At 51.0% G+C, this 114,846-nt stretch carries 112 protein-coding genes (2 of these 112 only partly in view); 52 read left to right on the forward strand and 60 right to left on the reverse strand.

The features are described 5' to 3' along the window. Positions 1-812, reverse strand: the 5' portion of a protein-coding gene (locus ACYVI1_RS04375; protein WP_460907087.1) for a sugar phosphate isomerase/epimerase family protein. It extends 115 nt beyond the left edge of the window; only the first 812 of its 927 coding nucleotides appear in the window; its start codon is at positions 810-812; the stop codon falls past the left edge of the window. Positions 813-1,087: 275 nt separating this feature from the next. Here ACYVI1_RS04375 and ACYVI1_RS04380 point away from each other — a divergent pair, with 275 nt between their 5' ends. From ACYVI1_RS04380 to ACYVI1_RS04395, 4 genes are read left to right on the forward strand one after another with little or no spacing between them, the layout of a single operon-like run. Continuing rightward, on the forward strand, positions 1,088-2,050 hold the full coding sequence (locus tag ACYVI1_RS04380) for a threonine ammonia-lyase (protein ID WP_460907089.1): 963 nt from the start codon (positions 1,088-1,090) through the stop codon (positions 2,048-2,050). Between the two features lie 15 nt (positions 2,051-2,065). Beyond that, a complete protein-coding gene (locus ACYVI1_RS04385; protein WP_460907091.1) occupies positions 2,066-2,506 on the forward strand; it encodes a GNAT family N-acetyltransferase in 441 nt (146 codons plus the stop codon). A gap of 27 nt (positions 2,507-2,533) precedes the next feature. Then, positions 2,534-2,896, forward strand: a complete 363-nt coding sequence (locus ACYVI1_RS04390) for a DUF3471 domain-containing protein (protein WP_460907093.1) — start codon at positions 2,534-2,536, stop codon at positions 2,894-2,896. 50 nt (positions 2,897-2,946) lie between these two features. Then, positions 2,947-4,281 (forward strand): PQQ-dependent sugar dehydrogenase, encoded by a 1,335-nt coding sequence (locus ACYVI1_RS04395; protein ID WP_460907095.1) that lies wholly within the window; start codon positions 2,947-2,949, stop codon positions 4,279-4,281. A gap of 107 nt (positions 4,282-4,388) precedes the next feature. Here ACYVI1_RS04395 and ACYVI1_RS04400 read toward each other — a convergent pair whose 3' ends face one another. Continuing rightward, complete coding sequence (locus ACYVI1_RS04400) at positions 4,389-6,029, reverse strand: hypothetical protein (protein ID WP_460907097.1); 1,641 nt, start codon at positions 6,027-6,029, stop codon at positions 4,389-4,391. Then, complete coding sequence (locus ACYVI1_RS04405; protein ID WP_460907099.1) at positions 6,019-6,621, reverse strand: RNA polymerase sigma factor; 603 nt, start codon at positions 6,619-6,621, stop codon at positions 6,019-6,021. The genes ACYVI1_RS04400 and ACYVI1_RS04405 overlap by 11 nt, the downstream gene beginning before the upstream one ends. Before the next feature lie 174 nt (positions 6,622-6,795). On the opposite strand from ACYVI1_RS04405, the gene ACYVI1_RS04410 reads away from it, so the two are divergent. Beyond that, the gene (locus ACYVI1_RS04410) at positions 6,796-7,494 is read left to right on the forward strand and encodes an SGNH/GDSL hydrolase family protein (protein WP_460907101.1); all 699 of its coding nucleotides are present in this window, start codon (positions 6,796-6,798) and stop codon (positions 7,492-7,494) included. A gap of 71 nt (positions 7,495-7,565) precedes the next feature. Here the strand turns inward: ACYVI1_RS04410 and ACYVI1_RS04415 are convergent, their stop codons facing one another. The 3 genes from ACYVI1_RS04415 to ACYVI1_RS04425 all read right to left on the reverse strand — a co-directional run bounded on the left by ACYVI1_RS04415 (position 7,566) and on the right by ACYVI1_RS04425 (position 12,963). Continuing rightward, the gene (locus tag ACYVI1_RS04415) at positions 7,566-10,676 is read right to left on the reverse strand and encodes an efflux RND transporter permease subunit (RefSeq protein ID WP_460907103.1); all 3,111 of its coding nucleotides are present in this window, start codon (positions 10,674-10,676) and stop codon (positions 7,566-7,568) included. A 97-nt stretch (positions 10,677-10,773) separates the two neighbouring features. Beyond that, on the reverse strand, positions 10,774-11,940 hold the full coding sequence (locus ACYVI1_RS04420; protein WP_460907105.1) for an efflux RND transporter periplasmic adaptor subunit: 1,167 nt from the start codon (positions 11,938-11,940) through the stop codon (positions 10,774-10,776). Between the two features lie 333 nt (positions 11,941-12,273). Next, the gene (locus ACYVI1_RS04425) at positions 12,274-12,963 is read right to left on the reverse strand and encodes a TetR/AcrR family transcriptional regulator (protein WP_460907107.1); all 690 of its coding nucleotides are present in this window, start codon (positions 12,961-12,963) and stop codon (positions 12,274-12,276) included. Positions 12,964-13,082: 119 nt separating this feature from the next. Between ACYVI1_RS04425 and ACYVI1_RS04430 the strand changes: the two genes are divergently transcribed. The 4 genes from ACYVI1_RS04430 (at position 13,083) to ACYVI1_RS04445 (ending at position 17,664) form a co-directional block, all read left to right on the forward strand. Continuing rightward, the gene (locus tag ACYVI1_RS04430; protein WP_460907109.1) at positions 13,083-14,075 is read left to right on the forward strand and encodes an ATP-binding cassette domain-containing protein; all 993 of its coding nucleotides are present in this window, start codon (positions 13,083-13,085) and stop codon (positions 14,073-14,075) included. A gap of 85 nt (positions 14,076-14,160) precedes the next feature. Beyond that, positions 14,161-15,519, forward strand: coding sequence for an HlyD family secretion protein (locus ACYVI1_RS04435; protein ID WP_460907112.1), 1,359 nt, complete (start codon positions 14,161-14,163; stop codon positions 15,517-15,519). Between the two features lie 71 nt (positions 15,520-15,590). Further along, entirely contained in the window at positions 15,591-16,973 is a 1,383-nt protein-coding gene (locus tag ACYVI1_RS04440; RefSeq protein ID WP_460907114.1) for a TolC family protein, read from the forward strand. A gap of 43 nt (positions 16,974-17,016) precedes the next feature. Further along, positions 17,017-17,664: a hypothetical protein gene (locus tag ACYVI1_RS04445; RefSeq protein ID WP_460907116.1), complete on the forward strand. Its 648-nt coding sequence runs from the start codon at positions 17,017-17,019 to the stop codon at positions 17,662-17,664. Here ACYVI1_RS04445 and ACYVI1_RS04450 read toward each other — a convergent pair whose 3' ends face one another. Next, a complete protein-coding gene (locus ACYVI1_RS04450; RefSeq protein WP_460907484.1) occupies positions 17,665-18,294 on the reverse strand; it encodes an NUDIX hydrolase in 630 nt (209 codons plus the stop codon). 104 nt (positions 18,295-18,398) lie between these two features. Continuing rightward, positions 18,399-19,997: an NAD(P)/FAD-dependent oxidoreductase gene (locus ACYVI1_RS04455; protein ID WP_460907118.1), complete on the reverse strand. Its 1,599-nt coding sequence runs from the start codon at positions 19,995-19,997 to the stop codon at positions 18,399-18,401. Between the two features lie 221 nt (positions 19,998-20,218). Here ACYVI1_RS04455 and ACYVI1_RS04460 point away from each other — a divergent pair, with 221 nt between their 5' ends. Next, the gene (locus ACYVI1_RS04460; protein ID WP_460907120.1) at positions 20,219-22,168 is read left to right on the forward strand and encodes a glycoside hydrolase family 88 protein; all 1,950 of its coding nucleotides are present in this window, start codon (positions 20,219-20,221) and stop codon (positions 22,166-22,168) included. Positions 22,169-22,721: 553 nt separating this feature from the next. Here the strand turns inward: ACYVI1_RS04460 and ACYVI1_RS04465 are convergent. Next, a complete protein-coding gene (locus tag ACYVI1_RS04465) occupies positions 22,722-23,369 on the reverse strand; it encodes a carbonic anhydrase (RefSeq protein WP_460907122.1) in 648 nt (215 codons plus the stop codon). Positions 23,370-23,515: 146 nt separating this feature from the next. Beyond that, a complete protein-coding gene (locus ACYVI1_RS04470; protein ID WP_460907124.1) occupies positions 23,516-23,746 on the reverse strand; it encodes a hypothetical protein in 231 nt (76 codons plus the stop codon). 173 nt (positions 23,747-23,919) lie between these two features. Here ACYVI1_RS04470 and ACYVI1_RS04475 point away from each other — a divergent pair, with 173 nt between their 5' ends. Further along, positions 23,920-25,128 carry an acyl-CoA dehydrogenase family protein gene (locus tag ACYVI1_RS04475; RefSeq protein ID WP_460907126.1) on the forward strand — a complete coding sequence of 403 codons (1,209 nt, stop codon included), beginning with the start codon at positions 23,920-23,922 and terminating at the stop codon, positions 25,126-25,128. Between the two features lie 150 nt (positions 25,129-25,278). On the opposite strand, the gene ACYVI1_RS04480 is transcribed toward ACYVI1_RS04475, so the two are convergent. Next, positions 25,279-26,241: a helix-turn-helix transcriptional regulator gene (locus ACYVI1_RS04480; RefSeq protein ID WP_460907129.1), complete on the reverse strand. Its 963-nt coding sequence runs from the start codon at positions 26,239-26,241 to the stop codon at positions 25,279-25,281. A 97-nt stretch (positions 26,242-26,338) separates the two neighbouring features. Between ACYVI1_RS04480 and ACYVI1_RS04485 the strand changes: the two genes are divergently transcribed. Further along, a complete protein-coding gene (locus ACYVI1_RS04485; RefSeq protein ID WP_460907132.1) occupies positions 26,339-26,644 on the forward strand; it encodes a GNAT family N-acetyltransferase in 306 nt (101 codons plus the stop codon). An 83-nt stretch (positions 26,645-26,727) separates the two neighbouring features. Here ACYVI1_RS04485 and ACYVI1_RS04490 read toward each other — a convergent pair whose 3' ends face one another. The 3 genes from ACYVI1_RS04490 to rho form a co-directional block, all read right to left on the reverse strand. Continuing rightward, positions 26,728-27,426 (reverse strand): hypothetical protein, encoded by a 699-nt coding sequence (locus tag ACYVI1_RS04490; protein ID WP_460907134.1) that lies wholly within the window; start codon positions 27,424-27,426, stop codon positions 26,728-26,730. Positions 27,427-27,552: 126 nt separating this feature from the next. Next, complete coding sequence (locus tag ACYVI1_RS04495) at positions 27,553-28,434, reverse strand: sterol desaturase family protein (protein ID WP_460907137.1); 882 nt, start codon at positions 28,432-28,434, stop codon at positions 27,553-27,555. Between the two features lie 134 nt (positions 28,435-28,568). Beyond that, positions 28,569-30,764, reverse strand: coding sequence for a transcription termination factor Rho (rho, locus tag ACYVI1_RS04500; protein WP_460907139.1), 2,196 nt, complete (start codon positions 30,762-30,764; stop codon positions 28,569-28,571). Between the two features lie 659 nt (positions 30,765-31,423). On the opposite strand from rho, the gene ACYVI1_RS04505 reads away from it, so the two are divergent. From ACYVI1_RS04505 to lptC, 3 genes are read left to right on the forward strand one after another with little or no spacing between them, the layout of a single operon-like run. Continuing rightward, entirely contained in the window at positions 31,424-32,209 is a 786-nt protein-coding gene (locus ACYVI1_RS04505; protein WP_460907141.1) for a type III pantothenate kinase, read from the forward strand. Beyond that, positions 32,166-33,458 (forward strand): hypothetical protein, encoded by a 1,293-nt coding sequence (locus ACYVI1_RS04510; protein ID WP_460907144.1) that lies wholly within the window; start codon positions 32,166-32,168, stop codon positions 33,456-33,458. Before ACYVI1_RS04505 ends, ACYVI1_RS04510 begins: the two co-directional genes overlap by 44 nt. A 53-nt stretch (positions 33,459-33,511) precedes the next feature. After that, positions 33,512-34,060, forward strand: a complete 549-nt coding sequence (gene lptC / locus ACYVI1_RS04515) for an LPS export ABC transporter periplasmic protein LptC (RefSeq protein WP_460907147.1) — start codon at positions 33,512-33,514, stop codon at positions 34,058-34,060. 71 nt (positions 34,061-34,131) lie between these two features. Here the strand turns inward: lptC and ACYVI1_RS04520 are convergent, their stop codons facing one another. From ACYVI1_RS04520 to ACYVI1_RS04565, 10 genes are all read right to left on the reverse strand, one after another. Next, positions 34,132-34,548: a c-type cytochrome gene (locus ACYVI1_RS04520; RefSeq protein ID WP_460907149.1), complete on the reverse strand. Its 417-nt coding sequence runs from the start codon at positions 34,546-34,548 to the stop codon at positions 34,132-34,134. Further along, positions 34,545-35,153: an SCO family protein gene (locus tag ACYVI1_RS04525; protein ID WP_460907486.1), complete on the reverse strand. Its 609-nt coding sequence runs from the start codon at positions 35,151-35,153 to the stop codon at positions 34,545-34,547. The genes ACYVI1_RS04520 and ACYVI1_RS04525 overlap by 4 nt, the downstream gene beginning before the upstream one ends. Positions 35,154-35,178: 25 nt before the next feature. Continuing rightward, complete coding sequence (locus ACYVI1_RS04530; RefSeq protein WP_460907151.1) at positions 35,179-35,634, reverse strand: viral A-type inclusion protein; 456 nt, start codon at positions 35,632-35,634, stop codon at positions 35,179-35,181. 53 nt (positions 35,635-35,687) lie between these two features. Further along, entirely contained in the window at positions 35,688-37,361 is a 1,674-nt protein-coding gene (recN, locus tag ACYVI1_RS04535) for a DNA repair protein RecN (protein ID WP_460907154.1), read from the reverse strand. Positions 37,362-37,428: 67 nt separating this feature from the next. Then, complete coding sequence (gene porD / locus ACYVI1_RS04540) at positions 37,429-38,334, reverse strand: type IX secretion system protein PorD (protein WP_460907157.1); 906 nt, start codon at positions 38,332-38,334, stop codon at positions 37,429-37,431. Positions 38,335-38,445: 111 nt separating this feature from the next. Next, positions 38,446-39,696: a bifunctional phosphopantothenoylcysteine decarboxylase/phosphopantothenate--cysteine ligase CoaBC gene (gene coaBC, locus ACYVI1_RS04545; RefSeq protein ID WP_460907160.1), complete on the reverse strand. Its 1,251-nt coding sequence runs from the start codon at positions 39,694-39,696 to the stop codon at positions 38,446-38,448. Positions 39,697-39,837: 141 nt separating this feature from the next. Beyond that, positions 39,838-40,152, reverse strand: coding sequence for a DNA-directed RNA polymerase subunit omega (locus ACYVI1_RS04550; RefSeq protein WP_460907163.1), 315 nt, complete (start codon positions 40,150-40,152; stop codon positions 39,838-39,840). 67 nt (positions 40,153-40,219) lie between these two features. Further along, entirely contained in the window at positions 40,220-41,113 is an 894-nt protein-coding gene (locus tag ACYVI1_RS04555) for an outer membrane protein assembly factor BamD (RefSeq protein ID WP_460907166.1), read from the reverse strand. A gap of 124 nt (positions 41,114-41,237) precedes the next feature. Continuing rightward, positions 41,238-41,894: a T9SS type A sorting domain-containing protein gene (locus tag ACYVI1_RS04560; protein WP_460907169.1), complete on the reverse strand. Its 657-nt coding sequence runs from the start codon at positions 41,892-41,894 to the stop codon at positions 41,238-41,240. 95 nt (positions 41,895-41,989) lie between these two features. Then, on the reverse strand, positions 41,990-43,816 hold the full coding sequence (locus ACYVI1_RS04565) for an OstA-like protein (protein WP_460907173.1): 1,827 nt from the start codon (positions 43,814-43,816) through the stop codon (positions 41,990-41,992). Positions 43,817-43,849: 33 nt separating this feature from the next. Here ACYVI1_RS04565 and tilS point away from each other — a divergent pair, with 33 nt between their 5' ends. The 6 genes from tilS (at position 43,850) to ACYVI1_RS04595 (ending at position 51,336) form a co-directional block, all read left to right on the forward strand. Beyond that, on the forward strand, positions 43,850-45,190 hold the full coding sequence (tilS, locus tag ACYVI1_RS04570; protein WP_460907176.1) for a tRNA lysidine(34) synthetase TilS: 1,341 nt from the start codon (positions 43,850-43,852) through the stop codon (positions 45,188-45,190). Positions 45,191-45,353: 163 nt separating this feature from the next. Continuing rightward, positions 45,354-45,800, forward strand: coding sequence for a hypothetical protein (locus ACYVI1_RS04575; protein WP_460907179.1), 447 nt, complete (start codon positions 45,354-45,356; stop codon positions 45,798-45,800). Positions 45,801-45,952: 152 nt separating this feature from the next. Beyond that, on the forward strand, positions 45,953-47,509 hold the full coding sequence (locus ACYVI1_RS04580; RefSeq protein ID WP_460907182.1) for a M4 family metallopeptidase: 1,557 nt from the start codon (positions 45,953-45,955) through the stop codon (positions 47,507-47,509). Positions 47,510-47,521: 12 nt separating this feature from the next. Further along, entirely contained in the window at positions 47,522-48,238 is a 717-nt protein-coding gene (locus ACYVI1_RS04585; RefSeq protein ID WP_460907185.1) for a hypothetical protein, read from the forward strand. A 326-nt stretch (positions 48,239-48,564) separates the two neighbouring features. After that, positions 48,565-48,807 carry a T9SS type A sorting domain-containing protein gene (locus ACYVI1_RS04590; protein WP_460907488.1) on the forward strand — a complete coding sequence of 81 codons (243 nt, stop codon included), beginning with the start codon at positions 48,565-48,567 and terminating at the stop codon, positions 48,805-48,807. A 246-nt stretch (positions 48,808-49,053) separates the two neighbouring features. Next, positions 49,054-51,336 (forward strand): OmpA family protein, encoded by a 2,283-nt coding sequence (locus tag ACYVI1_RS04595; protein ID WP_460907187.1) that lies wholly within the window; start codon positions 49,054-49,056, stop codon positions 51,334-51,336. Between the two features lie 67 nt (positions 51,337-51,403). Here the strand turns inward: ACYVI1_RS04595 and ACYVI1_RS04600 are convergent, their stop codons facing one another. Continuing rightward, on the reverse strand, positions 51,404-52,060 hold the full coding sequence (locus ACYVI1_RS04600; protein WP_460907191.1) for a DUF4142 domain-containing protein: 657 nt from the start codon (positions 52,058-52,060) through the stop codon (positions 51,404-51,406). A 132-nt stretch (positions 52,061-52,192) separates the two neighbouring features. Further along, positions 52,193-52,708 carry a DinB family protein gene (locus ACYVI1_RS04605; RefSeq protein ID WP_460907193.1) on the reverse strand — a complete coding sequence of 172 codons (516 nt, stop codon included), beginning with the start codon at positions 52,706-52,708 and terminating at the stop codon, positions 52,193-52,195. A gap of 134 nt (positions 52,709-52,842) precedes the next feature. On the opposite strand from ACYVI1_RS04605, the gene ACYVI1_RS04610 reads away from it, so the two are divergent. Together ACYVI1_RS04610 and ACYVI1_RS04615 are read left to right on the forward strand one after the other, a co-directional pair. After that, positions 52,843-53,103: a hypothetical protein gene (locus tag ACYVI1_RS04610; RefSeq protein ID WP_460907196.1), complete on the forward strand. Its 261-nt coding sequence runs from the start codon at positions 52,843-52,845 to the stop codon at positions 53,101-53,103. Between the two features lie 141 nt (positions 53,104-53,244). Further along, a complete protein-coding gene (locus ACYVI1_RS04615; protein ID WP_460907199.1) occupies positions 53,245-53,610 on the forward strand; it encodes a hypothetical protein in 366 nt (121 codons plus the stop codon). A 100-nt stretch (positions 53,611-53,710) separates the two neighbouring features. Here ACYVI1_RS04615 and ACYVI1_RS04620 read toward each other — a convergent pair whose 3' ends face one another. The 4 genes from ACYVI1_RS04620 to ACYVI1_RS04635 all read right to left on the reverse strand — a co-directional run bounded on the left by ACYVI1_RS04620 (position 53,711) and on the right by ACYVI1_RS04635 (position 57,864). After that, positions 53,711-54,499, reverse strand: a complete 789-nt coding sequence (locus ACYVI1_RS04620) for a glucose 1-dehydrogenase (protein WP_460907202.1) — start codon at positions 54,497-54,499, stop codon at positions 53,711-53,713. 91 nt (positions 54,500-54,590) lie between these two features. Beyond that, a complete protein-coding gene (locus ACYVI1_RS04625) occupies positions 54,591-55,787 on the reverse strand; it encodes a hypothetical protein (RefSeq protein WP_460907205.1) in 1,197 nt (398 codons plus the stop codon). Between the two features lie 85 nt (positions 55,788-55,872). Further along, positions 55,873-56,712 (reverse strand): type 1 glutamine amidotransferase, encoded by an 840-nt coding sequence (locus ACYVI1_RS04630; protein WP_460907208.1) that lies wholly within the window; start codon positions 56,710-56,712, stop codon positions 55,873-55,875. Between the two features lie 51 nt (positions 56,713-56,763). After that, a complete protein-coding gene (locus tag ACYVI1_RS04635; RefSeq protein ID WP_460907210.1) occupies positions 56,764-57,864 on the reverse strand; it encodes a carboxylate-amine ligase in 1,101 nt (366 codons plus the stop codon). 156 nt (positions 57,865-58,020) lie between these two features. Here ACYVI1_RS04635 and ACYVI1_RS04640 point away from each other — a divergent pair, with 156 nt between their 5' ends. From ACYVI1_RS04640 to ACYVI1_RS04660, 5 genes are all read left to right on the forward strand, one after another. After that, positions 58,021-58,215, forward strand: a complete 195-nt coding sequence (locus ACYVI1_RS04640) for a hypothetical protein (protein WP_460907213.1) — start codon at positions 58,021-58,023, stop codon at positions 58,213-58,215. Positions 58,216-58,322: 107 nt separating this feature from the next. After that, complete coding sequence (locus ACYVI1_RS04645) at positions 58,323-58,874, forward strand: RNA polymerase sigma factor (protein WP_460907216.1); 552 nt, start codon at positions 58,323-58,325, stop codon at positions 58,872-58,874. Positions 58,875-58,876: 2 nt separating this feature from the next. Beyond that, on the forward strand, positions 58,877-59,206 hold the full coding sequence (locus ACYVI1_RS04650) for a hypothetical protein (RefSeq protein ID WP_460907219.1): 330 nt from the start codon (positions 58,877-58,879) through the stop codon (positions 59,204-59,206). A gap of 139 nt (positions 59,207-59,345) precedes the next feature. Continuing rightward, positions 59,346-59,660, forward strand: a complete 315-nt coding sequence (locus ACYVI1_RS04655; RefSeq protein ID WP_460907221.1) for a hypothetical protein — start codon at positions 59,346-59,348, stop codon at positions 59,658-59,660. A 12-nt stretch (positions 59,661-59,672) separates the two neighbouring features. Beyond that, entirely contained in the window at positions 59,673-59,885 is a 213-nt protein-coding gene (locus ACYVI1_RS04660; RefSeq protein WP_460907224.1) for a hypothetical protein, read from the forward strand. Between the two features lie 57 nt (positions 59,886-59,942). On the opposite strand, the gene ACYVI1_RS04665 is transcribed toward ACYVI1_RS04660, so the two are convergent. The 21 genes from ACYVI1_RS04665 to ACYVI1_RS04765 all read right to left on the reverse strand — a co-directional run bounded on the left by ACYVI1_RS04665 (position 59,943) and on the right by ACYVI1_RS04765 (position 80,826). Next, on the reverse strand, positions 59,943-61,583 hold the full coding sequence (locus ACYVI1_RS04665; RefSeq protein ID WP_460907227.1) for a hypothetical protein: 1,641 nt from the start codon (positions 61,581-61,583) through the stop codon (positions 59,943-59,945). A 29-nt stretch (positions 61,584-61,612) separates the two neighbouring features. Further along, a complete protein-coding gene (locus ACYVI1_RS04670) occupies positions 61,613-63,868 on the reverse strand; it encodes a hypothetical protein (protein ID WP_460907230.1) in 2,256 nt (751 codons plus the stop codon). Further along, positions 63,865-65,076 (reverse strand): BatA domain-containing protein, encoded by a 1,212-nt coding sequence (locus tag ACYVI1_RS04675; protein WP_460907233.1) that lies wholly within the window; start codon positions 65,074-65,076, stop codon positions 63,865-63,867. The genes ACYVI1_RS04670 and ACYVI1_RS04675 overlap by 4 nt, the downstream gene beginning before the upstream one ends. 89 nt (positions 65,077-65,165) lie before the next feature. Further along, entirely contained in the window at positions 65,166-66,017 is an 852-nt protein-coding gene (locus ACYVI1_RS04680; protein WP_460907237.1) for a DUF58 domain-containing protein, read from the reverse strand. 41 nt (positions 66,018-66,058) lie between these two features. Then, positions 66,059-67,042 (reverse strand): AAA family ATPase, encoded by a 984-nt coding sequence (locus ACYVI1_RS04685; protein WP_460907240.1) that lies wholly within the window; start codon positions 67,040-67,042, stop codon positions 66,059-66,061. 106 nt (positions 67,043-67,148) lie between these two features. After that, positions 67,149-67,766 (reverse strand): DUF4159 domain-containing protein, encoded by a 618-nt coding sequence (locus tag ACYVI1_RS04690; protein WP_460907244.1) that lies wholly within the window; start codon positions 67,764-67,766, stop codon positions 67,149-67,151. Next, positions 67,763-68,266 (reverse strand): GNAT family N-acetyltransferase, encoded by a 504-nt coding sequence (locus tag ACYVI1_RS04695; RefSeq protein ID WP_460907247.1) that lies wholly within the window; start codon positions 68,264-68,266, stop codon positions 67,763-67,765. The genes ACYVI1_RS04690 and ACYVI1_RS04695 overlap by 4 nt, the downstream gene beginning before the upstream one ends. 47 nt (positions 68,267-68,313) lie before the next feature. Further along, positions 68,314-69,105, reverse strand: a complete 792-nt coding sequence (locus ACYVI1_RS04700) for a penicillin-binding transpeptidase domain-containing protein (protein WP_460907250.1) — start codon at positions 69,103-69,105, stop codon at positions 68,314-68,316. A gap of 95 nt (positions 69,106-69,200) precedes the next feature. Continuing rightward, a complete protein-coding gene (locus ACYVI1_RS04705) occupies positions 69,201-69,557 on the reverse strand; it encodes a type II toxin-antitoxin system death-on-curing family toxin (RefSeq protein ID WP_460907253.1) in 357 nt (118 codons plus the stop codon). Continuing rightward, positions 69,554-69,742: a hypothetical protein gene (locus tag ACYVI1_RS04710; RefSeq protein WP_460907256.1), complete on the reverse strand. Its 189-nt coding sequence runs from the start codon at positions 69,740-69,742 to the stop codon at positions 69,554-69,556. Before ACYVI1_RS04710 ends, ACYVI1_RS04705 begins: the two co-directional genes overlap by 4 nt. Positions 69,743-69,853: 111 nt before the next feature. Next, positions 69,854-70,105 (reverse strand): DUF2442 domain-containing protein, encoded by a 252-nt coding sequence (locus ACYVI1_RS04715; protein ID WP_460907259.1) that lies wholly within the window; start codon positions 70,103-70,105, stop codon positions 69,854-69,856. A 7-nt stretch (positions 70,106-70,112) separates the two neighbouring features. Further along, positions 70,113-70,382, reverse strand: a complete 270-nt coding sequence (dhiT, locus tag ACYVI1_RS04720; RefSeq protein WP_460907263.1) for a type II toxin-antitoxin system toxin DhiT — start codon at positions 70,380-70,382, stop codon at positions 70,113-70,115. Positions 70,383-70,439: 57 nt separating this feature from the next. Next, positions 70,440-71,777, reverse strand: a complete 1,338-nt coding sequence (locus ACYVI1_RS04725; RefSeq protein ID WP_460907266.1) for a TldD/PmbA family protein — start codon at positions 71,775-71,777, stop codon at positions 70,440-70,442. 66 nt (positions 71,778-71,843) lie between these two features. Continuing rightward, the gene (locus ACYVI1_RS04730) at positions 71,844-73,484 is read right to left on the reverse strand and encodes a TldD/PmbA family protein (protein ID WP_460907269.1); all 1,641 of its coding nucleotides are present in this window, start codon (positions 73,482-73,484) and stop codon (positions 71,844-71,846) included. 38 nt (positions 73,485-73,522) lie between these two features. Further along, the gene (locus ACYVI1_RS04735; RefSeq protein WP_460907273.1) at positions 73,523-73,963 is read right to left on the reverse strand and encodes a GxxExxY protein; all 441 of its coding nucleotides are present in this window, start codon (positions 73,961-73,963) and stop codon (positions 73,523-73,525) included. Continuing rightward, positions 73,953-75,314, reverse strand: coding sequence for a TldD/PmbA family protein (locus ACYVI1_RS04740; protein ID WP_460907277.1), 1,362 nt, complete (start codon positions 75,312-75,314; stop codon positions 73,953-73,955). The genes ACYVI1_RS04735 and ACYVI1_RS04740 overlap by 11 nt, the downstream gene beginning before the upstream one ends. A 130-nt stretch (positions 75,315-75,444) precedes the next feature. Continuing rightward, entirely contained in the window at positions 75,445-77,118 is a 1,674-nt protein-coding gene (locus ACYVI1_RS04745; RefSeq protein WP_460907280.1) for a TldD/PmbA family protein, read from the reverse strand. Between the two features lie 499 nt (positions 77,119-77,617). Continuing rightward, positions 77,618-78,028: a hypothetical protein gene (locus tag ACYVI1_RS04750; RefSeq protein ID WP_460907283.1), complete on the reverse strand. Its 411-nt coding sequence runs from the start codon at positions 78,026-78,028 to the stop codon at positions 77,618-77,620. 112 nt (positions 78,029-78,140) lie between these two features. Further along, a complete protein-coding gene (locus tag ACYVI1_RS04755) occupies positions 78,141-79,202 on the reverse strand; it encodes an ATP-grasp domain-containing protein (RefSeq protein ID WP_460907286.1) in 1,062 nt (353 codons plus the stop codon). Between the two features lie 408 nt (positions 79,203-79,610). Next, positions 79,611-80,087 carry a DinB family protein gene (locus ACYVI1_RS04760; protein WP_460907289.1) on the reverse strand — a complete coding sequence of 159 codons (477 nt, stop codon included), beginning with the start codon at positions 80,085-80,087 and terminating at the stop codon, positions 79,611-79,613. A gap of 34 nt (positions 80,088-80,121) precedes the next feature. Continuing rightward, the gene (locus ACYVI1_RS04765) at positions 80,122-80,826 is read right to left on the reverse strand and encodes an esterase family protein (protein ID WP_460907292.1); all 705 of its coding nucleotides are present in this window, start codon (positions 80,824-80,826) and stop codon (positions 80,122-80,124) included. 147 nt (positions 80,827-80,973) lie between these two features. Here ACYVI1_RS04765 and ACYVI1_RS04770 point away from each other — a divergent pair, with 147 nt between their 5' ends. Both ACYVI1_RS04770 and ACYVI1_RS04775 read left to right on the forward strand, forming a co-directional pair. After that, positions 80,974-81,858, forward strand: coding sequence for an alpha/beta hydrolase (locus tag ACYVI1_RS04770; protein WP_460907295.1), 885 nt, complete (start codon positions 80,974-80,976; stop codon positions 81,856-81,858). 50 nt (positions 81,859-81,908) lie between these two features. Continuing rightward, on the forward strand, positions 81,909-82,757 hold the full coding sequence (locus tag ACYVI1_RS04775) for a glycoside hydrolase family 16 protein (RefSeq protein ID WP_460907298.1): 849 nt from the start codon (positions 81,909-81,911) through the stop codon (positions 82,755-82,757). Positions 82,758-82,935: 178 nt separating this feature from the next. Here the strand turns inward: ACYVI1_RS04775 and ACYVI1_RS04780 are convergent, their stop codons facing one another. Continuing rightward, the gene (locus tag ACYVI1_RS04780) at positions 82,936-84,720 is read right to left on the reverse strand and encodes a S8 family serine peptidase (protein ID WP_460907301.1); all 1,785 of its coding nucleotides are present in this window, start codon (positions 84,718-84,720) and stop codon (positions 82,936-82,938) included. Between the two features lie 80 nt (positions 84,721-84,800). On the opposite strand from ACYVI1_RS04780, the gene ACYVI1_RS04785 reads away from it, so the two are divergent. The 4 genes from ACYVI1_RS04785 (at position 84,801) to ACYVI1_RS04800 (ending at position 87,776) form a co-directional block, all read left to right on the forward strand. Next, positions 84,801-85,181 carry a hypothetical protein gene (locus ACYVI1_RS04785; protein ID WP_460907303.1) on the forward strand — a complete coding sequence of 127 codons (381 nt, stop codon included), beginning with the start codon at positions 84,801-84,803 and terminating at the stop codon, positions 85,179-85,181. A gap of 17 nt (positions 85,182-85,198) precedes the next feature. Continuing rightward, positions 85,199-85,855 (forward strand): hypothetical protein, encoded by a 657-nt coding sequence (locus ACYVI1_RS04790; RefSeq protein ID WP_460907306.1) that lies wholly within the window; start codon positions 85,199-85,201, stop codon positions 85,853-85,855. After that, positions 85,815-86,966 (forward strand): ATP-binding protein, encoded by a 1,152-nt coding sequence (locus tag ACYVI1_RS04795; protein WP_460907309.1) that lies wholly within the window; start codon positions 85,815-85,817, stop codon positions 86,964-86,966. The genes ACYVI1_RS04790 and ACYVI1_RS04795 overlap by 41 nt, the downstream gene beginning before the upstream one ends. 186 nt (positions 86,967-87,152) lie before the next feature. Continuing rightward, positions 87,153-87,776, forward strand: coding sequence for a response regulator (locus ACYVI1_RS04800; RefSeq protein WP_460907312.1), 624 nt, complete (start codon positions 87,153-87,155; stop codon positions 87,774-87,776). Positions 87,777-87,780: 4 nt separating this feature from the next. Here the strand turns inward: ACYVI1_RS04800 and ACYVI1_RS04805 are convergent, their stop codons facing one another. After that, on the reverse strand, positions 87,781-88,050 hold the full coding sequence (locus ACYVI1_RS04805; protein WP_460907314.1) for a hypothetical protein: 270 nt from the start codon (positions 88,048-88,050) through the stop codon (positions 87,781-87,783). 228 nt (positions 88,051-88,278) lie between these two features. Between ACYVI1_RS04805 and ACYVI1_RS04810 the strand changes: the two genes are divergently transcribed. The 13 genes from ACYVI1_RS04810 to ACYVI1_RS04870 all read left to right on the forward strand — a co-directional run bounded on the left by ACYVI1_RS04810 (position 88,279) and on the right by ACYVI1_RS04870 (position 102,106). Next, the gene (locus ACYVI1_RS04810; protein ID WP_460907317.1) at positions 88,279-88,659 is read left to right on the forward strand and encodes a hypothetical protein; all 381 of its coding nucleotides are present in this window, start codon (positions 88,279-88,281) and stop codon (positions 88,657-88,659) included. A gap of 123 nt (positions 88,660-88,782) precedes the next feature. Further along, positions 88,783-89,682, forward strand: a complete 900-nt coding sequence (locus tag ACYVI1_RS04815) for a DUF6597 domain-containing transcriptional factor (protein ID WP_460907320.1) — start codon at positions 88,783-88,785, stop codon at positions 89,680-89,682. Further along, the gene (locus ACYVI1_RS04820; RefSeq protein ID WP_460907323.1) at positions 89,679-90,062 is read left to right on the forward strand and encodes an ester cyclase; all 384 of its coding nucleotides are present in this window, start codon (positions 89,679-89,681) and stop codon (positions 90,060-90,062) included. The genes ACYVI1_RS04815 and ACYVI1_RS04820 overlap by 4 nt, the downstream gene beginning before the upstream one ends. A 238-nt stretch (positions 90,063-90,300) precedes the next feature. After that, positions 90,301-91,164 carry a helix-turn-helix domain-containing protein gene (locus ACYVI1_RS04825; RefSeq protein WP_460907326.1) on the forward strand — a complete coding sequence of 288 codons (864 nt, stop codon included), beginning with the start codon at positions 90,301-90,303 and terminating at the stop codon, positions 91,162-91,164. A gap of 122 nt (positions 91,165-91,286) precedes the next feature. After that, on the forward strand, positions 91,287-91,682 hold the full coding sequence (locus ACYVI1_RS04830; RefSeq protein WP_460907328.1) for an ester cyclase: 396 nt from the start codon (positions 91,287-91,289) through the stop codon (positions 91,680-91,682). A gap of 39 nt (positions 91,683-91,721) precedes the next feature. Continuing rightward, entirely contained in the window at positions 91,722-92,600 is an 879-nt protein-coding gene (locus tag ACYVI1_RS04835; RefSeq protein ID WP_460907330.1) for an SDR family oxidoreductase, read from the forward strand. A 19-nt stretch (positions 92,601-92,619) separates the two neighbouring features. Further along, the gene (locus ACYVI1_RS04840) at positions 92,620-93,015 is read left to right on the forward strand and encodes an ester cyclase (RefSeq protein WP_460907332.1); all 396 of its coding nucleotides are present in this window, start codon (positions 92,620-92,622) and stop codon (positions 93,013-93,015) included. A gap of 136 nt (positions 93,016-93,151) precedes the next feature. Next, positions 93,152-93,649, forward strand: coding sequence for a hypothetical protein (locus tag ACYVI1_RS04845; protein WP_460907334.1), 498 nt, complete (start codon positions 93,152-93,154; stop codon positions 93,647-93,649). Between the two features lie 94 nt (positions 93,650-93,743). Further along, a complete protein-coding gene (locus ACYVI1_RS04850) occupies positions 93,744-94,271 on the forward strand; it encodes a YybH family protein (RefSeq protein ID WP_460907336.1) in 528 nt (175 codons plus the stop codon). Between the two features lie 29 nt (positions 94,272-94,300). After that, entirely contained in the window at positions 94,301-95,713 is a 1,413-nt protein-coding gene (locus tag ACYVI1_RS04855; protein WP_460907338.1) for a hypothetical protein, read from the forward strand. A gap of 87 nt (positions 95,714-95,800) precedes the next feature. After that, positions 95,801-97,555, forward strand: a complete 1,755-nt coding sequence (locus tag ACYVI1_RS04860; protein ID WP_460907340.1) for a hypothetical protein — start codon at positions 95,801-95,803, stop codon at positions 97,553-97,555. A gap of 116 nt (positions 97,556-97,671) precedes the next feature. Next, entirely contained in the window at positions 97,672-100,254 is a 2,583-nt protein-coding gene (locus ACYVI1_RS04865; protein WP_460907342.1) for a VWD domain-containing protein, read from the forward strand. A 139-nt stretch (positions 100,255-100,393) separates the two neighbouring features. Next, a complete protein-coding gene (locus tag ACYVI1_RS04870) occupies positions 100,394-102,106 on the forward strand; it encodes an alpha/beta hydrolase (RefSeq protein ID WP_460907344.1) in 1,713 nt (570 codons plus the stop codon). A 52-nt stretch (positions 102,107-102,158) separates the two neighbouring features. Here the strand turns inward: ACYVI1_RS04870 and ACYVI1_RS04875 are convergent, their stop codons facing one another. Then, on the reverse strand, positions 102,159-103,178 hold the full coding sequence (locus tag ACYVI1_RS04875; protein WP_460907346.1) for an acyl-CoA reductase: 1,020 nt from the start codon (positions 103,176-103,178) through the stop codon (positions 102,159-102,161). 134 nt (positions 103,179-103,312) lie between these two features. Between ACYVI1_RS04875 and ACYVI1_RS04880 the strand changes: the two genes are divergently transcribed. The 3 genes from ACYVI1_RS04880 to ACYVI1_RS04890 all read left to right on the forward strand — a co-directional run bounded on the left by ACYVI1_RS04880 (position 103,313) and on the right by ACYVI1_RS04890 (position 106,582). Next, positions 103,313-103,663 (forward strand): 4Fe-4S dicluster domain-containing protein, encoded by a 351-nt coding sequence (locus ACYVI1_RS04880; RefSeq protein WP_460907348.1) that lies wholly within the window; start codon positions 103,313-103,315, stop codon positions 103,661-103,663. Between the two features lie 353 nt (positions 103,664-104,016). Next, the gene (locus ACYVI1_RS04885) at positions 104,017-105,171 is read left to right on the forward strand and encodes a porin (protein WP_460907350.1); all 1,155 of its coding nucleotides are present in this window, start codon (positions 104,017-104,019) and stop codon (positions 105,169-105,171) included. Between the two features lie 76 nt (positions 105,172-105,247). After that, entirely contained in the window at positions 105,248-106,582 is a 1,335-nt protein-coding gene (locus ACYVI1_RS04890; RefSeq protein WP_460907352.1) for an ammonium transporter, read from the forward strand. 197 nt (positions 106,583-106,779) lie between these two features. On the opposite strand, the gene ACYVI1_RS04895 is transcribed toward ACYVI1_RS04890, so the two are convergent. The 5 genes from ACYVI1_RS04895 to ACYVI1_RS04915 all read right to left on the reverse strand — a co-directional run bounded on the left by ACYVI1_RS04895 (position 106,780) and on the right by ACYVI1_RS04915 (position 111,369). Then, positions 106,780-107,187, reverse strand: a complete 408-nt coding sequence (locus ACYVI1_RS04895) for a DUF6855 family protein (RefSeq protein ID WP_460907354.1) — start codon at positions 107,185-107,187, stop codon at positions 106,780-106,782. Between the two features lie 14 nt (positions 107,188-107,201). Next, entirely contained in the window at positions 107,202-107,564 is a 363-nt protein-coding gene (locus ACYVI1_RS04900) for a DUF1304 domain-containing protein (protein ID WP_460907356.1), read from the reverse strand. 62 nt (positions 107,565-107,626) lie between these two features. Then, positions 107,627-108,079 carry a GNAT family N-acetyltransferase gene (locus ACYVI1_RS04905; protein ID WP_460907358.1) on the reverse strand — a complete coding sequence of 151 codons (453 nt, stop codon included), beginning with the start codon at positions 108,077-108,079 and terminating at the stop codon, positions 107,627-107,629. Positions 108,080-108,207: 128 nt separating this feature from the next. Next, the gene (locus ACYVI1_RS04910) at positions 108,208-110,736 is read right to left on the reverse strand and encodes an ATP-dependent Clp protease ATP-binding subunit (protein WP_460907360.1); all 2,529 of its coding nucleotides are present in this window, start codon (positions 110,734-110,736) and stop codon (positions 108,208-108,210) included. A 66-nt stretch (positions 110,737-110,802) separates the two neighbouring features. Continuing rightward, entirely contained in the window at positions 110,803-111,369 is a 567-nt protein-coding gene (locus tag ACYVI1_RS04915; RefSeq protein ID WP_460907362.1) for a WbqC family protein, read from the reverse strand. A 217-nt stretch (positions 111,370-111,586) separates the two neighbouring features. On the opposite strand from ACYVI1_RS04915, the gene ACYVI1_RS04920 reads away from it, so the two are divergent. Then, positions 111,587-112,459, forward strand: a complete 873-nt coding sequence (locus tag ACYVI1_RS04920; RefSeq protein ID WP_460907364.1) for a lysophospholipid acyltransferase family protein — start codon at positions 111,587-111,589, stop codon at positions 112,457-112,459. 90 nt (positions 112,460-112,549) lie between these two features. Here the strand turns inward: ACYVI1_RS04920 and ACYVI1_RS04925 are convergent, their stop codons facing one another. Beyond that, positions 112,550-112,921 carry a hypothetical protein gene (locus ACYVI1_RS04925; RefSeq protein ID WP_460907366.1) on the reverse strand — a complete coding sequence of 124 codons (372 nt, stop codon included), beginning with the start codon at positions 112,919-112,921 and terminating at the stop codon, positions 112,550-112,552. 246 nt (positions 112,922-113,167) lie between these two features. Between ACYVI1_RS04925 and ispG the strand changes: the two genes are divergently transcribed. Beyond that, positions 113,168-114,846 carry the 5' portion of a (E)-4-hydroxy-3-methylbut-2-enyl-diphosphate synthase gene (gene ispG, locus ACYVI1_RS04930; protein WP_460907368.1) on the forward strand. Its footprint extends 352 nt past the window's final position, so 1,679 of the gene's 2,031 nt are visible here — the first part of the coding sequence; it begins with the start codon at positions 113,168-113,170; its stop codon lies off the right edge, out of view.

Consider the following 114,846-nt stretch of genomic DNA (forward strand, 5'->3'; position numbering starts at 1 on the left):
TTCACGATTTTCAGAATGCGGCTATAATCGGTTTCAACGCAATTGCCGTTGTCATCGAAGTTATAGGTTTTGGCCGATACCCCTTTGGCATACGGCATCAGTTCTTTGGTGCCCTGGTAGCGGTCATATTCTTCGGCGCAGGTATGTCCCTCGCCACGCTTGAGACAGAAATTGCCGAAATCGGGCAATGTACCCACATTTTTCAGGTCAACCTGTTTCATCACGCCCGCCAGCCACTGGCCGTTTGAGGAATAACCCCCGTGATTCTCAACAATGACGTTGATGTTCATGGTTTTGGCAAACTCGCCTAACTTAGCCAGCCCCTCAGCAGCCGCTTTGGCTACCTCCTCTGCCGTGCCTTGTCCGGCTGCGTTGACCCGTATGGTTTTGCAGCCTAAATAGTTGGCAGCCTCCACCCAGCGGTGATGATTCTCAACGGCTTTCATTCGTTCGGCGGCATCGGCAGCGCCTAAGTTGCCCTCCCCATCAATCATAATAAGGTGGTTTTTGATGCCGTTGTCTTTGCAGCGCGTCAGCAGGTCGTTGAGGTAGGTTTTGTCCTGTGCTTTATCTTTAAAGAACTGGTTAACATACTCAACAATGCTGATATCGAACTCTTTGCGGGCAATGCCGGGAAAGTCCAGGTTCGTAATTTTCCTGGCGAAAAGGGCTTTGTGCAAAGACCACTCGGCCAGCGAAATATCGAAGAACATTTTTTTCGGTGAGGTTTCGGCAAATGCCGTTGGCAGAACGGCCATGCCAGCCAATGAGCCAGCAGCCTGTTTTAAAAACGAGCGACGAGTTGTAGTCATAACGAGACCGGTTTAGGGGAAAATGAATTCGGAAAAGCAGTTGGTTGTTTGCTGATAAAGCACCAAAACAACGGCAAATTACTCATTCGATAGAAAAGCAGGCTGAGGGTTTAGTTGTGTTGAGCTAAGAAGTTGTGACACAGAGATTCACTGAGAAAAACAGAGATACAAAGAGATTTTTATTATTCTCGGTGAATCTCTTGTTCTCTCGGTGGATCTCTGTGTCACTATGTTTTCAATTTCGTAATTTGCCCGCATCTGTCACCCTATCACTGATGATTACCTTCGATACCATTCAGGAGAGCCACGACCGCATTCGGCCCTACATTCATCGCACGGCCATACTCACCAACCAAACCATCGACGACCACGCCGGAGCCGGGCTATTCTTCAAGTGCGAGAATTTTCAGAAAATTGGTGCGTTCAAGGCGCGGGGCGGGCTGAACGCGGTGCTGCAGGTAGCTCAGTATAAAGAAGGTACCGCCATTACGACTCACTCATCGGGTAACCATGCACAGGCCGTTGCTTTTGCCGCCCGGCAGGTAGGAATGCCTGCCTACATTGTGATGCCCCGAACGGCCCCGCAGGTTAAAAAAGACGCGGTTCGGGGGTACGGCGCCGACGTAATCGAGTGCGAACCAACCCTCGAAGCCCGCGAAGCAGGCGTTCAGGAAATCATCGCCCGAACGGGTGCGGTGCTTGTTCACCCCTTCGATGACAACCGCGTAATTGCTGGACAAGCCACAGCCGCTAAAGAACTGATTGAAGACGCAGGCCTGGGGAAATACGGAACAGAGCGGCCCTTCGATACAATTCTGGCACCCGTTGGTGGGGGCGGGCTGCTCAGTGGAACAGCACTAACGACACACTACCTGTCGCCCCGAACCCGCGTCATTGCCGGGGAGCCGGAGGGCGCAGCAGACGCTATCCTGTCGTTTCGGACGGGTCGGGTCGAGCGAGCGCCCTACGTCAATACCATCGCCGACGGCCTGCTGACGAGCCTCAGCGACCGGACGCTGGCGATTATTCGGGCGCACGTTGCCGATGTGCTGACTGTTTCGGACGCGGAGATCATTGCCGCCATGCGCCTGATTTGGGAACGTATGAAAATCATCATCGAACCGTCCTGCGCGGTGCCGCTGGCCGTTGTGCTGAAACACAAAGAGCGGTTTGCCGGGCAAAAAATCGGTATTATTTTAACGGGCGGCAATGTGGATTTGGGAAAGCTGCCGTTTTAATTGCCTCATCAACTCATGAGCGTCTCAATCTGCCCCATCACACCCGAACAAACCTACTCACTTCGCCACACCGTACTCTGGCCTGATAAGCCAGTTGATTACGTAAAGATTGAGAACGATGCAGAAGGGTACCATTTCGGCGCGTTTCAGGGGGAAGATTTAGTCGCCGTAATTTCGTTATTCGTCAGCGGAAAAGAAGCGAATCCACGCCGGGCGAATCCACGCCGGGCCTGTTTTCGCAAATTTGCGGCCCGGCCCGATTGCCAGCGGCAGGGCATTGGCACACTCCTGCTGAACCACGTCATTGCCGAAGCGAAGCGGCTGGAAGCCACAATACTCTGGTGTGATGCCCGACTCGATGCGGCTGATTTCTACCGCCGGTTTGGTATGGAGGCCGTGAGCGACGTATTTTATAAAGGGGCTATCCCGTATGCCAGATTTTCACGTACCTTGTAAGACATTCTCTCAAAGTTTTTTAGAACCATGAAACAAACTCTGAATCTTCTGCTTCTAATCAGCCTGTTAACGATTGCCACTGGCGCAAACGCCCAAACCGCGTCTACTGACTCAACGAACCTGAAGGCCTACGTTGGCTCCTACACTTTTTCCGGCGGGAGCCCGGTGCAAAAATTTACAGTCACGGCTGAGAAAGGCGAGTTGTTCGGTGAGGCTGACAGCTACGGCAGGAATAAACTGCTGAAACAGGCAAAAGCCGATACCTACCAGTCGACCAGTTCCTATGGCTCCATTATTACGTTCGTTCGGGATGCGGCAACAAAAGCTGTAACAAGCCTGACTTTAGCTGCTCAGGGAAACGAATTGGCCGCTAAAAAAGACAATCCGTAACCAAACGGTTCGTCGGCGAGTTGAGTGTTTAACCACAAAAATACTCAACTATGAAACCATCATTGCTTATTCTGGCTGCCGCTACGAGTTCGGGCATTTTCTTTGCCTGTAGTCAGAAGAAAGAATCGAATCAGGCGGGCGAGACAGTTGCTATTGCCGATACGACGATTAGTCTGCCCGCGCCCTACACGACCGAATCGGCCAAAAATTTCAGTAACGTGATTGGCTGGCCCGAGGGAAAAATGCCTCAGGCACCCGCAGGTTTTACCGTTACAGAGTTTGCCCGCGATTTGGCAAGCCCGCGCTGGATATACGTGGCACCCAACGGAGATATTTTCGTGGCCGAATCCAACACTGAGCGGAAAGGGGCTAAAAATGCAGTCATCAATGCCGTGACAGGCCGGGATAAATCGGAGCGAACCGGAGCGAGTGCCAACCGGATTACACTCTTTCGGGATACCAACAGCGATGGAAAACCCGATTTGCGCGAAACCTTTCTGGCAGGACTCAATCAGCCTTTCGGTATGCTGGTGCTGGGCAACAGTTTCTACGCAGCTAATACCGACGGGCTGATGCGCTATGACTACACACCCGGTCAGACGAAACTAACGGCACCGGGCGCATCCACGCTGGGAAAGAAAATTCTGGACCTGCCCGCCGGAGGTTATAACAACCACTGGACACGCAATTTATTGGCTGGTCCCGACGGTAAAAAAATATACATCTCCGTTGGGTCAGGTAGTAATGTTGGTGAGAACGGCATGGAATATGAAGTTCGCCGGGCCAACATTCTGGAAATTAACCCCGACGGTACCGGCGAGCGCGTTTACGCCAATGGCCTTCGTAATCCGGTTGGAATGGCCTGGCAACCTACAACAAAAACCCTCTATACGGCTGTGAATGAGCGCGATGAATTAGGCGATGACCTTGTGCCCGATTACATGACCAGTGTGAAAGAAGGTGGCTTTTATGGCTGGCCCTATTCGTACTACGGTCAGAATGAAGACCCGCGCCGAAAGGATGAACGACCTGACTTGGTGAAAAAAGCCATTGTGCCCGATGTACCCTTGGGAGCGCATACAGCCTCACTGGGGTTGGCTTTTTATGATAAAGAAGCCTTCCCGGCGAAGTACCGAAACGGCGCATTTATTGGGCAGCACGGCTCGTGGAATCGATCGCAGTTTTCGGGCTACAAAGTGGTTTTTGTTCCGTTTCAGAAGGGCAAACCCGGTAAGCCAGAGGATTTTCTGACGGGTTTTATCGCTGGGAAAGACAAGGATGTGTATGGCCGCCCTGTTGGCGTGGCCACCTTGCCCGACGGGTCGCTGCTCGTTGCCGACGATGCCGCCGGGCGAATCTGGCGGGTCTCGGCGGAAAAAATGTAGTGTTTCCCCTCACCCCCGACTCCTCACCCAGAGGGCGAGGGGTGAAAAAGCCAAGTCCTGCTCCCCTCGCCCTCTGGGAGAGGGGTCGGGGGTGAGGGGAACAGCACCTAAAACTGAAACATCAGCCGCGCCCGCAGGCCAACCGTTGTGTTTTTCTGCCAGTTAGGGTCGGGTTGCATCGGCGTTGGGTCAGCCTGCACAGGAAGAGTGAGCACTGGACTGGCCTGTACGACCCAGTGACCGCGTTGCCACTCAAGGCCAGCTCCTATAACAAAACTTGTAATGAGATCGACGGATGGGCTGGTGCTAAATGTATGCTCATCGAAGCCCCGTTGGGGTATGAATACAGGTGAATAGAACGTGCCGGTTTCCGCGCCGGCGAGATTCAGATACGTGCCAACGGTTGTCGATACGGTCAGGGTTTGGGTCAGTGGTATCCGATAGCCGAGATGAAGGGGAATCTGAAGGCGGGTCGCGCGGGTATCAATGTTCAGAATGTCGCGCTTGGGATCAAGGCCACGGGCATACTCCCGTCGGAAATCCCGACGTGTTCGTACATAGAAATCATAATCGTTTATGAATGTACCGTTGTAAGCAGTTTGCCCAAATCCAACTCCCAGAACCCAATGCTTACCCACCAGTACCTCAGTAAATACGCCAGTACTTACTAAACGGCTGGCCAATTCGCCCCCAACACCAGCCCTGAATCGTATTGATGTCGGATTAGCCGGCTGGCTTTCTGGGGTCTGGTTAGCCCTTTGTTCAACAACCGGCGTGGTCCGGGCTGGTCGCAGTGATTTCGCCCGATGAGCCAGCGCTGCCTGCCAGTTAATCCCTTCTGTTGAAAGAGGGCGACTACCTATCAACTCAATTGCTGCGCCTGTTTCCGTAACCCGTTCAGCGGGCGTTGCCAGGTTAATCGGCTGCGTATTGACAGGCGGTTCAATCGAATTCGCGGGAGACGTGCTACCGCTTTTCAGGGATTGATTTTTTGCATTACGGCCATCACCAATCGACTCTTTCGTAGCCCGGCCCGTTGGTTTGCTGGCTGTTAGGGATTCAGTATTAATCGTTTTGTTACCATAAGAAGGAGTAGAGGGTGCATCATACGATTCCGTTTTGGGGTTATTGATTGTATTTTTTGACTGACCTGCCGGGTCGGTAGCAGTCGTGGCTACCGAGGGCAGTCGGTCGGGGGGAGTTTCTGTTCGTTTGGCAACTCGATTGCTGGTAGCCCCGTCCACTTGATCATGAGAAGGCACTGTCCCATAACGGGTTATGTAGACCGTGTCCCGCTGAATCGAAGGCGCACCCGCCTGGGGTTTTGATGAACTAAAGGCCGGGTTCTGTTCGGCCCGACTGCCGCCATCCGTGTGGGCTACCGTCGGGCTGTTTGACGCAGGCGTATCGGCCGCCGTACTTTTGGTTACCGGTTGGGCTGAAGGGTGCTCAGTCAATTGGCCAATCGTACCGCGCAGGTGATTAATCTCGCGACGTTGCCAGACACTGAACGCAATGAGCAGTACCGTGCTAACGGTTGCTGCGGCTAGCAGCCAGGGTTGTGCCAACCAGATGCCCCCGCTAAAGGGTTGTCCAGCCCCCGGCGCACCCGCCTGGGGTGAATCGGATGGCTGCGGGGCTGCCTGCCTGAGGGTGGCCTGCATGCGCGTCCAGTCTTTCTCGGTGAACTCCGGTCTGATACTTTCCAGCTTTCGCCGGATAATATCGGTAAATCGGTCAGTTTTCATGATATGGCGTAGGGGTGGTTGAGCCAGTTTTTTCGTAAAAAGTCTGTTTGATGAGCTGCTGTAACTTCTGTCGGGCGCGGGCGTAGTTGGATCGCACAGTCGCTTCGTTATGGCTCAGAATGCCGGCGATTTCGTGGAGACTGTACCCGTCCACTACGTGCATCATAAACACCGTTCGGTAGGTGGGGCTAAGCTGCTGCACTAAGGCCAGAATCTCCTCGGCGGCAATCCGGTCGACCACGTCATCGTCAAAAGCGACCTGTTCACCTGTCTCCAGTGAACTATGCTGGTCGAACCGATGATTTTTGCGGTAATGACTGATGGCCGTATTGACCAGAATTGTGCGGAGCCACGCTTTGAAGGGGAGCGTTTCGTCGTAGCTGTCTAAGTGCTGAAATGCCTTCAGAAATCCCTCGTTGAGGACATCTTCGGCTTCTTCCACATTCGACGTGTAGCGTAGACAAATGCTTTTGGCATACCCAAAAAACTGTTTGAACAACGTTCGCTGCGCTCGCGGATCGTTGGCGCGACAAGACCGAATGACGCTCAGCAGGTCATGATCGGCGAACGAAGACGATTTTCGGAAAAACAAAATTTGGGCAGATTTAGTAAAGGTTCCTGACTATAAACACCCTACGCTTTTCTAACGTATAACGTTGCATGGTTTATTTAGGTTATTCACAATTTTTGATTGCCATTGCCACACTTACCCTATCCGATACGTACTGGAAGAAAACGGGCTTACTCACCCTATTTTTGTTGACGAATGAATGTGTTGGTAGTTGGCGATGAACATACCTACGGGTATGGGCTGCCAGGTGGTAAATTAAGCTATATTGGCCATTTTATTCGGCAGATAAGCCGCTCAGGGCAGGGAGTCTCTGTTGATGCGTATGCTCATCAGACGATGCCGCAGGTATTGACAACGCTGGCAAAACTACCTATAGAGCAGTATGACCTTATTTTACTTCAACTCGATTACACGGCTATTCAACCGCCTGAGCCGGTCAAACCGGCCGGTAGCAACAACATCTCCCTGCCCTGTCTGCCGGGCGTCTTTCCAAAAGCTGACCATACAATCGGGGCGAGTCCGGCTAGCTTGATTGCCGCAACCATGCGCTTCATGCTATCCCCGACTGGGGTAGGCACGGGGCTCTCTGCCCTGTTAACGCAAGTGCGGCCTTATCGGCATAAGGTCTTGTTGCTGACGCCCTTTCCGCATCGGGAGCCGATTCGTCGCTGGGTGAACAAACACAGCCGGGCTGTTATCGTGCAGGAGGCCAACGACCAGTTGGTAAGCGTTTTCGATACGGATTCCGTTATCCGGCCACGGGACGAATATTTCCTGACCAATGATGCGAAACACCTTAACGCCATAAGCCACGAGTTGCTGGGCCGTTCGCTGTTCGATTTTTATGAGTCGGCCCCAACCATCGTTACCGTTCAGGCAATTCGGCGAGGATGAGTAAAGAGTAGATTTCTGTTGGCTCGGTTGGGGGTAAAACCGAGCCTGTTTTTATGAAAGTTAGACAGCCTCTAAGCGTGCACTTCCAGCTCTTCAGGTTTGGGTTTATCGTCGGTTTTCGGCTCGTCTGGTGTCACATCTTTCCGGCGGCTCATGTACGTGTAAATGACCGGCACGACATAGAGCGTCAGTACTAACGAGAACAGCAGCCCGCCCACAATAACAATGCCCAGCGGAACCCGGCTCTTTGAGGCCGACCCCAGCGCGAGGGCCAGCGGCAGCGCACCGAAAGCGGCCACAAGGGTAGTCATCAGAATGGGGCGAAGGCGCAGAGCCGCCGACTCAACGGCGGCATCAAACTTATTCTTGCCCAATAACCGCTGTTCATTGGCAAACTCCACAATGAGAATACCGTTTTTCGTCACCAGTCCCACGAGCATAATGATGCCAATCTGACTGAAAATATTCAGTGTCTGGTTAAACATCCAGAGTGAGAATACGGCCCCGGCCAATGCCAGTGGGACGGTAATCATGATAATGAGCGGGTCGATAAATGAATCGAACTGGGCGGCAAGCACCAAATAAACGAGGATCAGGGCAAGGCCGAAGGCAAAGATCGTATTGGAGGAACTCTCGGCATAATCGCGCGAAGGGCCGGAAAGGGCCGTCTGAAAGCTCTGATCGAGGGTGCGGGCAGCAATGGCCTGCATAGCCTCCACACCGTCGCCAACGGTTTTGCCGGGCGCCAGGCTGGCCGATACCGTTGCTGATTTGAACCGGTTGTAGTGATACACCTGGGGGGGGCTGCTCACTTCTTTAAACTTCACCAGGTTGTCTAACTGGATCAGTTGGCCCGCATTCGAGCGGACATAGAACGACGCCAGATCGACGGGTTCGTCGCGGTCGCCCCGGGCCACCTGCCCAATGACCTGATATTGCTTTCCGTTCATCAGGAAATAAGCCAGTCGCCGGTTACTAAGGGCTAACTGGAGCGTTTGGGCCACATCCTGCACAGAAATGCCGAGGTTCGTGGCTTTTTCGCGGTCGATGGTGATGTTCAGTTCGGGTTTGTTGAATTTCAAATCCGTATCGGGGTTCACGAAAGTGGGGTCTTTCTGCACTTCATCTAAGAAAAGGGGCAGCTTTTCCCGCAACTTCTCAAAATTAAGGTTCTGAATGACAAACTGAACCGGCTGACCACCCCCCCGGCCCACCTGAATGGTCTGATCCTGATTGGGAAACATCCGGGCTTCGTTAAACTTTCTGAGGTTTTTGGTCAGGTAGTCGACAATCTCCTGCTGGGATCGTTTCCGGTCGGCAGCATCGACCATATTCACCATGACGAAAGACGAATTAACCGAACCCGAACCCGTAAATCCAGGCGCAACCACACTGAACGCAAGTCTGGTTTCCGGAATGGAGTCGAGCACAAATTGCATGATCCGGTCGGTTATCGTTGCCTGGGTTTCAAAACTGGTACCTTCGGGGGAGGTGATCCCAATTCGGGTGCGGCCCCGGTCTTCGAGCGGGGCGAGTTCGGATTTCAGAAGCGATCCGACGCCAAAAATCAGCAGCAAGCATACCCCAATCAGCACAAATGCCCAACCCCGTGCCCGCATAAAGGCGCTAAGCCCACTTCGGTAAGATTCGTCGAGCCAGACAAAGAAGGGTTCGGTTTTTCGGTAAAACCAGGACCGGCCGTGATTTTTGCTGGTCAGTTTTACACTCAATACGGGGGTTAGCGTCAGCGAAACAACCGCCGAAATCAAGACCGCTCCGGCCACCACAATCCCAAATTCGCGGAATAGCCGGCCTACAAACCCTTCGAGAAAAATAATCGGCAAAAACACAATAGCGAGCGTGATGGAGGTAGATATTACGGCAAAGAAAATCTCGTTTGAGCCTTCCCGTGCCGCCTGCTTGGTCTCCATGCCCTGTTCAATCTTCTTGAAAATGTTCTCCGTTACAACGATGCCATCATCGACCACCAGACCCGTTGCCAGCACAATGCCCAGCAGCGTGAGTACATTAATACTAAAGTCGGCTATGTACATAATGAAAAACGCACCAATCAGCGACACCGGAATGTCAATCAGCGGCCGGAAGGCGATCAGCCAGTCGCGGAAGAAGAAGTAAATGACCAGCACGACCAGTACGAACGAGATGAGCAGCGTTTCGCCGACCTCCTCGATGGCCCGCCGGATAAAGATGCTTCGGTCGGTACCCACGCTGACGATAATATCATCCGGCAGATCTTTCTTGAGTTGTTCGAAGCGTTTGTTGAACTCATCGGCAATGCTGACGTAGTTGGCGCCGGGTTGAGGCACCAGGGCCAGAATTACCCCGACAGCCCCATTTTGTTTCGAGAGGGTTTCTTCATTTTCGGCCCCCAGCACGGCATACCCAACGTCTTTAAAGCGAACAATCTGATTGGAAGTTTGCCGCAGAATCAGATTATTAAAATCTTCTTCCGAGGTAAGCCGCCCCACCGCTTTCACTGTCAGTTCGGTGTTGTTGCCGTATACTTTCCCACCCGGTAGTTCAACGTTCTGGGCCGTCAGCGCAGCCTGAATATCCTGCGATGTTAGCCGATAGGCCGATAGTTTGATGGGATCGATCCAAAGCCGCATAGCCTGGCGTTTCAGGCCGAAAATGTTAGCCTGACTCACGCCCGGAATCGTTTGGAGCCGCTCCTGCAGCACGTTCTCCGCGTAGTCCGACAACTGCGTTGGGTTGCGGGTGGTGCTCTGAACGGTCATGAAAATAATGGGGTCGGAGTTGGCATCGGCTTTCGTCACAACCGGCGGGGCGTCGATGTCCTGGGGCAGTTGCCGCTGGGCCTGCGCCACTTTGTCACGCACGTCGTTGGCGGCCTGTTCCAGGTTGGCATCGAGGTTGAACTCCACCGTAATGGTACTGGCCCCCAGAGAACTATTCGACGAGATGGTGCGAATGCCTTCGATGCTGTTCAGCGATTTTTCAATCGGCTCGGTTATCTGCGATTCAATAATTTCGGGATTGGCGCCCGTGTAGTTTGTTCGCACCGAAATCACCGGCGGGTCAATGGCCGGGTACTCGCGAACACCCAGAAAGGTGAAACCGATAACGCCGAACAGGACGATAACGATGGAGAGTACCATCGCAAAAACAGGGCGGTTCAGGCTTAGTTCAGGAAGGCTCATTTTCGTGTTGAGTTTGTTTTTTTGTTTCAGGTGTCAGGTTCAACGGTTCATGTTTAGCCGCCAACATGAACCGTTGAACCTGACACCTGAAACAAATTTAGTTACTGGCTACTTTTGGGCCGGTGCCCGGCAAGGTAATGACGCGGCCAACTTTAACGGGTGCATCGGGTTTTAAAAACAGCAAACCCGTCGTTGCTACGGTATCGCCTGCCTGCACACCCGACAGAATCTGAATGGTCCCTTCCGTGCGAAGGCCCGTCTTCACGTCTCTGAACACGGCTTTGCCATTTTTCACAAGCACGACCTGGTTGGTGCGGGTTTGTGGAATAATGGCCTGTGATGGAACAACCAGGCTTTGCTCGTTCTGAATCGTGAGTGTGACCCGGGCAAAGGTGCCAGGCCGAAACTTGGCTGTTGTGTTATTGATTTTCGCCCGAACGCGCAGGTTACGGGTTGCCTCCTCCACGCCCGGCTCAATGGCATACACTACACCCTGACTCGGCTGGGTGGCACCGTCTACTAAAAACGAAATCGAACTGCCATTTCGCACCGACTGGCCATATTTTTCAGGAATTGAAAAATCCAGTTTGAGCGAGGTGATCTGTTGAAGCCGGGCAATAAGCGTATTGGGTGATACCACCGCTCCGGAACTCACGTTTCGCAGACCGATTACGCCCGAAAAGGGCGCCCGAATCTCGGTGCGTTGCAGATTGGCGTTCACCAGTTCGATGTCGGCCAGCGACGACCGCAGATTAGTCGTCACAATGTCGTATTCCTGCTGGCTGATACCCCCCCGCGCCAGCAATTGCTTATTGCGCTCTTCGGTGCGCCGGGCGTTGTCGGCCTGGGCCTGAAGTTTCAGAAGCTGCGCCCGCAGGTCGGCATCGAAGAGTTTAACCAGCAACGCGCCTTTAACTACGGGCTGGCCCTCGCGGATGTTGAGTTGGGTGATGCGGGCCGAAATTTCGGGATAAATATCGACCTGTTCGGCGGCTAATAAGGAACCACTCGAGACGATGTCTTCTCTGAGTCGTTTGGATATGACAACAAAGCCATTAACGCTGGCCGGCTGGCCGGCGTCCCTTCCGCCCCCGCCTGGTCGGGAACCCGCATCTCCACCTTTTCCACCCCCGCCTTTTCCGCCAGATGCTTCCCCTTTTCCACCCCCGCCTGTGGCTCCCGGAGCCGGGTGTAGTATTTTATTGTACACAATTATCCCGCCGAGTACCAGAACGACGAGACCGATAGCAATCCATCTTTTCACGGAGTAATTAGTTGCAGAGATACGTTAACGGTTAACCGTTAAAAATCTATTTTGTTACACTGTGCAAAGCTATTCATGTTGATGACTATTCCAACTCGCAGTTGGCTGAAAATGAACAGTTTTATTCTCAGTTCCAGGCCTTGACTTCAGGCGGCCGCCGGTCTGTATATCCGTAAAAATGCTTACTCGATTGAAACACAATCTGGCCCTTGGCCAGCCTCCGTTGAGGTCGACGCCGTGATTATGAGCACCCTGCTGTTTACGCCTTGCAGGATGGTGAAAACGGCAGGAAATTTTTCTGTTCAGGAAGTACTTAGTTAACGAAAAAACGGGTTACACATCCGCGCCCGGCTCATCTAAGGAAGAGAATAACAAATGCCTGACAAACTTCAGGAGTTTGTCCTGATTGCCAGATTGCCCAAAGTCGGTTAAGGAGGGGAGATTCTGCATGAAAAACGTTTGATAATGGGCCGTTTCAATGAGTGAACTGGCTCTTGACCGGGCATACGGGTAAGTGGGGCGGTAGGCTAAAATTAGATCGGCAATGCGCCCACAAAGGTCTTTATAGGGCTTGAACAATTGTTGCCGGTTGTCTTCCGTAACATGATGCGTCAGGTAAGCCTTGCTGGCTTCCCGAATAACGATGCTGTGTAAGGCCCGCACGTCGATGTCGTCGTTCAGTACATTGTCGAGGTCGATTAGCAGCAGCAACCGAAGCAGGCGCTCTAACTTCTCGCGTGGGTCAGCGAGGTTGTTGGTTTGAAAAACAAGCTGAAAATCGAGCCATTGCCAATACCAGGCCACTAAATACACCAGCAGCCGGTGCTTATTCTCGAAGTACCGGTAAATGCTGGCTTCTTTTGTGCCCATGCGCTCGGCCAGTTTCCGGAACGTGGCCTCTTCAAAACCAATCTCATCGAATAGGGAGATGCTCTGCCGGATAATCCGTCGCCCCAGTTCAGACCCCTCGGGGTCGCGCAGAAACAGCCGCTCATTCATGCGGACATGTATCGAATAGTCCATTTGTCCTGTCCGTAAACCTCTTAACAAAAATTCATGGGCAAAGTAAACATACTACCGTGAATAAAAGTTATGTTTGCAAAAAAGATAGTAAAACTATCATTATTGTATATAAAGCTATCATGGCCTCTCTACAACTTATAGATGTTCCTCCCTCGCCCCTGCAACGGCTGATTCGGTTGCTGGTAAATGAGAAAAAAGATATTGGTTACATTTACTTATACGCTCTGGTTACGGGCCTGATTAGCCTGTCGTTGCCGCTTGGTGTTCAGGCGGTGTTCAACCTGGTATCGGGCGGGTTAGTGTTCAGTTCCGTCTATCTGCTAATTGGCCTGGTGATTCTGGGCGTGCTGGCAACGGGTCTGTTGCTGGTGGCGCAGATGGGGCTGGTTGAAGTGCTTCAGCAGCGTATTTTTGCGAAGGCCGCTTTTGAGTTTACCTATCGGCTGCCGCGTATTCAGCCAGATGCACTGTCGGGCTATTATCCGCCCGAACTGATGAACCGCTTTTTTGATGTGCTCACAATCCAGAAGGGGTTGCCCAAGTTACTAATCGACCTGACAGCGGCTGGCGTACAGATTGTCTTCGGGCTTGTTCTCCTCTCGGCCTATCACCCCATTTTTGTTGGATTCGGGGCGTTAATTATCCTCGCTATCCTGTTGATTTGCCGGATTTACGGTCCGAGTGGCATCCGCACGAGCCTGAAGGAGTCGACCTATAAGTACAAAGTGGTTGCCTGGCTCGAAGAGATGGCCCGCGACCTGCCAGCCTACCGCCACCAGCCCGACACACTCGAGCCAATTGATACTATGGACGCCCTGACTGCTCAATATAGCACGTACCGTAATCAGCATTTTAAGGTTCTGAAACGATTCTTTTACAGTGGTGTCGCTTTTAAAACCGTTGTGACAGGTGGCCTGCTGATTTTAGGTACAGTATTGGTCGTGGGCCGGCAAATGTCGTTGGGGCAGTTTGTATCCGCCGAACTGATTATTGTGCTCATTACTGGTTCGGTCGATAAACTTATGTCGGGCATCGATACCGTATTTGACCTGCTCACTGCCGTTGAAAAAATTGGCTACATAACGGATATGCCGTTAACTAATGATGAATGATGAACGATTGTTTTTTTGTAAAATCATTCATCATTCATCATTCATCATTCATCATTCATCATTCATCATTCATCATTCCTGTTGGATGCTTAATCTGTCAAATCATCGCGTAAACGAAGAATTGTTTGAGCGATACCCGCTTAAAACACTTCGCGCCCTGCCGTCGTCGGATGGAGGGCGGAACCTGGGACGCTGGCTGCTGTTTTTTCTGGTGGCAGGCCTGGTCGGCATGGTTCTGCCCTGGCAGCAGAACATCAATGGCGTAGGAAGCATTACGGCCCTTACCCCCCAGGACCGGCCGCAAACCATTCAGAATGTAATACCGGGGCGAATTGAACAGTGGGCCGTGAAAGATGGTGATTTCGTTAGAAAAGGCGATACGATTCTGGTAATTTCAGACACCAAAGACGACTATTTCGACCCGAATCTGCCCCAGCGGTTGAGTGAGCAGTTTACAGCCAAACAAGGTAGTCTGGAAGCGACCAATGCCAAAATCAGGGCGCTGGATGGTCAGATACGGGCTTTGAAAACGGGAGTAGGTATAAAACTATCTGCGGTTCGCAATAAGGTTCGGCAGGGTGAGTTTAAAGTTGCTGCCGATGAAGCGGACCTGATTGCGGTTCGGAAAAACTACCAGATTGCCCTCGACCGGCTCAACCGTTTCGAAAAAGGCTATGCGAATGGTCTGTTTTCGCTTACTGACCTTGAAGCCCGGCGGCTGAAGGTGCAGGAAGATAACGCAAAAGTGATTTCGCAGGAAGCCAAACTAAATGTATCGCGGCAGGAGTTGGTCAACGCGCAGTTAGACCTGGGCACTGTACAGGCTGACTTTCAGGAAAAACTGGCTAAAACGCAGTCAGACCGCAGTTCGGCAGTCTCGTACCGGGCCGAAGCAGATGGTGAAATCGCCAAACTGTCCAACAAAATGAGCAGCGTGGATGTCCGGCGCGGGTTATACGTTGTACGTGCTCCCCAGAATGGCTACGTCGTGCGTCCCGCCAAAGCGGGCATTGGTGAACTTATTAAAGAAGGGGAATCCATTGCCACGCTGCAACCCGCCCGTCCACAACTGGCTGTGGAACTGTTTGTTCGGGCCATGGACGTGCCGCTTATCCAGCCGGGCCGAATTGTACGGCTTCAGTTCGATGGCTGGCCCGCCATTCAGTTTGCGGGCTGGCCCACGGTATCGGTGGGCACGTTTGGTGGCCGCGTAGCCGTTATCGACGCCGTGAGCAGCCCAAACGGAACGTACCGGCTGCTGGTCCAACCCGTTATCCAGCCCGGCGATCAGCCCTGGCCTACGCAGTTACGGGTCGGGTCGGGCGTATACGGCTGGGTCATGCTCGACGATGTGCCGGTTTGGTACGAAATCTGGCGGCAGCTCAACGGGTTTCCACCGAGCCTGCATCAGGAACCTAACGACGAGAAAGGAGCGAAGAAATGAGGCAGTTGGTGTATCGTTTGTGGTTTGGCATGTGTGGCTGGCTGGTGTCTATATCCGCCTTTCCGTGGTCTGTGTCCTCGCAACCTACGCCCACAACAGAACCTGACACAGCCGTTTTTTCGGCATCGGTATTTTATGAGTTAATCCGACAGCATCACCCAATGGTGAAACAGGCCGATTTGTTCGGCGAAGAAGCCCGTCAGGTGCTGGTGCAGGCGCGGGGTGCCTTCGACCCTAAACTTGTGTCGACTTATGACCGGAAAGAATTTGGCAATGATTTATATTATGACCACTGGCAGAACAAATTGGTTGTACCACTCTGGCCGGGTGGCATCGACCTCAACGTATCGTATGACCGAAACAATGGCCAGTTCATCAATCCTGAAGAGCGAACCCCTTCGTCGGGCCTGGCCGGGGTGGGCATTAGCATACCCGTAGGACAGAGTTTGCTCGTTGATGCCCGGCGTACTGCCATCCGGCAGGCGCGGTTAGCGCAGAATCTGGCCGAGGCCGACCGGCTGAAGCTGGTCAATAAAACCCTGTTCGATGCCGCCAAAGCCTATTGGGAGTGGTTCCTGGCTCATCGGCAGCGGCAACTGTTAACCGATGGCTACAACCTGGCCAGCCGTCGGTTTGTGGCTCTGCGCGAACGGGCGTTACTCGGCGATGCAGCTATTATCGACACCACCGAAGCACTCATTACGGTGCAGGATCGCCTGATGCAGCTACAACAGGCTAAGGTGGAAGAACAAAATGCCCGGTTGTATGTCAGCACGTTTCTCTGGAACCAGAACGCACAACCCGTCCAACTGCCCGCGCGGGTTCTTCCGCAGGAGCCAACGATCATCATGCCTGCCGACAGTATGCTCCAGACCCTGCTCAGCCAGGCCGCTGCCCAGCACCCCGACTTGCTGAAGCTGGCGGTAAAAAATCAGCAGCTAACGGTAGAAGAACGATTCCGGCGGGCCATGATTCAGCCCCAGATCAGGCTCAATGCCAATTTGTTAAGCGAAACGCCAACGGTCGATGCGGGCTATAGCTGGAGTAGTTACTATGCCTTTCGTTCGCAAAATCATAAGATTGGGGTGGATTTCGTGTTGCCCTTGTTTTTGCGGAAGGAGCGCGGCAAACTCCGCGAAGTGCAGGTAAAAAGTCAGCAGGTGGCGCTGGAGCAGCAGCAAACGAGCCGTATACTTGCCAATATGGTACAGGCGGCTTACAATCAACTCCAAACGCTGGCCGGGCAAATGGCTGTGCAGCAGCAAACGATTCAGAATCAGCAGAAGCTGCTGCGGGCCGAACAGCAGAAATTTGAGTTGGGCGAGAGTTCGCTGTTCCTGATCAACGCCCGTGAAACCAAATTAATCGACCTGCAACTGAAAGGAGAGGAGTTGAAAACGAAATACCAGAAAGCCGTTGCCGAGTTGTATTTTGTCGCCGGAACGACCTTGTAACGGTTTAGGCTTTATCCGTATATTGCATCAAATAAGCCATGGTATGATACCGGTCGAGGAGAAACGCAAGCCCCAAAAAACAGCCCTGACACCCGAACAGCGTCGGCAGCGGCAACGTTTGCTGAGCCAGCTCGTCTACGAAATGGAGGACGAAAAGCCCGTTTACTACGCTGGCTATCGGGATGTATTGAATGGACTAAAGGAACCGGAGGAAATTATGGGGGCAAGCTACCTGCAAAGTTATTTAATTGAAATTATTCAGGAGTTTCTGTTCACACATCCGTTACGGAAACAATTTCGGATTCTGGCCAGTGAAGTAGGGGTTCAGATTGGGAAGAAAAAATGGCGTTCCTGTGATATTGCTCTCTATGATAAAGTGCGGCTGAAGGACGTTCCTATAGCGAATAAATATATGCCGGTTGCCCCTGATTACGTCATCGAAATTGACACCAAAGCCGACCTAACGAAGTACCAGTACCAACACGATTATTTCATTAAAAAGACCCGCGAACTCCACGAATTTGGGGTTAAAAAAGTAATCTGGATTTTTACGGAGAACATTCCGGTCATTTGGGAGTCTGAATCGGCCGATGCGATTGTGATTCGGGATGGCTGGAGTCATGATGTCACAATTACCGAAGGAATGACGTTTAATCTGGCAACCTTATATGCCAAAGCTCAGGCAACCTGATTAAGAATTTAATGCCATCAGTAACTCACTGATCATCATGGCCGTAGCGCCCCAAACGCGGTGCTCCTGAATCTGATAAAACGGCGCATCGACCACCATACCCCGCACTTCAATCTGACTGTCGCCAACGATGGTTTCGTCCAGAAGCGTCTCTAAGTTCACCTCCACAATGGCTTCAACCTCACGGGGATCAGGGTAAAAATCCGGGCGATAGGGTAACAGACCCACCACGGGTTGCACGTAGAAATTACTTGGTGGAATAAATAATTCGGTCAGCAGGCCCAGCACCTTCACATCCGACACCCGGATACCCACTTCTTCCTGGGCTTCGCGCAGGGCCGTGCGGGTCAGGTTTTCGTCGATACGCTCCATGCGTCCGCCGGGGAAGGCCATCTGTCCGGCATGAACGCCATCGTATTGAGGACGCAAAATCAGGGGCAGGTAAATGGAGTTTTGATACGGATAAAAACAAATCAACACCGCCGACCGGCGCGTTCGCTCATTGGGCTTGATACCCAGCCGATACCGAGCCGCCGACGCCATTTTCTGGTGGGCCGTTTCGCCCGGTAATGGTTTCTGCAAGCGTCGGCGCAGATCTTCAGTAAAGCTATGAAACGAGGTGTCGATCACTGAATCTATTGTTCCATGTTCCATCTTTCAAGTTCAATGGTAGAATCCAGACCGAAAGCTGGCACGGCTGGAACTTGAAACATTGAACTTGAAACCTGAAATATTTATTTATATAACTTAACTAATTCCTCAGCGCATCGTTCACCGTCCATAGCCGCCGACACAATGCCGCCCGCGTAGCCCGCTCCCTCGCCACATGGAAACAGCCGCCGAAGCTCAACGTGTTCGCAGGTGTCGCGGTCGCGCGGGATCCGAACCGGCGACGACGTTCGGCTTTCTACGCCAATTATCTGCCCGTCGTTGCTCAGATAGCCGCGCATTTTCCGCCCGAATTCCCGCAACCCCTGCCGAAGCGGTTGGGTAATATGGTCGGGCAGCACATCAGCCATATCGACTGATGCCAGGCCCGGCTGGTACGAGGTCGGCAGTAATTGGCCCGACACACGACCATCCACAAAGTCGGCAACGCGCTGAGCCGGAGCCGTTTGCGACGCTTCGACCTGTTGGCTGTTGCCCATCCGGCAAGCCCAGCGTTCGAGGTCCTGCTGCAGGGCTAATCCGGCCAGCGGTCCCTCGTCGGCATAAGGGTGCAAATCATTGTCGGCAATGGCTACAACCAGGCCCGAATTGGCATAGAGCGAGTTCCGGCGCGAGGGCGACATGCCATTCACGACCAGTTCGCCCGGCGCGGTTGCCGATGGAACGATAAACCCACCCGGACACATACAAAACGAAAAAACGCCACGTTCTACCCCTTTGAAACGAGTTTGGGCTACCAAACTATACGAAGCAGCCGGTAAATACTCACCCCGGTTTGGCCGGTGATATTGAAACTGGTCAATCAACGACTGCTGGTGCTCAATGCGAACGCCCATGGCGAAAGGTTTGGCTTCGATGCGAATCTGGCGGTTGTGAAGCAGGTAAAAAATATCGCGTGCCGAGTGGCCCGTTGCCAGAATAACCCCAATGCCGGTCAGTTCGTCGCCATTGGCCAGCACCACGCCTTTTAATGCTTGTTGGCCAGCTATGGTCCCGGTCAGCATCAGGTCCGAAACTTTGGTATCGAACCGAACCTCACCCCCGGACTTCAGGATGGTTTCGCGCAGGTCGGCCACCACGTTGGGGAGTTTGTTGGTGCCAATGTGCGGGTGAGCATCCACCAGAATCTGCTCCGTAGCGCCGTGTGCCACAAAGATTTCCAGAATTCGCCGGACATCGCCCCGCTTGGTTGAGCGGGTGTAGAGCTTGCCATCGGAGTAGGTGCCGGCTCCGCCCTCGCCAAAGCAATAGTTCGATTCAGGGTTAACGATATGATCTTTGTTGATAGCGGCCAAATCGCGTCGGCGGGTGCGAACATTGCTGCCCCGTTCGAGCACGATGGGTTTTATACCCAATTCAATCAACCGAAGGGCTGCGAATAAACCTGCCGGGCCAGCCCCCACGACAATAGCCTGCGGTGCCCGGCTAACGTCGGTCTGCGGTTTGTGGTACTGGATGAGCGGGGGCGGAGTATCGCCCGCATAAATATCGGCTTCGACCTGCACGCGCACCTGCCGGTTGCGGGCGTCGAGGGACTGACGCCGTTTCCGCACCACTATGTCGTCGGTATCGGGTAAGGAAAAAAGGTTGATCACATGCGACCGGAAAGCTGAGTCGTCAAGTGCCAGTTCGGGCGGGAGCGTAAGGGAAAGCTGGTGAATCATCGTTCAATCCATAACAGGCGGGCATCAATTTGGGTTCTGTAGCGTGGTGCTGCGGCATACCGACCGCTGATCCGCGTAGCCGTAGGTTAATGATTTTCAGCTACAACGTAGCCTGCGGCTATGCGGATCAGCGGTCGGTATGCCGCACCACCACGCTACGAGCGTTACAGTAGATTTTGCCTTAAATGTGCTATCTGAAATATCAGGCAAGAAAAAATAATATGAAGTTTACGCTATTCGGTATCCTACTGGCAGTTAGTCAACTCACATTGGCTCAGTCAGCGACTAAGCAGCCCAAAGGTGAAATGCCCTGGTCGCAGCGAATGGTGGCCACCATCATGACCACTAATGCCGATTCGATTGCCTACGTGAAAGAAGGGAAAGATGCCCATTGGGAATATGAAATGGGGGTTATTCTCCAGGCTATCGAGCAGGTTTGGTACCGCACCGCCGACGATCGCTATTTTCAGTACATCCAGAAAAATATGGACCGGTATGTAACGGCCGATGGCGGCATCCGAACCTACACTATGGATGACTACAATATTGATTTTGTTACGCCCGGCCGGTCCCTGCTGATGCTTTCGCAGCAATCTCTGCCGGGCAACGCAAAATACCGGAAAGCCGCCGATCTGCTCCGCAGGCAACTTGCCCAGCAGCCCCGCACGAAGGAGGGCGGTTTCTGGCACAAAAAACGCTATCCTAATCAAATGTGGCTCGATGGCCTGTACATGGCCGAGCCATTCTACGCCGAATATGCCCGCGTATATGGACGGGCCGCCGGTGCGGATATAAACGATTTCGATGACATTACGAACCAGTTTGTGTGGATGGAAAAACACGCCCGCGATGAGAAAACGGGGTTGCTCTATCACGCCTGGGACGAAAGCAGGGCGCAAAGATGGGCCAATAAGCAAACCGGTAAATCGCCGAATTTCTGGAGCCGGGCGATGGGCTGGTATGTGATGGCGTTGGTCGATGTACTCGACTACATGCCACCGTCGTATCCGCGCCGGGGCGAGTTGGTTTCGATTCTGCAACGGACGGCCCCTGCCCTTGTGAAGTATCAGGACCCCAAATCAGGTTGCTGGTATCAGGTCACCGACCGCCTGGGCGACAAAGGAAATTACCTCGAAGCGTCGGGAACGGGTATGTTTGTCTATGCCATTGCCAAAGGGGTTCGCCTGGGCTACCTGCCTGCTTCATTGCTGCCAGCCGCCCGCAAAGGCTACGATGGAATGCTGAAGAATTTTATTACAACGGACGAAAAAGGGCTGATTCACTTAGAAAAAACGGTGCTTGTGGGTGGTTTGGGTGGAGAACCGTACCGCGATGGCAGCTACGAATATTACCTCAGCGAACCCCTCCGTCAGGACGATTTGAAAGGCGTAGGGCCGTTCATTATGGCCAGCGTGGAAATGGAAATTGCCGATGAGAACAGCCTTGCAAAAGGAAAAACAGTGGCCGTCGACAACTACTTCAACCACGAATTTCGGAAAGGGATAACGGGTGAGCAGGAGCTATTTCATTACACCTGGGACGACCGGCTGCATTCGGGTTTTCTTTGGTGGGGTACCATTTTCAGGAACCTGGGCGCTAAAACAGCTACCGTATCCGGTGCGCCAACGGCGGCTTCGCTCAACGGCGTGGATGTCTATATCCTTGTTGACCCCGACACGCCCAAAGAAACGACAAACCCCAATTACATCAACGAGACCGACATCAAGGCCATTGCCGACTGGGTGCAGGCGGGTGGTACGCTCATGCTGATGGCTAACGACACGGCGAACTGCGAACACAGGCAGTTCAATCAGTTAGCGGCCCGGTTTGGGATGCAGTTTCTGCCCAAAAACCGCAACATGGTGCAGGGAACTCAGTGGGAACAGGGGAAAATAAGCATCCCGCCCAATACGGCTGTTTTTCCGAAAACCCGAACGGTTTACATCAAAGAACTGGCTCCAATTGAGGTAAAAGCTCCCGCTAAAGCTGTCGTGACCGACGCAGGCGATGTGATTATGGCGGTTGCCCGTGTAGGCAAAGGAAGGGTTTGTGCTGTGGGCGATCCCTGGCTCTATAACGAGTACGTAGATGGACGCCGGATTCCCGCTCAGTACGAAAATTTCCGGGCGGCTAAAGAACTGGCTGCCTGGCTGCTGACGCAGGGGAAGTAAAGGGCAAAAAGTTTACAGATGGCTGACGCGAAAGTACCCATGCGTCAGCCAGCTATAAACTATAAACTTGTTCCATTCTCACGCAGGGAAACAGATTCCCTGTAGATTGGTCCATCCCAGATCGGGGTTTTCCAGGTTGCATAACACGAACCGCTTGATGGCCGTGAATGACCCCATATCTTCATCGCCATTGATGAGAATGCCGCCCGCCAGAATGAAGTATGGATCTGTTACATTTAATTATTGAACACATTTCCACAAGGCTCTAACCAGGTTTGAATCATCGGATCTTTTTCGTATACTATCTAAAATTACTACGATTAAAACGAAGCAATTCTGTCTTCGAGATGCCCACTTGCTCTTTAGTTTCGGAAGCTTGGACCGTTCAACACGATAGACCTCTATGACTTTCCATTTAAAGAGTCGAGTTTTCCGCTCCGGTGGCCCGGGTTTTCCTATAGGCTACTAAGTCATTGAAGTACGTATTCATACTGGATTTTGAGTATTCTTTCCAGTAGCATACGCGATTTGGCAAAGCGACCTAACTATCCATCTAACGCGCGGTTTTGGTATTTCTAAACCGATAAATAGCCAGGTTTGGCTCTAGATCGTCAAGTGTAACTTTCATGTCCTTAAGTTGTCCGTCGGCAAGATCATACACCCAGCCATGCACCTTGATATCCTGACTCCCAAACAGACGCTTTTGCACAAACGATAGCTTCATCACATTCAGACACTGCTCCCGTACATTCAACTCGACCAGCCGCCGATGTATGGCTTCAGAGTCTTCAAGGGCGTCAAGCTCATCGCGATGCATACGATACACGTCCTGTATGTTACGTAGCCAGGTATTCATATAGCCAAAATCATCGTGGGTGGTAGCTGCTTTAACGCCACCGCATCCATAATGTCCGCAGACGATGACGTGCTTAACCATCAAATTCTCGACTGCATACTGCAACACTGCCAGCGAGCTAATATCGTTGTTGGGTACCAGATTGGCGATATTTCGATGGATAAATACCTCTCCTGGCTTGGTACCCATGAAAGCGTCTGGCGATACCCGGCTATCAGAGCAGCCAATGTAAAGAAATTCGGGGGCTTGGCTTTTAGCCATTACTGAGAAATAGTCGGGATCGAGTTGCAACTGCTGCTGCACCCATTCTTTGTTATGACTGAACACCTGATCGTACAAACTCATAAGCTCTTCTTGTTTTTAGTTCAAAAGTAATTCGTACCAAAGGACTTTCCTCAATGGTTTACCTAAAAATATTGGAGAAAGGTCATCTTTAGGCACATAGTGGGCAAATGCATCCATGCCGGTTGAGCCAACAAACGGAAATCGGTTTAATTCCCCAGTATAAATGAACCGATAGAGTCGTGTTTCGGATACTGAGAACAGTTAATATCGTCGCTGCAAATACCATCGACCATCAAAACCTGACTAAACTCCATGCTCAGTTGCTCTTTTATATACTTATTGATTCGGCGGATGCCCTCAGTGGTGGAAATCGCATTGGAATAATGTGCCTGGACAATGTCTAAGTATTCGCTTGGTTTCGCTGCGTTTGTTTTCATCGTGAAACAAGGCTGAGTAATGAACTGATTTAAGGGATTTATGTACCTGAATGCAAGGCGATACTTATCATTTGCAGAATGCGTAAATGCTGGGCGAACGACCGTGTTGCCCGGCAAATTGACAAAAAATCAGTACTTTGCCAACAAGCCCCATCATTTTCGGTTAACCTCCTATGCAAGCCCCTTCCCTAACTCCGCCCCGAAATAAGGTAGACTCGTTTGAGTCGCCCGACTTCTACTGTCTTGATGATCTGCTCACGGCTGAACATAAACTGGTTCGTTCGGCTGTTCGCACGTTTGTCAAACGTGAGATTACACCCATCGTCGAAGAGTGCGCCCAACGGGGTGAATTTCCCCGGCAACTCGTCAAAAAATTTGGGCAGATTGGCGCATTTGGCGCTACTATTCCGACTGAATATGGCGGGGGCGGATTAGACCAGATTTCGTATGGCCTGATGACGCAGGAAATTGAACGGGGCGACTCCGGGATGCGTTCGTGCGTGTCGGTGCAGAACTCCTTAGTGATGTACCCCATACTGACTTTCGGGTCGGAGAAACAGAAGAACTATTATTTGCCCAAACTCGCTAAAGGCGAACTACTCGGCTGCTTCGGCCTGACCGAACCCAATCATGGGTCTGACCCCGGTGGTATGGAAACCAACTTCATCGAACGCAGCGACTACTATCTGCTCAATGGCTCGAAACTCTGGATTACCAATGCCAACATTGCCGACATTGCCATTGTCTGGGCCAGAAATGATCAGGGTAAAGTGAAGGGATTGATTGTGGAGCGCGGCATGGATGGATTCACCACCGCCGAGATTAACAACAAATGGTCGCTGCGGGCCAGCAGCACGGGCGAACTGGTTTTTCGGGACGTACAGATTCCGAAAGAGAACATTCTGCCCGGCACGTTTGGGCTCAAAAGTGCGCTCAAGTGCTTAGAGCAGGCGCGGTATGGCATTAGCTGGGGGGCGTTGGGGGCGGCTATGGAGTGCTACGAAGTAGCCCGCCGGTATTCCCTCGAACGCATCCAGTTCAACAAACCGATAGCCAGTTTTCAACTGGTGCAGAAAAAATTAGCCGAAATGCTCACCGACATTACCCAGGCGCAACTGTTGTGCTGGCGGCTCGGTACGCTTAAAAACGAAGATAGGGCCACCACCGCCCAGATTTCGCTGGCCAAGCGAAACAACGTGGAGGTAGCGCTGCGTATCGCCCGGGAAGCCCGCCAGATTCTGGGCGCAATGGGTATTTCGGGCGAATATCCCATCATGCGCCACCTGATGAACCTCGAATCGGTTAGCACCTACGAAGGCACCCACGATATTCAACTGCTGATTCTGGGCGCAGAAATTACGGGCATCCCGGCCTTTAAGTAGTGGGTCAGCCGGATGTGTTGACATCGCATCTGTTTGAGTGAGTGGGGGTTAGGTACTTACCCCCAACATCTCTGAAAAAGTGTGTTTTTATCATGCCGACGGAGGGAGGAGTGGTAAAAACACACTCAAATTAAGCCTTAAAGAGTCCTCTTAAGCACGAACTAAATTCTCCAGATAATGCGCCCGGATTTCTTCGGCCAGTGTTTGCATGAGCTGGAGCATGAAGTCGGGTTGCTCAATGGTTACCGACTTACCATACATAAGCAGCCAGCGGGCAAGGCCCTCCGGGTAAGGCGTCTGGAACTGCATTCGGACAAAATCCCCTGCCTCTTCTTCGCTCTGAAAACCATACGCATATTTCTGTTCCTGCATGAAACGTGCTACTGATTTTTGAAACAGAACGGTGGCCGCCACAACGGGCATATCATTCTTGCCCAGCCGGTCGAGGTATTCCCGTAGCGACAGCCGCTCCCGACGGGAGAAGTGCTGCCCAGTGTTGGTAAGGTGGCGAATGCGGTCAACGCGAAAGTCGCGGTAGTCCTGGCGAGTCCGGCAGAAAGCAATCAGGTGCCAGCCCATGCGGTAATGATACAGCCCAACCGGTTCAACTTCGCGCTCGGTTTCGGCATTGTTGTATTGCGAATGGTACTGAATGGCAAGCACAAGCTGCTGAGCAATAGCCTGTTGGATGTCGTTGAGAAGGCTATCGGAATAGGGTGTCCGGAAGGCAGGCCTGGCGACATCTATGTGAGACTCCAGGTCATTCAGGTGTTCCTGATCAGCTTTTTTCAGCACCGATCTTATCTTGAATAAAGCCGACTCAAACTCGGTCCGCACCGACTCGTCGGCCCATTTTTCGATGAGTTTGCCACCCAGCAGCAGCGAACTGGCTTCAGCGTTGGTAAACATCACGGGGGGTAGGTGATAGTCTGTCAGGAAATACCCGATACCGGCCTCGGCGCCAATCGGGACGCCCGCTTCCTCCAGCGACCGAACATCGCGGTAAATGGTTCGCAGACTGATACCAAAGCGGTCGGCCAGTTCCTGGGCACGCACCACGCGCTTGGTTTGCAGGTGAATCAGAATGGCGGTCAGGCGGTCGAGACGGTTCATGGGAGACGTTCAGGGAAAGGGATTTGCAAATTAAAACGCTTCGGTTGAACAAGCGGGCCTTTTTTGGTGTAGAATGGCTAACAAACGTCCAACTGCTATGAATACAGCCCAACTCAAAAACAATACCCACCATCACCGTTTTGAATTAGAAACCGATGGCAAACTGTCTATCGTCGCCTACCAGAACGTCGATGATGAAACCCTCGCGCTTGTTCATACCGAAGTAGACCCCAGTCTGGAAGGGCAGGGCGTTGGCTCGCAACTGGTGGAAGCTGTTTTAACCTTTGCTGAACAGAATAACCTGAAAATTGTGCCACTCTGCCCGTTTGTAACCGCCTACCTGAAACGCCACCCCGACTGGAACCGGGTTGTATCGACAGCCTATACGGCTACTGGATTCTAATTGTCCAGGGTTCAGGGTCCAGGTTCCAAAGGCGCCAATAGCCTGGCTGGAACCTGGACCCTGAACCCTGAGACAATGAATGACTACTTCTGCGGTTTTGGCTCGTGCAGGGGCGAAATGCGGTCTCGCTTCGTGACCCATCGCCAGAGATCAGTGGCTAAGGCGGGGTAAATACTGATCCCAATACTGTAATAAGCGCCGTTGAAATTCTGGTCAATATCGGTCTGGAAAATCGACAGCCGGTAGCCCATCTGGGCACTTAGCCCGACCCAGCGGGTGGCTTTCCATTGGGCATATAGGCCAGCCTGCAACGGCACAAAAAAACTCCGATGGCTGCGGTCAATGGGAAGATCCTGACTCAGGTTGACCGGAAGGGCATAAGCCACGCCACCCCCAACTTCGAGCGGTATGCTAACCTTCCAGCGTTTATTGTTGGTCAGGTTATACCAGTAGAGCAGGTTCAGGTACCATAAATCGGTGCGGGTGTAGTAGTTGAGGTTAATGCGCCGGGCAGCGTCGCGTCGCCAGTCAATCAGGCGCAGATAAGTAGCGTAACTAATCCAGTAATACCCCAGTGTCAGTTGATGTCGTTTAGGGCCATATTCAATACCAGTATTGACACCCAGTACATTAACCCGCTGACGGTCAAGAAATGAATCCCGAAAGTCAAGATTAAAGGCTGGTTTTATCTTCGGACGTGCATACCGGGTCGTATCTGCCTGGACAAGTGAATCAGGCTGACCCGTCAGGAGTGATAATGCGAGTAGGTATCCAGCAATCATGATGCCTTACTAACCTGAAAAACGGCTCTGCTGTTACGTATGTGGTGTTGTCGTAGTGGTGTCAGGTTCTCAAACCTGACAGTTCGCGTCAGCAATTGGTGTCAGGGTTGAGAACCTGATACCACCCTACACCTGTTCGGTAACTTCGTTCCGCTCAGCCCGCAATTGCTTCGTTGTTTTCCGGGACCCGTCGTGGCTCCAGCCTGGCGGGCCAAAAATATAGCCCAGTGCCGACCGCAGCGATCCCGCCCGGCGGATGTCCTGCCCGATAGCGACCCATTCGTGAAACGCAATCCTGACCGGATTGTGGGTGTTGAGGTTAGTCGTCAGGCCATAGGTTGGGCGGGCACCTTCCAACTCGAAGGTGCCGAACATACGGTCCCAGATGATGAGTACGCCCGCATGATTTTTGTCTAAATAGTCGAGATCGGAGCCATGATGCACCCGATGGTGGGAAGGCGTATTGAAAATGAATTCGATGGGTGCCGGAAACTTATTGATGTGTTCGGTATGAATCCAGAATTGATATAACAAACTGATAGACTGCATGGTCATGACAGCCACCGGCGAAAAGCCAAGCAGAGGCAGCCATATCCAGAAAACAAACGAACCGCTAATGTTGCCCGTCCAGTTTTGGCGCAGGGCCGTGCCGAGGTTGTACTTCATGGACGAGTGATGCACCACATGCGATGCCCAGAAGTACCGGCTGCTGTGGCTGATGCGATGGAACCAGTAATAGCTGACATCATCGGCGAAGAACAGAACAACCCACGCCCACCAGTACGTCATATCGACGGTGAATAGCCGAAACTGGTAAACGAGTGAGTAGGCGCCAAACACAAGCACTTTCCCCACAAACCCAACTACCACGTTGCCAATGCCCATTGCCAGACTGCTGGCGGTGTCTTTGGCATCGTAATAATCTTTCTGTTGCCGGGCCGTCACAATCACCTCGGCAACCAGCAGGATAATAAAGCCGGGAATGGCGTACTGAATGAGGTCCTTCATACTTTTTCTGAGTAGTATGCAAATTTAGGCTTTTTTAAACTACAGAGCGCACAGAGAAAAAACGGAGGGCACGGAGAAGTAAAATCTGTGCCCTCCGTTTTTTCTCTGTGCGCTCTGTAGTTTAAAAATTAATTTTACCGGTTCATCGAAGTCAAAAACTCCTCATTATTCCGGGTGCCTTTCAAATGGCCGAGCAGGAAGTCCATGCTTTCCATGGGGTTCATGTCGGCCATGTGTTTCCGCAGAATCCAGACCCGTTGCAGCGTCTCTTTGTCTAACAGCAAGTCCTCCCGGCGCGTACCCGATGCCATAACATCCACAGCCGGATAAACCCGCTTGTTGGCCAATTTACGGTCGAGCTGGAGTTCCATGTTGCCGGTTCCTTTGAATTCCTCAAAAATTACCTCATCCATTTTCGAGCCGGTGTCAATCAGGGCGGTGGCAATGATGGTCAGCGACCCGCCATTTTCCACGTTCCGGGCGGCCCCAAAGAACCGCTTCGGACGGTGCAGGGCGTTGGCATCGACACCACCCGACAGAATTTTCCCCGATGAAGGCACAACCGTGTTATACGCCCGCGCCAGTCGCGTAATCGAATCCAGAAGAATCACTACGTCGTGGCCACACTCGACCATGCGCTTCGCTTTTTCGAGTACCATACTCGACACTTTCACGTGCCGGTCGGCCTGCTCATCAAACGTCGAAGAAATCACTTCGGCGTTTACGCTGCGGGCCATGTCGGTCACTTCCTCCGGGCGTTCGTCAATCAGCAGCACAATCAGATACACCTCCGGGTGGTTCTTCGTAATGGCGTTGGCGATTTCCTTCAGCAGCACCGTTTTACCCGTTTTAGGCTGGGCCACAATCATTCCGCGCTGACCTTTACCGATGGGCGCGAACAGATCCAGCACCCGCGACGAATAGTTTTCGGGTCGGTTACTCAGATGAAGCTGCTCTTCCGGGAACAGGGGGGTCAGGTACTCAAAGGGAATCCGGTCGCGGATTTCCTCGGTAGTCTTGCCATTCACGGTTGAGACGCGCAGCAGGGCAAAATATTTTTCGCCTTCTTTTGGGGGGCGAATGGCTCCCCGCACGGTATCGCCGGTTTTCAGGCCAAACAATTTGATTTGCGAAGGCGAGACATAAATATCATCGGGACTGGCTAAATAATTGTAGTCTGCCGACCGCAGGAAACCATAGCCCCCATCCTGCATAATCTCCAGCACTCCCTCGTTATCAATAATTCCGTCGAATTCGCGAATATGCTGATTATACTGCCGACGAATGCGATTCTGGTATTCCTGGGCTTCACGGGTTGCCGTTGACAGTTGCGGTTGAGCCGATTGCCCAGACTCCGTTTGCTGATTCGTGTCGGTTTCAGCGGGCTGTTCGGGTTGCTCAACGGGCGAATCGATGTCAACGGCTGCTGCCGTCTCACTACCCATCTGAACATTGGCCGCGTTGTCGTCTGTGATAACCGTTGGTGTCAGGAATTCCTCGTCGGGCTGCCCGCCGTAATTCAATCCGGCCTCATCCGTAACCACGCGTTGGGTACGTGGGCGCTGGTCGCGTCGCTGATTACCGTCGCGCGTGTCACGGTCATTTCGCTCCCGGTTGCCGTCAAACCGTTGCCGTCCGCTCGCATCGCGTGATGCCGGCTGATTCGTATCCGGACGGGGGATGCGCTGACGATTTAAATCAGGTCGGGCTGAATTGCCATCGCGGTCGGGCCGGTTGCGGTCATTGCGTGGATTGCCCGATTGAAAAGGCCGTTCGTTCGGGGTTGTACCAGCACTTCCATTGGTTCTGTCCCGAAACGGGGTCGTCCGATCGGGACGTTGTTGGGTTTCGGGGGTGCCTCCATTGGTTACTCCGGCATCTGAAACCGGAGGTGTATCCACCGCAGGCGGGGTCGCATCCGGTTCAGCAGACGGGCTATCGGCAACGACCGGTGTTTCGATTTGAGCTGATGGTGCCGGTGTGTCAACAGATCCATCTGCCTGGTTTTCAGTCCGTTCACGTCGGGCAGGACGCGGTTTGGGGCGGGCGTTGCCTTCTGGGCTTGCTGGTACACTATCGGCTGGGGCGTCGATGGGTGCAGATGCCGGTATGTCAGCAACGGGTCTCGTCCGCTTGCCACGCCGGGGGGGCTCCTCAACGGGAGCGATTTCACTCGTTCCTTCGGGACCTGGCCGAACGGCCTGCTCACCCAATATTTTCAGGATAAGTTTTTCTTTGGTATACTTAGTGGTATCACGAATGCCGAACTCGGCGGCAATGGGTTGAAGCTCGGAAACGAGTTTCAGACTTAATTCTTCCTTGTTATACATAAAGGTCAGGTTAGCAATAAACCTAAAATGAACCGCTTAAGCGGTGGAGATGGAAATTGGGGATTAGTAAACTCAAGAATGGATGTGTTGACGGGTAGGTTGTCAAACCAGGCATAAGCCATAAAATGGGTTACTAAGCAGTAAACCGAACAAACCGCAACAGATTTAAGCAATTAGGTGACGAAAAAAAGTCAAAATATACACTGGGATGATTAGACCTAATCCAAACATAAAGGTCTGGTGAGGCCAGACATGACTATCAAAACGTTTGGAATATGGCGGTGCGATGTTTCGCTGGCTTGCCAATGCGACGATCTGCGTTATTTACGGGCTGCTGCTTCGGAAAATGCTACCTGCCAACCAGATTGGTGACTGCAAAGGTAATCGTTCAATCCGGTTTTGTCAAGAGAACGTTATTCCGTTTAAAATGTTTCCACTTCTGACGTAAAATAATGGAATTAATAACTGCCTGCTTAAAAACTCGATTTATTACTCAACAAAAAGTTTCCCCGTCGTTGTTTGCCGTTACTGACCTGATAAATATACAGGGATTTTGGTAATTTTTTGGTGACTGAACAGGCTCACCGTTAAAAATGCTTAAAACAAAAGATAATGACAAATTTTGTCGTCTGATCTGGCGTTGCCTTTTTTGTACGCGCATGGACTACCAAATAAACGATTCGGACGCCCTGAATTTAGTGATCGACTGGGGCAACTCAAGCTTGAAAACTGGCTGGTTCAAGGGCCAAACCCTTATCGAAACAGGTCGTTATATCTCGTCAGATGCGTTGCTGGCTGATTTGTCTACTCGTTCGGTAGCGCAGGTGCTGGTGTCGTCCACGAGTCGCCCTGCCGAAGAGATGCGCGCCCGGCTAACTCATCTGGGACGTGATTTTCAGATTTTGGATGGTTATACACCCGTACCTATACGTAAGGCGTATGATACACCGACTACCCTCGGCGCCGACCGGGTGGCGGGTGCGGTGGGGGCCGTAACGCTATTTCCGGGGCAGGATTGTGTGGTACTTGACCTGGGCACCTGCCTGACGGCTGACCTGGTCGAGCGGGGGGGCGTGTTTCTGGGCGGGCTGATTTCGCCGGGGCTAACCATGCGTTTTCGGGCCATGCACGAGCAAACAGCCCGTTTACCTCTGGTTGAACCGCCCGTGGACTGGCCCGTCCTGACGGCGAAGAATACGGAACAGGCCATGCAGAGCGGAGCCTTGAATGGCCTGGCGTTTGAGCTGAACGGAATTATCGAAACCTATCGTCGCGAACGACCGGGCGTAGTCGTGCTGGTATGCGGTGGCGATGCGCCCGCCTTTGAAAGTCGCCTGAAACCCCCGATATTTGTAGTGCCCGAATTGGTGCTGATTGGATTGAATCGAATTTTACGCTATAATGTTGAGAATCTACAAGCGAATACGCCAGACGTTAACGCATAGTTTACTGGCTGTTGCCGCAACATCGCCGATGGCATTGGCGCAGGGATTGGGAAATTCTCCCTATTCGGCTCTGGGCATTGGTGAGCTATACAGCCAGGGCAATGTAACAAACATGGGGATGGGCGGGGTAGGCATTAGCCATGCCAGTTCGTTCTACCTGAATTTACAAAATCCGGCTCTGCTGGCCCGACGAACGCGCTTCACCGTGTTTGAAGTGGGGTTAATCGGTCAATCGAACGGTATCAGCCAAAACATTAGCAATAGCCTTAGAAGCCAGAACAGCACGGCCGGTAACCTGGGTTATCTGGCGCTGGCGGTGCCGGCCAATTCGCGCTGGAATATATCGCTGAGTCTACGGCCCTATACCTTCGTAAATTACAATACCCAGCAGTTTTTGCCAGTGCCGGGCACGAATTTTCGGGCATTATACAACTACGAGGGGCGCGGAGGGTTGAACAAAGTTACCTTTGCCAATGGTGTGCGCGTCACGAAGAATGTGTATGCGGGTGTTGAAGCGTCCTTTCTATTTGGTAACATAACCAACTCATCGAGTGCGCTTGTACAAACGGGCAGTAGCAGCGATGTGCCCGTAACGCTCTTGAATCGGGTTAACTACAGCGACATCGTCTGGAAATTAGGCGCTGCGTGGCGGCCTAAACTGAGTGAAACCTGGTCGTTAAACCTCGGTGCCACGTATGATCCGCAAACCCGCATTCGGGCAACTCAAACCGACATCTATCAGAAAGATAATCTGGGGGCTGTAGCCGATACCATTCGGCTAAACTCTGACGGCAAGGCTACCTTGCCGCAGCAACTACACGTTGGGCTTAGCCTTGAGAAAACTAATACCCTGCTGGTGGGTGTGGATGTTGGCTTTCAGCAATGGAACCAGTTTCGCACGGCTGATAACCGGCCCGGCAACCTGTCGGATGGCCTGACCATTTCAACAGGGGTGGAGTTTACTCCGAAACCGACCTCGAATCGCTACCGCGACCTGATTACCTACCGGGCCGGTTTTCAGTATAGCCGACTGCCGTATCAGGTGGCCGGAACTCAGATTAACGACATCAATGGTAGCCTGGGGCTGTCCCTACCGTTGGGCGCTTATTTGGTGAATCACGTCTCCTTAGCCGTGGTGGCCGGGCAACGGGGTGTATTAACCGGCAATCAGCTTCGTGAACGGTATGTGCGGGTGGCCTTAGGTTTCTCGCTCAACGACTGGTGGTTCCGCAAACAGGTGGTAGATTAAAAAATAGGTAATGCATAATGAAGAATGAACAATGTGGAGTGAGAACCGGACGAATGAGCCGTGCTTTCTATTATGCATTATACACTGTTCATTGGTCATTCCTTTTCCTGGGGTGCGGAGAGCCGAAGCAGGTTAGGAAAGCAATACAATTTAGTGGGCCAATTGAGGAAATCAATGAGGTGAAGCTACTCTACAGCGAGGCCGCTGTTGTAAAGGTTAAACTGATAACGGCGAAACAATTTCGGTATCTGAACGACGACCGAAAATACCCCAAACCCGTCAATATTGTGTTTTATGGCCCCACTGGTGAGGAGGTAACCACCATTCGGTCTGACTCCGGCCGCTATGATAAGGCCAAAGATTTGTATGTGGTGATGGGGCATGTCGTCGTCATTAACAAGCAAAAGCAGGAAAAACTTCTCTCGCCCGAACTGACCTGGAATCCGGCTACCAAGAAAGTCTACACACACAAACGAGTGACGGTGTTAAGCCAGTTGACCGGCGAAAAACTCTACGGCATTGGCCTGGATGCCAACCAGGATTTTACCCAGTACTCCATTCGCAAGCCAACGGGCGTCTTTAACATCGAAGGTGGATTTTAAACAAACATAGTTGCTGGTCAAGAATCATTAGTCGTCAGTAGTACCCGTTGCTGATGACTCTTGACCAGTACCTATTTCTTACACCTCTCCAGAACTGGCGTGACGTCTTTTACGCTAATCAGCTTTTTTTTTCCTCCCCATTCATTATAGATGTACGTCACTAATTCGGCTACTTCGAGGTCGCTCAACCGCGGTTGAGCGGGCATGGGTCGATTGTATGGCTTGCCATTCACAACGATAGGCCCCTGTTGACCATAACGAATCAGGCAAATGACGGCTTCTTTATTGACTAAATAATCGGAGTTGGCCAGGGGCGGGTAGAGTGCAGCCAATCCTTCTCCTTTGGACTGATGGCAGTTGGCACAATTATTTTTATAGACCAGAATGCCCTCGGTAATGTACCGCTGCCGTTTAAGTTCTTCCTCACTCTGGCAGGAAACAAAGAAAACTACAGAAAGAACGGCCAGAAAACTGGTAAATCGCATCATGGTTTATAGTCGGCCAGGAGCCGATCCATATCGTTCATTAACTTATCAACACCAGCCTCGGTTGTGCCGTCGTAGATGCCCCGAATATGTTTGGCTTTATCGACCAGAATAAAGGCGCCACTGTGAACCACGCCCCCCGGCGCCGATTCGTCGGCCTGCGCCGTGACCATATAGCTGGTTTGCCCGATGTCGTAAATCTTCTCCCGGTCGCCCGTCACAAACAACCATTGCCTGCCCGTAACGCCGAGATTCTGGGCGAACTCCTTTAGCACAGCCACTGAATCGTGGGCCGGGTCGATGGTGTGCGAGAGCAGCATAACGTTGGGGTTTCCGTTGAATCGTTCGTAAACCCGCTTTAACTGCACCTTCATTTTGGGGCAAATCGTTGGGCAACTCGTGAAAAAGAAATCAGCTACGTAGATTTTATTGTCGAACGTTTTGGCTGTTACGGTATCGCCATACTGACTGATAAAGCTGAAATCAGGGATAGCCTGATACACCGAATCGGTCACGGTTTTACCATCGACAACCTTCGTAATCGCTTCGCGCTGGCCCAGAATGGGGAGTTTATCCGTCGTTGACGAATCACAACCTGCCAACATCATGGCTAAACCGACCAGCAGGTAAATGCTACTTTTTATCCAGGAATTGTTTAGCCTGCTCAATGCTGGTATTGAATTTTGTTTGAACATCGGTCACTTTATCTTTTTGATCGGCCAGGTACCGCAGCGCGTCTTCCGCCGATAGTTTAGCGAGAGTATCCCCGTTATAGCGGTACATCCAGTCACTCATCAGGCTATCGGCGATCGTTAGGTTGCGTCTTAGTCGGTGGGCTTGTTCTTTCTCTTCCTCTACACGAATCGTCGCCGTCGATGGGCCACTGGCCCTCAGACTATCTAATGTAACGATGCGCTGAGCCAGTTGCTTTTTCAACTTCATGACATCACTCATTCTGGGCATCACCTTGTCATGAATGGCAAAGACCTCATTCTCCGCTTCTTTTAGGGCGTCCTGACCAGAATTACAGGACCAGAAAACGCCCCCGGTGGCCAACAACCCGGCGACTGCAAACGTAAATTTGTTCATAGAGTAGTGAAAGGAATTGGGTAATTGGTTAGTGTATGGCAGCTTATTATCCATCACTTTGCGGTTACAGGAGCGCGTTGTTTGAGGATTTCGCGGGCGTTTTTGAGGGCGCTGGGCGATGGATTTTTGCCGCCAATCATCTGGGCAATTTCAGTAATGCGCTCGTCGAGCGTAAGTTTTTTGATACGGCTTACGGTTTTGGCCGCTGAATGATCTTTATAAACGAAATAATGCGCTGTACCCTGCCCGGCAATCTGATGGAGGTGGGTAATGGCAATAAGCTGGTGATTATGCGCCATATCGCGCATCATGTTCCCCATCTTGATGGCAATTTCGCCCGAAACGCCGGTATCAATTTCATCGAAGATAATGGTTGGCAACGACCGTTTATTGGCCAGGATATATTTAATCGCCATCATCAGCCGCGAAAATTCACCGCCAGAGGCAACATTTTTCAACTGTTGTGGCTTAACCCCCTTGTTCGCACTGAACAGAAATGAAAGGGTATCGATGCCCGTTGGTGTCGGTTTGTTTGTCTCGGTTTTAATGGCCAAAGACGCATTTGGCATACCCAGATCCTGAAGCAGGCCACCTATTTCAGCTTCGATAGGCGGTAGAACAGCCTGCCGCGAAGCCGATAATGCACTGGCACTGGCTAAGAGCTGCTCACGGGCAGCTTCCGTCTGGGTTTTGGCATCGGCAAGTGCATCGTCCAGATTGAGTACTTTGCTCACTTTTTGTCCTAATTCACTCCGCAGGACAATAAGGGCGGCAACATCCTTTACCTGATGTTTGATCTGGAGTTGGTAAATTAGATTCAACCGTTCGCGGATGGTTTCAGCGCGGCTGTCATCGACCTCAACATGGTCCTGCTTGGCGCTGATTTCATCGGCCAGGTCGCGCAGTTCGATTAGGGTGCTTTGTGCCCGTTGTTGTAGTTGCTCATACTGATCCGACAATTTACTAATATAGGCCAGATTGCTGACCGCGCCTTTTAAAAAGTCAATAACCGACTGCTCTGGGTTGTCTAAATATTCATAGGCTAACTGTAGTCGCTCCTTAATTTCCTCGGCGTTTTCGAGAATGGTCAACTCCTGCTCAAGCGATTCCTGCTCATTCGGCTGGAGGTGCGCCTTAGTAAGCTCTTCGTACAGAAAATTGTTATAATCAAATTCTTTCCGCATCGCCGACGCTTCGGTAAGCAGTTGATCATACGCTGTTTTTTTTGCACGATAGGTCTGGTAATCAGTGCGATATACTCGTAGATGGCTGTCGTTTTGGGCGTAGGTATCAACGATTTCCAATTGATACTCGTTTGAACCAAGCAGGACAGAATCGTGCTGCGAGTGAATGTCCATCAATTGGCTCGTTATTCGCCGGAGCGTTTCAAGATTCACCGGGGTATCGTTGACGAACGCCCGCGATTTGCCACTCACGCTAATCTCCCGACGGACGATGCACGTATTGGAATAATCTAATTCTTCTTCGTCAAAAATACGTTCGATGGCATAGCCCGACACGCCAAATGTGCCTTCGATAACGCATTTCTGTTCTGGATTGTACAGCACCCGTGTATCGGCCCGATTGCCCAGCAACAGGCCAATGGCTCCCAACAGGATTGACTTCCCGGCTCCGGTTTCGCCCGTGATGATATTTAACTCACGGTCGGGCGTGAGTTCGAGTTCATCAATAAGCGCGTAATTTTTTATGAGTAAATGCGACAGCATAGAGGCAATTCCTTACGTATCTAACATCGGTTGTTGGTGAGCGGTTCAGGAATTTATGACTCGCCGGTCAATAAATTAATTTCCGGTAATTTTCGGTTTTGGACGGGTCTAAATAGGATAGCAGATCGAACGCTCGCTGACGCTCTGTTGCTGTTCCTTCGTAAAGGATGTTGTACAATTCCTGCGATTTGGCATCGAAAAACGAATTGATTAACACCGAGTTAGGAAGTTGCAGGCCAATTGTCCGAATGGTTGTGAGGAGATCGAGTGTCTGTTTACGAACCTGCACCGGATTGGCTGCAAAAATGTCTAACCCTAAGCGATGATAGGTGTAAATGCCTTCGCGAAGAGGAATTAACTGCTGGTTTTGCAAATTCTCGACTAACCAGTACCGGTTCCGTCGGTCGCCCCCCGCTTGCCAGGCTCCATTGGGCGACCCCTGTTGTGCCAGGTTGGTAATGGTGTAGGCCCGCTGGATAAACGGGTTACCACCCTGTTTACTGAACGTATCGTAATCGACGGCCAGAATCACATTGGCATAGTAGGCCAGCAGAGAAGTTAAATCATCGGAAAACTGATTTTCCCGAAAATAAACGGGCGTTGTGGGCAAATACACGAAGTTAAATGCTCTGTCCACATAACTAAAGACCGTTGTCTGGTAGTTGGTGCCATACACGGGCCTGGTTACAGTGATCTGGGCAGTCGCTTCAAAAACACCCTGGGTGACTGATTTCACCAGATTGATGGTTAATGAACAGTTAATCCGCTCCGAAACTGCAAACTGGTCGTTGCTCCATCGCCGGTTATTCATAAACTCGGTAATGATACCCTTCAACTGGTTCACATAGGAAAAATCAGTTTTCTGCTGGGCAAACAACTGATCGGAGTTAATTGTCACTTCGCAGTTCAGTTCCTGCGCCCGCGCCGGACTAATCAGGAAACTCAATAGTAGCAGAACCAGTATTGTTCTCATTGTTGTAGTGAAGCGGACGGTCCGCCGTTGCGCGGGACCGCCCGTGCGGTAGAAGCCCGCGATTATGAATCGGAAAAGCGCGGGTGAAACCCGTGTTGTTCAACACGGAAGTCAGGAAACCGCTAATTTGTTCCTAATTAAACTGACCAAATCCTGGGCAATTTCGTCCTTCGATTTCAAGGCAAATTCGTAGGTTTGCTCGTCTTTGTCAATAACGGTGATCTTGTTCGTATCGTGCCCGAAGCCAGCTCCGGCATCGCGCAGTGAGTTAAGCACAATCCAGTCCAGATTCTTCGCCCGTAGTTTTTTCAGCGCGTTCTCGAGTTCGTTATCCGTTTCGAGCGCAAAACCCATTAATATTTGTCCGGGGTGCTTCTGGCTGCCCAGGGTGGCCGCAATATCCGTCGTTTTTGTCAACTCAAGAGCAAATGCCACTTCTTTTTTCTTGATCTTCCGGTCGGCGGGATGGGCAGGTGTGTAATCAGCGACGGCCGCACTCAGCACAACAATGTCAGATTCGTCAAAAGCAGCCTGGGCGGCCTCGAACATGTCCTGGGCCGAGCGCACATCAATACGCCGGATAGCCGGGTCGGGGAGGGGCAACGCCGTTGGGCCACTCACCAGTGTAACATGGGCACCCGCCAGTGCAAACGCTTTGGCAATAGCGTAGCCCATTTTTCCGGTGGAGTGGTTGCTGATGTACCGCACCGGGTCAATCGGTTCCTGCGTAGGCCCGGCGGTTAACAGCACGCGCTTTCCAGCCAATAATCCCTCATGCTCCCTACTCCCTGCCGGAATGCCGTACCACCCGCGCCAAAAAGATTCCAGGGCCTGCACAATGGTTTCGGGTTCGGCTAACCGGCCCTCACCCACCAACCCGCTGGCCAGTTCGCCATGCCCGGTCTGGATAATGTGGTTGCCAAACGAGGTAAGCCGACGCAGGTTTTCTACCGTTGTTGGGTGGTGATACATGTCGACGTCCATTGCCGGGGCGAAAAAGACCGGACACCGGGCCGACAAATAAACCGCCGACAGCAGATCGTCGCATAAGCCGTTGGCGCACCGAGCAAGGGTATGTGCCGATGCAGGAGCAATCACCACGACATCGGCCCAAAGGCCCAGGTCAACGTGGTTGTTCCAGCTACCATCGCCAGCGTGTTTGCCTGCGCTGTCGACAAACGCCGATAGAACGGGCCGTTTTGACAGCGTAGCCAATGTAAGGGGCGTAATGAATGCTTTTGCCGACTCTGTCATGACAACCTGAACCTCTGCTCCGGCCTTCACCAGAAGCCGTACCAGTACCGCCGATTTATAAGCCGAGATACTGCCAGTGACACCAAGAAGAATTCGTTTACCCCTCACGAGTGAGAACAGTTTAATGGTTCAGGTCTTATAGTCCATTCGGGGACCTGAACTATGGAACATGGAAGCTGAAACGTCCTAAAACACTAAAAACCGCACGGTATAGGCCATGCGGTTATAAAAAGTGGCAAATAGCCGACCTTACGGCTGAGGCTCTTCGTCGTTATAACGCCAGTAGACCTTACCCTCCAGAAACTCGTCTGTTGCAATGGAAGTTGGCTTGGGCATCCGCTCGTAAAACTTCGAGATTTCGATTTGTTCGCGGTTTTCAAAGACTTCTTCGAGGTTATCAACCGCTGAAACAAACTCCGAGAGTTTGTTGCTCAGCTCCTCTTTATTTTTCGAGGCAATTTGCCGGGCACGCTTGGAAATGATCGATACCGATTCGTACAGATTGCCGGTATGTCCCGCAATTTTATCGCTGTTGCGGGTAATAATGGATTGATTTGTAGCCATGTATTGATTTACGATTTACGATTTACGATGTATGATTTATGAGGTACCTCAATTCATACATCGTACATCAATTTGCTGCCGTCACTTTGGCGGGGGGACTCTTTAATTTTTCTTTTTCTTTCTCGCGATCCTGTTCCAGCTTATCCAGGCGGTCAATCTCTTTCTGGCTGGTTTCGAACATTTTTTCCGACTGTTTCAGGAATGTGCTGTTGGGGTACTTATCCACAAACGCCTGATGATAACTGATAGCTTCCTGGTAACGTTCCTTCTGCTTGGTTTCGAGACTGTTCTGAGCTAAGCTGAATTCGGCATCTACTTTCAGGAAGGCCAATTCTTCGTTGTATTGCGAATCGGGAAACTCCCGCTGAAAATTATTGATGGCAATAACCGACGATTTATAGGATGCAATGTTAAATCCACTGGTTTTATAATACAGTTTCGCTTTCTCGTAGGCTTTTCGCTCCAGTTTGCCGCGTAGTTCCAGAATCAGCTTGGTTGATTCTTCTTTGTACTTACTGTCGGGATAGGCATTGATGAAATCCTGTAAGGCAGATGTCGCCGTTAGCGTATTCGACTGGTCGAGGTTAAAGGCGGGCGTATCCTTATAGAGTGAATAGGCGTACATATACATGGCTTCCTGCGCGTATTCGGACCGGGCAAATGTCTCATAAAACTTTTTGAACAGCGTGGCGCTCAGCAAATACTGTTGCTGCTGATACTGCGTGTAGGCGTAGTAAAACTGGGCCATCTCCGATTCGGTGCTGCCTTTCAGCACCGGAATCAACTCTTCAAATAACAGACCAGCGCGATACCAGTCCCCTTTTTTGTAGTACTCAACGGCTCCTTTGTATTTTTCGTCATCGCTTCCACTTTTCTGCAATTTCGAGAACGGACTACATGACCCCAGTAGAAAGACGACCCAAACTCCCAGCAGAACCTTACCAATATGACGGTGTTGCATATGCTTGCAAAGATACAAAAAAAATACAGGCTATACCGTTTTAACGACGGCGCAGCCTGTCATAGTGCCAGAAATGACGAACAATTCGTATTGTTTAGACTATTTTAACAACTAAAGCAGGCATCTATTGGTGGCGAACAAGCAACCGTTTGGTGGCTACTTTCTTACCATCAACGGAGAGTTGATATAAATAATAGCCGGTGGCTAAATCGCTCGTGACGATGCGTAGTTTTCGCTCATTTCGTTCGAGTTCGTGCGTAGCGACTGAAGCTCCCAGCACATTCAGCAAGGTTAGCTTTGCTTCACCAGCCTGTCCACTAAACTGATAATCAAGCTCGGCAACATGGTCGGCGGGGTTCGGGTAGGCGTTGGAAACCCACAACTTCTCACCGCTATAAAGCCGGCTGTCTTCCTTGATTTCCTGAGCAGGAGACGGACGAGTATCGGCAACAAGGGGGGCAGCCGTTTCAACCGACGCCGTTCGGGCCGCTGCTTTGCTCCCCGAACGAGGCAGAAGTAACGACCGATAATGTTCGTTGATAGCCGCGTTTTTGTTCAGCGTAATGGGGCGGTCAAGCCCGGTTAAGGCCGGATTGGGCGCAAGCGAGAACCGCTGAGACGACAGCGTTACCTTGCCTGTTTTAGCCGGTGATGACGTTCGGCCCAGTTCGAGCCGGCTACCCTTTCCGGCATCCGACTCCCGCAGGGCGACTTGCGCCTGGAGAGGGATTGTTGCCGTTAGCAAGCCCGTCAATACACCAATAAGTATAAGTTGTTTCATGAAAATTCGCTTCGGGTACACACATATTCACGACAAACATAATCTTCTTAAAAGACAAAGTCAACGGCTTATTGTCTAAAAAATTGTTAAACCGGCTAATTAGTACCTCTTTGAACCAATTTTTGAGCTAATGGTTTAATTGGACCCTTGATTTTTGCCGGTTTTTTCATCATTGGCTGCTCTTTTGGGGGCGTTTCGAGCCACAACACCTGACCTTTCGTAGGTTTTTCGGATTCGCGCCACCGAAATCCGTCAAGTTGTTGATTTTCACTTGTAAACTCTTTAGGCGGAATGAGCTGGGCATCCGGGCGACCATAAAATCGAATTTGTCCAACTTTATTATTGACAAATTCCAGGTTCATCCGGCTGCATTCAACGTGGTTCATACCAATCAGTTTATTCATCTCATCAACGGCGTAATAAATACTCTGACCATTGCCTTCCACAATGACCCGGTCGAGAACAGTTTGTTCCTGAGTCGCGGTTGGCGGGCTGCCTTTTTTATCCACTACGCGCTGAGAAGGGAATTTCGTTGCACCTGCCGAAACAGAGCGTGCCGCAGACGATAAAACGCCAGGTTGCTGGCTGCTTCGGGCGTTCGGTGAAGTGGATGAACCCGCATCGGGTACAATTTTTGTGGCGAAATAAGCCGTAATCGTTCGCCCTTTTATCTGGTTGAAATTCTTTAATGTATCGAGCGAAATCACGAACGATTTCGCTTTTAAATACAGCAAATGAATTCGATTATTTTTGAGCACTGCCCGCATCGAATCGGCTTCCATCTGGTATTTATTCTGGCTCCAGACAATCGGTTTTTTATAAAAATAAATGGTTGAATCGGCCGTGTCGTAAATGAGTGAATCGCACTTACTTTGCAGGTCGGATTTATAAACGAAAACGTTTTTTTGCCCCAGTAATCGACGGGCCTTTGTTACTTTATTATCGAATGAAAATAGCGTATCAGCCCGCAGGTAAAGTGTATCCTGCGTTGTTTCGTTGGCTAAGCTTTTGGCAACGGCATGGCCCGTCACCCGCGAAATACCCGCCTTGCCATTATAGCGAACATGGTCGCCGGTAATAACGGCCTTACGGTCTTTGGCAACCATAATCACATTGCCTCTGGCGATACCCAACTCGGTAACGTTGTCATAATATAATGAATCGCCTGTGAGCCGGTATTTAGGTGTTTCGACCGTCGCCCGTCGCTGAAAGTTAGATATACCGGTTGTCGTATTGTATTGACCCTCAATGGCTGTCAGAACGCCCTCTTTATTGGTAATGCGCGTTGGTCCCTGAAACGTAGCAATCCGGGTAAAGGAATTATACAGCAGCGCATCTGCTGTGAGCGTACCTTTGGTATTTACTAACCGTACATTTCGGTAAAACGTAAACAATTTGGAACGGGTATCGTAATAGCCTTCGTCGCTGGTTAGCACGTTATCTTTATCGACAATGCGGCCCGGTGTTGGATAATGGGCAATCCCCGATAGCATATCGTAATCGAGCTGGGATGTTGTCAGGGTCATTTTACGGTCACGCATGGTCACATGGCCGCGCATGTTTGCCTGACGGGTGTTGCCGTAATAATACATCGTGTCGCCCCGCACCGTAATCGTGTCGCCCTGAATAAGCCGGACGTTTCCGTAGGCTTCGATGACGTTGGTCGTTACGTTCTGCACCGCAAGGTCGCAGTACATCAGAACGCCTTTATGCCGTAAGCGGACGTTATTGTATAATTTTCGGGCGATTTGACCGGGAATGTTCAGCACCACCAAACTGTCGGCGCCGGGGGGCAATAGCTCAACCCGGTCGGTTGCGGGCGGCACCGTTGGGCGGCCCCCCTGCGCCAGCCCATCGACGGACACGAACAGCAAACTGAGCCAAACCAAAACGACCGAAAAGCGGGCAAACAGGCGAATCATGGGTGTAAAACTACGGCTTCGGGCCGAGACCGTATGATAGAACGGAACTTTTTAGGATATATTAACGACAATAAGCTGTTCAATTCGACCGATTGCGTGCTGCTGGCCGTCAGTGGTGGAGTAGATTCGGTGGTGATGGCGGAGCTATTTCACCGCACTCAGCAACCTTTCGCAATTGCTCATGTCAACTTCAGTATGCGCGGAGCCGAATCTGATAACGACGCGCTGTTCGTTAAAAACAAGGCCGAGCAGTATGGAGTTCCGTTTCATCTGACGCGCTTTGCTACAGCCGCCGTTGCTGCCGAACGGGGTATCTCTATCCAGATGGCCGCCCGCGAACTCCGCTACGACTGGTTTGCTCAAGTACTTCAGGAACATGCCTATGCGTGTGTGGCAACGGCACACCACCAGAACGACGTACTCGAAACAATCGTATTGAACCTGACGCGCGGCACCGGCCTGGCCGGTTTGCACGGCATTGCCCCCCGGCAGAATGCTATCGTCCGCCCGCTTCTGTTTGCCAATCGAGATCAGTTGCTGGCGTATGCCGAAGCGCAATCCTTAGCGTATCGGGAGGATAGCTCGAATGCGGATGACAAATACGCCCGTAATCGGATTCGGCATCACGTTGTGCCCGTATTGACTGACCTTAATCCGGGTCTTTGGCAAACGATGCCGCGCACGGTCGAGCGGTTGCGGGCCGCCGAAACGCTGATGCAGTCCGAACTCGACCGTTCCTGGCGGGAAACGATGGAGCAGCAGAATGAAAAAAAGCTGTTGCCCATCGCTAAACTACTGGCTTTGTCTGAGTTGAGTTTCCGGCTGGCGGAGTGGCTACGGCCATTTGGCTTTACGACCGATCAGGCACGGTTGATGGCCGAATCGCTGGCGCAACCCGTTGGGCAGCAATTTCTATCGGCCACGCACCGGATTACACACGAACGGAACGGCCTGCTACTCGAATCCTTGCCAACACAAATCGACTACGAAATCACATTGACCGATTGGCCCACTACGCCGGTAGCGGTTACCGATCGGTTTGAGCTTACCATTGAACTATTCGATAAACCCACCGACTTTACCCCGCCCACCGACCCAAATATGGCGTGTTTAGATGCTGACCGGCTGGCGTTTCCGCTCACCATCCGACCGTGGCGGCAGGGCGACCGTTTCCGACCCTTAGGCCTGAACGGACACAAATTAGTAAGCGATGTGTTAAATGATCTTAAGCTAAGCCGTTCGGAGCGGGAGCAGACCGCCGTGTTGCTTTCGGGCGACGAAATTGTCTGGATCATTGGCCTCCGAATTGGCCACTCTTTTCGAGTGACAGGCGAAACAAGGCACATTGCCCAATTCCGTTTTGTAACCGATTGATTAATAATAGATGTGTTAATTGTTTTGCATAAGTTTACTTTACCGCCATGCTTTGTGTACATATAGTTGAATAATTATACAAAAAAATAATTTGGTTATATATTGACTTTATAGAACCGATTACCTACTCTTGTCACTAAACACACCTAAATAAACGCTTAATATGAAAACCACAAAACTACGTAGCCTGGCCGTAGTAGTCGTGCTTTGGCTGGCTCTGGGCGCGGGCTGTAGCAAAGAACCACCCCTGCCCGACTGTAAGAATGGAAGCTGTTGCTCGCCCGGCACTCAGGCTATGTTCTTTAAACGCATCAATGGCGCACTCGCTGACTATGGGGGTTTATCCTTCGGATTCAAAGACCCTGTCAATGTAGTGAATGGCATTGTGGTTGATGGCATACCCATCTGTGATGTGCAATGGGACATGATTGATGCTATGCGTCTAAAGAGCAATGTCACTATTGCAAATGGCAAGATTCGCCTGATTGACTCCACCAATCGGTATCGCTACCGTGTCTGGGGTATTGTTTACGAACACCCTGAAATTATCAATTGGCTGCCGGTTCCCGACTACCGGATTCGAGTCGAGAAAGTCGAAGAAGCACCTTAGTTCGTTCGTTCACCATTCACCTATTTACGACTATGAAAACCACTACACGAACACTCTTTTGTCTCTGTTTATTTTGCATAATCATATGTGGGAAAAACAAATCTCTTGCCCAGAAATTCCAACCTAAATACTTACGGGAGAATGATAAAGCGTTGTTGGCTCTCACCAGCCGCGCCACTGATGACGGCTGGCTGGAGTTTCGCGCCGATGCAGAGATGGTCGAAGCAGCTTCGTTTTCGACCCGCTTTGCCAAAGCCTTAGGGATTGAGGAAGGCTATCAACTCCGATTAGTCCGGGACAGAACCGACGTGAAAGAAACCCGGCACCAGCATTATCAGCTTTACTGGAAAGACGCCTTAGTCGAAGAGGGTCATCTGGACCTGCACTCGCGCAAAGGTCGATTAATAGCGGCTCATTCCCGAATTATTGAGAATTTAGACATCGCTACCGACAAGCCTATTGTCGAACGCCACGCTTTAGAGACTGCACTGGCCGACCGTAAATTGACCCTCGACGGCTTAGACGATAGCCAGAAACAGCCCAAAGGTGTATTGGTGCTGACCCGCGTGGACGGCGACTATGTGAAGGAAAGTTATCGCCTTGCGTACTCGTTCGACTTATATAGCAGGAACATGCAGGAGGCCAACCGGGTGTATATCGATGCTGTTTCGGGCCGGGTACTCAAGCGCCATTCACTGATAAGTAACTGTTTCGAGTCTCATCATGGTAACTATGCCAAACACGTAGCCTTGTCATCGGCTCATAAACAGCCTATTGAGTCGTTCAGGTCGATTGCACCGATGCAGGCCGCCACCTTTAATTCGCTCCATCCGCGCAGTAATCCGACCCCCTCGTTCGAAGTAGAGCCGTTTGGTGGAGGGTACCGGCTTACCATGAGTACCAACGTAGCGCAGGCCCTGCGAACCCGCCGGGATCTGAACAATAACGGTATTATAGACGATGCCGATTTAACCAATCCGACTACATCATGGGGCAATAACGAACAGCACGCTACGCTGGCGCATTGGGTTGGCTGGCGGAGTTATCAGTATTTTTTGAATCGGTTTGGCATGAATGGCACCGATGGGCAGGGTACCATTGCACAGATATTTATTGATCCTAACTTTAATGGTGGGGCTATCTGGACTTATGCTACAAGGACAATGAGGATTGGACCGGCAAATGGTAACATTCTGTCAACCGTCGATATTGTAGGTCATGAATACGGGCATGGGGTATCCTATCACTTAGTTGGCGGCTGGACGGTTGGAACTGGGGAAACGGGTTCGCTAAACGAGGGTTTCTCGGATATTATTGGCACAGCTATGGAGCGGGAACTCTATCCCACTGGCTCGCAGGGCAATATCTGGAACTGGCAACTGGGCGAAAATGCGCTATATGTCCGGGATATGGAACACCCGCATAATGTTGTTGATAATCTTAATTTCGGCCAGCCGGAAATTTATCAGGAACCAGGCTATTGGGATTTTAACAATCTGAGTACCCACCACAACAATGGTGTGCTTAACAAGTGGTTCCATACGCTCTACACGGGCAAAGGGCCAAACGGAAACATCACGCCCATTGGTTTCGACGATGCCATGAGCGTCGTTTACTGGGGACTTGAGAATTACATTTACGGCGATTACAACTATCCCAATACGGCTCAGGCGCTCCGAATCGCGGCTGGCGCCCTTTATGGCGAATGATCACCTCAACAGGTGGCCGTCAGAGAAGCCTGGGCAGCCGTAGGTATTCAGATGGGAACCTGCTCACCCGATTGTAATTATCAGCCAATCAATATTGCTCCCACCAGTGCTAACTGTAGCCAGGGTATAATCCTGAGTGCTAACTGCGCGGGCGTCAATGGTAATTCAAACTACTGGACTTGTCAGAACGTCACGTATTCGTTTGCTGGCCCCAATGTGCCGTTTAATTCAGGGTCAAATTCGAGCATCAGCATAACGGCTCCATCCAGTTCAGGCAATTATCAATATTCCCTAACGATGTCGAAACCAAGTTCGGGGTGCTATGTCCGAACAACCAATTTCAACATTAATGTAAACTGTTCATCGCCCTCCAATTGCGATTTCAGCAGTGGGCCGCGCTATGTGGGCACGTGGAATGGTCTGACGGTGCAGATTCGGTCTATTTCGGGTAAGAACGTATTGGTCACGGCCATTACCGGCTCGTCAACCGACAAGTATTACCCGCGTGGCGACAATTTCTGGGGCAATTTCAACCTTGATCCCAATGCGGCCGGTCTGCAAAGTTGTTTGAACGCGGGCAATACAGCCTGGTATGGCCTTGCCCTGCCTGGCGGCCTGACGCCCCATCGGGTTATTATCAGGGCAACGAATCCGATGGCGCGGTTTTCTTCGCCCAAAATGGCTCCAACCCAACCAATCCCTGCGATTTCAGCAGTCCGCGTCAGGTAGGAACCTGGAATGGTCTGACGGTGCAGATTCGGCAGTTTCCCAATGGCAAGCGGGCCTTAGTGACCCACGTTCCCGGCTCTTCCAACGACAAGTATTACCCACGGGGCGATAACTTTTGGGATAATTTCACGAAAAATTCCGGGGCTGACCAATACCGGCCCTGCCTGAACGCGGGCGATACGGGCTGGTGGGGGTTAGCCTTTCCGGGTGGCATCAACCCGCCGGGAGGCTATCAGCAGGGGACATCGTCGGATGGGACCGTTTTCTTTTCCACCAATGGCCTGCGGAAAGCCGCCCCGGAGCCAACACTGGAAGAAGTCACTTTGGTGACGGTACGCCCCAACCCGGTACAGGATGAAGTTACTGTAACGGTCTCGCTCAATGAAGCGGGTCCTGTTCAGATTCGGTTGCCGGACTTGCAGGGGCGCGCCCACCAACAGCAGCTATTCAGGGGCATAGCCGGTAAAAACGAACGAGTACTAAAGGTGGCATCCTTAACTGCGGGCGTTTACGCGATGGAAGTGACGTTTGAGAGTCAGCGGGTTATTCATAAATTAGTAAAAGAGTAATACATAGTTACCTGCGTCAAAAAAGCTCGTCAGCTATTGATGAGCTTTTTTAATTTATAGACGTACCCAATCTACCTGGAGTTGAAAAAGTTAACGTTTATTGAAACGGGTAAAATTGTATTTTAAGGGTAACGAAACAGAAAAATCGTAGCTTTACGGAGCGACTTACGAACCATACCCAAAAGTTGGCATTCTATTTGATAAGGTTTCGGCAAGCCCAAAGTTTTCTTTAACTCATTAATATCCATGAACCGAATTGTACGTGTCCTCCTACTGGTAGGACTGGCCTTCTGGAGTCTGACTGTTCAGGCACAAAGCGCGCGGCTACGAGCGGCTAATAAGCAGTTTGATAACCTCAGCTACGTCAGCGCGGTGCGGGCGTATGAGGAGTTTCTGCGGGCCGATAAAAAGAAAGACCCTGCCGAAACCCGCGACGCGCTCATCAAGCTTGGCTATAGCTACCGTAAGTTGCAGGATACCCGCAATGCCGAGCGGGTTTACGGCGAATTAGTAAAGTCTTATACCGACCTGGACAGTGAAGTTTATCTATACTACGCCCAGTCGCTGGCCGCCAACGGGAAGTACCGGGAGTCGCAGAAAATGTACAGCCAATATGGTGAAAAACAGGGGCAGGACCTGCGCGGACGCCGTTTTACGGTTTCCTACATGGACATGAACCGCTTTTATCAGGATTCATCGTCGTATCGCTTATATAGCCTGCCGATTAACTCCCGGCAGGCCGATTTCAGCCCGATGTATTATAAAGGCGGGATTGTTTTCGTCTCGGCCCGCGACGAATCAGGTGTGGTGAAGCGGGTATTTAACTGGAACCAAACGCCTTTTTTAGACCTTTATTTTCACCCCGATACCAACCAGTTGCGGGTTCCCGGTACCTTGCCGGGGCGTTCACTTAATTCGGCGATACTTGGTAGCGGCAGCGAAGCATCGGGGGCAACACAGGAGGTTGCCGGTGAAACGCAAAAGTTAACAAAAGCCGAAATATTTAGCCGCACCCTCAATACAAAATACCACGAAGGGCCAATGACCTTCACCAAAGATCAGAACTATATTGTTTTCACCCGGAACAATTCGAGTAAGGGAAAAGCGGGTAAAAGCTCAGATGGTACAAAAAAATTGAAATTGTATTCTTCCGTGAATAAGAACGGAAAATGGGTCGATATTCAGGAGTTGCCCTTCAACAGCAATGAATATTCGGTTGGTCATCCCGCTTTCTCGACGGATAACACGAAAATGTACTTTGTATCGGATATGCCGGGTGGTTTTGGCGGGACTGACGTCTACGTGGTTGAGTTTAACAATGGCCAGTGGGGAACGCCCGTTAATATGGGTAAGGAAATTAATACTGAAGGCAATGAGATGTTCCCGTTTGTAGCCGAAGGTGATTATCTGTATTTTTCATCAGACGGGCACGAAGGACTGGGCGGTTTGGATGTGTTTGTGGCTGAGTTAAAAGACGGTATTGCCTACAAAGGTGTTCAGAATGCGGGTGCTCCAATTAACTCCGAAAAAGATGATTTCGGTTTTATTACGGATAAAAGCCGCACGACGGGCTATGTTAGCAGTAACCGCAAAAAAGGCATCAGCGACGATGATATTTATTCCTTCCGCCGGAACTGCAAGCAACTTAATATTCTGGTCTATGATGCCAAAACGGGTACGCCACTCGAAAATGCCGATGTGCGGATTTTGCGAAACGGCATCAATCAGGACCTTCGGGTGACGAGTGTTGACGGGCGCACTGATCTGTGTGTGGACTCTAACACCGAATATGAATTTAAAGCCATCAAAGAAGGCTTTGCCATGAACAGCGTCAGGTTTTCAACCCTCACGCAATCGCCAAAACCGGTCCTGAATGTATCTATTTACCTCGAACGGGCCGAGAATACGGTGGTGAAAGGGGTTGTAAAAACCGAGGTCAACCAACAACCGGCAACGGGCGTGAAGGTGACGCTGCGGAATGAGAAAGATAAATCGGAGCAGACCGTGACAACCGGCCCCGATGGCGGCTACGAGTTCGACATGAAGCCGAACTCGCCCTACACCATCACGGCTCAGAAAGATCGCTATGCCACCAAGAAAGCCCAATACAGCAAAACCAAAAAGAAGTCGGCAGTTGTTACGGACTCGCTTGGGTTATACGGAGTTGGGGATGTGTTCCAGTTGAAAAATATTTATTACGACCTGAATAAATTTTTTATCCGCGCCGATGCGGCTCGTGAACTCGATCATGTACTGTCTATTCTGAAGGAATACCCACAGATGCAGATTGAACTCAGATCCCATACCGACGCCCGGGCGACCGATATCTACAACATCCGGCTGTCGGAGAATCGTGCCCGCGCGGCTATGGACTATCTTGTTTCGCGGGGTGTTCCGGCAAACCGCCTGGTCGCGCGTGGCTACGGCGAAAGCGAAATTCTGAACGGCTGTATCGACGGGGTAAATTGTAACGAAAACGAACACCAGCAAAACCGGCGAACCGAGTTTAAGATTGTATCGGTTCAGTAATTAAACCCATTCTACAACGAAAAAACGGACCATGTTCTGTGGTCCGTTTTTTCGTTGTAGAATGGGTTTACTTCATTCCTGTGCTGCCATTCCCATCCATTTTATTCATAATCTCGCGCGATACTTTCAGGTGCGCTTTTACCAGTGGGTGAGCCGCCTTTTCCAGAGCTTTCAGGTTGTTATCCGAGGCATTTGACTTTACCTTGCCCATAACCATGTCAAGTTTCTCATGGCCTTTCACGCCACTTTCGGTAACGTACATCCGGTCGAAAGCCATGCCCGACATACCCTCCATCTTCGTTACCATCGCCTGCGTTTCGGCGTCGGGAGCGCTGGGTAATACGACCCCTTTTGCGTCAGCAATCTCTTTGAGTTTCGCCGACAGGCCGGTTTGTTCCTCTACTTCGGCCTGCGCCAGTTGACGCACCTCGTCATTGCTGGCTTTCTGCACAGCAATCTTACTGACTTCCAACTGCATCATGCCGCCGTTGGCGACTTCCATCATCAGTGCCTGATCAACGCTCGACAATTTAGCGCTGGTGGGGCGAATGGCCGCCACTGTTGCTGCCCCTTTTTTGTTCATGCGGTCAAACTCCGCCTTGCTTTCCCGGCCAACCATTGTTGTGGTACCGGCAGTCATTGAACCGCTGTTTTGCTGAGCAACCGAAGTGCCTGCTACGACCAGGGCTACAAGCAACCCTAACGTCATTGATTTTGTTTTCATAACGATTTGTGTTGTTCTTTTTAATGATTACTACCCCGTAACGGCCTGGGTAATCCAACTGTTTGGCTACTGCCCCAAAAATCAATAGAGTATGAGTGTATGGCCAAAGTGACCAGAGGCCTGTGAGTAAGGTTAACCGATTACCACCCGTGCCGTAACCGATAATTGCCCCACATGACGCATGGTGTGTTCGGCTGCGTGCGTCAGCAAACCAATCACGGTTGAGGGTAATTGTGCCCGTCCAACCACGCGAACTTCGGTCAGGGTGCTCTCATCCGTAGTGCGAAGTTGGACGAGGGCCTGCTCAACCTGCTCATCAAACCGGCGAACCAACACCTGAACAGACAACGTAGCCATGTCAGGTTTCCCTTCTGAAGTTAAAGCCGCCAACTGCTCGGGCGAAAGAGTTTCCTGGCGGGCATAGGTAAAAAGCCGGTCCAGCACACCCGAAAGGTGTTGCAAATGAAACCCCACTGAGGCTATACCTGCCGGACGTTCCCAAAGCAGGGATTCTGGAAAATCGCGCATAAGGGCGTGTACTTCTTCGCGGGCCTGCATCAGGGCGTGAGCGATTGGCTGCAACAGGGGCGGCATGTCGGGGAGGGGACCTCGCAGCCAGACTTCACGGGTTTCGGGCGGGGTTTGCATAGCGAATGGAGTGAATATATGGGCTATTCTAAAAAAATATATCCTTTTTTTTTCTTACAGTGACTTACCTTTTTGCCTCTCGTCCTATTTACCGAAACATGTATAAATAGGTTCACCATTTCACCACTTGCTTTATGAAACCCAGATTCACGCTTTGGCTTAGCGTTTTCGCCTTGTTTGTCACACTCGCTTCCTGCGAAGACCATCGCATTACCGCACCCTCGGGCCAGCGATTTCGGATAAAAAAATACGAAGTACAACAATTACGAGATTATACAGGCATCGTTTTCAACTACGGTGGTGACGGTCGGTTAGCCAGTTATTTAACCCGTAAATCAACCCTTAATGATAACGGACACCTCATTTCCCTAAACTATAATGGACAGGGGCGATGAGTAAGCGCAGAGGGTGAATCAATAGGCCAGTTCCCGATACGGTATGGCTACGACTATGACAGTAATGGAAATATTATTTCAGTCAAACGGTACAACGATAGAAATAAGTCGGGTAACTATCTATTAACGGCTGACTATACATTGGAATATAGCACAAGTAGATCGCCTGATAGACTTACTCAAATATTAGACCTTGATTTCGGATTTGCAGCCACCACACTATTTCAATACACCTATAGCAATGGCAATGTTGTTAAATTAGAGCGACGTGACGGTAGCTTCATCAATGTGGAAAATCTTACGTACAGCGCGAAGCCTAATCCTTTTTACGGCTTACTATATGGTGTGCCAGAGGATAAAATGTACAGCAAAAATCTATTGATTAACAGTCGGTTTTTTGATACATATGATTCAAATGGCTTGCTAATCAATCGAGTCGATCCAATCGGTGGTCCGGCAGCACCCCAGAATAATAAGATTGAGAGGTTTGAATATGAAGCCTACTAAGTAGTAACTTCTACAATCATTGACTAAAATCGGGTCTGGAAGAGTAAGCCATCGCTTACATTTCCAGACCCGATTATTAATAAAAGAAAACGCTACCTGCTCAAATTACCGTTCCGCCGTCGGCGTAGAACAAACTGCCGGTGCTGTAGGACGAGGCATTGGAAGCCAGAAACAGGGCCAATGGACTGATTTCGTCGGCGGTGCCCATGCGGGCAATTGGAATCCGTTGGGTGAAGTGGTCCAGCATTTTATCGTCCTGCCAGAGAGCCTGGCTAAACTTGGTTTTAATCAGGCCGGGGCAAATGGCGTTCACGCGAATACCATCGGGACCCCATTCTTTCGCCAGCACTTTGGTGAGCATATTCAGCGAGGCTTTACTGACGCTGTAAATACCCAAACCGGGGTCGGGCGTGTGCCCGGCAATGCTGCTGACCATAATGATGCTGCCACCGCCCCGCGCTTTCATGCTGGGGTAGCACAGCTTGCTTAACTCAAACGGGGCTTTCACATTGGCCTGCATAATTTTATCGAAGGCGGCACCGTCGCAGTCGAGGGAAGGACCAAAAACGGGGTTCGAGGCTGCGTTATTAACCAGAATATCAATGCCGCCGTAAACGGCAATGGTTTTGTCCACTAACAGCCGAAGCTGATCCATGTCGCCCACGTGCGCGGCAAAGCCCGTGGCATCGCCACCCTGCGCCCGGATGTCGTTGGCCAGTGCGTCGCAGGCGTCCTGTTTGCGGCTGCTCACAACGACTTTAGCGCCAAAACGGGCAAACACGCGGGCCATGTCTTCGCCAATGCCCTTGCTGGCGCCGGTAATAACGGCCACCTTACCCGTGAGGTCGAACATTGCTTTCTCGGTAGTCGAAATAGGTTGGGTTAGCATATAGATAAAAGGTTAATTGTTTCAGGTTTAAAGTTCCATGGTTCATCCGGTAACCTGAACCATGGAACTTTAAACCTGAAACAATTAATAATCACTTCTCGAAAAAGCAGACGGAACCGCCCACCCAATCTTTGTTTTTGTTGAAATTGACCCCAATCATCTCGCCCCGGCTTAGCCGACCGAGATTAGTGAGCAGCGTAGGCTTCGGGTCGTCTTTGGGCCAGATAAACAGCATCCGAATTTCGCACTTAACCAACCCATCGGGCGATTGAATAACCGGCTCATAGGTGACCTTTCGCTGAATTAAATACCCGTCGCGCTGGTCGGCGGGAATCGCGTCGAGGTCGGCAGGGGTGATGTTCAGTTTAACGCCACTGCCCGCAAAGGAGAACAGGGGTTTCAGGACGTAATTTTCCAGGTCGGCCGGATATTCGTGGAGGTCAGACAGGTAATAACTGGCCGGAACATACGGGCTTTTCAGCAACGGCAGCGTGTATTTGCTGATGCGGAAAAACCAGTTCGGATGGCCAACCCACTCTACGTCGACATCGTCCGTCAGATGAAAGTCGGTTTCGAGGTCGGCATAGTGTTGTAGTTCGTCGAAAATCAGCCGGTTATAAATTCGTTTGATGCGAATCTGCCGACCATCTTTCTCGTAGAACAACGCCCGGCCCTCTTTGCGGATTTTAGTCAGACAAACAGCCGCAACGCCGAGGGCTTTTTCTGTTAGCACGAAGTCGATGCGTGTTTTTTGCTTTTCGGGATAAATTTCCAGCAAAATCACTTCTTCGGGCTGGCAATCGCCCACGATCATCTGGCGCAACCGGTCCAGATAGTCAGCGTTCGTAGCAACCGTAAACAGATGCGAGAGCGTATCAGGAACCGGGTAGGTTGCCCGGAATAAGTCGGCAACGTAGGGTTGGAATGCGTACAGCGATGGAAACCCCTGAAATTCAATTAATTGAGGAGTTAACTCACCTTTTGAGTCGGCACATACGGCAAAATCGACCGCCAGAAATTGCGTGTGCCCGTCTTCGTTCGGAACGCGTTGCCCCGCCGGAATCGCCTTCTCGGTCAATGCCTTAAAATCAGGGCGGGTAATTACGCCAACAATATCATCGCAGGCCTGCAAAATCCTGTTGGTCAGTAGTTTCGGAACAAAAATGGGCGTTTCGGCCACGCGAAAATCTAACAGACCGGGCAGGTCGGCGTCTATTTTATCCAAAAAAGCCCGGTAGCGTTCCGGGCTAAAGGCTTGGTTGTAGGTTTGACGAACGGGTTGGATCATGGGTTTCTTAGGACAGGATGAACAGGATTGACAGGCTTAATCCTATCCCAAAAGTCCTGTCAATCCTGTTTATCCTATCTAAAAATTAATTCTGTTCAATAACCTGTTCAGTGAGGGTTAACGACTGAATGGCCTGGCGCAAAAAGCCCGGCAAAATGATTGACTCGGTCAGCGCAATCTTGTCGGGGTCCTGCAAATAAGCGACCATGTCGTCGTACTTCTCCTTTCCGAAATTTGAAATGATATGATTCCGCTTTTCGTCTTTCAGGAAATACCGCAACATGCCTTCGTTGTCGGCTTCGGGGTGAAACTGGGTGCCCATAACTTCGGGTGAGAACCGAATCGCCATAACCGCCCGGTCGAGGGGCACGTGCGGACGGATTTTCTCCAGACATAAAATAGACGCCCCCATCTCGTTCAGGCGGTCCATGTTCGGCTCGGTAATCTGATAATCCCGCGAATCTACAGCGTAGAAGGGATCGGGTAAGCCGACTAACAAAGACTCTACATCGCCCTCATCCGTTTTATGTATTGGCAAAATACCAAACGAAGTTGATTTGCGACGGCTTAAATAACCCAAATCAAGGTGGCGAACGACCAACTGAAACGAGTGGCAAATCAGGAACACGAATTTCTTGCGCTCGTTGTGGCGATTCCAGTCGAAAATCTGGTCGATCAGATCAAAATAACTGACTTCCCAGTCATCCGTTGAGGCCAGGGGACTCCCCGGCCCCCCCGATGAAATGTACACATCGTAATCGTCTAAATCCGGAAGCTCATTGTTCGACCGAACATCGAACACATCAAACGCCAGTTCAGCGGGTTCATTACCCTGCACGTTCCGAATTAAGTGGATAATGCAACGCATGCCCTCATTGGCGTGGTTGTTATTCATGTCCAGAACGGCAATTTTTACTAAGCTCATAGATACAGTTTGTTACGGCAAAATAAGGACTGGCAGCCGTTCGGAAAGTAACTACCTGATGCCCAAAGAAGTTTCCTCAACAATGTAGTTGACAACCTGCTTCAGGTCGCCCGTTTGTTGAAAGACAGCCAGTTGCCGGTCGGCGCCGGTGCCCATCTCCAGGATTGTCCGCACATATTCGCATTCCTGCCGGCTACCGAGCTCATCCACTACATCGTCGATAAACGTCAGCAGTTCGTTGAGCAGATGGTGCGTCGGTACCTCCTCCTGCTTGCCAAAGTCAATCAGTTTGCCTTCGATGCCATAGCGGGCCGCCCGCCATTTGTTTTCATTGATGAGGATGCGCCGGTAAGGGCGGAAATTCAGATTCTGTTTATGCAGTTTATAAATCTTGGCGACCAGCGCCTGCATAATGGCCGCTAAGCAAATCGTTTCATCAATTCGCATGGGCACGTCGCAGATGCGGAACTCGATGGTGTCGAAGAATGGATGCAGCCGGATGTCCCACCATATTTTCTTACCGTTGTCGATGCAGCCGGTTTTCACCAGCAGATTGATGTACTCATCATATTCAGCCGCCGACGAGAAGAAATCCGGGATGCCCGTGCGGGGAAATTTATCGAACACCTTCGAGCGGTACGACTTGAAACCCGTGTTGCGGCCACGCCAAAACGGCGAGTTGGTCGACAGCGCGTAAATGTGGGGTAGAAAGTACCGTACTGCGTTCATAATCTGAACGCCTTCGTTTCGGCTTTCGATGCCTACGTGAACGTGCAGGCCAAAAATCAGGTTTGAACGCGCCACGTCGCGTAGTTCTTCGATGAGCCGGTCGTAGCGTTCGTTGGGGGTAATAAGCTGCTCCTGCCAATCGGAAAAAGGGTGCGTTCCGGCAGCCGCAATCTTGAGGTTCTGCCGCTCGGCCAGTTCAACAATCATCTTGCGGAGGTAGGTTACCTCGGCCCGCGCTTCCTGAATGTTGTTGCAGATATTGGTGCCGACTTCAACAACGGCCTGGTGCATTTCGGCCTTTACGCGCTCCTGAAGCACGATTTGGCCACCGTCGACGATTTTGGACATGTGCGAACGTAACTCGCCCGTGTTGGGGTCAATTGTTTGAAACTCTTCTTCGATTCCGAGGGTGAAGACCGGCATAGGCGTTATAGGTTAGAAAAAGCGATTTCGCAGTAAAGTAAGAAACGAACGGGTAATATAACAGTTTTCGGGGTGGTGCGCTACGGGCAGCACGGGCAACGCACTTTTTTTGTTAACCAACTACAAATAGATTTGGCTAACTAAACACCTCAGACGATGGGACAGAAATCCGGCCACCAAACACCCACTGAGTTCAGCAACGAGCGGGCGGTTGCCTGGGCACGCCAGATGATGGCCCGCAAACGCGCCGAGCAGAAAAGAATGGTGGAGGTTGGTATGCGTACTACCGGGGTATTGACTTCATTAAAATTAACCGCAACATCATTGCCTCCTCTGGAGATATTTATCTGACAGCGCTCATCATTCGACACGATAATCCGAACAAAGTCAGGATATTTGACGCCTTCGATCGGCTGATATCGGGGCAGAATGACGAAAAATCCTGATAGGTGCTGCACATGGCTGAACCACCCAAACGAACCATTATTGAGACCGTCAGGCAGTACGGGAGCCGACTGTCGCGGTTTATTCGCGGGCAGGTGAAATCCGACGAAGATGCCGAAGATATTTTACAGGACGTTTGGTATCAGCTCAGCAAAGTGGTTGACCTTGAAGGTATTGAGAGCATGAGCGGCTGGCTTTTTCAGGTGGCCCGAAACCGGATTACGGATACCTACCGCAAGAAAAAAGAAGGTGCGTTATCCGATTTGATGCTTGAGAATGAGGAGGACGGGTTCAGCTTCCGCGAAATCCTGCTCGCCGATGCCGAAACCCCCGAAGACCAGTTCTTTAAAGATATTTTTTGGGAGGAACTGATGAAAGCCCTGGATGAGCTACCCGAAAATCAGCGTACCGTATTTGTTCAGAATGAATTGGAAGACAGTACCTTGCAGGAGATTGCCGACCAAACCGGCGAAAACCTGAAAACAATTATCTCCCGAAAACGCTACGCCGTGCAACACCTGCGGAAACGCCTGAAAACCTTATACGACGAACTCGATAACCTTTGAAAATGATGAAAAATTACCCTGGCCGAAGACGCTTTTTTATTGCGCCCTTCATTCTGCTGGCCTTACTGGCCTTTTCATTTGCGGTGTATTGGCTGTGGAACAATGTGCTGGTGGCAGTCGTCGCCGTGAAGCCCGTCACCTATTGGCAGGCGATGGGTTTGTTAGCCTTGTCCAGAATCCTGCTGGGTGGTTTCAAAGTTGGCCCGCCCGGTGGTGGTCATTCCTATGGTGGGGGAGGCCCACCCTGGCGCGAAAAATGGCGGCAGATGAGCGACGAAGAACGGGCAACGTTCAAAAACAAGTGGCGGCATCGCGGCAATGAAGGCGAGTAAGGTAGTGTCATCTTATCAGCAACAGCTTCATTTAGTACAAACTCGTTGGCTTATCCCGGCGAGTTTTTTTGTGAGCTTTAAAGTAATTTTCCGACTGGTCCGTCATCCTGTTTAAACAACACGCAAAACACGACAAATAATGAACAACACATTAGTAAAATCGATTCTGGCTGGTCTGCTGCTGGGCGTGGCCTTGTTTATCCTGCCGTTCTTTCTGCTGCGGGTGGCCCTCTTTTTTCTCATCATTGGCGCTCTGTTCCGGCTCTTCGGCGGTGGGCGTTTCCGGCGGGGCTGGGGGCCGGGCCGGGGGTATGGCTATACACCTGCCTTTGCCGACCGGATTCGCCAGATGAGCGACGACGAATACAACCAGTTTAAACAACGGTATCACGGGCATTGCAGTCCCGGTGAGTCTCCGAAACCAACCCAAGAGACAACCCCAACGAACGCCTAAACAGAACAACACATGAGAAGACGCTTAAATCCCTGGGCTGTAGCCATCACGGCAGCCCTCACCTTCGGCAGCCTGATGGCTTTCGTGGGTCCCCGGTCGTTTGGTAATCACCATTGGGGCCGGCATGGTTATTATGACCAGCATTATCGGTATAATCACGGCGGTTGCGATGGGTACCGTGGCGACCGGGATAAGGCAAAAACCGATTCGGTTTCAGTCCAATAAATGGTAACCCAATTCGTGGTGGCAAAAGGCAATTCAGCAATGCGTTGCCTTTTGTGTTTAGGGCAGTTTAGGTTCGACCCAAAGGGCAGTAAAGCAGCCAATAAGTAACACCAGCCAGGCCCAGTCTGGCAGTTGGGCCGTTGCCGTCCGACGGGACTGATTACGGGCCGACGGATACCGCGAGTGGACTTGCATGAATCGGCTTACCATCGCCCGATTGGCAACAGGGTCGTTCGGCCTTAAGGCGTTGACATACAGGGCCAGCGAATCCTGCACGATTTGCCAGCCCGGCTGTCTAAACAACGAATTGGCCAGGGCCGAACGCTCATTTATAGACGAATAGGTCAGTGGAACCGTATCCGGCCCAATTTGTAGCGTGCGCTGTCGGCCCGAAGCGTTATTGATAGACACTGACTGCCGAATGCGGGTGTATACGGGCGCATCTACCTGAACGATAGTTTTATTGGAGCGAGCGAACCGAGCCAGCACAGCCATCCAAACCCGGTTGTAGCCCAGGCTGTCGCCACTTAGCGACAGGGGAAAGGTTTCGCTCAACAGGCTAACCCCCACCTGCCCGGTCGTTTGCTGAACCGCCACCGGATAGCCCGAAACGGCAAACTGATTCAGCCGTTCGACGAAGCGATAGGGAAGCGCGTTTAACCCATTTTTTATAGGGATAAGCGGCTCGCCCGCTATTTTTCGCACCTGCCACCCGCTTCCCAACGCCTGATTGATGGCCCGGCAGTCAGTTTCTGGATTGGTCAGGTTCAGGAACAAGACCGCTTTGCCACCCGCCACCGCTTTCCGAACGGCTGAACTGGCGGCATTGACCGGCTCCGTAATAATAAGGTCTGGCATGGGTTGACCCGCCGATTTATTCACCTGATTAATGCTGATGTTACTGCTGATATTTTTAGACAGCGCAGCCGAAATGTTGACCCGGTGGCCCTGTTTTCCAAGCCAGTCAGCCAGCGTTTTGCTCTCAAAGTCAGGACTATTGAGTAGAAACTGCACCGTTAGCGATTCGGTTGGCCGGACGAAAAAGCGAAGTGTGTCCAGCGTGGATTCGCCCAACACCAATTCTGTTTGGCTGCGGTCTCGTGAAAAGGTTGGGAATTGGAGCGTAAAGGTGTTAGGGCCTTCACTCAGGGCTACACTGTCGACTGTCTGACTGCCAAACCGAAGCCGCAGTAGTTGCGCTTTCGAGGAGTGAATCCCGCCCACCACAAGCTGCATCTCCCCTTGCCGGACAATGCCTTTCCAGCGAAGGGCCTGCACCTGATCGGGCGGGTTGTAGGGCACCCATTGCACGTTCGCGCTGCTAAGTTGAGTAAGCGTTTCAGTTGGGAAGGATTGCCCCACCAGCGTTACCGAGTCGTAGTCTGCCTTGAAATCCCGGCTGGACAAACGTACCTGAATGGGAAGGCTATCGTTAAGTTTCCGAACAAACGCCGAGGGAACATCTTCGCCGATGAGCAGGGCATGGGTTGCCGGTCGGGTTATGGGCCAGCTAATGTGCAGGAAATAGCCTGTCACCACCAGCCAGAGCAGAAAATTCAGTCCCGCCCGAACCCACTTTCGGCCAGCAGACAGTGACCGGTTGCGGGTAATGAGCCAAACCTGAACAAGCGAAAGGCTTAGCAGCGCCAGCCCGGTAAGCCCGGTAATTGGGTCTGTCCAGTTAAGGGTTGTTTGCATGTTTAACCCGGCGAGGTGGTAATCAACAGTTACTTCAAATGTCGCCAAAAGGCCTGCTCCAGCCTTCGGTCGCTCACAAACGACGGCCCGGTTCGTTCCGAAGCCTCCGTTAGCGCGTATAATTTTGTTTTCAGACTGGTTTTTTCGGCAACCGAAATCGGTTTACCGGAGGCCAGTTTCTGCAGCATCGCCAATATGGCCCAATTTTGGAGGCCACTGTTCAACACCCGGTCGGTCAGGGCGTTGCCCAGTTGCTGCACCGTTTGGCGTTGGCGGGTGTTGAGTTGAGGTAGGTCCAGATAACCCAGCACATCGGCAACCAGCGCGTTAATGCGTTGCTGGCGATAGGTTCGCTCCAGCCTGAAGGCGTCGGTAGCGTTTTTGAATTCGCCCGTTAGCCGGGTTTCTTTTTCTTTCGTTTGGGGCGGGTCGAAGCCGGTTTTCTTTACATACGACCGTGCTTTTTGCTGCGACAGTTTCAGGTATTTTAGGGCTTCCTGCTCAAACGGAAGGGCTTTTTCGGGTTCGTATAGCCGCAAATGCAACTCCGACTGCCACATATTTTCCAGCGCCATTTTCAGCAGTGACCGCGTCGATTGCTCATGAAACGTGTTCGTTTCGGCATCATCGTGCGAGTGGAGGTATTGCTCCATCAGAGCCGCCACGGGGTCTTTATTGCCGTCGGCTCCTCCGCCACTATGACCGTGATTATGGCCATCGTCGGCGCTGTGCGTTTGAGGAGCCGCCTGATTTGGCGTATTGTGGTCGCCTTCGCCCTCGTCGTGTTTGTGCATGTACGCCTGTATGGTCGCCATGCCCGCCACAGCCACGCCGTCGCTATTGGTGGGGGGGGCGTTACCGCCCCCAATGGACTTCTCAAACTCTTCGCCCAGAAACTGACCATAGCGCAAACGCAGAGCTTTCTGGTCGAACCCGATTTCGTTAGACTGACTGTTGAACGCATGAGTGGGGGTCCAGGCACGGCCTCTCTTTTTACGAATGGCAATCAGTTTTTCGGTGTCGATGATTATCTGCCGCTGACTCCGAAAATACTCCGGCATGATGTTCACGGCCATCGTTGCCAGTTCGCTTTCGTCGGCTTGAGTTGTGTCTTTGTAAACGACAAAATACGTATCTGATTTGGTAAAATTGGGTTCAGGCTGGCGGTTGTCGAAAGCGGCCCAGTAATAGTACAGTTCATCGCCCGGCGCAAATTGCAGCGCGTTAAGGTCAAGCGTTTTGGTTAATGTAGCTTCCCTGAAATTTGCCTGACCCAACGGCAGTTTTACTTCCCGAAACTTCACGTTCTCGCCCGAACCACGCGCTACAGTGGCTACAATGAATGCCTGCGATACGCCGAAATCATCGGAGATTTTAGCCGCAACGGTCAGCGTTTTTGGATCTTTCAGGTAATGAAAACGGTATAATTCTTTTGACGTCGGCTCAATCTTAGGCGGGAGGTCGGGCTGAGCCTCAAGCCGATAAAAATCAGATTGATAGATAAGTGAATCGTGGCCATTCGCCATTCGACAATAAGCTTTGATAGCGTACAGGCCGGAGTTTATGAGCCGGTCCTGATAGGTAAACGCATCGCCCGACTTTCGGAAAGCCAGTTCCTGGCCCCGGCTACCAGCCAGACGCACCAACAGTTGCCTGTTATCGCTGAACTGTACTTGCCACGTCAGGGTTGAACCGACTACACTGGAAACAGTCAAATTCGCCGAGTTCGTTTCCGGCAGATGCGTATAGGCAGGCGGCTGAATGCGTAAGGTTGCCGACACGAATGTTGGCGCAGCGGGTTTTTGTTCGGGCAGAATACCCGCCAGAATCCCTTTCTTTTTCAGGCCCGGTTTGGGTTTATTATCCAGCAAAGGATATCCCACATAAACGCCCACAGCCGTTAGCAAAAATAGTCCATATAAACCCGCTTTTGACAATAAGACAACCGGCGTCCGGACGTGCTGAATTTGACCACTCAGCCGCTCGACCTGGAGTTGTTCGGCCAGGTTGAGCTGCGGTTTGGTTAGCAGAGGTAAACTATATTCCACGTCGCCAACGGCCTGGTGAATGAGTTGAATTGCCAGCGGCTTTTTGTCCTGATAAAGTTTACTCAAAAAGGCCCCGGCACCAAATCCGGCAGCGCCCATCAGCAATGGCCAGGCCGACGTACCTGTAAACGTGACCGTTAGCAGGTACGCCGATGCCGCCAGCAGCAGGCACCGCAGAATGGCGTTCGCGTAGAGTTGGTACGTAACCGACGAGATAAGGCGTTTCAGTTCGTTCATGCGTTTTTGGTCAGAGCAAGCCAGCGTTCGAGTAGTAATAGAACCACAAAAGCCAGCAACAAGGCATTTTGCAGACCCGCCTGTTGTTGCGTGCTGGGTTTGACCGACGCAACGAACAGTGTTTTCAAGTCCTGCTGGCTTAGGGGCCGTCCTTCCCCGGCAAGTCCGTAATAGTTGAGTAGCTGTTCACCTAACCATTCTGGCAACTGGCCGGTTTCAACTCGTTCGGAGGTTTGTGGCGTTAATCGTTCGCCCGTAAAAATGACGTTAGAAGCTGTTGAACGTTGCACATTTCCTGAGATAACGTAAAGTGTTTGCCGCGAGGGATTTACAGGCAAGTTGCTGGTTAGGATCCAGTCATAGGCCAGATTCGGTTTTGGTGACACATCAATCCTTAAATCGAGGCCATACACCTCTGCCAATGCCGTCAGCGCAGCCTGAATGGTTTGCCGTTCCTGCGGATTCCGGTAATCCAGCAGGGTACGAACTGGCCCCGAATGCACAGGGTTAGCCTGGAATTTCAGCGTTGGGTCCAGCAGCAGACTACTCGTTAGCTTCCCCGCCCGATTGATGAATAACTTCCGGTTGTCCTTCACGACTAAATAGGCGCGTGGCTGGCTTGTTGACGCCATCATTGTATGCAGCCGAAACCGCGCCGGAACCGTAATTGCTGGCACTTCAGCCAGCACTGGATTGGTACTGATGTATAAATGCAGTTCAGTATTTTTAGCATCTATCTGATTAATAGCTGTTTGCAGGAGTAAACTGTTCCAGGTTCCAGGTTTTATGTTGAACCTGGAACCTGGAACCTGAAACAGTTTACCATCAACTTCTCTTAACGGCTCATCTGCCCAAATAACCCGTTCCCCCTTCTTCAGGGCTTCCGTTAATTCAAACCGGAAGTTGTCGGCTACAGATTCGCTGGGTTGCACCAGATGAACTTTCTGAATAGGAGGGGGTTGCATAAACCAGTTCAGCAAAGGTTGAGCGAGTAAAATGGCCAGCAGCAACAGGAGTAAACACCGGACGATTAAGAGCAGAAGATTATCGAACCGAAGGCCACGACTTTGCTGTTGCTGTTTTTCGGTGAGCCATTGGGTGGCGGCCCAGGGCAGGGGTTTTCCGCGCTTCTGGTGCCAGAAGTGAATTGCCACCGGAATAATTACGGCCAGCGCACCCCACAATAACATTGGCTCAATGAAGGGCATTTATTGTTCCGTGTTTGAGGTTTCATGTTCCATATTTCAATAAGGCAACATGGAACATGAAACCTCAAACATGGAACAAAATACCTCGCTTAACTCAGTAAAAACTGTTTCAATACGAGGGCAATGGGGTCGCTCAGGCGGGCGCGAATCAGGCGTACATGCGGAATTCGCAGGCGTTCTTCCAGATTTGCCAGATAGTCGGATGCGCGTTGCCGAACCGTTTCCCGAATAGCATCAGCCTGTAATTCAATCTCTTTGCCCGTTTCCAAATCCTGAAACCGATAGAAACCGCTCATCGAGAAGTCCAACTCCTGATCGCCCAGTATCTGAAAAATAACAATCTCCCGACGCGGTCCAGCTACGGTCTGAATCAGGTTTACCCATTCGTCGTTCACCTGCAAAAAGTCCGACGCGATAAGGAGCATTTCGGTTTGTTTTCGGCTAAACTCCGGGACGGATGCGGCCTTGTTGTCCCATGCGCCCGATGCTCGTGTTGTTTCGAGCGTCGCCACAATTTTCTGAAAGCTCTGCTTACCCGCCGGAACCAGCGGTTGCACCAGGCCATTTTGGAGCGCGTACAAACTCAACTGGTCGCTTTGCCGATTGCTTAGGTAAGCCAGCGAGGCCAGTAGGATTCGGGCGTATTGCAACCGGCTAACGCCCCCTTCGGCATAATTCATCGACCCCGACAAATCGATCAGGAGTCGAATTTGCTGGTTGCTTTCTGTAGCGGATTCACGCACTAAATAATGGTTGGTTTTGGCGAACAATTTCCAGTCGATGCGCTTGGGATCGTCGCCGGGTGTGTAGTGCCGAAACTGCTCAAACTCGGTTCCAATCCCCGACCGTCGACTGGCCTGAATGCCCAGCATCAACTCATCACTAACCAATTTTCCGGCCAGTTGCAGGTTGTTGAGTTTAACGAGGTCGTTGATGAGCATTTTTAGAATTACAGGTTCCAGGTTCAGTGGAACCTGAACTATTATTTTACAACAGAAAGGAGTTCCTGAATCACCCGGTCGGTGGTAATGCCTTCGGCTTCGGCACGGAAGTTGAGCGCAATGCGGTGGCGTAAGACCGGATAAGCCAGCGTTTTGATGTCGTCGGGAATGACGGAGAATCGCTCGCTGAGTACAGCGCGGGCCTTCGCGCACAAGACCAGGGCCTGCCCGGCACGAGGCCCTGCGCCCCATTCGCCCCACTGTTTTACAAACGCTACGGGGGAGGTCTCCGGGCGCGACGCCCGCACCAATCGGTTGATGTAGTCAATGAGTTCGTCGCTGATGTGTACCTGCCGGGTCAGGGTTTGCAGGTCGAGTATATCCTGGTCGGAGAGGATGGTTTTCAGGTCGGGACGGGCTGTGCCGGTAGTGCTTTTGAGCACGTCGAGTTCCTCCTGCTCCGATGGGTAACTGAGCTTGATATACAGCAGAAACCGGTCTAACTGCGCTTCGGGCAGGGGATACGTACCAGCCTGTTCAATCGGGTTTTGCGTGGCAATAATTAGGAAAGGCCGGGGTAATTCGTAGTCGGTGCCGCCATAGGTAACCTTATATTCCTGCATGGCTTCGAGCATGGCCGCCTGCGTTTTGGGCGGAGTCCGGTTGATTTCATCCGCCAGCACTACATTGGCGAAGAGTGGCCCCCGGTTAAAAACAAACACTTTGTGGCCCGTTTCGTGGTCATCTTCCAGAATCTCCGTTCCAACGATGTCGCCGGGCATCAGGTCCGGTGTGAATTGTATGCGTTTAAAGCGCATCGCCAGCGCATCGGCCATCGTCTTGACCATCAGGGTCTTGGCCAGGCCAGGTACCCCCTCGAGCAGGCAATGCCCCCCCGCCAGAAGCGAAATAAGCACCTCGCTGATGGCTTCCTGCTGGCCGATAATGACTTTGCCAATTTCTTTTTTTAGCAGCGGTAGTTTAGCGACTAAGGCTTTGTGATGAGTTATGTCTGTTGATTCCAAGCTGTATTCAATGAATAATGTAAAATGAATAATGTAGAGTGGATAATGAAGAGATCGTTGGTTAAGGCTCAGGGAGTAAACATTCTGCATTATTCATTTTACATTACTAAACAGTCAACGCATACGTCACAATATTCACCCCAAACTTGGTGTTGTCTTCGGCCAGAAAGCGTTTGTTCCGAAAGTCGTAATCCCACTCGCAGCCATAATCTTTGTTACTGTACAGCACCCCAATTCGCCCATTGATGGTGATGGCTTTGAGGTAGTCATGCACCAGGTCGTCGCCCCAGCCATTCAACTCGAACGAGGTGGTCGGTGGCCCGTCGTCAAACTTGAAAAAGCAGGTATAGACTGGATGCGTATTCAGGATTTTCTGCAACGCTTTCGGGCCAAACGTGCGGGCCATTTCCTGCTCAAACGACTTGGCAAACAGCCCATCGACATCGTGGTTACAGTCGTCCACAAACACGAAGCCGCCGTTCTGAACGTAGCGTTTGAACTGATCGCGCTCCTGCGCCGAAAACTCCACCAACTTATGCCCGCTGAGGTAACAGAATGGGCTTTTAAACAAATCGGGGCTGCTCAACTGCACTACGCGCTCCTTCTGGTCGACGGCCAGGGTCGTGTACTCCACCAGCGAATGCATCAGATTCGAGGGCATCCGCTGGTCGGTATCCCAGTCGCCGGAGGTGTACTGAATGCGAGTGAAGAAGAACGGTTTCATAACGGTTTTTCCATAACAAGGTCATCCATCAGAAAGCCATTGCCAATGTCAATTGTTTCGTTAGTAACCACGGCAAAGCCCAGGCGTTCATAAAACTGAACGGCTTTGTTGTGCTTATTTACATTCAGCGAAAGTTTATCGTTTTTATGGTTCATGGCCCGGTCAGCGACTTTTTCGATCAGTAACCGCCCTACGCCTTTGCCCTGACTGGCAGGCAAAAGGTAAATTTTGTGAATCTTGGTTTTGGGTTGCCGCCTGTAATCGAGTTCATACGAGACATAGCCCAGATATTCATTGCTTTCATCGTCCTGAGCCAGCAGAAAAACATGCTTTTGCTCATTTATCTGTGCTTTCAGGGCGTCGAAGGTGTACATCATCTCCAGCATATAGCTGATCTGCACCGGCGATAGAATTTCTGCAAACGTATTGGGCCAGGTTTGGTGAGCAATATCGTGGATGATGGGTAAGTCCTGTTCGGTGGCCTGGGTAATGGTAATCATTGGGGAATAAATAGCTTTAATGTGATTGCGGGTTACGAATGCAACAATCAGTCAATTACTTTTATCTGGCGCAGAATGTCTTTCGTGATTTTCTTGCGGCAATCGGCAAAATTTGGGTTTCGTATTTCCCGATTTTTAATGAGCCGGGTAGCGAAAAAATACGGCTTGTTCGCTCGTTCGACATAACCCACCCACCAGCCCGTATCCTTACCGCCGTCGCGTGTCCAGCCGGTTTTGGCGCGAATGACATACAGGCTCGTTGTTTCAGCCACCATGAGTCGCTTCACTATAGCTATGTTACGTTTAGAGAAAGGCAGTTTTTCTTCATAAAGTGCCTTCAAAAACTCAATCTGATTGACGGGTGAAATGGCAAACGATCCGAAATTCCAAAAATCAACACCAGCTTCGGAGAGATTCACATTCCCATAATGGCACTGGTTTAGATAAAGACGGTAACGGTCCCGACCAATTTTCTTCGCCAGTTCAATATAAACCCATCCTGCCGACTCTCTAAAGGCCTCCTGCACAGTCATATCCCGATATAGTTCAGGACGATATCCGTACAACACTGTGTCCACCTTCCCAACCCACTTTATAACATCGTTTTCAGTACGAATAACTCCCGTTTCCAGGGCAATTAATGAGTTGATAATCTTGAATGTTGATGCTGGTAAGGTTTCCTTCCGACTGTCAGCTTCATCCGTAAAGAGCCACTTTTTTTGGCTGTAATCGTAGATGGTCGTGCTACCTTCCAGATTACACTCGGTAAATGGCTTTTTAACGTCATTTTGCCCGCTGGTAATAGCTGGTAACAGACAATAGAGTAGAAGAAGCCGCATTATTCCTGTAAGGAGGTTTATAATCTACACTGCATCCGACAAACTGGTGAAGGTAAACTCCCGAATTTTCATCGGCGGAATCAGGTAATTCTTGCTCATATCCAGTCTATAATCTGGTTAAAATCAAGCCGCCCGGAAGCTACCTGAATCACAAAATCGTATTTTTCCTCCTGCGTCGCGGTTATGTCTTTCCCCGACTGCATGAGCAACAAACGCATAAGTACATAGCCCGTGCGTTTATTGCCATCTACGAACGGATGGTTTTTGACAATATTTTCCAAAATAGCGCCCGCTTTCTCTTCGGGCGTTAGGTAAAATAGCGTTTCACCAATTCCGCTAAAGGGGCGTTCGATAGCAGACTGGAGCAATCCCTGATCCCGAATGCCAGAGGAACCACCAAAGTCATTGATTAGTACCTGATGAATGGTCAGCACATCGGCAATGTCAATCATTGCGCTAACTTGCTGAGTAGTTCACGGTCTTCTGTCAGTATCTTTCGGAAGTTGCTGGTAAACTGAACGGTCACGGTGTTCGATTTTTCAACCTGTCGCAGATATGCTAATAACTCGCTTAATAACTCATCAGGCAGTTTGTTAACAATCTGGTTGATTTCCTGCTTCAGTTCTGTTGTTGCCATAATCGAAATTTACTTGCTCACAGATAACAGTTAGGATTACGTCTGGGTTACACTGCATCCGACAAACTGGTGAAGGTAAACCCCCGAATTTTCATCGGCGGAATCAGGTCGTCAGCGTTTAGTGTCAATTGACGGATAGCTATCTAAATAGAGTGTATCCGGGTCTAAATCAAGTTCATTGGGCCAAACAATACTGCCGTTGAAAGCCCTGATGCCGTTAAATAAGGCAGTATCCTGTAGTTCCTGAAAGATACCGATAGATAAATAAGGTTTCACGTCGAACACTCTGCGCTCCTGGTTAGTGAAGAGCAACTCAAGACAGTAATTGTCGAGCGGTTTTACGCCTGTCACACGCGGATTCATACTCGTTTTATTTTAGAGGATCAATGAGGAAAACCCGCTGGCCACTGATGGCTAATTGCCAGTCAGCCATCAGGTTTTCCCGGTGAATTTCAATCCAGGCTTCAACTAACTTGATTTTTCCTTTCGGTAATTTTCCTTCCAGCAACTCGCCACTTTCAATGCCAAAAACTGCTTCCATTTCACCATATCGAACGTGAATATGAGGAAGATGGTGTTGTTTATTGTCAAGATAATAAAGACTGATAATCAGCCCGTAGAACATGGATATGACCGGCATAAAAAGGTAACGTCGGGTAAAGAGAAATAAATCAATAAGCTTAACTCAAACAGCTTCTTACACTGCATCTGACAAACTGGTGAAGGTAAACTCCCGAATTTTCATCGGCGGAATCAGGTAATTCTGGTCACTTTCGGTGCTGACGACGCGCTCCGGCTTGCCCAGCGATTCGAGGTTGTTGAGCATGATAATCGGACTTTCGTTGAACCGAAAGTTCTTGACGGGGTGCTTGATTTTGCCATTTTCGATGTAGAACGTTCCATCGCGGGTGAGGCCCGTGAGCAGAATAGTTTGTGGATCAACCGGTCGGATGTACCACAGTTTCGTAACCAGAATGCCGCGCTGTGTACTCTTTATCATATCCTCCAGCGAGGCCGTTCCACCCAGCATAATCACGTTATTCGGCCTGGGAACCGCTTTCTTGCCTTGCTTCTGTGCCCAATAACGCGAATACGACAGGTTTTTAGCTACTCCCTTCTCAATCCACATCGTTTTTTCCTGCGGCCGTCCATCTCCCGACCAGGGCGAAGCGGGTAGCTCGGCGTTGGTGGGATCGGAGTAAATAGTCACGCGCTCGTCCACGATTTTGTCGCCTAAGCGCGATTTGCCGCCTGTTTTGCTGAAATAGGACCGGCCTTCGTCGGCGGAGCGGGCATCCATGTTGAAGAAAATATTTTCGAGCAGGACTACAGCCGCTGTCGGCTCCAGAATAACGGTGTATTTGCCGGGTTCGATGGCCCGCGCTTCGGCGGAGCCCTGTGCTTTCTGAATGGCAATGCGGGTAGCTTCGGCGGTGTCTAATTTGCTGAAATCGCTGTAGCCGCGCGCTACATATCCTGAGCCTTTGCCATCGTTAGTGCGGACCGTTAAGGAGAAGTTAATGTTTGAACTGGGGTAATACGCAAACAAACCTTTGGAGTTCATCATGGCCGTGTAGCCATACTGATCCTGCAAAAAACCGGCGGCTGTCAGGTTTTTCTCCCGCGAAAGCTGCAGACTTTTTGCTACCGCATCGGCCCGCGTATCGGGCGTGAGCTGGGCGGTCGAGTCGAAGAAACCCGTCGATTTCAGGTACGTTTGTGGTCCCAGAACGCCCACATACTCCGGATTTTCGGGGGCCAGCTGCGCCAGTTCTTCAGCCCGGCGCACGACCTTTTCGAGCGAGGCATCATCGAATTCATCAATCGTAGCCACGCCTACTTTTTTACCATACGCCGACTGAACAACTAAAGTCTTGGTAATAAGTGTGCCACTGGTCGATACTTCATTGCGGGCGTAGCGGATGTTACCTCTTTCTTCACCCGACAGGTTAACTTCGCATTCGTCAGCTTTAGAGTAGCTGAGGACTTTAGTGAGCAGGGCTTTCGCTTCTGCTTCGGTAAGTATGATTGCCATGAAATAGTTGTTTCAGGTTCAATGTTTCAGGTTTAAAGAACGAGACCTTGAACCTGAAACATTGAACTATATTTTCCGTGCTGTATTGATTACATTGACCCCATTGAATCGGGTGGTGCTGCTCCCGTGCGAGACCGCGCTCGATTGTGGGGGCTGCCCTTTGCCATCGAAGAAGGAGCCACCAAGCCGGTAGTCCCGCTCGTCGCATACCTGCACGCAGGAGTTCCAGAATTCCTGCGTGTTCGACTGGTAGGCCACATCTTTGAGCATCCCGGCAATCTGCCCATCTTTGATTTCGTAGAACAACTGCCCGCCAAACTGGAAGTTATACCGCTGCTGGTCAATAGAGAACGAACCGTCGCCGATGATGTAAATGCCTTTTTTAACGTCTTTTATCATGTCCTGTACCGACAATGGCGTTTTGCCAGCCGCCAGCGACACGTTGGCCATGCGCTGAAACTGCACCGAACTCCAGCTATCGGCATAGCAGCACCCCTGCGATTCGTTCTCGCCAATGATGTGCACCTGGTCGCGGATGGCCTGGTAGTTCACTAAGGTTCCGTCTTTTACCAAATCCCACTTTTTAGTTTGAACGCCTTCGTCGTCGTAGCCAACGGCGCCCAGCGAGCCCACCTGCGTTTTATCGGCGAAGAGGTTGACCTGCTTGCTGCCGTAATTGAATTTCTTCGTTTGCCACTTGTCGAGGGTAGCAAAGCTGGTTCCGGCGTAGTTGGCTTCGTAGCCCAGTACCCGGTCGAGTTCGAGGGGGTGCCCAACCGACTCGTGGATGGTGAGCCAGAGATGCGATGGGTCGAGCACAAGGTCATATTTGCCCGCTTCGACCGACTTGGCCGTATGCTTGGCGCGGGCCTGTTTGGCCGCTGCCGTCATGTCTTCGAGCATGTCATAACCTTTGTTGTAGCGGGTTGTAATGCCCGTTACTTTATCGGCGGGATTGGCCTGTAGGTATTCATAACCCATGCCCACCGGCGCACTTAATGACTGGCGCGTTTCAAACTTACCGGTTTTGGGGTCGATGGCCGTAACGGTAGAGAGCGGCCATATCCGGTGAATATCCTGATCGGCGTAAGTGCCATCGGTGGAGGCAAAATATTTCTGCTCATTCACCATGAACAGGATGGAGTTCACGTAGTTGGCCCCGTTTTTCAGCGCTGCACTGTTGACCGATAGCAATAAATCGACTTTTTCTTTGATGGGTACCTCAAACGCATTGCGTTGAATGGGTGCTTTCCAGGTTACCTCGCCGTAGCCTTTCTGGGGAGCCAGGTGCACCGGTTCCTTCATCAGTTTGGCATTGGCTTTGGCAATGGCTACAGCTTTTTCGGCAGCTTTGGCCGTGTCGGCTTCGCTTTTGGCATCGACCACAGCGGCAAATCCCCAGCAGCCGTCGGCAATCACGCGAACGCCCACGCCGTAGGATTCGGTGTTGACGATATTCTGCACTTTGTCTTCGCGCGTGACGACGAACTGGTTCAGGTATCGGCCAATGCGAACATCGGAATACGACGCGCCTTTACTTTTAGCCGCGTTCATGGCGGCATCGGCCAGCCGTTTTTTTATGGCTACATCCACACCCGGTTCGAGCAGCATTTCTGGCGCAACCGGACGTGAAAAGGCGGGTAAACCGGGCAATAGGATACCAGCGGTTCCCATGCTTAGAAGTTGATTGAAATCTCGACGGTTCATGTTGGTTTTAAGGTTGTTACACAGAGATACACAGAGTATCACAGAGATTCACGGAGAGAAAAATTAGAGAAACGTTTGAGACCATCGCGCAACATCTTGACGTGAAAATTGATAAGCAGGCCGAGTGGAAAGTTGCCGAGACGGAGATACGTCAGGATTTGAGCGGAATGAACATCTGTAAGTAGGTCTACCGTTTTCAACTCGATAACCAATTCATTTTCAACTAGCAGGTCAAGTCGATAACCATGTTCTAAACGAACCTCTTTGTAAATAATCGGTAATGGCTTCTCCCGCTCGACGTGAAGACCAGCCTGCTGAAGTTCGTAAAACAAACATTCCTGGTAGGCTGATTCTAATAATCCTGGCCCTAATGCCCGATGCACCTCAATAGCTTTGCCAATCACAATTGTTGTTAAACTATGCTCTTTGTATCTCTGTGACTCTCCGTGCATCTCTGTGTAATAATTTTTAAACAGCATCCGATAAACTCGTAAACGTGAAGTCCCGAATCTTCAACGGCGGCACCAGATTGCCCCCAATCCGAACGGGTTTACCCAGGGCTTCGAGGTTATTGAGCATGATAATGGGGCTTTCGTTGAACCGGAAATTCTTGACCGGAAACTTAATCTGCCCATTTTCGATATAAAACGTCCCATCGCGGGTCAGGCCGGTGTAGAGCAATGTTTGCGGGTCAACGGGGCGGATGTACCAGAAACGCGTTACTAAAATGCCTTTGGCCGTGCTTTTGATAAGGTCGGCCAGCGATTGGGTTCCGCCTTCCATAATGAAATTGGTGGGTGGTGGCGTTGCGTGTACGCCCTTCTTTTCGGCCCAATAGCGCGAATACGACAGGTTTTTAACAATACCCTTCTCAATCCAGGTCACTTTTTCCTGCGGGCGACCATCACTGCCCCCACCCCCGAAGCGACCACCTCCTCCACCAAAGGGAGAAGTCGGAATTTCAGGATTCGTTGGGTCGGAGTAGATGGTTACGCGCTCATCGAACAGTTTTTCGCCCAAACGTGTACCACCGCCTTTTTTACTCAGGAAACTGCGGCCTTCGTCGGCGTTGCGGGCATCAATGGCATTCATCATGCCCGCCAGCAGCGACGCATCCGTGTTGGAAACAAGGGCTGCCGGTTCCAGAATAACGGTGTATTTGCCCGGCTCCAGTGCGCGGGCTTTCACCGATGCCTGTGCCTTTTGCATGGCGATTTTGGTGGACGCTCGGGTATCGAGTTTCGTGGCATCCGTTACGTCGCTGGTAGCGTAGCCCGAACCGAGACCGTCGGCTGTGCGAACCGTAATCGAAAACTCAACACTGGTGGCCCGATTGTAGCCGACAAGACCCTTGCTGTTGCCAATGGCCGTGAAACCGGTGGTGTCTTCCATATAGCCCGCCGATGTCAGGTTTGCCTGCCGACACGGGTCGATGCTGTCGAAAGCGGCCTGCGCCCGATAGTCCGGGTTGATTATGGCGGTGCTTTCGGCATACGGGTTCGTCGTCAGGTACGTTTGCGGCCCCAGTATGGGCATGTACTCCGGGTTCTCGGGAGCCAGCCGGGCAATTTCCTCAGCCCGCCGGACGGTCTTTTCGAGCGACGCATCGTCGAACTCGTTGATGGTTGCCGTGCCCGACCGTTTACCAAAAACCGACGTAACGGCTAAGGCCATATTCTCCGACTCCCCACTGGTCGATACCGAGTTGCGGGCGTAGCGGATGTTGCCCGTGCGGCCCCCCGTAATGCTGACGCTGGTTTCATCGGCCTTTGCGTAGCCGAGCACCTTGTCGATAATTTTTTTTGCTTCTTCTTTGGTTAAGATTGCCATGCAGCAGTTTACAGTTTACAGTTTACTGTCTTCTGTTTTACAGCTTTCTGCTATAAATTGCTCTTATCAGATACGCAAACCAACAGGCAATCACAACTGAAAACGGTAAACTGAAAACAGTAAAGTATTTTTAAATCTTACGTCCCGTATTTATCACATTAACCCCATTAAATCGGGTTGTTGAACTCCCGTGCGAGACCGCGCTAACCTGCGAGGGTTGCCCCTTGCCGTCGAAGAACGAACCGAACGTGCGGTAGTCGTCCTGGTCGCAGAGTTGGGCGCAGGAGTTCCAGAATTCCTGCGTGTTCGACTGGTAGGCCGCATCGTCGAGCATCCCAACGAGTTCGCCATTTTTGATTTCGTAGAACAACTGCCCGCCAAACTGGAAGTTATACCGCTGCTGGTCAATTGAATACGAACCCCGCCCAATGATATAGATGCCTTTCTCGACCCCTTTAATCATGTCGAAAACCGAGCGTTTTTCGGTTCCGGCTTTTAGCGATACGTTCGGCATCCGCTGGAACTGAACGGAGTCCCAGTTGTCGGCGTAGCAGCAGCCGTGCGACTCTTTCTCGCCGATGATGGCGACCTGGTCGCGGGTGGCCTGATAATTTACCAAAATACCGTCTTTAATCAAATCCCACTGTTTGGCCGGAACGCCCTCATCGTCGTAGCCAACCGTGCCCAGTGTGTGGGGTTGGATTTTGTCGGCCACAATGTTGACCAGCTTACTGCCGTAATTGAACGTTTTGGTTTTCCACTTGTCGAGGGTGGCAAAACTGGTTCCGGCGTAGTTGGCTTCGTAGCCCAGCACCCGGTCGAGTTCGGTTGGGTGGCCGACAGATTCGTGGATGGTCAGGCCGAGGTGGTTGGGGTCGAGCACGAGGTCGTACTTGCCCGGCTGAACGGTTTTAGCCGTTAGTTTTTGCTTTACCTGGGTTGCCCCCAGAATGGCGTCTTCCACCATGTCGTAGGAGTTACGGTAGCCAACCAGCCCGTTGGGTGCTGCAATTTTTTCGGAAGCCAGGCCATCTAAATATTCGTAGCCCATACCCATCGGTGAACTGAGCGCGTCGCGGGTTTTGAACTTCCCGGCGGTGCGGTCTACGGCCGATATGGTGAACGTTGGCCAGATGCGGTGAATATCCTGGTCGATGTAGGAGCCATCGGTGGAGGCAAAATACTTCTGTTCATTGATGAAAAACAGGTTCGACGTGACGAAAGCCGCCCCATTTTTCATGGCCTCGCCGTTGACCTTCATCAGCAGGTCGATTTTATGCTGGACTGGAATCTCGAAGGCGTTTTTCTTAATTGGCGTTTTCCAGGAAACCTCACCCACGCCCTTTTGCGGAGCGAGTTGCACGGGTTCACGCTGGATTTTGGCGTTGGCTTTGGCAATAGCTACGGCGGTTTCGGCACATTTGGCAATGGCGTCGGGCCGCACATCGCTGGTGGCGGCAAATCCCCAGGTGCCATTGGCAATAACCCGGATGCCGATACCATAAGACTCCGCGTTGACGATGTTCTGCACCTTCATTTCGCGGGTGAACATGTACTGCTGTAGATACCGTCCAATGCGAACGTCGGTATAGGTGGCTCCTTTGCTTTTGGCCGCATTCAGGGCGATGTCGGCGAATTGTTTCTTCGCGGCTGTATCGACACCGGAACGCCGACCGGCTGCGTCGAACAGGTACTCGGGCGACACGGCGCTGCCAAAAATTGGAACGCCGACCGCAGGAACCCCAGCCGCCAGCAGGCTGCCAACGCTCAGACCCGACAACTGGATAAAGTTTCTTCGTTGCATGTATTGATTAATGACTGATTAGTTTGCTGGCTGATGATTTGGGTAACGTATTATCGAAAACACGAATTTGGCTAAAATAGCGCGAAGAAACCCTATGCGCTTTCGATTTTGTGACGAACGGTAAACAGCAAGTAGTCGAATGCGCCCAACATTATTCGGTTAAAAGGCATATATGCCAATGATTAGATAGGAGTTAAATTGGTAAGACCAACGTCTGTAGAAATGATGCAAGCGCAGCAAGTAGAAGAATTAATTCAGGATGTGCTGATAATCAGCCACACGAACATCCGCGACCTGGAGGAAATACGCTTATTTTCAGCCCGACCCGTCGGGCCGCCGACCCGTCGGACCACCCGAAAGAACACGATTACATCGACGGTCGGTTGTTCAGGTATGGCGAAGTACTGGCCGTTCTGTGGGCCGGGCCGACCGAAACGTCGGCCCGCGATGCGGCTATCGATCCAAAGGCGATTGGTTTGTAACTGTCTTGTCTCGGTAATTATAAACGCACCAGCGTTCGGTTGGCGGTGGCGGGTTGATTAAACCCTAATTCAAAAAAGTTTTCAATTATTAGTTTATCCCCCTCCTGCTCAATCCGATAACCGGTGCGTTGCAGGGAACTGGAGAACATACTGACAACCAGAATCGTATTGCCCTGTAATTCATAGGCATAATAACCACTGCCGGGTTTCGGCCCTAAGTAGCCTCCTGCATTAAGTTGTTTTCCACGATTTACTAAAACCGTGTTTGGCAATGAAGTCCCGTTTCGGTCCAGATTAAAGATAGGCGTGTCTTTGCGGGCCGATACTTCAACCCAGGCTCCGGTCAATGTTTCGGGCGAAATAGTATCGACTTTATTACAGGCCATGAAGCCCGCGCTGAGTGATAGAAAGATGAAGAGTAAGCGCATACCGGAAAGTAATTTATTCTAAGATTCCAGCCGATGCAAAAGGGTTGGCGTACCAACAAAAAATCACCGTCGCTGGCCTCAAAACAGCGACGGTGATTTACTCAGGTTTTTGTTATTTTCTGCCTTTTTTGGGCTTTTCGACCTTCGCTTCTTCTTTTTTTGCGGGGGCCACCTTAGCCGCTTTTTCGGTAGCTGGAGCCTTTGTTTCTGCTGGTGCCTGGCTGGTCACCGAATTGCTAACGAACGTACCCCACGTGAGGTTGTCGTTGCCTTTCTGTGCCTTCTTCGCCCGGTCGATGGCCATATTGGCGGCTGCTTCTACTACCCAGTCGAAATTTTCCTGACCAACCGAATGTACATCGGCATCGGGGGCCGGGTTGCAGAAGTCGATGGCAATGGGAATACCGTCGCGCACGGCAAATTCAACCGTATTAAAGTCGTAGCCAAGACCATGATTGAGTTTTAGCACATAGTCGGTCATGGTCGCCAGCAGTTTTTTGCCTGCGTCGCCGGTGGTTTGCATGTCGGCAGCATACCGCAGGTGATGCGGATTGCGCGGCTCGTAGGGCATAATGCGGACATCCTTACCGCCAATGCAGTAACACCGGAAATAGTCGGTGAAGTCAATGGCCTCCTGATAGAGCATAACCAACTGCCCGGTTTCGTCGTAGGCTTTAAACATCTGCTCGGGGTTGTCCACTTTATACACGCTCTTCCAGCCGCCCCCGGCATGAGGTTTCATAAAGGCCGGGAAGCCAATATGGTTGAAGATAGTCTCCCAATTCATGTGCTTCAGATTGCGGAATGAATTATGGGTTGTGTCGTCGGGGCGGTCTTTAGAAGGGAGCAGAATGGTTTTGGGAACCGGAACGCCGAGTTGAACAGCTAAGGCATTATTGAAAAATTTCTCGTCGGCGCTCCACCAGAACGGATTATTGACAACGGCTGTACCGGTAAGGGCGGCATTTTTCAGAAACGCTTTATAGAAAGGCACATCCTGCGAAATGCGGTCGATAATCACGGCATAATCAGTGGGTACGCTCTGCTCTACCTGGTCGATGCTGACAAATTCTGCCGGAAACTTGCTTTGTTTTTCGTTCACCCGGTCAACAAACGCCTGCGGAAACGTATTCTCCTGACCAAACAGAATACCTATTTTTGATTTTGTGCTCATAATGAATTCGTTAAGTGCTGAGTCAGCGTATGCAGTAGTAACAATAGGGCAACAAAATGTTCACCCGCTCTTCGTTTGTGGGGCAAATTGCGGTTGTTTTTGGTGAAAAACAAAAAAGCCCGGCCATTGGGACCGGGTCTGGCAACTGCATGGAGAAAATTAACTTAATTGTACAAGGCCGAACAAACATACTGACTTAAAATAAGTCCCTGGTTATTGCTTCGTTGAATATACATGTGTAATCCATGGTGAGTGGGGCGAAAATTAGGTCGGACAAGTACAAAGGTTAACATAGCACAATTCGTAAATTAGGGTGAGAGTTCTTATAGGAAAAAGCAACTATTGTGCCGAACTAAGTAAACCAGACCTTTAAAGTGATTAAAATTAGTTACAAATCCAAGAATAATCTTACAATAGAGTTTTTAGATGGTGCTCCAGATGGGCAACGTAATCGTCAATGAGCCATCCCAGTGTTTGACCTGGCTCCGGATTTTGCCCGAACAGAATGGGTTTGGCCAGCGTCTCAGGCGGAATTGCCTCGGCAACGTAGAGAACCTGCCTGTTCAGGCTATGCCAAAGTGTCAATAGATGGGGCAGTGGCAGGTCATGATAGTGATTCACAACAACTGACTTATTCTGATTGTATCCCTGAATGGTGTACGGCCCTTCGGCGAACTGGGCATCGACAAACCGTTTTAGATTGTTCAGCGCCGAGTCAATTAGGTGCCCCAAAATTTCCCGGCGCGACCATTTGCCGGGCACACGCTGCGTTAAGTCTATTTCCGAAAGAGCATTCAATCGGGCTGGCACCTCAGTAAGGTGCGTGCGGAGCCGGTCGAGGGCATCCGTGATGGAATCGGTGGGTTGAGCGTAAGCGGACCACATAGTGAATGATGAATGCGTACAATTCATCATTGGTTTAAATCATGCTTAAATACCTGGGAAACTGGTCTTTCCAAACCGGCCAGTCGTGGTTGCCCCAGGGAGTTACGTCGAGTTGATGCCGGATGCCTTTTTGGTTTAATATGCCCGACATGCGAAAATTGTCGTCCTTGCAGAAATCGTACTCCGATGTACCCAGCACGATGTTCATAGTATAAAATTCGTTGTTGTGGGCGTTGGGCATAAAATCTGGTGGATTATTAAAATACACGTTGTCATCGTAATAACCACCCAGAAACGACCGAATGTCGTAAGCCGCGCCCATCGTGAGCAAATGACCAACCTGTTCGGGATGACGAAAGGCGAAATTCAGGGCATGGTAGCCCCCAAATGAAGCACCCGACACGCCAATTTTTTGGACATTACACTCCCGCTGAATACCCGGCACCAGCTCTTCGTGCAGAAAACGGTCATACAGCACGTGGTTCCAGATGCGGGCACCTGGGTGCAGGTGTTTGGCATACCAGCTATCGCGGTCGATGCTGTCGATGCAGTACAATTTAACTTTGCCCGCGTTAACAAACCCTCGTGCCGTTTCGGTCAGGCCGAAGTCTTTGTATTCATAATAATGCCCCATTGAGGTCGGAAACAGCAGCACCGGGTAGCCCCAGTTGCCATAAACCAGCATCTCGATGTCGCGGCCAAGGTGGTGCGAATACCACTTGCGATAGTCTTCCTGCACGATTGTATTGGGTTGATGAGAAGAACGGAAATTTCGGATGAAAATAGACGAAATAGCTGGCACCGACAAAGAACCAACCAATATGAGCCGAAAAAATCCGTAGTTTGCATCTGTATGATTATCTTATTTGTCCCATTTTTTGTGCTTATGGCTGAAACACTACCGGCCCTTACCCACACCGAACTACCCACTGTAACCGTTCGGCGCGACGATTCGTTATACTCCGTTCCGTTAAAACGAACCGTTCATTTAGACATTATCCTGCCCCCCGGTCATCAGGAATGGCAGGGGCGTTCCGGTGGGAAATCGCTGCCCGTTTTATACCTGAACGATGGGCAGGATTTACCACGCCTGCACATGACCGCTGTGCTGGATTCGTTGTATAAACAACAGGCCATTCGCCCGTTTGTACTGGTGGCCATTCATGCGGGCGACCGCATTCAGGAATACGGCACGGCGGCCCGCGCCGACTACATGAAACGGGGTGGCAAAGCCAAACTGTACACCGATTTCGTACTTACCGAACTGTTGCCCTACATCAAAAATCATTATCCGGTTAGCGCCGACCCGGCGCAGTCGGTATTTGCCGGTTTCTCGCTGGGTGGCCTGTCGGCATTCGACATCGTATTTCACCATCCTGAACGGTTTTCCAAAGCGGGCGTATTTTCAGGCTCGTTCTGGTGGCGCAGCAAAAGCACGGAGGATGGCTATCGCGATGAAACCGACCGGATTATGCACGATTTAGTTCGGAAAGGAAAATACCATAAACAACTTAAATTCTGGTTTGAAACCGGCACCGACGACGAAACCAGCGACCGCAATAACAACGGCATCATCGACTCCATCGACGATACGACCGACCTGATCGATGAGTTAGTGAAAAAAGGTTACCGCCGGGATAGCAAGGGCCGGCCGCACGACATCCGGTATGTAGAAATTGACGGCGGAAAACACAATCAGGAAACCTGGACTACCATCATGCCGGATTTTCTGGCCTGGGCGTTTGGTAAAAGTGAACGAGCGAAAGAGTGAAAGAGCGAACCAACGAATCCGGTCGCTGGAGCAAATAAAACACATGGTCTATGAAACGTCTATTGACAATGAACGTAGTTGCGATTATTACGCTGCTGGCCTGCAAAAGTCCTGAGGTAACGTTTCCGGTGAGCGGGACCGTTACCTCACCAACGAGCACAACGATGGTTCCGGCTGCCCGCAAACTCGTTTGGGCCGATGAGTTCGACAAGCCGGGCCTGCCCGACTCCACAAAGTGGGGCTATGAGGTGGGTGGCAACGGCTGGGGAAACAATGAACTACAATACTACACGGCCCGACGCGCCGAAAATGCCCGGATTGAAAACGGAAAACTCGTTATTGAAGCCCGCAGGGAAGCGTATCAGGGGAAAAACTACACCTCGGCCCGCTTGCTGACGAAGGACAAAACCACCTGGACCTATGGCCGGATTGAAGCCTTCGCCAAGCTGCCAAAGGGCGTTGGCACCTGGCCCGCTGTCTGGATGCTGGGCAAAAATAGTTCCACGGCTGGCTGGCCGAAGTGCGGGGAAATCGACATCATGGAACACGTTGGGTTCGATGAGGGCGTTGTTCACGGCACTGTTCATACCGAAGCGTATAATCATAGCAAGAAAACCGAAAAAGGAAATTCCACAACCGTAAAGGACGTAACGACGGGTTTTCACCGGTACGCCATCGAATGGACCGCCGAGCAGATTGACTTCTTCGTAGACGACCAGAAGTACTACACCGTTCAGAAATCGGCGCTGGGCTACACCGAAGCCCAATGGCCGTTCGACCAACCGTTTTTTCTCATTCTGAATGTAGCGGTTGGCGGCAACTGGGGCGGCCAAAAAGGCGTCGATGAGAGCATTTGGCCGCAACGCATGGAGATCGATTATGTGCGGGTATATCAGTAAGAAATGAGAAAAGCAAAAAACAAGGGCGATTCGTTACTAAAGCGAATCGCCCTTGTTTTTTGCCAAAACCCCGCCATCCCCCGTTTATGGGATGGCGGGGCCATACGGCGGGATGTACCTTTGGGGTAAGAAACAAAAATTAGTGGGCTGACGATGGATTGGCTGAATAAGACAGGAATTAGTCGCCTGCCGGACCAAGCCACTGGTTAAGTCGATACTCTACATTTCTCCAGGATGGAACAACACCCGATGACCCGCTGGGTAATCCCATTACGCGATGCCCCCCTCTTGAGGATTGCTTCAACCAGGTAAATAATAAGGCGGGAGGGATGACCCGATTGCGAGTTTTAGCTATGCTTTGCGCTAAAACAACCATGCCGGCAATAATGGCAGCAGAACCGGATGTGCTACCCATCGCACTGAAGAAACGATTTCCCGGATTGGTTGTCAATATGTTATGGCCCTGTGCAAAAACCTTGACCCGGTTGCCCCGGCTTGATGTGGGAAGTACCGTAAACGTATTTCCTCCGTCGGTGCGTAAGGCAGCCCCCACCAGGATAGCCCTACTGGGCGTTTGCTGGTAATGTTGAATAAACTCTTCCGTCGACGGGAACTGCGGATGTGCATGACCCGAAATGTTATGCTCCTGAGCTAATTGAGCGATGTGTTCATGAATTAAATCATAGGCAGAATAATGGGATGCCGGGTGATCATCCCGTACATCATCAAGTAATGAACAGTAATTGTCGTAATAGCGATTGTCGCCCGTGTCTAAAATGGCGCTGTCATTACCCGCACCTGCCACCACGGTGATGTCGCGTCGATAGGCAATGTCGATGAGTTCGTAAACGGCGGGCAGAACATCGAGCGGGAATCGACCACCGCCGGTAGCTAATTCGAACAGGATGGTTTCGCCGGGCTCAGTGGCCGACACAGCCGCCAGGACGGCGCGTTCTTCTTCGTAAGAAATGCTGTTAATCGTGTCGCCGGTTCGGTTTAAGGCGGTTATGCAGGAAGCTAACCGAACGGATACATTAGGGGCAATACCCCGGCAAAGGTCTGTTCCTGCGGCATTGTCACTGTTGGTCGAGTCGGCGGAGAGAATACCCAGAATTTGTGTGCCATGACTCAGTTTATCGGTTGCGGCAGGAATGTTCAAAATCTGTGTTCGTATATCCGTCGGGAATATGACGGCGCTGCGCGTCAGGCCTGGGAGTTGGGTATGGTTGATCGACCAGCTATCAACTTCAACAACGGTCATGCGAATGGGCGCTGCCGGGTCGGGAACAAAATTGCCCGGAATACGCATGTCGGTGAGGTAATATTGGTTGCCCATGCCGGGTTGCTGGGCCTGGGCAGGCGTTGGAAAACTGGTGGCGAGGGGCACAGGGTCGTCTTTCAGATACGCATACTGGAGCAGGCTGTTTTTAGCCGTAACCTGATGCGCCAACCCGTTCAGCCATCTGAATAAGCGGTATCGTAACCACCAACTGCTTTTGTTGGCTTTGTAGGGAAGAAACCGACCAAACTGATCCAGAAGCTCCGCTGCTTCTTCCTGGCCGTAGTCTTTGGGGAAGTCGATGCGAAAGTAGTTAAAGAGATTAGGCATGTCTGACGGCTGCCCGTTCGGACTGCCAGATTTGCCTTTTTCGTAGCTGTCTAATTTCCGCCAGAGCAGATTGATAGTTTTACAGTCTTTATAGTCAAACAGATAGCGCAGTTGAACACCCGGAGATGCGTTGACCAGGTCTCTTAATCGCTTATCTAACGCGTTAGCCTGCCTTTTCAGCGAATCGCCGGGCCCCGGCTGGTTGTAGGTGACTGACGGGTGGGCCTTACGGGCATTTTGAAAAAACGTAGTGGCTTCGCGGATGTACTCGTCGGGTAAGTTGAAGAGATCGCGCCAGGTTGGGTCGGTCGTGATGGATAGGTCGTCGCGAAATTTGAATACGAGAGATGTCATGGCATACCGAATACTAATGTGAATAGTTCCAGCAAGATAAAGTATTTATTTTCACGTCGTTAACTTAAAACCAACTAATCATGTCTGATTCTGTTTTTCGTAATCATGGATTACACAAGGGCCTTTCGAGCGAGAGCGTTCGCAGATTGGCCCGGCGATTTAAGCAGGACATTCCTGCCAGCAGGGAACGCCGGGGCGTTTTTCTGGGAATCGATTTTTTAGAGGATGTGGCAAACAGCATCAGAGAAGGTGGCTTTGATGGCCTTATTGTAAAATTCGGCATACATCCGAAGGTAGGAGATACCCCCCGAACGTATGAACTGGTCGCGACTGAAATCGAATTGGAAGGGGAAGGGTCCTTTAAAGTGATTCGGCGGGGGGCCAATTATGCGTCGTTACCCGGAGACGCAGTCAACCCGCCCGTTGTTGGGTGCCCCCCAATTGATTCAGCATTCGAGTAAGCGAAATTTTCCCGCCCATGTTGAAGCAACTTGTTTTAACCCTTAGTTACGTGAATGGCGCTACCCTGCTGATACCCATTGGCATAGGTATTATTCACTGGAAAAATTTGTCGAATGGGCTTCGGGTGGGTTGGGGCGCTATCGTTTCGTACTTCCTGTTCTTTGTGCTATCGCTGGCAATGGTTTTTTTATGGAATGGGAAAAATACGACCATCATTTCTTACCTCATTGCTGCTTCGTTCGGCGGGTTGTTTGCGGTAGCGTACTGGCTGGCGATTCCGTCGAGCTGGCGTCGTACCTTAATTGCAGGGCTGGCTTTTGCGGGGGTAGGCGGTATTCTTCTGGAAGCGTTCGTTTTCGGCCATTATCAGCAGGGGAGTCAGTGGTCAGTACCGCTTCAAACGGTACTGACCACCCTAACCGTACTTATCTTTCTGCACTACATAATCCGGCAAACGCGCATTAGCTTGCTGCGGATACCGTTTTTCTGGATTAGCATTGCGTTGCTCATTAGTTCGGTGCTGGGCACCATCTACGATGCTTTTCAACAGCAGATGCTGGCCTCATCGCGCGAGTTATTTTTAACGTGGCTATGTGTTCAATTGGGTATTACGATTTTCTGTAACCTGCTGTATGGCGTGGGATTCCACCGGGCTAAAAACAGCGTTAACTAAAGCAACCGTATTCGTGAAAGGCCGTGTGATTTTGCACTTGCTGCTGTTCGGACATTACGTTTGCCTAAGCCAGTCATCAACGCAAAACGTCCGGCTGGCTACAATTACTGTGCTTAATGAAACGGGCCATCCCCAAACGATAAACCCTCAGCCGGAAATCAGGCTGAAAGCTCGTCAGAATTACCTGACGTTTCGCTTCAGCGCAAGCCAGCCAACACCGTTTCGCTATAAATTAGATGGGTTGGATAATGACTGGCTTGACGGGGTTAGCACAGACCAGATTCACTATGCTAATTTGCCCGGTGGCATCTACATATTCAGGGTAGAAGGCCAGGAAGAAGACGTGCGAATAGAACTTGACATGCCCATCTGGAAACACTGGTGGTTTGCGCCAGCGTTGTTATTGTACCTGATTGGCGTAATCGGTGTTGTTTTTTACTTATTCCTCCAGTACCGATTTCGACAGAAACTGCGCGAGTTGCAGGCCCGCGACCGCATTGCCCGCGACCTGCACGACGACATGGGCAGCTACCTTAGCAGCATCAGCATCCTGAGCCAGACCGCCCGCCGGTCGGCCACCAAAGACCCCGCCAAAACCCAGGCTACCCTCGACCGAATTGGCCAGACGGCCCGCCAGATTATGGACTCGATGGGCGATATTGTCTGGAGCATCAACCCCGACCACGACTCGATGACCCAGGTTGTGGCCCGGATGAACGATGTTGCAGCGGGCCTGTTCGCGGCCAACGCCGACCAGACCGGCAGCGTGGCCCTGCAAATGGATGTAGCCGAGGGTGTTCGCCAGATGAGCTTGTCGGCAGAAAATCGGCGCGATTTTTTTCTGATTTACAAAGAAGCCATCACCAATGTTGCCCGGTATGCCAGCGCCGACCGGGTGCGGGTGGCCCTCAGCCGCGAAAGTGGCCGGTTAGTATTGATCGTGCAGGACAATGGGCGCGGTTTCGACCCAAAGAACCCCGCCCGCCTGAACCCGTCGGGTGGGAATGGGCTGCGAAACATGCAAACGCGGGCCGCGCTGCTGGGCGGCAAACTCAGTATTGAGTCGGCAGTGGGAGAAGGCACAACGCTCTCGCTGCGTTTTCCGGCATAAAACTAACGTAGCGGCTGACTATCACCCACATAGGGGATACCAACCCGTTGTCTTTCTGCTTACCTTTACAAAGAGCGAAATCGGACCGCCGAAGCGGAGTGAAAGAGCGAAAGGCTGGCGTATCCAGTTTTCGCTCTTTCACTCTTTCATTCACTCTTTAAACGACTCTTTCACTCTTTTTCAACCATGCCCATCCGTGTTCTGATCTACGAGGACAATACCGAGCTGCGTGAAGCCCTGAGTGCGCTTGTGGCCGATGCGGAGGAGTGTGTGCTGGTAGGTGCCTTTGGCGACTGCCATCGGGCCAACGACCAGACTCACCAACTCCAGCCCAATGTGGTGTTGATGGACATCGACCTCCCCGGCCGCGATGGCATTCAGGCCGTTATGAGCCTGCACCGGGAGTTTCCAGCGGTGAACGTGCTGATGCTCACGGTGTTTGATGACGACGACCGGGTTTTTCGCGCCCTGTGTGCGGGCGCATCGGGCTATTTGCTCAAGCGAACCACGCCCGATGAAATCATCGAAGCCATCCAGTCAGTTCATGACGGGGGCGCGCCCATGTCGCCGAGTATTGCCCGCAAAGTGATTCAAACGTTTCCGTCCCGCGCAGGCCAAAGCGCCAACCTCGACCAGCTAACGAGCCGCGAAAGTCAGGTGCTGCATTATTTAGCGCAGGGTATGAGCTATAAATTAGTGGCTGCCGAACTCAAAATCGGCATCGAAACCGTTCGCACGCACATTAAGCGTATCTACGAAAAACTCCACGTTCACTCCGTCGTTGAAGCCGTGGCGAAATACCGGCCCTAACTCATCAGAAGAAGTCGCTGATCGCTTCTTTTATTTTATTGGTCGATACAATAAACGGTTTCTTCGTGATGGTGACCGCAACGGGCGTTTTTTGGCCTGTTGCCGACGCTAAAACCTCGTAGGTGCCCTCGACCGCACCAATCGCCGTTTTGATGCGAAAGTTGCCTTTGGTTGCATCGCCCGTAAACTGCCCACCTTTTTCATTGATAGCCGTGCCTGCTTTGGTCGTAAACTGGCTGGCTGTTCCCGGAAAGTCAATCGTGAATGTGCTCATGGTTGTTTTGTGAAAAAAGTTAACTGTTTCTGTTTTAGCCGTTGAGACGCTCCTGCCGGGCCATAGTAAGTGTAGTCGTATCACCCATTTATGGGATTTCGCACGGTTGATGGCCTGCCGAACTTTGATGCGAAGTAAATCGGTTTTCCGCTGTAATTCACATCCTGTTCAATTTAGTAAAGCCATTGCCTTCATTGTATCTATCTACACCATTAAATTTCCTCTTGTATGAAAACGTATCTGATTGCCTTGTTTGTAGCTTCTGTCGGGACTGCCTTCGCGCAGAATTCTGATTTAGTGCCAACTACCAGCGCTTCCTGGGCCGGTCGCCAGTTTATCCGCATCAAAAACCAATTACGCCAGCCCCCTCCGCCACCTGTGGGCGGATTTTGGGTGGTTGAAGAAGCCGGCAACAAGAAAGACCCGGCCATTGTGCGCTACTACACCGACCAGCGTGTAGAACTCCACACCGACACGCTGCGTCGTGCCAAATTGCGGCTGCATAAGCGGTCGGTTGTTAATCAGCTTAACGGCAAACTGGCCCTTCTTCTGGGAACATCCGACAAACCCGCATCGGTGGCCTTTCGTCGGACCCTAAATCACGAATAAACATTCTCTGGTAAGGCTTATTGGGCATTTCTGTGGATACTATACCGCTTACGTAAAAGTCAGGCAAGGCATGTTGATTGAAAAGCTAAACGCTTATATTTCAGCACCAAACCAGTACTTTCTATGCGCTACCTCACCCACATACCTGATCCACTGCTGGAGCCGTACATCGAAAAAATCTATATTCTCGAACACGATCATTACCTGACCACTCCAGCCGAACTATCCAGCCCGGCCAATCCATACGCGGCAATGGTGCTGAACTACGGCGACCGCTACCGGTTGCACAGTAGCCTGTCGGCGGGAACGCTACTGCCCGACAGTTTTCTGACGGGCTACTCCACCTGTGCTTACCGGCTTGAGCTGACGGGCCGGGTCAGTATGCTGGGTGTGGTTTTCAAAGGAACTGGTTTGCGGGCCTTTTTTTCGTCGGTAACGCTCGGCGAACTGATCGACCAACGCCACGAACTGAGTGCCATAATTGGCCCCGATGCCGGGCGGCTTTGCGAACAGTTGGCCAATGCACCAACCAACGAAGCCCGTTTTGCTCTTGTCGAAACCTGGTTGCTGCACCGGCTTTATCGGTCGTCACAAACCGCCATTATGCCCAACGTAGCCGATCAGGCCGCTCATGTCATGCTGACCAACCGGGGCATGCTGACGATGGATGGATTGGCCGACGGCCTGTGCGTGAGTCCGCGTCACCTGCGCCGGGTGTTTGGCGAGCAGGCGGGTGTCAGCCCCAAATTTTTTGCCCGGCTCAAGCGGTTCAATTACACCTATCATGCCCTCATGCTGAAGCCCGGAGCCGAGTGGCCTGATTTTCTGATGGATGGCGGTTTCTACGATCAGTCGCACCTGATTAAAGATTTTGTTCAGTTTAGCGGTAAAGCACCCTCTGTTGCCCTCCAGCGGCATCAGCAACTGGCCAAAATGCTGACCGATGAATTGGCCGATTTTTACAAGACTCCCCGCCATCGACCCGCTACTTTTAGGTCATCACTAAAAAACACAGGCTCATGACTACCGAACAAAGTAAACAGCGCATTATCGAGTACTGCAACGCCCTGCGGGGAACAAATAAGCCCATGGACCTGCTCGATCAGTTTATTTCAGATGCCGACATGGAGCTGAAGGGCCACATTCAGGTTTTTGAAGCGGGTATTCCGTGTTATGATTTTATCCCGGAAGACATCATTGCCGAAGGCAGCAAAGTTATGGTTCGGTTTCGGATGAATGGGCAGCACACGGGCGATCTGTTTGGCTGTCCGCCAACGGGCAATGCCATCAATATTACAGGCATCATCCTGTATGAACTGGCCGATAATATGATTGTTAATCACTGGATGGAAGCCGATTCGGTGGGCCTGATGCAGCAGATCAGCACAACGGTCACGGCCTGATGCAGGGCATTTTCATGAAAAATGGAACGCGGATCATACGGATGTACCAACGCGGATCACCGCTGATTTTTAAATCCGCGCCAATCCGCGTTGCGTAGCATCTGTGTCATCCGCGTTCCATTTTTAGGCTAAATAGGGTAAACTCCGTTTCATGAAAAAGCCCTGCGGCCTGATGAGCGTGTATTGTTGGTCTGGTAATGCACCGGTGTTTAGAAGACGTAATCCACTATAAAACGAGATGCTCCAATACCCGGTCGAGTCGGATGTTTTGCTTTTTTTGAGGGGCATCGTCACGTCGTTGCAGCCCTTTGCAACGGCCCATTCGGTGGGGTTGTCGTTTGAAAGCGATACAGAGAGCCTGCGGTTACGGTATCATCCCGAAACGGTAGCTTCCGATCTGACCCAACTGCTTTGCCGTGTTGTAACATTTACGCCACAGCATCAGCGAGTCAGACTGGTAGCGACGTTAGTGAATGAACGCGATACGTTTTTTCTGAAACTCGTGGTGGAGAACACCGGCGTTAACCTGTCGCGTATTAGTGAGATAGCGACGCAAACCCGCAACCCGGTTATCGTTCATGCCAACCGGGACAAAAGCACCGCTTACGAAATTCAGTGGCCTCTGGAAAATCCTATAGAAACGCCCTCGTCCGTATCGGCAAACGTTTCGCATCCGCCCGACGATGTACGCAATTTTTTTGCCGCCGTGCTGAATCAGATGAGCGGTCATCTCAAAAAACAGACGAATCGCATGGCCGTTTTGGCCGCCGAAAAGCCGAAAGAGGCTATTTTCCTCCAAAAAGTGATGGCGGTTATCCATGCCCACATTGCCGACGAAACGTTTGATGTTGAGCAACTGGCGCGGTTTATGGCCATGAGCCGAATGCAACTGCATCGGCGGCTGAAGCCGTTGGTCAATCAGGCACCGGCGCATTACATCCGCGACCTGCGCCTGACACGCGCCAAAACTATGATCGAAAAAGAGTCCCTGAGCATCGGCGAAATCTGTTTTCAGGTCGGTTTTCAGAGCCAAAGCCATTTTACGAGAGCCTTTATCGGGAAGTTTGGGGTACGCCCAACGGCCTATCGGCGGGGAAAATAGACTCGTTTTTTTTGAAATGTTACAAATAGGCTAAAAATAGGGCAAAACAGACTAAATGTGGATAAGCAGATACTGTAGCTTTGTAACACATTGACAGTCAATGAAAGCCAATCGGGAATGACATGAACCAGGCCATGAAAAACAAGGAGTTCATCCTCCATTATTACAATGCCGTGAGTGGGGTGATAAAAACGCCTGCGTTGCTCCGCCAGTTTATAGACGACCCGGCCCTGATCGACGGCGTTACGTTTATTGACGGGGCTTTTCCCGGATATGAAATGACCGCCGAGGAAATGACCGCCGAAGGCAACCGGGTGGTGGTTCGGGCGCGTATGAAAGGCAAACACGAAGGCGAGTGGGATGGCATCCTGCCGACGCACCGGCAGGTAGAGTTTCCGGTAGTGGTGGGTTATGAGATCGTAAATAATAAAATAGCCACGCATTGGATCATCTCCGACTCCGCCATGCTGATGGAGCAACTCGGCATAGATACCATGAGCAAACCCGGTACTGAATGAAAATCCCAACCTTACTTCTTACCCTTAAAAAACGTAAACATGATACTCGTTGTTGGTGCTACCGGCTTAGTAGGTACGGAAATCTGCCGCCTGCTGGCCGACCAAGAAAAGCCATTTCGTGCTTTAGTCCGTCATGATTCAAATCCCGAAAAAGTGGCTCACCTCCAATCGCTGGGCGCCACTATTGCCGTTGGCGACCTTAAAGACCCGGCCTCGTTAGCGTTGGCTTGTGCAGGCGCAAACACCGTACTGTCAACGGCTACCTGTATTTCGTCGGTGCGCGACGGGGATTCTATCGAAACGGTCGACCACCAGGGGCAACTCAATCTGGTAGAAGCGGCCAAACAGGCGGGCGTAAACCGCTTTGTTTTTATCTCGTTTGCCCACAATCCTGCCAATACGTTTCCGCTATCGGATGCCAAACAGGCTGTAGAAACTGCCCTTGCCAACAGTGGCATGACCTGGAGCAGTTTGCAGGCCAGTTATTTTATGGAAATGTGGCTAAGTCCGGCACTGGGGTTCAATTATCCGCAACAGAAGGCCCGTATTTATGGAGAAGGGACAAATCCAATCACCTGGATTTCGTTCAAAGATGTGGCTCAACTTGCCGTTGCCGCTCTGAACAACGGGTTTGCCGACAACCGGGCCAGCGCCATCGGTGGGCCTAAGCCCCTGAGTCCGAGCGCGGTACTAACGGTTTTTGAAGAAACATTCGGCACGGCGTTTACCGTCGAAAACGTGCCTAAAGGGGCGTTGCAAGCCCAAAAAGCGGCCGCTACCAATCCGTTTGAGGCTACGTTTGCGGGATTGATGATCCAGTATGCCGATGGCGATACCATTGACATGACGGATATTCTGGAGCAGACGGGGCTTCGCCTGACGGCTGTTGAGGAGTATGCAGCCGCCGTGAAAGCCTGAATTCGTTATAACACAGGCCATGATGGATGTAGCCCGACAAAACAAGGCGTTTATTCTCGACTATTACAACGCGGTCAGTGGGGTTGCCAAAACGCCTGCCTTGCTGGCACAGTACATTACTGACCAGGCACTGATCGACCATATTACGTTTTTCGACGGCGCGTTTCCAAACTATGAACTCTATGCCGACGAGTTGACTGCCGAAGGCAACCGCGTTGTGGTCAGAGCGCGATTCAAAGGAATGCACCAGGGCGAATGGAATGGGATACCACCGAGCTACCGACCGGTTACGTTTACGTTTATTATCGGCTATGAAATTCGCAACCAAAAAATAGTCAGTCAATGGCTTGTTGCTGACCAACTGACGTTGCTCGATCAATTGGGTATAGAAGCCGTTACCACATCGGCTCAGTAGGTCTACTTCTCAAAAAAAACACATACCCCCGGATTTGTTGCGGACTCCGCATTCCGCTTTCAGATAGCCATTTTCTGAAAGGCAGCTATTGGTTTGCCCAAAAATGATTGAAAAGCATTTTTAAACGTCCAATTACATGAAAAAGAACCTGTTTGTATTGCTCATGGCCGTATCCGGCTACGCCTTTGCCCAAACTGCCGATGAAATTCGGTCCGACGTTTCGGCCGTTAAGAAAGTAGTCATGGCCGAGTCCGATGCACGTGATGATTTTCAGGCCTGGACAGATTGTTACGCGGATTCACCCCAAACGTCGTTTGCCAATACCAGCTCACCGGGGGCAGCGGTGTATCGCAGAAGCTTTGAGGAAGTGAAAGAGGCAAAGAAAAAGTCGCTGGCGGCTTCGCCCAGGTCAGGATTTACCCTTGACAGTCAGGCCGACTGGGTTATCCGGGTAGTGGGCAATATGGCGTGGGTGAGACACACACAACACTTCACCCTACTGGCCACTAACACGAAATTAACGGCCTTTGACCTGAAAGTTCTGGAGAAAATCAACGGAAACTGGAAAATCTCGACGGCTGCCTGGATTGGCGATTTCAAGAATGCCAGCCCGCCGATGAAGTCAACGTATTGAGATGAAAACAGAAGCCGTACAATGTCCGTTTTCTACAATACTCCGTCCTGAGCATGGGCTACTTTTGAGTCGTATCAAACAAATTGACCGACTCATGAACACAGTCCTACGTACCGTTTCCCTGACGGTCGTCACCTTCGCCAGCCTGCTGTTGGCCCAGCCGAATTGGGCGTTGGCTCAAACCACCAATGCCGACGAAGAGGCCATCCGGAAAGTCATTATCGGCGAAACCGATGCCTACGTTCGGCGCGACTTCGATGCCTGGGCAGGCTACTTTGTTGATTCTCCTCAAACGTCAGGAGTTATTACGCCAAACGGTTCACCCGGTAGCATGGGCACTCGAACAGGATTTGCCGATATGAAGCAGGGGATGAAAAAATGGATGGAGCAGTCGCCTAAATCGGAGATGACAGTCGAAGGTCGGGATATCTGGAACGTCAAAATTAACGGTACGATGGCCTGGGCGATGTGGAAGCAGCATAATGTATTTAAAGAGACTACCAAAGTGGATTCTCAACAATTGACCGTCCTGGAAAAGATTGATGGTCAATGGAAAATTTCAACCTCTGCTTCAGTTTGGGATTTCAAGAATGCCAGCCCACCCATGCGTTCAACGTATTGAATTGGTTGTTCCATTTAACTATCCACACCATGAAAAATCAATCGGTTTCCAGCACCCTGTTGCTGGTCATTGGCCTGACAATGGCCCTGCAAAACTGTAAAAAGGCGGTTGACACCCCTGCACCGGCCGTGACGACTCCACCCGGTTCCACAACCACACCGGGAAGTTCAACAACAGCCGTAACAACGCCAGCCTTCAGCACGGCCACAACGGGGAATACGGTCTCAACAACAGCCGCCGTTACGAGCTTGTCGGCCCGTGTGTTCAGCACCCTCGCTGGCCACGGCGGAGCCACCATCACGCAGCACGGCCATGTGTATAGCAACACCGACCCGCAGCCTGCGGTGCGTCTGGCTGCATCGCCCAAAACCGAGTTGGGACCTGTTCCGGCAACAACGACCTTCCCGTATTCGTATTCGAGTAGTCTCAGCGGGCTGGAATCAAACACAACCTACACCGTTCGGCCCTACGCCACGACCGACAAGGGGACAACGACCTATGGGGCCACGTTTCAGGTACGCACGGCTGCCGTAACCGTACCCAACAGCACGACGGACTGCTTCATTGCGACATTTGCCGAAGACCTGAATCAGGAGGGAGGGGCTTCTAAATATCGGGCAACCTATACCTACCAGAATAACCGATTACTCTCACGCATCGCTACGACCTCGACCTTTACGCCCGCTACATCGAATACGGCGGTGAAAGCAACTTCGTCGGAAAGCGAGACGGTTTATGCCTATGATGCCAATGAGTTTGTGACAACGGCCCAAAACACCACCAAACAATTTACGCAGGGTACACTGACCTCGACCGCCACCGTTAACACCCAATACACCTACGATAAGGGGCTGGTCATTCGCGCAGACCAGGTACGGGACGGGGTGACGACCAGAACCACCTACGAATACGATAACGCAGGTCGATTGACCAAAAGCACCACATCAGGCCCTACCGCCAACTGGAACACGCTCTATACCAACGGCGTTCCGACGCTTTTTACAAACATAAGTTCCCCCAGCACAACCACCTATACCCGCGAGGGATACATCGACACCCAGACCACGGGCGACTTTATGACCACCAATCAGTACAACGCACAGGGGCAACTGATCCGGTCGAATACGTACCAGAAAACGGTGCTGAGTGCCTATTACGTCGTGGCCTACAGCAGCCAGAAATCCCGCGACTATACCGTCCCGGCATTCAAAGGTCACCCGGTTTTGCCCCCCACTCAGGGCATCCGTGATTATCCGCGCACGATGGTCAAAGGCTACGCGCTTGTGAATGGAGTAATAACCCAAACCAGCGAAGTCGCCTATACGGCTCAGGCCAATGCCCGTGGCTATGTGGAGAAGTACGGCATCACGAACCGGAGTGTGCCCAGCAACGCCATCACGTCAACCGTAGCGCAGTCTATAGCCTATATCAACTGCCCGTAACTCCCACTTATAATTCGACTTATTACACGAAGTAACTCACGTCTTTCCATTGCTATACCCTATTGTTTCACAAAAACTATTTACACCATGAAAACTCGATTTTCTTCCCTTTCGCTATTGTTTTTACTGCTCTGTAGCCTGGTAATTGGGCTGCAAAACTGCAGGAAAAATGAACCTGCCCCTACGCCGGCCGTGACCACTCCGCCCGGCTCCGGTACGACCACCACACCGGGAACATCAACGACCACCACACCAGGTACGGGTACGGCCACCGCTACGGCCCCAACCGTCAACTCGGCCACGGCCCCCACCACATCGGGCGTTACCGACACATCGGCTACTATATCGGCGGTGATTGACGCGGGTGGTGGAGCCGACATTTCGCAACACGGGTTTGTCTATAGTAAAACGGTGCAACTGCCTACCCTGGCCGATAGTAAAACGCAGAAGGGTACTACTACTGGCCCCTTTCCGCTGACGATCAGTAGTAGCCTGACAAATCTGGAGGCTACTACAACGTATTATGTGCGAGCGTATGCCACGAATGAGAAAGGGACAAGTTATGGGGCGGTGGGGCAGTTGAAAACAGGAACGGCAGTAGTGCCGCCAGTGATTGGAACAGCCGCCCTCAAAGTAGAAGGAACCACCGTCAAAATTACGGGTTCACAAACCACGTATGGCACAAACCCCTGGCTTCAATATGGGCATTGCTGGAGCAAAACCAATCAGGTACCTACTACCAGTGACAGCAAAACAACCTTCACAGGAGCGGGCAATTTTGTGAGCGATATAACGAATTTAGACCCGAATACGACCTACTATTATCGGGCCTATGTGACTACTTCGGTAGATACATATTATACCACGGCAGCTTCATTTAAAACAGGTGATGTGATTAGTACAGCTTTCACCTATAGCAGCACCGAACTGCTGGCTGGCAACAATACCAATTATGGTACGGTAGATGGGCCTGCCAAATCAGCCTACTTATTTATGTCTTCGGTTGGGGCAGTCTTTCGGCCTACTGAAAATGCATTTTACTTCGCCAATCTTGCCGGAGCACTGCCAGATAAGACCTCTTTTTACACCATAAGGAAATTGGCTAATGACAAAGTAACGACGGTCATTGGGGGCGATAACGGGGTTGTTGGTTCGGGCGGATATGTTAAAGACAAAGATGGTTCTTTTGCCGATGCTCAGCTAAATTTTCCCAGAGGCCTGGCTTTTTCGCCCGATGGCAATACACTCGCCATTGTCGAAGAAGGCAACAAAAAAATCAAAATAGCTACGTTTGGAGACAAGCAGGTTAAAACCTTAAAACTATTAACACCTTTAGGCACCCCTTACTCAGTAGCCGGTGATCCAACCAAAATGCTCTACGTTACTGACCGTGACAGTAAAGCTTATTATGTCCGAAAAATTGACGTAGCAACGGGAAAAGTAACCGATGCCTATACGTCCAGCAGCAGCAGTAAGTTTATCTCGTATCTGACAATTGACAAAAAAGGGAATTTATACTTTTTGGAAAGTTATGATCTAATACGGTTAGCCCCTGATGGTACTAAAACGGTTTTATTTCAGGGGAGTGCTTCATCGGATTATTATGGTTTATCTCTTGATCCGAGCGAACGATACCTTCTTTTTTCGGCAAGTTCCATCAAAGGATTAACCCTTTCTGATTACTATACTGGATTAGCCTACATCGACCTGACAGGGGATTTTAGCAAATTACCCGTAAAAATCACTACGGCCGTTTCGGGGAATAACCTCAATTTTGATTCATCGGGGCAGTATTTGTACTTCACTTCGAATAGAAATATTTTCCGGGCCAACTTGAAGTAGGCAGAAAAGGTAGCCCTGGGCCAAAGTGACTCTCCCGAAGTAACATAAGCTAATTCTTTTTCAATGAGTGAATCTGGGCAAACCTGCCCAGATTCACTCTAATCATCCACAACCACATGAAACGTGTCCCATCCATCCTGCTGTTGGGCTTGCTGTGCCTGCCGGTGGCCTTTGAGGGTTGTAAGCCGAAGTCTGACGAGCCGGTTAGTCCCGGCAACCCAACCGTTAGTACCGAAAAAGATTCCTCTTTTTTCAATACCGTGTATATCGGTTGTACTGAACCCGGTGGTAAAAAGGGAATCGCCCTGCTTTATTTTCGACAGGATAAAGTAAAAGGGCAGTTTCAGCCTATCGACATTTTGGGGGCCGACTATATGCGGTTTACCTATACTACCTACGACGAAATTTTCGCTGCCCTGCAAATAGGTCACTCAGCGGTTATCCGTCAGGACCCAGTGGTTGAAAAGTATAAGGATCCCTCCGGGTTTTGGGAGGATATGTTTAAAAGCAAGAGCGGATTCGTTAAACGGCAATCACTGACTAAGGAACAAGCTATAACCTTAGTAGATCAGAAAAAAATCTTACTTGCTGGACTACCAAATCAGTCAGCCCGGCATAGTTGGGCTAATCGTCTGGCTTCGGTATTAACTGCTATCGTTACCCCTGCTCAGGCCCAGGCAATTGGGCTGGCAACTCCTGAAGTAAGTTGGGGTCATGTTGTGGTCGGTGTTACAATTGGCGCCGGGGCCGTTTTAGGCCGGGCCACAATAATAAATGCTGTTGTACTTGCTGGGGTACCCTTAGCCCCCCTTGTCGCAGGAGTGTTAGTTGTGTCAACCGCAGCAGTCGGCGCGTATATTGTTTTTGGGGCTATTAGAGAAGCACAACAAGGGGCGGTTCAGATACCCGCAGAGAATGCCGCCGGTGCCATTGGTCGGGTATTTTCGGGCGGAAGCACAGGTGGTTCCTCTTCTTCGCACCGTGCTGCCGGTGGTACACGGGCCGATCCGATGATTGCCGGGTTGGATGGTGCTCAAAAATTCCTGCACCCAGCGGGCGAATTCTGGGCAATCCACGCAAAGAATGATGAATTTGCTGCCCAGGTGCGATTCGAGATGGTTGGGCCAATAGAACGGGCGAGGGCTTCTACCACTACTTCGTTAGCGATCCGAACCGGAAAAGATGTTGTCAGTTTCACGGTAAAGCCATTTAAAATTCACGTTAACGGGCAGGAAATCAAGACCGATTTTGACACGCAGCTGTTGCAGGACCGGGCGTTTCTTACCCGAACAGCCATAAACCGATATGCGCTGACAACTACGTATGGCGACCTGATCGAGGTACGGGTGAATCCTAACTTCAATATTTATTGGTATGTGAGGGTGCTGAACGAAAAACGCCGAAACCAGGTCGAGGGGCTGTTAGGTCAGTACAATGGCAATCCCGACGACGATTTTCAGGATAAATCAGGTAAGGTCTATTCAGGTTACAAAGCCCCTGCTAAAGAGTGGTATGGTACGTTCATCAATGACTGGCGCATCCTGCAATCAGAATCTATTTTGGTCTATCCGACTGGCAAAACGACGGAATCCTACACCTTCCGCGACTTTCCCTCACAGCCGCTTTCCCTCTTTGACTTCGATGTAGCCGCCCGTAACAATGCGGAACAAGTCTGCCGGAAGGCAGGCATCATGCAGGAACCGGATTTGTCAGATTGTATGGCCGATGTGCTGGTGACGGGACTGCCCGAAATGGCCGACCAGCAGGCATTGGGTATCCGGCTGAAACTCGAAAAAGCGGCTCTGTTCGGGCGGCAGAGCGAATTTCCGGGTCAGCCGCGCACTGGAGCTATCACGCTGGCCGTTGGTAACCGGATTTTTGCCGGGCTGGGGTCGGGCCAAAGCGACTGGTACGAATATAACTCCACCACCGATACATGGACCAAACGGGGCGATTTTGCCGGTAGCACGAAAGGCATCTACGACACGGCCCCGTTTGTGATTGGCCAGAAAATTTACCTGGCTGGAGGAGTTAATGGGGCTGATGGCAAAGCCGTTAGCTGGCTTTGGGAATACGATGTCCAGACGGATACATGGGCAAAACGGAAGGATGTGCCTGGTACGGCCCGCTTCAACATGGCTGGGTTTGCCGCCGGTGGTAAAGGATACATAGTCTTTGGTGCAACCGGCTGGGGGACACTCGAAACCGATTACCCCGAAAAAAGCGCGACCTATCAGTATGACCCTGCAACCGATGTTTGGACGAAACAGGCTGATTTCCCGGCCAAACCGCGCGGGAATAACGTCAATAACCTGGGGTATAACGGAACCGTCCTGACCATCGACGGTCGTTCGTTCGTGGGCGGTGGCACGGGCAGTGGTACTATCTGGAAGGATTGGTTTGAGTACAGGCCCGCCACCAACACCTGGGAGAAACGGGCTACCGGCAGTAACAGTGATTATTTTCAGTTTTCAATTGGTAACATCGGGTATCGGTTCACGCAGGGTAGTTCTTACCTGGCAATATATGATGCAATCACTGACAAATGGACAGAACAAACGGACGTTTACTTCCCCGGCTCAAGCGTAGATGGGGCTACCAAATGGCCCGCCGTGGTCAATGGCCGGGCGTATTTCGGGCTGGGCAAAGGCACCGGTGGTCTAACCAACGAGTGGTGGAGTTTTGCGCCGGGTCGATAACAAGTACCGCACAGCTATAGCAGGGATGCTTAAGGTGTAAGTTCATTTTTGAGCTTTTTTGCCTGAAACTCACGGGAAATAGGTGCTGATAATAGCCAAGTTTGTATCTTACTGGCTCTATATCAACCTGATTTCTTTTATGAAATACCTGTTACTTCTGCTGCTCAATCTATGTATAACAGCCAGTTTCGCTCAGACTACCTTCTCTGTTTCGTTCCCAACTTCACAAAGCCAGCAACCGCTCGATGGGCGCGTGCTGCTCATTCTGGCAAAAACCAACATACCGGAACCTCGCTCGCAGGTGGGCGACGGGGTTGAAACGGCGCAGCTTTTCGGCGTAGATGTCGAGGGTCTCAAACCCGGCCAATCGGCAACGGTCGATGCCAGCGCGTTTGGCTATCCCAAACGCAGTTTACGCGACCTCTCCCCCGGCGACTATTATGTGCAGGCTGTTCTGCATAAATACGAAACGTTCAAGCGCAAAGACGGGCATACCGTTAAACTGCCCATGGATAGGGGAGAGGGCCAAAACTGGCGCACCGCTCCAGGGAATCTGTTCAGTAAGCCGCAGAAGATCAGCATTAAAGCCGGGGCAAAGCAACCATTTGCTGTCGTACTGGATCAGGTCAACCCACCGATTGAAGAGCCGAAAGACACCAGGTTTATCAAGCATATCAAAATCCAGAGCAAACGCCTGACTGAATTCTGGGGACGACCGATGTACCTCGGCGCCCACGTCCTGATTCCGGCTGGGTTCGACGAACACCCCGAAGCGAAGTATCCACTGTGTTTGTTTCACGGCCATTTTCCCGCTGATTTTGACGGCTTCAGCGAAACCCCACCGCCCGCCAACATGGATACGACCGACTACATTGAGCGGTTTCATATTCGGGGCTATAAAAAAATCGTAGCGCAGGAAGCGTATGATTTCTATAAAAAATGGACGAGCAAAGAGTTTCCCCGAATGCTGTGCGTTGAAATTCAGCATGCGAACCCATATTACGACGATTCTTACGCGGTCAACTCGGAAAACCTCGGTCCCTACGGCGATGCTATTATGTATGAACTCCTGCCCGAAATCGAAAAACGATTTCGCGGGATCGGGCAGGGGTGGGCACGATTTACATACGGAGGCTCAACGGGCGGCTGGGAAGCGTTGGCCGCACAGGTGTTGTATCCCGATGAGTTCAATGGTTGCTTTGCCGCCTGCCCCGACCCAATTGCCTTCGATGCCTACACGGTATTTAACTTGTATAAAGACAAAAACGCCTATTATTCGGAAGGGCCTTTTCGGCGGACACCCCGGCCCGCTCAGCGCAATTACCTCGGTCAGGTGAAATGCACGGTTGAAGAAACGAACCACCGCGAACTGGCTCTCGGTACGCACTCGCGCTCTGGTGACCAGTTCGACATTTGGGAAGCTGTCTACTCGCCCGTTGGCTCAGACGGCTACCCCAAACGAATCTGGAACAAACTCACTGGCCAAATCGACTCAACCGTTGCCAGCTACTGGCGCGAGCATTATGACCTGTTGCACATTCTCCGGCGCGACTGGAAAACCCTCGGCCCGAAAGTGACGGGCAAGATTCACATTTACTGTGGCGATATGGACAATTATTACCTCAACAATGCCGTGTATTTAATGGAAGATTTTCTTCAACACGTTCAGAATCCATCGGCCAGCAGCGAAGTGGCCTATGGCGACCGTGCCGAACATTGCTGGAACGGCGACCCTACGCAACCCAACTACATCAGTCGGCTGCGCTACAACACGATGTATGTTGACAAAATCCTGAAACGCATTGACGCGAATCATCCGGCAGGCGCCGATTTGAAAAGCTGGCGGTATTGAATAATGAATAATGAATAATGAATGATATTGTTTCAGGTCAATAATTCATCATTCATAATTCCGAAAGGAACGCCATCGTATCAACGCCATCGGCAAAATCAGCTAAACCGGGGCGTTGTGCCTGACCAAAGGCGATGCTGCCCGGATACCAGGCCTGCGCCGAAGCGATGACCTGAATCTGACCAGCATGGGTAGTGAGCCAGACGGCAGCATCAGCCTGTGTTCGGTAGGTTTGATAGTATAAAACCGAAATAGGCGAGACCAGTCCGTCATTTTCGGTCAGCAACAGATACCCATTGTCGAGATGTGGAACCGCATTAATCAGATAAATCGACTTATTATAGTCGTAATTATTCTGGTATTTGTGGTTGTCCAAATATAGTTTGGCCTGCGGTTCCAGCGTTCGTAACAACGGAATGAAGTCGTACTCTTCCGGGACAAGTATTGTTGAGACGTTGCGGCATCCCAGCCCATAGTAATCGGAAATGTCGTGGCCAAGCTTCAACAATTCCTCCTCGCCCTCTTCGCCCATCAGCAGCCCAACCGATGTACGATTTTTTCGGATGATACTGGGCTTTTTGGCGAAATAGTACTCAAAATATCGGGCTGTATTGTTACTGCCCGTCGCTATGTATGCATCAGCAGCATTCAGACGCTCGGCTTCTTCAATCAGAGGGCCAAAGGCAGGATTGAACTCCTTTAATTTTTGTATTAAATAGTGGATTAGTACAAAATCCTGACTACTTAACTTAGCCAGCAGTTTATGCCCGCTTACCAGCACAGAGAGTAAATCATGAAAGCCAACCGCCGGAATATTTCCCGCCATCACAACGCCAACGGTTTGGGGTGCATCGGCTTCAGGTCGATACCGGCTTGCCCAGGCGTTCAGTTTATCGGCTGCTAAGTATTCATCGGCAATGGCACGTAAGGCAATCAATGAGTTAGCAGGCGTAAACCAGTTATTTTTGTAGTAGGCGCGTTGAGCGATTTCGTCGAGTTCGGGTTGCACGTTGGCCGAGCGCAGAAAGTCGCCTAAAGCCACGAACGTTTGCAGGCGTTCTGATTGAAGCATGAATTGGATAAACAAATAGAATACACCATCAACTAATGTAATGAAAATTTAGTTTGTCGTCAACCTTTAAATAATTATATTTGTTGTCCAAACTGCGAAGAGCCAATTTTAGCCTATATAAATCAGAACTGCCCATGGCAATCATGATCACCGATGAGTGCATCAATTGTGGTGCCTGCGAACCCGAATGCCCCAACACCGCTATCTACGAAGGTGGCGTTGAATGGACCTGGGGTGGAGGAACCGAACTAACCGAAGTAGACTTTGGCGACGGTACGGTTGTGAGCGGCAAAGACCCTCAGATGCCTGTCTCAAATGAATTTTACTACATCGTTCCCGATAAGTGCACGGAGTGTATGGGTTTTCATGAGGAGCCTCAGTGTGCCGCTGTTTGTCCGGTAGACTGCTGCGTGCCCGATCCGGAACATAAAGAAGAGGAGGAAACGCTGCTGGCTAAAAAAGCCTGGCTACACGCCGAAGCCTAACGATACGGTAAATAAAGTAAGCCACAAGGCCCGATCAGTGAACTGATCGGGCCTTGTGGCTTTATAGCTGGTTTATACTATAAGCATAGTGAATATTTCAGGCTTTGAGTGCCTAATTTGTTTAAGAATAAAATTTGGAAAATTTACGCTAAAGCCAAATATCTTAAAAAATATAATTTATAGATTTTTTAGGTATTTATGACAGATATAATAGAAAAATTTTAATATAATTGCCTGAATAAAGCAAAAAGACATAATTATTTTGGGTTAGCTATTGCGTACAATAATTTATTGAACAAAATTTGCTACGAAATAGAACCACGGTAACATTCGTCTACAACCAAATAAACAATATGAAAAAATCATTTTTACTTATTAGTTCTTTGTTTCTGGGATATGCTGTCCAGGCGCAGGATACTACCACTGTAGCACCGGGAAAATTTACCTTTTCCGGCTATATGGACACTTACTATTTTGGTAATTTCAACAATCCCAAAAGCCAGTCAAACCTGGGATTAAACGGGACCGGAGTGGGCAATGCACGCGCATTTGATCAGAAAGCCGGTCAGTTTGGTATCGGCCTGATTCAGGCGAAAGCAGTTTACAGCGCCAGTAAGGTGGATGCGGTCATGGACCTCACGTTTGGGCCTTACTCTGACCTGGGTAACTACGGCAACTATATTGGCTTTCTGGGACCGGGTTCAACTGCACTGGCTATTAAGCAAGCCTATATTACGTTTAAAGCAACCAGCAAATTATCCTTTACAGCGGGCCAGTTCGGTACTCACATTGGCTATGAAGTAATTGATGCACCGGTTAACTATAACTACTCGCTCTCAAATCTGTTCAACAACGGACCCTTCTATCACATCGGGCTGAAAGCGCAGTATGCCTTCAGCGACCGGGCTTCGTTAATGCTGGGATTGGTGAACAACGTCGATAACCTGTTCGATAACAATAAAAAGAAGGGCCTCATTGGGCAGTTATTCTTTGCACCGGTTTCGGGCTGGAACGTGTATCTGAACGCAATTATGTCGAACGAAGCCTCGAAAGGTGTTGACGGGGTTAGTGCTGACAATGCTAATTACTCGCTGTTCGACCTTACAACGACCTATCAGATTACTCCTAAGTTTTTTCTGGGTCTGAATGCCGCTTCCGGTTCACAAAAAGGCGACTATCAAAATGTTGGCGGCCCGGTAACGTCCAAAAACTGGAGCGGTGTAGCTCTTTATACCAACTATGCCTTCACCGACAAGTTTGGCTTAGGTGCCCGTTACGAGGTATTTGATAACAAGAATGGTGTTCGGGCGTTGACCGATGCCGCTGGTAACGGAGCGAGCGTTAATTCCATCACCATAACGGGCAACATCACGGCTGCCGATGGCCACTTATTGTTCAAACCTGAACTACGCATTGACAGCTATTCAGCCAATAAATTCGAGAAAAATGATGGTAAGCTAACGCCATCGCAGGCTACGCTCGGTATGGCGGCTATCTTTAAATTCTAATCCACACTCAGTTCAACCCCCGTCTTCTTAACCAGATTTCCTAATCTTTTAGTACAACAAAAACCCCTCAAGTTTTATGCAGAAGCCTAATTACATCCCTCTGATTCTGTTGCTGGTTGTTGCCATACTTGGCGTACTACCTGGTTTCAACGGTGTTCCGACACAAATTGTGACGGAAGGTATCAATTCCGGCGATACCGCCTGGATGCTGGTTGCCACTGCTTTAGTTCTTTTAATGACGCCCGGTCTGGCGTACTTCTACGGTGGAATGGTGAACAACAAAAATGTGATTTCGACCATGCTGCAAAGTTTTGTGGCGATGGGTGTTATCAGTATTTTGTGGGTTGTTGTTGGGTACAGTTTAGCGTTTGGTTCAACGGTTGGCGGATTTGTTGGTAATCCTATGGACCATTTTATGTTCAAGGGTGTGCTGGACGGTAAGCCCTGGTCGCTGGCGCCAACCATTCCGCTGGTCGTGTTTGCCTTCTTTCAACTCAAGTTTGCCGTTATTACGCCTGCCCTCGTAACAGGTTCAATGGCCGAGCGCATTAACTTCCGGTCGTATGTGCTGTTTATGATTCTGTTCAGTCTGTTCGTATATGCGCCATTAGCGCACATGACCTGGCATCCAGACGGTATCCTGTTCAAGCGGGGTGTGCTCGACTTTGCTGGTGGCACAGTTGTTCACATGTCGGCGGGCTGGGCCGCTTTAGCAGGCGCGTTGTACCTGAAACGCCGGCGTTCGCACCTCGAAGCCAGTTATTTTCCACCAGCAAACATTCCGTTTGTGCTACTGGGTACGGGTCTGCTGTGGTTCGGCTGGTTTGGTTTTAACGCAGGTTCGGCGGTAGGGGCTTCAGCATTAGCGGCTTCGGCGTTCGCTACGACGAACACGGCGGCTGCCTCGGCGGGCCTGGCCTGGGTGCTGTTCGATGCGGCCAAAGGCAAGAAAGTATCGGCGCTTGGTTTTTGTATCGGCGCCGTAGTCGGGCTGGTGGCTATCACGCCGGCTGCCGGTTTTGTAACGATTCCAACGGCTATTTTCATCGGTACGGTTGGCGCTATGATTTCAAACTACGTAGCTCACCTGCGCTCGAAATCGACGCTGGACGATACTTTAGACGTGTTCCCCTGCCACGGTGTTGGCGGTATGGTCGGTTTGGTCATGACGGGGATTTTTGCCAGCAAAAGTGTGAACTCAGCCGTAGCTATTGAAGGATTGGCCTTTGGCGAAACAGGGCTGTTTGTCGAGCACATGATTGCGCTGGTGGGTGTGTCGGCCTTTGCCTTCGGTATGTCGTTCCTGCTGCTGAAAGTGACGGATTTGATTCTGCCACTGCGCGTAACCGAAGAAGATGAGAAAACGGGTCTGGACGTAAGCCAGCACGACGAGTTCCTGATTGAAGCATAGTTTCAAATGAAACATGGATAATGCTCTGGGAAAGTACCAGTCAGTATGCCTGTTTCATTATACATTATTCATTAAAAATCAGCAGAGCCACAGGCACCTGTCTGGCTACAATGTCTGGCAGCTTTATCTGTGGTTTTGTTGTACTCATGGAGCCGTTCCCGCTTGGGAGCGGTCTCCTGTTTTTTTAGAGGTATCGTTTATAACGCTCTCATGCGATTATTTTTGGGATTATGCTCAACTTCGGCCAGCCCCAGGACTTCCAGCAACGGGGGTAAATACATACCCAGCCGGCCCCGCAACCCCTTTTTTAAGCCATACCAGCCACCTGCTGGATTTCCAGGTGTTCGTCCCCAGGCTTCAACCGTTCCTTCTTTAGCGGGTTTTTGTTCATCAGCAGCGCCAAGTTCCATCCAGTCGCCGTGTTGTTTTAACATAGTGTGCAAATCGGTGATACAGCGATAGTTATAGTGCAGAACAGTCTTCCCGACTACGCAGACTAAAATGTCATTAGCGTCTTTTTCATCTTTATACATGACATAGTCCGATGTGCCGGATGGCGTTTTAAGTTGCCAGGGATTTTCTTTTGTTCCTGTTTCTTGTATCATAAGGAGTGTTGTGTTTAAGCGAACAAAACAACTAACAAGGCCAGAATTGCCGGGAGCGCCTGAACATAAAAGATAGACTTCTGCGCTGTTAGCGCCCCAAAAATACCGGCCACAATAACGCATCCTAAAAAGAAACAGGCTATATTCCGGCTCCAGACAGTGTCCTCAATGAGCAGCGACCAGATCAGACCGGCGGCTAAAAAACCATTGTATAACCCCTGATTGGCCGCCAGCGACTTGGTTGGCTCAAATAGATCAGGCGGAAATGATCGAAACGTTTTACGGCCCTGGGTTGTCCAGGCGAACATTTCCAGCCATAAAATGTAGATGTGTTCGATGGCGACAAGGCCAATGAGCAAACGAGCGACTAATTGCATAGTTTTAACGTATAGTGTGCACTACTTGGTTGATTGCGCTAAGATACAATTAGTTGCTTACCCTAAAAATGAAATTTCGTGCCTTCGTGTGAAGCCACGAATCCAAGCCTCTCATAAAAATGGACGGCTTCGGGTCGCTGTTTATCCGTAGTTAGTTGTATTAAATGGGCCTTTCGCTCCTTCGCTCTGTTGATTGCCCACTCAACCATTTTTTGCCCAACACCCTCGCCACGCTGGTCTTTTCTAATCCGAACGGCCTCAATTTGTGCCCGAATGCCGCCCTGATATGTGAGGTATTGAATAAAACTCAATTGTAGTGTTCCAATTAATTGGTTCTGCTCATTCTCAAGCACTATTAACTCCTGATTTGGATCAGCATTGATCTTCGTAAATGCGTCATAGTACATTTCAGGTAGAGGGTCGCTATAGGCTTCCCTTAGTTGACCAAGTTTATCATCGGCCATCATCTGTATAATCAATGGAAGATCTTTTCTAATAGCTTTTCTGAATTTCATTTCATGTCGTGTAAGACCGATACTAATGGATCGTTGCTTAATATAAGGAGATAGATACAGGTATAAAAAAAGCCGAACGTTTCCGTTCGGCTTTTTTGTTTGATAACCTCAGCTAACTGTACGACTTCTTACTCCACAACGGCTTCGGGCTTTTTCACTGTGATCGTCAGCGTTTCGCCTTCGCCGGAATAGTCGGCCATAATTACGTCCCCTTCTTTCAGTTCCCCTTTCAGAATTTCTTCGGCAACGGGGTCTTCAAGATAACGCTGGATAGCACGGCTCAACGGGCGGGCACCATACTGCGGGTCATACCCTTTTTCTGCCAGGAAATCTTTCGACTTCTCCGTCAGTTCGACTTTGTATCCGAGGTTGGTTACGCGGCCCAGCAATTTACCCAGCATCAGGTCGATGATTTTGTGAATATCTTCGCGCAGGAGCGAGTTGAACACAATCACATCGTCCAAACGATTCAGGAATTCCGGCGAGAACGCTTTCCGAAGGGCGCTCTGAATTGTGCTCTTCATCAGATCATCCTGAGTCTCGGGTGTTTTTTTGGTGGCAAAACCAATACCGGCACCGAAGTCTTTTAGGTCACGAACCCCGATGTTTGAGGTCATGATGATGATCGTGTTGCGGAAATCCACCCGGCGGCCTAAGCCATCGGTCAGGATGCCATCATCGAGTACCTGCAGCAGAATGTTGAAGACATCCGGGTGCGCTTTCTCGATTTCATCCAGCAGCACAACGCTGTAAGGCTTACGGCGAATTTTTTCCGTTAACTGACCACCTTCTTCGTAGCCAACGTAGCCCGGAGGGGCACCAACTAACCGGCTGACGCTGAACTTCTCCATGTATTCCGACATGTCGATTCGCACCAGCGCATCGTCTTTATCGAAGAGGTAAGTTGCCAGTACTTTGGCTAATTCGGTCTTGCCTACACCCGTGGGGCCGAGGAAGATAAACGAACCAATTGGTTTTTTGGGGTCTTTCAGGCCAACGCGCGTCCGCTGAATGGCTTTCACCAACTTGTCGATGGCCGACTGCTGACCAATAACCCGGCCTTTCAGTTCCTCGCCCATGTTGATGAGTTTCTTGCCCTCGTCGTTCGACACGCTCGTAACGGGAATGCCCGTCATCATCGCCACCACTTCAGCTACGTTCTCTTCGTTGACCGTATAGCGACGCTTCTTGGTATCTTCTTCCCAGAGTTGTTTAGCGCGGTCAAGCTGATCGATCAGGCGTTTTTCCTTATCGCGTAATTGAGCAGCTTCTTCGTACTTCTGACTCTTAACAACCTGGTTTTTCTCCTTCTTGATATTCTCAATCTGCTCTTCAAGTTTCAGAATATCTTCGGGAACCGTGATGTTTGAGATGTGTACGCGGGCGCCCACTTCGTCCATCACGTCGATGGCTTTGTCGGGCAGAAACCGGTCCGATATATACCGTTCCGACAACTTTACCGCAGCGTCGATAGCTTCTTTGGTGTAGTTAACGTGGTGGTGATCTTCGTATTTATCCTTGATGTTGTTCAGAATTTCGATGGTTTCGTCAATCGACGTGGCGTCGACCATAACCATTTGAAAACGACGGGCCAGGGCGCCATCTTTCTCAATATACTGCCGGTATTCGTCGAGGGTTGTCGCACCTATGCATTGAATGTCGCCCCGAGCCAGCGCCGGTTTGAACATGTTCGATGCGTCGAGCGAACCTGATGCACCGCCCGCCCCCACGATGGTGTGAAGTTCGTCGATGAACAGAATGACCTCCGGCGATTTTTCCAGCTCGTTCATAACGGCCTTCATCCGCTCTTCAAACTGACCCCGGTATTTTGTACCGGCCACCAGCGACGCCAGATCGAGCGTAACGACGCGCTTGCCGAACAGCACCCGCGAGACTTTTTTCTGCACGATTCGCAGGGCCAGCCCTTCGGCGATAGCGGTTTTGCCCACACCCGGCTCACCAATCAGAATGGGGTTGTTTTTCTTCCGGCGGCTTAGAATCTGCGCCACGCGTTCGATTTCTTTCTCGCGCCCAACAATGGGGTCGAGTTTGCCGACTTCGGCGAGCTTAGTGAGGTCGCGGCCAAAGTTGTCCAGGACTGGTGTCCGCGATTTTTCAGAACCTTTGGGGTCTTTACCCGAACTGGAACTGCTGCCACCAAACATACCCCGGTCGTTATCGTCATCGTCGGTATCGCTCGCCATTGTGGGGCTGCTTCCCGTAGATTGATATTCCAGCATCTCTTTAATGACTTCGTAATTAACATTAAACTTATTGAGAATCTGCGTGGCGACATTGTCTTCATCACGCAGAATCGACAGTAACAGGTGCTCCGTACCAATGAGCGGGCTTTTGAAGATCTTAGCTTCCAAATAGGTGATCTTCAGCGTCTTTTCCGACTGACGGGTCAGCGGAATATTCGCCAGATTTTTCACGTTATTGGTCGCCGTTCCTTTCGTTGCCTGTTCAATAGTGACCCGGAGTTCATCGAGCGAGATGCCCAGTTTCTTGAGCAACCCGACCGCTACACCCTCACCTTCACGAATCATACCCAGCAACAGGTGTTCTGTGCCAATGTAATCGTGGCCTAAGCGTAAGGCTTCTTCCCGACTGAGCGTGATGACTTCCTTGACGCGGTTTGAGAATTTTGCTTCCATTCGTTTTAGGGTCTCCTTAGGTAAGCCTGACCTATACTGGCCTAACGAAGAGTTTTAAGGATTTGTTCACTCCCGAAGACCAGTCAGCAACACGTCCGAAGCGGCCGGTCCCTGGCAGAACAACAGGTCTATTATACTTAAATTTGGCTCAAAATTCTCGCCAAAATTTTGTTGATAGGGTGTGGGCTGGTGGAATACATACGATTCCTTTCTATTCCGTGGATTCAATACTGACCGAGCGTCATATAGGCCGACTGACGGGGTTCGTTCGTACCATTCTGTCAGGTTCAGTACTACCGTTATTCGCAATAGTTTCAGACAAATTGTCAGCAACTCGTAATTTAAATCGAACAAAAACGTCCAGTTTTTTCGGTACAAGGGCTCGACATCGGGCGCGTAGTACTCAAAAAACGGCGCTTTCCCGTAAGCTGCCTGCAGGCATCGCCAATGGTGGGCCTGCCAGAGCCGGTCGGTAGCCACCCGCAGATCCCGAATCGGCTGATGGTGCGTTCCCTGTTGCACGGGTACAGTCAGGGTATCGACCTTATTCGCCGTCCGAACGTAGCAGCGATTTCTGTAACTTTGCTTCTGATAATGCTCCTGAGCCTCTATATGAATTCGCCCGAACTGCATAATCCCTGAGATATAGTCTAAACAGGGTAAATAATGCAGGTCTATGAGTAAATCTGTATAATGAGACGCTGGTTGGTATTTTTCCAATAAGTCAAAATTGTATCCGTTCACAAATAAAGCAAAAAATCAATACCATCAATTGATTTTATAAATTTAATTTTAGGCCATCGCCCGACAAAACATCGGTTTTGTTTGATAAGGGCCTATCTGTTCCTGAATGATAGTCTTTCGCTTGCTGTCGAGATTGCCACTGGGCTTACTATACGCCCTGGCCGATTTCTTGTACTTTTTATTGCTTTATGTGGTGCGGTACCGCCGACAGGTCATTCTGGAGAACTTGAGACTTTCGTTTCCTGAGAAGTCACCCGCCGATATCGGGCTGATTGCCAAAGGGTTCTATCGAAATTTTGCGGACTTAATCGTTGAAGTTATCAAACTGCCCAGTTTCGCCCCGGCCGAGATTCAGCAGCGCGTTACGTTCCCAAACATCAGACTGATTCAGGATAGAATCAAAGCTGGAGAAACCATTGTTGGTATGAGTTCGCATCAGGGAAACTGGGAGTGGGTTCCGGGGTCGCTGGTCCTGAATGATATGCCGGTCGATAGTATCTACAAACCCCTGACAAATTCATTTTTCGAGGAATTGGTACGGCACATTCGGTCAAGTTTTGGCGCTGCTCCCGTACCTATGAACACCCTGCCCCGCCACATGGTTGCCCGCAGGCACGTTCCCCGCATTATTGGATTGGTAGCCGATCAGGTTCCCGATGTGCCGGAGCAGGCGTACTGGACGGATTTTCTACACCGCGACTCACCCTTTTATCCGGGCGCCGAACGGCTGGCTCGCAGCCGGAAATTAGCCGTTTTTTATTTCGATATTGTGCGGGTGCGCCGGGGCTATTATGAAGTAACATTCAGGCTTGTTGCCGATCCGCCTTATGCCGACCTGCCTTTGGGCGCTATCATGGAACGCTACCGCGACCTGCTCGAAGATACCATCCGGGCCAATCCGTCCGACTGGTTATGGTCTCACAAACGGTGGAAACACTGGCGGGGCAAGTACGCGAAGGTTGAGGCCAAATTGGAGTAGGTAAATCCATACCGGTTTAAAACCCGGCACAATGTTTTTGACCGACTGCGTCGGGTTTTAAACCGGTATGGTATAGTCGCAGACTATGAATCACAACGAGTCCCGACGGGCTTTCTGTGCCCGCGACGAATCGCGGTTGGCTTTGATTTTGTCGGCTTCGGTAACAATTGCGTTCTCGGCTTTGTCTAATCCTTTATTAACAGCTTCGCCTGTTTTCCGGGCACCTTTTTCAACAGCCTCACCCGCAACTTTCGCTTTTCGCTTGGCTCCCTGGCCTGCCTCTGAAGCGGCATCGCCTACATTCTGACCCGCATTTTTGAGGTCTTCTTTGACGCGGGCTTTGCGCTCGGCACGCTCCTGCCGACGCATTTCTTTTTTACTCATGGTCGTTACATCCTGGGCATAAGCGCCGGCAGTAAGTAAAAAAGTAAGCGCAAAAACAGCTAATAGGTTGGTTTTCATGACGTTGTTAGCTACAGGTTGTGAATTTGTTTACAGTACTCACCGATTTTAACCTCATTACACTGTTTATTGTTTTTAGTTTTCGGCCTAACGGCTTCATTGTCAAGCTATAAATCAATAGCAATTGAATGGCCAACAAGCGAACATTTAGCGTGAACCTAACGTTTTCCAGGTGAACAGGCAAGAAACCGAAAAACTGCTTTTTCTGTACCTTTGCCTGTGTCAAACGGCCCTGCCGCTACTTGTATGCCCGATTCGCTGCTTTCTCCTTTCTTATTCGTCGAGACCGGTACGCCGGAGCGGCCTGATTCTCCTGTTCTCTATACGCCTTCGCTGACGCAGTACATTCGCCGGAAAACCATCACAGTCAACATTGGCGATGTGCCACTGGGGTCCGACTATCCAATCCGGGTGCAGTCGATGACAACCATTGACACAATGGATACGGCCGGCTCGGTGGAACAAAGCATTCGCATGATTGAGGCCGGGTGCGAGTACATTCGCATTACAGCCCCGAGCGTGAAGGAAGCGCAGAATCTGGAAAATATTCGGAAAGAATTGCGGGCACGCGGCTACACAACACCGCTTGTGGCAGATATTCACTTCACGCCCAATGCGGCTGAACTGGCCGCCCGGATTGTCGAGAAAGTTCGCATCAATCCCGGTAATTACGCCGACCGCAAACGCTTTGAGTTCATCGACTATACTGATGCCGCCTATGCTGCCGAACTGGAGCGGATTCGGGCGAAGTTTCTCCCACTGGTGCACATCTGTAAAGAATACGGTACGGCCATGCGAATTGGCACTAACCACGGCTCTCTGTCCGACCGGATTCTGAGCCGCTACGGCGACACACCCGTTGGTATGGTCGAGTCGGCGCTGGAGTTTTTGCGGATTTGCGAAGATGAGCACTATTACAACATTGTTCTCTCGATGAAATCGAGCAATCCGCAGGTGATGGTGCAGGCGTATCGGCTGTTGGTGCAACGCTTAGACGAAGAAGGCTTGAAGCCGTATCCGCTGCATTTGGGCGTAACCGAAGCGGGCGAAGCCGAAGACGGACGCATAAAATCAGCGTTGGGCATTGGCACCCTGCTCGAAGATGGCATCGGCGATACGGTCCGCGTTTCGCTCACTGAAGAACCCGAACGGGAAGCTCCGGTGGCGCAGGCCCTGATTGACCGTTATACAAACCGATCGATTGCGAGTGCGTCAATTCCTGCGATTACGACATACCCCATCAATCCGTTTCAGTACGCCCGGCGAGCTACACACGAGGTTATCAATTTTGGTGGTCAGAACGTGCCGCGGGTACTTGCTGATTTCAGTCAGGTGCCGGTTACAGAGCATAGCGTTTTACATCCGGTTGGTCATTTTTACCTGCCCGAACCGGATAAGTGGCGGATGAACGACCTCGGCGCTGACTATATCTATACGGGTTCGCACCCGGCGGAATTCATGTTACCCAATGGCCTGAAGCAGATTTTGGACTATGCCGTCTGGAAAACCGTTTCCGATCAGGCCAACACGTTTCCGCTGTTAGCTGCCAATGCGTATTTAATAGCTCGTTCGGCATCTGACCAACTCCATAGCCGATTGACTTTCGTTCGGGTATCGCTTCCCGAAGTATCCGATGAGTTATTGGCTACCCTGCAAACCGACAAAACAGTTGTGTTGCTCATGTCGACGGCCAATGCTCACGCTATGCCCGAACTGCGCCGACTGTTTGTTGAGCTGCTAAGTCGTGGCCTGACAATACCCGTTGTCATCCAGCGTGGCTACGCAACTGTACCCGACGAAGATGTTCCGCTCTATGCCGCTACCGATGTAGGTGGTTTGTTGATTGATGGGCTGGGCGATGGCATTATGCTGTCGGCCCCTGACAAACCGGAAATCAATCAGTTAAAAGCACTAAACAACCTGGC

The organism is Spirosoma areae (assembly GCF_054781775.1).

What these genes read in the sequence shown, in the direction of transcription:
- ACYVI1_RS04380 (WP_460907089.1), top strand. Translation starts at nt 1,088, where the DNA reads ATGATTACCTTCGATACCATTCAGGAGAGCCACGACCGCATTCGGCCC.
- ACYVI1_RS04385 (WP_460907091.1), top strand. Translation starts at nt 2,066, where the DNA reads ATGAGCGTCTCAATCTGCCCCATCACACCCGAACAAACCTACTCACTT.
- ACYVI1_RS04390 (WP_460907093.1), top strand. Translation starts at nt 2,534, where the DNA reads ATGAAACAAACTCTGAATCTTCTGCTTCTAATCAGCCTGTTAACGATT.
- ACYVI1_RS04395 (WP_460907095.1), top strand. Translation starts at nt 2,947, where the DNA reads ATGAAACCATCATTGCTTATTCTGGCTGCCGCTACGAGTTCGGGCATT.
- ACYVI1_RS04400 (WP_460907097.1), bottom strand. Translation starts at nt 6,029, where the DNA reads ATGAAAACTGACCGATTTACCGATATTATCCGGCGAAAGCTGGAAAGT.
- ACYVI1_RS04410 (WP_460907101.1), top strand. Translation starts at nt 6,796, where the DNA reads ATGAATGTGTTGGTAGTTGGCGATGAACATACCTACGGGTATGGGCTG.
- ACYVI1_RS04415 (WP_460907103.1), bottom strand. Translation starts at nt 10,676, where the DNA reads ATGAGCCTTCCTGAACTAAGCCTGAACCGCCCTGTTTTTGCGATGGTA.
- ACYVI1_RS04425 (WP_460907107.1), bottom strand. Translation starts at nt 12,963, where the DNA reads ATGGACTATTCGATACATGTCCGCATGAATGAGCGGCTGTTTCTGCGC.
- ACYVI1_RS04430 (WP_460907109.1), top strand. Translation starts at nt 13,083, where the DNA reads ATGGCCTCTCTACAACTTATAGATGTTCCTCCCTCGCCCCTGCAACGG.
- ACYVI1_RS04435 (WP_460907112.1), top strand. Translation starts at nt 14,161, where the DNA reads ATGCTTAATCTGTCAAATCATCGCGTAAACGAAGAATTGTTTGAGCGA.
- ACYVI1_RS04445 (WP_460907116.1), top strand. Translation starts at nt 17,017, where the DNA reads ATGATACCGGTCGAGGAGAAACGCAAGCCCCAAAAAACAGCCCTGACA.
- ACYVI1_RS04455 (WP_460907118.1), bottom strand. Translation starts at nt 19,997, where the DNA reads ATGATTCACCAGCTTTCCCTTACGCTCCCGCCCGAACTGGCACTTGAC.
- ACYVI1_RS04460 (WP_460907120.1), top strand. Translation starts at nt 20,219, where the DNA reads ATGAAGTTTACGCTATTCGGTATCCTACTGGCAGTTAGTCAACTCACA.
- ACYVI1_RS04465 (WP_460907122.1), bottom strand. Translation starts at nt 23,369, where the DNA reads ATGAGTTTGTACGATCAGGTGTTCAGTCATAACAAAGAATGGGTGCAG.
- ACYVI1_RS04470 (WP_460907124.1), bottom strand. Translation starts at nt 23,746, where the DNA reads ATGAAAACAAACGCAGCGAAACCAAGCGAATACTTAGACATTGTCCAG.
- ACYVI1_RS04475 (WP_460907126.1), top strand. Translation starts at nt 23,920, where the DNA reads ATGCAAGCCCCTTCCCTAACTCCGCCCCGAAATAAGGTAGACTCGTTT.
- ACYVI1_RS04480 (WP_460907129.1), bottom strand. Translation starts at nt 26,241, where the DNA reads ATGAACCGTCTCGACCGCCTGACCGCCATTCTGATTCACCTGCAAACC.
- ACYVI1_RS04485 (WP_460907132.1), top strand. Translation starts at nt 26,339, where the DNA reads ATGAATACAGCCCAACTCAAAAACAATACCCACCATCACCGTTTTGAA.
- ACYVI1_RS04490 (WP_460907134.1), bottom strand. Translation starts at nt 27,426, where the DNA reads ATGATTGCTGGATACCTACTCGCATTATCACTCCTGACGGGTCAGCCT.
- ACYVI1_RS04495 (WP_460907137.1), bottom strand. Translation starts at nt 28,434, where the DNA reads ATGAAGGACCTCATTCAGTACGCCATTCCCGGCTTTATTATCCTGCTG.
- rho (WP_460907139.1), bottom strand. Translation starts at nt 30,764, where the DNA reads ATGTATAACAAGGAAGAATTAAGTCTGAAACTCGTTTCCGAGCTTCAA.
- ACYVI1_RS04505 (WP_460907141.1), top strand. Translation starts at nt 31,424, where the DNA reads ATGGACTACCAAATAAACGATTCGGACGCCCTGAATTTAGTGATCGAC.
- ACYVI1_RS04510 (WP_460907144.1), top strand. Translation starts at nt 32,166, where the DNA reads ATGTTGAGAATCTACAAGCGAATACGCCAGACGTTAACGCATAGTTTA.
- lptC (WP_460907147.1), top strand. Translation starts at nt 33,512, where the DNA reads ATGAGCCGTGCTTTCTATTATGCATTATACACTGTTCATTGGTCATTC.
- ACYVI1_RS04520 (WP_460907149.1), bottom strand. Translation starts at nt 34,548, where the DNA reads ATGATGCGATTTACCAGTTTTCTGGCCGTTCTTTCTGTAGTTTTCTTT.
- ACYVI1_RS04525 (WP_460907486.1), bottom strand. Translation starts at nt 35,153, where the DNA reads ATGATGTTGGCAGGTTGTGATTCGTCAACGACGGATAAACTCCCCATT.
- ACYVI1_RS04530 (WP_460907151.1), bottom strand. Translation starts at nt 35,634, where the DNA reads ATGAACAAATTTACGTTTGCAGTCGCCGGGTTGTTGGCCACCGGGGGC.
- recN (WP_460907154.1), bottom strand. Translation starts at nt 37,361, where the DNA reads ATGCTGTCGCATTTACTCATAAAAAATTACGCGCTTATTGATGAACTC.
- porD (WP_460907157.1), bottom strand. Translation starts at nt 38,334, where the DNA reads ATGAGAACAATACTGGTTCTGCTACTATTGAGTTTCCTGATTAGTCCG.
- ACYVI1_RS04550 (WP_460907163.1), bottom strand. Translation starts at nt 40,152, where the DNA reads ATGGCTACAAATCAATCCATTATTACCCGCAACAGCGATAAAATTGCG.
- ACYVI1_RS04555 (WP_460907166.1), bottom strand. Translation starts at nt 41,113, where the DNA reads ATGCAACACCGTCATATTGGTAAGGTTCTGCTGGGAGTTTGGGTCGTC.
- ACYVI1_RS04560 (WP_460907169.1), bottom strand. Translation starts at nt 41,894, where the DNA reads ATGAAACAACTTATACTTATTGGTGTATTGACGGGCTTGCTAACGGCA.
- ACYVI1_RS04565 (WP_460907173.1), bottom strand. Translation starts at nt 43,816, where the DNA reads ATGATTCGCCTGTTTGCCCGCTTTTCGGTCGTTTTGGTTTGGCTCAGT.
- tilS (WP_460907176.1), top strand. Translation starts at nt 43,850, where the DNA reads ATGATAGAACGGAACTTTTTAGGATATATTAACGACAATAAGCTGTTC.
- ACYVI1_RS04575 (WP_460907179.1), top strand. Translation starts at nt 45,354, where the DNA reads ATGAAAACCACAAAACTACGTAGCCTGGCCGTAGTAGTCGTGCTTTGG.
- ACYVI1_RS04595 (WP_460907187.1), top strand. Translation starts at nt 49,054, where the DNA reads ATGAACCGAATTGTACGTGTCCTCCTACTGGTAGGACTGGCCTTCTGG.
- ACYVI1_RS04600 (WP_460907191.1), bottom strand. Translation starts at nt 52,060, where the DNA reads ATGAAAACAAAATCAATGACGTTAGGGTTGCTTGTAGCCCTGGTCGTA.
- ACYVI1_RS04605 (WP_460907193.1), bottom strand. Translation starts at nt 52,708, where the DNA reads ATGCAAACCCCGCCCGAAACCCGTGAAGTCTGGCTGCGAGGTCCCCTC.
- ACYVI1_RS04610 (WP_460907196.1), top strand. Translation starts at nt 52,843, where the DNA reads ATGAAACCCAGATTCACGCTTTGGCTTAGCGTTTTCGCCTTGTTTGTC.
- ACYVI1_RS04620 (WP_460907202.1), bottom strand. Translation starts at nt 54,499, where the DNA reads ATGCTAACCCAACCTATTTCGACTACCGAGAAAGCAATGTTCGACCTC.
- ACYVI1_RS04625 (WP_460907205.1), bottom strand. Translation starts at nt 55,787, where the DNA reads ATGATCCAACCCGTTCGTCAAACCTACAACCAAGCCTTTAGCCCGGAA.
- ACYVI1_RS04630 (WP_460907208.1), bottom strand. Translation starts at nt 56,712, where the DNA reads ATGAGCTTAGTAAAAATTGCCGTTCTGGACATGAATAACAACCACGCC.
- ACYVI1_RS04635 (WP_460907210.1), bottom strand. Translation starts at nt 57,864, where the DNA reads ATGCCGGTCTTCACCCTCGGAATCGAAGAAGAGTTTCAAACAATTGAC.
- ACYVI1_RS04640 (WP_460907213.1), top strand. Translation starts at nt 58,021, where the DNA reads ATGGGACAGAAATCCGGCCACCAAACACCCACTGAGTTCAGCAACGAG.
- ACYVI1_RS04645 (WP_460907216.1), top strand. Translation starts at nt 58,323, where the DNA reads ATGGCTGAACCACCCAAACGAACCATTATTGAGACCGTCAGGCAGTAC.
- ACYVI1_RS04650 (WP_460907219.1), top strand. Translation starts at nt 58,877, where the DNA reads ATGATGAAAAATTACCCTGGCCGAAGACGCTTTTTTATTGCGCCCTTC.
- ACYVI1_RS04655 (WP_460907221.1), top strand. Translation starts at nt 59,346, where the DNA reads ATGAACAACACATTAGTAAAATCGATTCTGGCTGGTCTGCTGCTGGGC.
- ACYVI1_RS04660 (WP_460907224.1), top strand. Translation starts at nt 59,673, where the DNA reads ATGAGAAGACGCTTAAATCCCTGGGCTGTAGCCATCACGGCAGCCCTC.
- ACYVI1_RS04665 (WP_460907227.1), bottom strand. Translation starts at nt 61,583, where the DNA reads ATGCAAACAACCCTTAACTGGACAGACCCAATTACCGGGCTTACCGGG.
- ACYVI1_RS04670 (WP_460907230.1), bottom strand. Translation starts at nt 63,868, where the DNA reads ATGAACGAACTGAAACGCCTTATCTCGTCGGTTACGTACCAACTCTAC.
- ACYVI1_RS04675 (WP_460907233.1), bottom strand. Translation starts at nt 65,076, where the DNA reads ATGCCCTTCATTGAGCCAATGTTATTGTGGGGTGCGCTGGCCGTAATT.
- ACYVI1_RS04680 (WP_460907237.1), bottom strand. Translation starts at nt 66,017, where the DNA reads ATGCTCATCAACGACCTCGTTAAACTCAACAACCTGCAACTGGCCGGA.
- ACYVI1_RS04690 (WP_460907244.1), bottom strand. Translation starts at nt 67,766, where the DNA reads ATGAAACCGTTCTTCTTCACTCGCATTCAGTACACCTCCGGCGACTGG.
- ACYVI1_RS04695 (WP_460907247.1), bottom strand. Translation starts at nt 68,266, where the DNA reads ATGATTACCATTACCCAGGCCACCGAACAGGACTTACCCATCATCCAC.
- ACYVI1_RS04700 (WP_460907250.1), bottom strand. Translation starts at nt 69,105, where the DNA reads ATGCGGCTTCTTCTACTCTATTGTCTGTTACCAGCTATTACCAGCGGG.
- ACYVI1_RS04705 (WP_460907253.1), bottom strand. Translation starts at nt 69,557, where the DNA reads ATGATTGACATTGCCGATGTGCTGACCATTCATCAGGTACTAATCAAT.
- ACYVI1_RS04710 (WP_460907256.1), bottom strand. Translation starts at nt 69,742, where the DNA reads ATGGCAACAACAGAACTGAAGCAGGAAATCAACCAGATTGTTAACAAA.
- ACYVI1_RS04715 (WP_460907259.1), bottom strand. Translation starts at nt 70,105, where the DNA reads ATGAATCCGCGTGTGACAGGCGTAAAACCGCTCGACAATTACTGTCTT.
- dhiT (WP_460907263.1), bottom strand. Translation starts at nt 70,382, where the DNA reads ATGCCGGTCATATCCATGTTCTACGGGCTGATTATCAGTCTTTATTAT.
- ACYVI1_RS04725 (WP_460907266.1), bottom strand. Translation starts at nt 71,777, where the DNA reads ATGGCAATCATACTTACCGAAGCAGAAGCGAAAGCCCTGCTCACTAAA.
- ACYVI1_RS04730 (WP_460907269.1), bottom strand. Translation starts at nt 73,484, where the DNA reads ATGAACCGTCGAGATTTCAATCAACTTCTAAGCATGGGAACCGCTGGT.
- ACYVI1_RS04735 (WP_460907273.1), bottom strand. Translation starts at nt 73,963, where the DNA reads ATGCTGTTTAAAAATTATTACACAGAGATGCACGGAGAGTCACAGAGA.
- ACYVI1_RS04740 (WP_460907277.1), bottom strand. Translation starts at nt 75,314, where the DNA reads ATGGCAATCTTAACCAAAGAAGAAGCAAAAAAAATTATCGACAAGGTG.
- ACYVI1_RS04745 (WP_460907280.1), bottom strand. Translation starts at nt 77,118, where the DNA reads ATGCAACGAAGAAACTTTATCCAGTTGTCGGGTCTGAGCGTTGGCAGC.
- ACYVI1_RS04750 (WP_460907283.1), bottom strand. Translation starts at nt 78,028, where the DNA reads ATGCGCTTACTCTTCATCTTTCTATCACTCAGCGCGGGCTTCATGGCC.
- ACYVI1_RS04755 (WP_460907286.1), bottom strand. Translation starts at nt 79,202, where the DNA reads ATGAGCACAAAATCAAAAATAGGTATTCTGTTTGGTCAGGAGAATACG.
- ACYVI1_RS04760 (WP_460907289.1), bottom strand. Translation starts at nt 80,087, where the DNA reads ATGTGGTCCGCTTACGCTCAACCCACCGATTCCATCACGGATGCCCTC.
- ACYVI1_RS04770 (WP_460907295.1), top strand. Translation starts at nt 80,974, where the DNA reads ATGGCTGAAACACTACCGGCCCTTACCCACACCGAACTACCCACTGTA.
- ACYVI1_RS04775 (WP_460907298.1), top strand. Translation starts at nt 81,909, where the DNA reads ATGAAACGTCTATTGACAATGAACGTAGTTGCGATTATTACGCTGCTG.
- ACYVI1_RS04780 (WP_460907301.1), bottom strand. Translation starts at nt 84,720, where the DNA reads ATGACATCTCTCGTATTCAAATTTCGCGACGACCTATCCATCACGACC.
- ACYVI1_RS04785 (WP_460907303.1), top strand. Translation starts at nt 84,801, where the DNA reads ATGTCTGATTCTGTTTTTCGTAATCATGGATTACACAAGGGCCTTTCG.
- ACYVI1_RS04790 (WP_460907306.1), top strand. Translation starts at nt 85,199, where the DNA reads ATGTTGAAGCAACTTGTTTTAACCCTTAGTTACGTGAATGGCGCTACC.
- ACYVI1_RS04795 (WP_460907309.1), top strand. Translation starts at nt 85,815, where the DNA reads ATGGCGTGGGATTCCACCGGGCTAAAAACAGCGTTAACTAAAGCAACC.
- ACYVI1_RS04800 (WP_460907312.1), top strand. Translation starts at nt 87,153, where the DNA reads ATGCCCATCCGTGTTCTGATCTACGAGGACAATACCGAGCTGCGTGAA.
- ACYVI1_RS04805 (WP_460907314.1), bottom strand. Translation starts at nt 88,050, where the DNA reads ATGAGCACATTCACGATTGACTTTCCGGGAACAGCCAGCCAGTTTACG.
- ACYVI1_RS04810 (WP_460907317.1), top strand. Translation starts at nt 88,279, where the DNA reads ATGAAAACGTATCTGATTGCCTTGTTTGTAGCTTCTGTCGGGACTGCC.
- ACYVI1_RS04815 (WP_460907320.1), top strand. Translation starts at nt 88,783, where the DNA reads ATGCGCTACCTCACCCACATACCTGATCCACTGCTGGAGCCGTACATC.
- ACYVI1_RS04820 (WP_460907323.1), top strand. Translation starts at nt 89,679, where the DNA reads ATGACTACCGAACAAAGTAAACAGCGCATTATCGAGTACTGCAACGCC.
- ACYVI1_RS04825 (WP_460907326.1), top strand. Translation starts at nt 90,301, where the DNA reads ATGCTCCAATACCCGGTCGAGTCGGATGTTTTGCTTTTTTTGAGGGGC.
- ACYVI1_RS04830 (WP_460907328.1), top strand. Translation starts at nt 91,287, where the DNA reads ATGAACCAGGCCATGAAAAACAAGGAGTTCATCCTCCATTATTACAAT.
- ACYVI1_RS04835 (WP_460907330.1), top strand. Translation starts at nt 91,722, where the DNA reads ATGATACTCGTTGTTGGTGCTACCGGCTTAGTAGGTACGGAAATCTGC.
- ACYVI1_RS04840 (WP_460907332.1), top strand. Translation starts at nt 92,620, where the DNA reads ATGATGGATGTAGCCCGACAAAACAAGGCGTTTATTCTCGACTATTAC.
- ACYVI1_RS04845 (WP_460907334.1), top strand. Translation starts at nt 93,152, where the DNA reads ATGAAAAAGAACCTGTTTGTATTGCTCATGGCCGTATCCGGCTACGCC.
- ACYVI1_RS04850 (WP_460907336.1), top strand. Translation starts at nt 93,744, where the DNA reads ATGAACACAGTCCTACGTACCGTTTCCCTGACGGTCGTCACCTTCGCC.
- ACYVI1_RS04855 (WP_460907338.1), top strand. Translation starts at nt 94,301, where the DNA reads ATGAAAAATCAATCGGTTTCCAGCACCCTGTTGCTGGTCATTGGCCTG.
- ACYVI1_RS04860 (WP_460907340.1), top strand. Translation starts at nt 95,801, where the DNA reads ATGAAAACTCGATTTTCTTCCCTTTCGCTATTGTTTTTACTGCTCTGT.
- ACYVI1_RS04865 (WP_460907342.1), top strand. Translation starts at nt 97,672, where the DNA reads ATGAAACGTGTCCCATCCATCCTGCTGTTGGGCTTGCTGTGCCTGCCG.
- ACYVI1_RS04870 (WP_460907344.1), top strand. Translation starts at nt 100,394, where the DNA reads ATGAAATACCTGTTACTTCTGCTGCTCAATCTATGTATAACAGCCAGT.
- ACYVI1_RS04875 (WP_460907346.1), bottom strand. Translation starts at nt 103,178, where the DNA reads ATGCTTCAATCAGAACGCCTGCAAACGTTCGTGGCTTTAGGCGACTTT.
- ACYVI1_RS04880 (WP_460907348.1), top strand. Translation starts at nt 103,313, where the DNA reads ATGGCAATCATGATCACCGATGAGTGCATCAATTGTGGTGCCTGCGAA.
- ACYVI1_RS04885 (WP_460907350.1), top strand. Translation starts at nt 104,017, where the DNA reads ATGAAAAAATCATTTTTACTTATTAGTTCTTTGTTTCTGGGATATGCT.
- ACYVI1_RS04890 (WP_460907352.1), top strand. Translation starts at nt 105,248, where the DNA reads ATGCAGAAGCCTAATTACATCCCTCTGATTCTGTTGCTGGTTGTTGCC.
- ACYVI1_RS04895 (WP_460907354.1), bottom strand. Translation starts at nt 107,187, where the DNA reads ATGATACAAGAAACAGGAACAAAAGAAAATCCCTGGCAACTTAAAACG.
- ACYVI1_RS04900 (WP_460907356.1), bottom strand. Translation starts at nt 107,564, where the DNA reads ATGCAATTAGTCGCTCGTTTGCTCATTGGCCTTGTCGCCATCGAACAC.
- ACYVI1_RS04905 (WP_460907358.1), bottom strand. Translation starts at nt 108,079, where the DNA reads ATGAAATTCAGAAAAGCTATTAGAAAAGATCTTCCATTGATTATACAG.
- ACYVI1_RS04910 (WP_460907360.1), bottom strand. Translation starts at nt 110,736, where the DNA reads ATGGAAGCAAAATTCTCAAACCGCGTCAAGGAAGTCATCACGCTCAGT.
- ACYVI1_RS04915 (WP_460907362.1), bottom strand. Translation starts at nt 111,369, where the DNA reads ATGCAGTTCGGGCGAATTCATATAGAGGCTCAGGAGCATTATCAGAAG.
- ACYVI1_RS04920 (WP_460907364.1), top strand. Translation starts at nt 111,587, where the DNA reads ATGATAGTCTTTCGCTTGCTGTCGAGATTGCCACTGGGCTTACTATAC.
- ACYVI1_RS04925 (WP_460907366.1), bottom strand. Translation starts at nt 112,921, where the DNA reads ATGAAAACCAACCTATTAGCTGTTTTTGCGCTTACTTTTTTACTTACT.